This is a genomic window from Mesobacillus subterraneus (genome assembly GCF_000934845.1).
GTDB lineage: Bacteria > Bacillota > Bacilli > Bacillales > Cytobacillaceae > Mesobacillus > Mesobacillus stamsii.
Window position 1 is genome coordinate 1 of the sequence record NZ_JXIQ01000019.1, and the last position, 103,082, is coordinate 103,082.

Genomic DNA, 103,082 nt, shown 5'->3' on the forward strand with positions numbered 1-103,082 from the left:
GGATGGCGAAGTCAAGCATTTCTTCCAGTGAAGGATCTACGAGACTTAAAGACGGATGATCGGAGGTGGCTTGGCTTAGATCCGGTTTCACTTGATTGTGACCCTTACCTTGACCTTGCTGCCCTTGACCTTGATGTCCCTGACCTTGTTGTCCTTTGCCTTGTTGACCCTGTACCTGTGTATTCGTATTTGTTTCTTCAGCTTGAGTTGTTTGTATCGTATTCTCTTGGGGAGCTGGGGATGAAGCATTTGCCAGCAAAATACCTCCTCCAGTTAAAAGTCCGATAGCTGCTACTGTTGAAATCATAAATTTCTTGTTCATGTCAATCTCTCCTTTTTATCTATCATTCTGTCCTACAACCTTAGAATACAGAGAGAGTTTGACGGGCTAAAGACGAATTTATGACGAAAATAAGTTTTTTCATGGGGGATTTCCCTGGTGCTGTAGTTTATCTGTATTTTTCATGGAAAGGGGAGAGTATTATGCCAGAAAGTAAGCACGAAGTAATCATTGATGTTCCGATAGAAAAGGTTTGGGATTTTGTTAAAGAGATGGATAATTGGGCTCCTTTACTGCCGGGTTATATCAACCATGAAAAGCTGAATGAAAACCAGTCTAGTTGGACTTTCAGGGAGACGGTCGGAGTTTTGAAAAAGAAGCTTAGTTTGCTCGTAACAATCAAAGAATGGATCGAGCCTAGTAGAGTATTATTTGAATTAGATGGAATCAATGAAAATCTGAAAGGGAATGGTTATTTTCATGCCGAAACAGTTCAAATCAATAAAACAAAGATGACCGGATTTCTTGAATTGACAGCAGAAGGTGCCCTTGCGACAGTAATGAATGCGGTTATGAAGAGTTCCTTGCCAAAAAGCGGACAAAAATTAACAACCGCAATTGCAGAAGAGTTGGAACGAGGAATGTGAATTTCACTAGTGCATAAGGGAGTTTGCTTTAGAACATGACTAAATTATATGAAGCAGATCTTTATGGGCCAATTAAAGATCATTTTATAAAACAAGGGTATCGGGTAAACGGGGAAGTGCATGACTGTGATTTAACGGCTGTAAAAGACGGAAACCTTATCATTGTCGAATTAAAACTGACATTAAATATTGATCTTTTGCTTCAGGCAACTAGAAGGCTGCGCCTTACTGATTTGGTGTACATAGCCATTCCGAAACCAAAAAAGCAATCAAGAAAACGATGGAATGATGTCGAACACCTGTTAAAAAGGCTGGAAGTTGGCTTGATTATTGTAACGGTTACCGGCAATCGAAAATCCATTGAATTTAAACTTCATCCAGAACCCTTTACTCGTGTGACGAACAAGAACCACCGTAAAAAAGCAGCTTTACTCAAGGAAATTGAGGGAAGAAGCGCCGACTATAATATTGGCGGCAGCAATAAAAGGAAGATCATGACCGTCTATAAAGAAAATAGTATCCATATAGCATGCTATCTTAAAAAGCTTGGACAGATGTCCCCAAAAGCACTTGTGGCCCTCGGAACAGGCGAAAAGACACCATCCATCCTTCAGAAAAACTATTATAAATGGTTTGAGAGAGTGGAGAGAGGCATTTACGCATTAACAAACGAAGGAATAGCAAACCTGAAGGAATATCCGGAACTCGTGGCGTATTATACACAGAAACTAGAAGGAAAAGGTGAATGATCGAAGCCGGAATGAATTCATGGATAGAAATCTGGATGAAAATAATAAAAAAAGCATGGACAGTAAATCTAATGGATTGCTGCTCGTGCTTTTTTGTCCACGGTATCTTTATGCCTTTTCAAGCAAATGTTCATCGATCAAAGCTTGTAATTCATGTGTTTCTCGATTAAAATCCGCTGACATCGAGAAAACAATGCTATCGATCAGAAATTTTCTTGGTTCCTTTGACCGGAGTTCTTCTTCAAGAAAAGTTAGCTTTTGGAGATGAACTTTATTTTTGCAATCAAGCTTTTTCAAACGAGAAATAACAGAATGAATTTTGGATCTCCAGTCGAGTGCCTCTCTATTAGAAACAGGGAGCCATACATCAAGAAGTTCGGGAGACAGCAACTGTTCCTGAGACAGTGTAACTTCCTCCATTAAGTTTAGGATTCGGTTGACACTATAACGAACAACAGGGAGCATACTTACCGAATTCCCGTAGGCTTTTCGATAAAATCGGACATATTGAATGAGCATAGCATTCAGCATAATGGCAGCATCCAGTAGGTACGGACTGCAATGATCATCCGTGATATTTGCAAGCCTGTCGGAAAACCATCGTAAAATTTTCATTTGACCTATTTCAATGAATTGCTTTAGTTCATTATCACCAGAAAAATATACTTCTTCAAAAAGGGGAATAATTTTATTTTCTCTGTTAGCTGTCATCTGTTGTTCAATTTGCTTCATGAAAACTTCAGGATCACCTGCATCCTGTCCAAGTAATAAGGCGTCTCGGGCCATTTCCATTTTCCTGAAGGCTGCCCTGAAGATTTCCATGAGCAGTTCATTTTTTGATATGAAATAATTATAAAAAGTTCCCTTTGATATTCCGCTGTAATCTAGGATATCTTGTATAGAGGTTGCGTGAAATCCTTTTTCGATGAAGAGCTCGTGTGCTTTTTCGATGACATTTCGTTTTCTGTCGTTCATTTCATCACCTAAACCTTTTTTGGAACGTTAGTATAAATAAATACTACCTGAAATCTTTACACTTTACAAACCTCTTTATAACAGTAGTTTAAAAGCATTGCAAAAATTAGACCTTTAGTATATGCTATTGTTTATGCAATCACATTGTTTACTTATTTGTGAACAATAAAGGGGGAAATTCACAATGGAAAAAAACGTTAAAGCACCCGAAAAACCACCTTACGGCATCATCGCGGTTTTGTTAGTCGGAGCTTTTATTGCTTTTCTAAATAATACATTGCTTAATATAGCCTTGCCCACCATCATGGCAGACTTGAAAGTAGAGGCAACCACAGTACAATGGCTGACAACGGGCTTCATGCTTGTCAGCGGAGTGATGATTCCACTTAGTGCTTATTTGATTCAAAAATACTCAGTAAGACGGTTATTCATAATTGCAATGGGATTATTCACAGCAGGCACTATTTTGGCTGGTGCTGCCCATGTTTTCCCACTATTATTGGCAGGAAGGATGATCCAGGCATCAGGTACTGCCATCATGATGCCATTATTGATGAATGTCATGCTCATCAGTTTCCCAATTGAAAAACGAGGAACGGCAATGGGGGTATTTGGCCTGGTGCTGATGTTCGCACCGGCAATCGGTCCGACACTCTCCGGTTGGATAATTGAGCATTATGACTGGAGAATGCTGTTCCATTTTGTCACACCAATTGCAGCAATTGTTTTATTGCTTGGCTCCATTTTGCTTAAAGATAAAAAAGAAAAAGTGAGTATGCGTCTTGATGTCATTTCACTTACCCTATCCAGCATCGGTTTTGGCGGGCTGTTGTATGGCTTTAGCTCTGCTGGCTCAAAGGGCTGGGATAGTCCAAATGTTTATGTTACGTTAACAATTGGTACTGTGTCATTGGTAACTTTTATCTTGCGTCAATTGAGACAGGAAAAACCGATGCTTAATTTCAGGATCTATCAATATCCAATGTTCGCCTTATCATCTGTTATTTCAATGATTGTCACCATGGCGATGTTCTCTGGCATGCTTTTGCTGCCAATTTACGTCCAGACAATCAGAGGGATTTCTCCGATAGATGCAGGGTTATTACTTTTGCCTGGTGCGATCGTAATGGCAGTCATGTCACCTGTAACTGGAAGATTATTTGATAAGTTTGGCGGACGGTTATTGGCCATTATCGGTCTGGCAATTACACTTATAACGAGTTATTATTTCAGCCAGTTATCATTGGAAACAACGTATACCCAGCTGGTCATCCTTTACACTATTCGGATGTTGGGTATGTCGATGGTCAATATGCCAGTCTCGACTAATGGTTTAAACCAATTACCAGTAAAATATTATCCTCATGGTACAGCTATGAATAACACGATGCAGCAGGTATCCGGGGCTATTGGCACAGCATTATTGGTGACTGTCATGTCCACTCGCGCTAAAAGCTACGGTACAGAGCTGGCAGCCGATGCGTTTAAACAGGCGGCAGCAGCAGGCAAAGCTGTTACCCCAGCTGCAAAAGCAGAAATGGAACAGCAGATTGCGATGCAGGCAATGCTGCATGGAATTAACGATGCCTTTTTTGTGACAGTCATTCTTACCGCCATTGCGTTGGTGCTCGCTTTCTTTATCAAACGCGCTACTCAAGCAGAAGACACCATTGGCAAAAAAGTTCCTGCCAAGAAACACTCTCAAAAATTGGCTAATAACTAAAAGGACCCCCTGGATTTCAGGGGGCCTTTTAGTGTAATTCTTGTTGACTAATAGGCTGCTTGTTCATTAAGCTGTATAAGGACCCATTTTTGCATGTGTTTGTTCAAAAATCAACCAATTCAAGGAGTAGACAGATGTACCAGACTTTTTCGACAAAAGAAAAAATAAAGCAAATTTTAGTCATGTTAATCCCGATATTGATCACCCAATTAGGAATGTTCTCCATGGTCTTTTTCAATACCATTATGTCAGGAAAATATAATTCTTCCGATCTTGCTGGGGTAGCGATTGGGTCTTCAATCTGGAATCCAGTCTTTACAGGTCTTAGTGGAATTCTTCTGGCTGTTTCCCCGATTGCCGCGCAGCGATTTGGAGAAAAGAAGGGAAAGGAAGTTTCCTCGATTCTCACCCATGGAATTTATTTGGCTCTGATTATTGCCGGACTCGTGATTATTTTAGGAATTTTTCTGCTAACTCCTATTCTGAATGCCATGAATCTGCCAGAAAGTGTGCAGCAAACGGCCTATCAATATTTGGTCGGCTTAAGCTATGGTATTATCCCATTATTCATCTTTAATGTTCTTAGGTCCTTCATCTACGCGCTTGGAAAAACTAGAGTAGTGATGTATATTTTGCTCATGTCACTTCCCATCAACTTTTTCTTTAATTATGTTTTCATATTTGGAAATTGGGGCTTTCCGGAACTTGGTGGGGCAGGTGCTGGTTATGCAACGTCCATTACTTTTTATCTAATTGCGGCAATGACAGCTGTCGTTATTATCAAGCAACAGCCATTTTCCGAGTTTGTTAGACTGGAATTTTTCAAGGAATTTTCATGGGAGAAAGTAAAGGAAATAGTAAAAATCGGTGTTCCGATGGGCTTGTCTATCTTTTTTGAAACGAGCATGTTTGCTGTTGTGACCATTCTAATCAGTAAATTCAATATTACCACGATTGCAGCCTATCAATCCGCGTTGAATATTGTCTCCTTCCTTTATATGATTCCTATGAGTATCTCGATGGCGTTAACCGTGTTGGTTGGGTTCGAAGTAGGCGCTCAACGTTATAAAGATGCCAAAATTTATAGTTGGCTTGGGATTTATTTGGCTGCGCTCATCGCGATTGGTGCAGGCTTACTTGTCGTTTTATTCCGATATAAGCTCGCAGGTTTTTACTCGAATGAACCTGCCGTCATTTTGCTAACCGGTCAATTTTTGATATATGCATTATTCTTCATGATCTCCGACGCCATTCAGGCTACTGCGTTAGCGGTTCTACGCGGATATAAGGATGTGAATATTTCCTTCGTAATCACGCTGATTGCATACTGGTTCATCTGTTTGCCAGTAGGTTATCTGCTCGCACAATATACCGGGCTTGAAGCATCTGGCTACTGGATTGGCCTTACCGCCGGATTGCTAGCAGCCGGGATCTCTTTATCACTAAGGTTACTATTCATTCAAAAAAGAAAATTCAATGTCCCTACAGCCAAAACAGTTTAAAGAGATTCTTTTTGAATCTCTTTTTTCGTTCCGTGAAACTTTTCAATCGATTCTTGAGTAGATTAGGAAAATAGGACCACAGAAAAAAGCAAGAGGGAGGAAGCCCCCTTGCATGCATCTACTGCTAATTCTTCAAAACATTGAAATATCTGGCTTCTGGATGTGAGAATACAATTGCCGTTACGGAAGCCTCGGGTTCCATCATGCAGCCTTCAGTTAACTGTATGCCGATATCCTCTGGCTGGAGGAGATTAAATAGCTTTTTTTGATCTTCCAGGTCTGGACAGGCAGGGTATCCAAAGGAAAAACGCTGACCCTGATATTTAGCCGAAAATCGATCCTTCATCGTCATTTCCGCTGTGTCCGGAAATCCCCAACGATCCCTTATTTGGCGATGGAGTAACTCCGCAAAGCCTTCTGCAGTTTCAAGTGCCAGGGCTTGAAGGGCATGACTTTCCAGGAATTCTCCTTTGCTTTTCAGCTTGTCTGCAGCTTGTCTGATTCCTGCTCCTGCGGTTACCGCAAACATCGCTATATAATCCTTAATTCCGTCTGAAACAGGGCGTACGTAATCTGCCAGACAAAGACCGGGCGAAACCTCCTGGCGTGGGAACTCAAAGGTTTCAATGATCTGGTCTTGTTGCTCAGGGTGGAAAATAAATAGTCTATTCCCCTCTGACTGGGCAGGGAAGAACTGGTAAACGGCAGCAGGATTGATCCATTTGTTTGCTATTGCTTCCCTTGTGAGGGATTGGACAACCTCATGCAGCTTGACTGCCTTTTCATTTGATTCAGCAAGCAATTTTTCTACTTTTCCTTTTAGGCCCAGATGATGGCCTAACAACATTTGCTGGTTGATATATGGCTCGATGTGAGAAAGGGTATACGTTTTTACGAGATGTCTATTCAAATCCTGCGGAATAAAGACAGGCGCCTTTGGAAGTGCTTTTGGACGTTCAAGCACAGCAGTGGCAGATTTCCGGCCAGGAATGATGATTTCTTGCTTGTTTAAGGCTGCTTCTTGCTTGTCCTTTTGTTCTTGCAAAAACTGTTCAAGCCCGTCCGGTTCCTGCAGTCGATTGGCTAGAGAAAGCCCGTTCATTGCATCTTTTGCATATAATACAAGTCCGTCATATTCCTGGGCGATTTTCGTATCAGTAAATTTCCTTGAAAGGGCCGCGCCTCCTACCATTATCGGAAGATCGATGCCTGCTTGCTTCATATCTTGTGCCGTCAGCACCATTTGCTGTGCGGATTTCACCAGTAGACCCGAAAGGCCGACGATGTCAGGTTTTTCTTTTTTAATTGCCTCTATAAGCGCAGTTGGTGCAACCTTGATTCCAAGATCGACGACATTGTAGCCATTGTTGCTGAGAATGATATCAACAAGGTTTTTGCCAATATCATGGACATCGCCTTTTACAGTAGCAAGAAGCACTTTCCCCTTAGCAGCGGTTGTATCGTTTTTTTCCATATGCGGCTCGAGGTGAGATACAGCTGCTTTCATGACTTCTGCGCTTTGGAGAACTTCCGCCACGATCAATTGATTATCATTAAAAAGTCTGCCAACTTCTTTCATTCCATCCATCAATGGACCGTTGATAATATCCAGTGGGGCAGGAAAGGTTTCCACTGCAATATCCAGGTCAGGGAGAAGGCCTTCTTTCGTTCCTTCAACCACATAGTAGGCCAGCCTTTCTTCTAGGGTCATATCAGGCAGGGTACTTTTTGTTTCCTTCTTTTTGTCTCGGTAAAAATCGGTAAAATCAGCTAGTGTTTGATCTTTAGTATCGAACAGTAAATCTTCCGCCATTTTTACTTCTTCAGGACTAATGGAAGCAAAACGCTCGAGCTTTTCCGTATTCACAATTGCATAGTCCAAGCCAGCCTGGGTGCAGTGATAAAGAAAAACAGAGTTCAATACTTCTCGGCCTACCGGAGGCAGACCAAAAGAAACATTGCTGATTCCTAGGATTGTTTGAGTTTCCGGAAGTTTTTCCTTAATCATCCTGATGCCTTCAACAGTCGCTTTTGCTGAACCGATATATTGTTCATCGCCGGTACCGACTGGGAAGACAAGCGGATCAAAAATCAAATCCTCCGCCGGTACCTTATATTTATTGACAAGCAGGTCGTAGGATCGTTGGGCAATCGCCAATTTTCGTTCAGCGGAAACACCCATCCCTTCTTCATCAATCGTGCCAACCACCACTGCGGCTCCGTATTTGTGGATCAGTCGAGCAACTGATTCAAAGCGCTCCTCGCCATCTTCTAAATTGATGGAGTTGATGATCGCCTTTCCCTGACAATAGCTTAGCGCTTTTTCAATGACTGCATCATCAGTCGAATCAATCACCAGTGGAACCTTTACTTTTTTGACAACTTCCTGAATGAACTGTTCCATATCTTGCAGTTCTTCTCTGTCGGGATCTGCAAGGCAAATATCGATAACATGGGCTCCATTTTTAACCTGAGCTCTTGCAATTTCTGCTGCTTCTTCTATCTTTCCTGCAGAAATCAATCTTTTAAATTTCCGCGAACCGATCACATTGGTCCGTTCCCCAACCATGATTGGTCTTAATGTTGGATCATCATAGATGAAGGGTTCGATTCCAGATACCATATGATGCCGATTTCCTTCTGTCTGCCTTGGCTCTTGTGCTCTCATTTTTTCCGAAATCGCTTTTATATGAGCCGGAGTGGTGCCGCAGCAGCCTCCGACAATATTCAGCCAGCCATGCGTGGCAAAATCGGATAGCTTCTGCGCAAGGGTATCAGGTGTTTCATGGTATTGACCTTCTTCATCGGGCAGTCCTGCATTTGGATAGCAGCTGACTGCGGACTGGGAGAGGAAGGACAGAGAGCGCAGATGCTCTTGCATGAATTCAGGCCCTGTTGCACAGTTCAGCCCGATGGCGATTGGATTCATATGCTGAACCGAAATATAGAATGCTTCAATTGATTGGCCGGCTAGTGTAGTGCCCATTGGTTCGATTGTCGCTGAAATCATGATGGGAAGTTCTTTGCCGCTTATTTCGAAAGCTCGTTTGATTCCACTATAGGCTGCTTTGACATTAAGCAGATCCTGACTCGTCTCAAGCAGCAGCAAATCCACCTTACCATCGATCAATCCGAGTGCCTGTTCTTCATATGTTTTCGACATTTCCTCGAAAGTGGATCCCCCGGTAACACTCAATGTTTTGGTTGTCGGGCCCATGGAACCAGCAACAAATCGAAGTTGGGAAGGAGTAGACGCTTCATCCGCAGCGGCCCTGGCGATCAGAGCTGCTTTCTTGTTAATTTCATACGCTTTATGCCCTAAGCCATATTCGTCAAGGACTAAACTGGTAGCACCGAATGTATTGGTTTCAATGATGTCTGCGCCGGCAGTTAAGTATTCACGATGTATTTGTTTAATCAATTCTGGTGCAGTAAGATTCAAGATCTCATTACAGCCTTCATATTCTTCCCCGCCGAAATCATCCGCGGAAAGATTAGCCTGTTGGAGCATTGTTCCCATGGCGCCATCCATGATCAGGATTTTTTGTTTCATCTGCTCAGTTAACAAGGTTGACATTTTGTTTCCTCCTCTGTAGATGGCTGCTGTATTCTTTAGCATAACGAGCTAATTCCACACTCATTTCATAATTCATAAAAGGGGTGATCAAATAGATGCCATTAAATAATTCAGCTGCTGCTTCGATCAAACCCTTCGTGATGGCAATGCCTTCTTTCTTGGATTGAAGCGGTTCGTTATTGAATTTCGCCATCGTTTCGAGTATTTCCTGTGAGATCTTAATTCCGGGAACTTCATTATGGAGAAATTCTGCATTCCTGCTGCTCGTAAGCGGCATCAACCCAATATAGATAGGTGTATCCAGATGCTTTGTAGCTTCCTGGACTGCTAATAGCATTTTTTCAGAGTAGACCGGTTGGGTTATGAAATAATCTGCACCAGCCCTGATTTTCTTTTCCATCCTCAGGACTGCTTTATCTATGGAGCGGACATTTGGATTAAAGGCTGCTCCGATCGAAAATGCTCCTTTTTGCCCAAGGTCTTTGCCAGAATAGGAGAGTCCTGAATTCAATTGTTTGATCATCTCAATTAATTCAAAGGAAGATACGTCAAAAACAGACGACGCTCCAGGAAAATCCCCGACTCGGGCAGGGTCTCCGGTAACTGCCAAGACATCATGAAGGCCAAGTGTGTGCAGACCCATTAAATGCGACTGCAGCCCGATTATGTTACGGTCCCGGCAAGTCAGGTGTACGAGCGGACGCATTCCAATTTTGTCTTTAACCAGATGGCCAACGGCTGAATTGGAAATTCTGGGTGAAGCAAGTGAATTATCCGCAAGTGTCAAAGCATCGATTCCTATTTCTTTTAACGCCTTCGCTCCTTCAAAAAAGCGTTTAGTATCGAGTTTCCGCGGAGAGTCTAGCTCGACAATCACCGAAGGTCGTTCTTTTACTAATTCATGCAGAGGAGCATCTGGCCGTTTGACATCTGCTGGTGCCGCCACAACCTTGACTTTTTTTGCCGCGACTAGCTTATTGCTAACTGGCTGCGACCCCTTTAGTTCATCAGCTAATGCTTTAATATGTTCTGGTGTAGTACCGCAACACCCACCGATCAGCCTGATTCCTTGTTCACGAAAGCTGCGGGCCGACTTTCTGAAATATTCCGGGTCGCCCTCATAATGGAATTTTCCATCTGTGTACGCTGGCAAACCAGCATTTGGATACACCGATAAGAATGCTCTTGTCGGAAGCTTGATCTGTTCGAGGCTCGAAATCATATGATGAGGCCCTAGTCTGCAATTAAGTCCGACGATATCAGCACCCAGATTTTCCAGCCTGTTAAAAACTTCCTGAAGAGGAGTCTGGTCCTGCATAATGCCGATTTCCTGGAGCGTTACATGAGCAATGATCGGCAAATCTGTTTCCTTTCTGGCAATTGCCAATACAGTCTCGATTTCCTCCATATCATAAAAGGTTTCGAGCAGCACTCCGTCCACTCCTTCAAGAAGCAGGCAATAGAGCTGTTCCCTGAAGCTACGCTTGATCTCTTCAATCGGGATGGCTGATGGCCTGATGCCGCGATTGCCGCCCATCGTTCCTAAAACATAAGCCTCGCTGCCTGCTGCCTGACGGGCAAGCCGGACAGCTGCGCTATTGATTTCCTTCACTTGATCCTCAAGTCCATATCTTTCTAGTTTTATATAATTGGCAGCATATGAATTCGTCTGAATTAGATCAGCTCCAGCATCCATATATGCTTTATGGATCTTTATGATCGCTTCAGGCTGGGAGAGATTCAACTCTTCAAAACAGGTTCCTGCTCCATAGGAATGGAGCAGGGTACCGATTGCACCATCCGCTATTAAAATTTCATTTTCCATTCGTTTCAGGAAACTCATTCTAATCCCTCCTTCTGTAAATCAGCCTTCTCCACCGCTTTTTTAAAAGCCGCTTGCAAATCATCTAGCAAATCTCGGTAATCTTCAATACCGACAGAGAATCGCAACAACCGCTCACAGACGCCGGTTTGTTCGCGAATTTCAGGTGGAATATCAGCGTGTGTCTGAGTAGCAGGGTAGGTAATAAAACTTTCAACACCTCCAAGACTCTCAGCAAAAGTGATTATAGACAAGCTTTTCAAAAATGGATCGACGATGGCGGGAGACTGGACACGGAACGAAATCATTCCGCCTCTTCCGGGATAAAAAACATCCTTTACAGACTCATGTTTTTTCAAGAAGTCAACCAGCTTCTTGGCATTCTGCTCATGTCGCTCCATCCTTAGTGACAATGTCTTCATGCCACGAAGGAGAAGCCAGGAATCGAAAGGACTTAAAACCGCCCCGCCCCCATTATGATGGAGGAAAAGGGACTCGCAAATTTCTTTCCCTCTTGCAACAATCAATCCTGCCAGCACATCATTATGTCCCCCGAGGTATTTCGTCGCACTGTGGATCACAATATCAGCGCCAAGAGTCAAAGGTTTTTGGAGAAGGGGAGTGTAGAAAGTATTATCAACGATCAACAAGATCCCGTACTCATTGGCGATCTGAGCAATGGACTCGATATCTGCCTGTTCCATTAACGGGTTTGTCGGTGTTTCCACAAACAGTGCCTTTGTATTGGGATTGATGGCTGCCTTGATTTCTAGTAAATTTGACATATCTGCATAGGTACTATGTAATCCCCACTTTTTAAATCCTTGCTCAAGAAGTCTGTATGTACCCCCATACAAATCTTTTGAGACAATCCATTCATCCCCAGACTTAAAAAGCGAGAGAACGGTCCAAATTGCCGCCATTCCTGAGCTGCAGGCAAATCCACGGTCTCCTTCTTCGAGGTCGGCAATTGCCTTTTCCAAAATTTCGCGAGTAGGATTGCCAGTACGAACATAATCATAACCACTGGACTGTCCAATCCCTTCATGACGATACGCTGTTGTCAAATAAATGGGAGGATTCACCGCACCGGTCGCAGATTCACTCCTATTGCCTAGCTGTGCTAACTTTGTATCGATTTTCACCAATGTACTCACTCCTCATGATTGATCGGCCAGAGACTATATTTGTTTTAAAATGCTGACTTGTAAAAAACAAAAAAGCCTTCTCAAGAAGAAGACTTTAAAATGATCAGCCAACTTCTTATCTGCCAAGTTTTTGAAAACTTGCTGGAATTAGCACCTTTTCAACAAAGTTGAAGGTTGCTGAAGCTTCATAGGGCCAGGACCCTCAGCTTCTCTCGATAAGATTCCATAAATGGAATTATTAAATTTCTCTAAATATTACAGCTGATATAGAAAATTGTCAATCATTAAATTAAAGTGGTGAACTAGTTTGTATTTGTTTCCTTCATTTGAGTGCGCATTAAATTTATGTGTTTGATATAATAATAGCATTCAACTTACGCAAGAATACGAGAGGCATTAAAAGAGTTTTAGTTTGGGAGGGGAAGACTATGAAATTTATCCATACAGGTGATTGGCATCTTGGGAAGCTTGTCCACGGCATCTATATGACAGAAGACCAGCGGGAGGTATTGAATCAATTTGTTGATCTTGTTGCTGAGGAACAGCCGGACGCAGTTGTGATTGCTGGAGATCTATATGACAGATCTGTACCGCCGACTGATGCGGTGGAGCTGCTCGATGAAATTCTGTTCAGAATCAATGTCGAGCTGAACACCCCCGTTATAGCGATAGCCGGGAACCACGATAGTGCCGAACGGCTGTCGTTCGGGAGCTCTTGGTACCGTCATAATCATTTTTACTTAACCGGCAAATGGACGAATGAGTTTAAACCTGTACATATCAAAGGGGTCAATTTCCATCTGGTTCCGTATGCTGAACCTGGCGTAATCCGGCATTTGCTCGGCGATGCTTCGATTCATTCCCATCAGGATGCAATGAAAGCTGTCATTGGCAAAATGGAAGAAAACCTGAATCCGAACGAACCGAATGTGTTTGTCGGACATGCCTTCGTTCTTGGAGGGGATTCCTGTGATTCTGAGCGGGCGCTTTCGGTGGGCGGTTCTGGCTGTGTGACACAGGATTTATTTGATCCATTTTCGTATACGGCACTAGGGCATCTTCACAGTCCTGATGCGATCAAACATGACAAGGTCAAATATTCTGGCTCTCTTTTAAAATATTCATTTTCAGAGGCAAAACAGCGCAAGTCAGTCTCCATTGTTAAAATGAATGAGAATGGAAGCTTCGAAATCAGCTATAGGAGCCTGAAACCGAAACAGGATATGCGTGAACTGGAAGGGCAACTTGAACAGCTTTTGGATCCTTCTTTTTATGAAAAAGAAAACACCACGGATTATTTAAAAGTAACGTTGTTGGATGATGGTGCGATCATTGACCCGATGGGCAAGCTGCGTCAAGTTTTTCCAAATGTCTTGCATCTTGAACGGAAAATCGAATCTATCGACCAAAAGCAAAGGCAGCACTTCAGCTCCATCAGAAAAGAAAAAAAGTCTGAACTGGAGCTTTTTGCACAGTTTTACAAGGAAATGACGACGAGCGAATTCACTGAGGAGAAACAGGGCATTATGACGGACGTGATTGGCCAAGTTTTAAAAGAGGAGGGGCAAAAATGAAACCTCTTAAACTGACGATGCAGGCTTTCGGGCCATATGCAGGTACAGAAACGATTGATTTTAAAGAGCTGGAAAACAGGACAATGTTTGTTATTTCCGGTAAAACGGGTGCAGGAAAGACAACGATATTCGATGGAATCAGTTATGCGATTTATGGAAAGGCAAGCGGAGAGGACAGGAATGGCACTGACCTGCGTAGCCAGTTTGCAGAAGAGGATACCCTGACTGAAATTTCCCTCGATTTTTCCTTGCGTCAAAAGACGTACCGAATCACCAGGTCTCCGCAACAGGAGCGGAAAAAGAAATCAGGCGAAGGAACAACCACCGTCGGAGCCAAGGCAGAGCTTTACCTGATTGACGAAAATGGTGACATCCAGCTGCTGGCTTCCAATGTTCGTGAAGCAGATGAAAAAATAAAGGAAATTATGATCATTGACAGCAATCAATTCCGACAAATTTTGATGATTCCGCAAGGTGAATTTCGGAAGCTGCTGACATCTGACAGCAAAGAAAAGGAAATCATCCTGCAAAGATTATTCCATACGGAAATTTATAAAAAAGTGGAAGAAAAATTAAAAGAAGAAGCAACACTTTTGAAAAAGATGGTCGAGGACCAGGTCGAAAAAAGGAGTGCTCAGCTGCGAAGCATTAAAGCGGTTGAAAACGATGAGCTCAAAGAACTGATCGCTGCAGGCAGCGTGAATGACACGCTTATTCTTCCGCTTTTAAAAAACGAAATCGACGCAATGGAGAGCAAGCTTCAGGAACTTGCGAAAGCCCGTGAAAACCTGCAACTAGACCGTGATCAAATGCAGCAGCGCTTGTTCGAGGCCGAAGCCACTTTGAAACAGATCCAATCGCTTGAGACATTGAAAGCTGCAAAGGAAAAGCTAGAATCCCAGCAAGCTTTGTTTGCCGAAAAAGAAACGCAGACGGTATTTGCTAAAAAAGCTGCCCTGCTCAATGCCCAGGAACAGCTGTGCCATAACTTGAAAGCAGATTTTGATTCCATGACGAACCAGGTGTCCCAGATTTCCCAGCGAATTGGACAGTTATCTAGGAAACGGGAAGAAGCGGAACGGGAGCACCAAAGACAAATGGACCGGGAACCTGAAAGGAAAGCCGCAGCAGAACAAGTGAACTTGCTTGAGAATATAAGAGGAGAAGTCCTAGCATTTGCCAGTATTGATTCCAAGGTAAAGAAAATGAAAGGATCCCTTGATTCCAAAAATCAAGACCGTGAAAATGGTGAACACGCCCTGAAAACAGCAGAAGATCGTCTTAAGGTTCTGCAAATTGAGAAGGAAGAGGCGGAAAAAGCTCAACTCACTTATCTTGAGAATGACCGGCAATTAGAAAAGCTCCTGCGCGAATTGGACAAGCTAACTAAATTTAAAAATCACCTACAAAAAACGCATTTGGCCAAAGCAAAATTTGAAACAACGAAAGGGCTGCTGAACCAAGTTGTTTCTCATCATCATGATGGGAAAGCTGCAGCAGAAGAGCTAGAACAAAGGTGGCTGCACTCCCAGGCTGCCGTTTTAGCCGGAAAATTGCAAGAAGGAAGTGCCTGTCCCGTCTGCGGCTCCGAACATCATCCAGCTCCAATACGGGCAGATGAAGGCTTTATCCCGACAGAAGAGGATTTAAAAGCAGCCAGGAAGCAAGTTTCCGTCCTTGAGAAAGAAAAGAGTGCTGTTGAGAAAACGGTTATTGAAGCTGAAACAACTTTGCGATCATTAAACACAAATGGCGAGGAATTAATGGCTGAAATCCTCGGTTTCCGTCCTGACTTTAAAATGGAACAGATTGCGGATGTCATCCTCATGACAGAGGGTGATATTGAAAAGCTGAAAAAAGAGCAGAATCAACTCGCAATAAAACAAAAATCGCTTGAAAAAATAAGGGCAGAAATAAAACGATATGATGAAGGCAAGGAAAAATTGCAGCTGCAATTGAAAGAGCTCGAAGACGAATACCAAAAACTGATTATCCAGTATACCGAAAACAAGACTACGCTAGCGAGAATGACAGAGAAAATTCCGGAACAACTTCGGTCACTGCAAGCATTCGAAGCAAAGTTGCAAACCGCAGAACAGCATCGAAAAGAGCTGGAACAGGAAATGGAGCTGGCGCGAAAGAATTTCCAGGACGCCAAGGAATTGCTAGGAACGGAGAAAGCCCGTCTTGAAGAAGCAGAAAGGCGTTTGAAGGAAATTGAAGCAAGGTTAGCCGCAGAACGGGAAGTGTTTAAAAATAACATGGTCGCTCAGGGATTCGAAAATTATCAGGCATATCACCAGTCTAAGACCCCCGAGCAGGCAATCCTGCGACTTGAAATGGAAGTAAGAGATTATCGGGAAGAAGTTCGCTCGGTCCGGGACCGGTTTACAGAACTCTCGGAAATGCTGAAGGATGTTAAAAAACCTGATCTGGAAACACTTCAAGCTAGTTTCTCAGAACTGAATCAAAAGATAAAAGAAGCGGATGAGACCTATCAGGATTTGAATCTCAAAAAACGTGATAATCAGTCTATTTTTAAACAGATTGTCTCATTAAACGAACAAATGAAGCAGCTGGAGGAAAAATACAAACTGGTCGGCCATCTATATGAAATTTCCAAAGGCCAGAACACATACAGAGTGACATTTGAACGCTTCGTCCTTGCTGCGTTCCTCGATGATATTCTGCGGGAGGCAAATGTCAGGCTGCAAAAGATGACAAGTGGCCGATACAGATTATTAAGAAAAACGGACCGATCAAAAGGCAATGTTCAAAGTGGCCTGGAACTTTTGGTGCTTGATGCTTATACAGGACAGGAACGGCATGTCAAAACCCTATCTGGCGGCGAAGGTTTCAAGGCAGCACTTTCATTGGCTCTTGGTCTTGCGGATGTGGTTCAGAATTACGCTGGCGGAGTATCACTGGAGACCATGTTTATTGATGAAGGTTTCGGAACGCTTGATCCAGAATCGCTCGATCAGGCAATTGAAGCCCTGATTGATATTCAGAGCAGCGGACGACTTGTTGGCATCATTTCTCACGTTCCAGAACTAAAAGAACGAATTGATGCAAGGCTGGAGGTTATCTCCACACAAACAGGCAGCAAAACTCAATTTGTGTTCATGAATTAATCGAGACAAGGAAGAGATTTTTAGATAGAGCCAAAATATAGTCACCAGGGAGATCGATCATGGAATTTGAAGTGGAATACCTTTCCTTCTACGTTGTTCAGGTAGAAGGAAAAGGCGATCAGGCAGATAAAAGATATAAACATTTCCAGACTCTGAACGAGGAAGAATATGAAAATAGTCCTTTAAAAGATTTCCTGGATGGTGAATTCGCAAAAATCGTCAAACGAAAGGTTGAACGCCATCCAAAAACAGATGAAGTTCCGACTAAGATTGGTTCCTTCATTGTTGAGGAAGGGCATGACCTGACCTCAAACCCAAACTATAATCTTTTTCACCGGGCGCGCTTTTCAGAATCAAAGGAGGATTTCCAGCAGGAGAGTGAGAAATTCGCCATTGCCTATGTGGATACGAGTGCTGTCCGCGGAGGAGCTTTCATTGTCGCCAAGGCAAAACTTCGTAAATATTTTGATGATGCTTTTGTGTTCATTCTGAAATGTGATTTCGAGCCGAAAGTTGCTTCCATTTCTGATGAAACTACCTTGATCCGTCAGGTGGAAATGGCCATTACAACGAAGAATATGAAGTCCATCCAGTATCCTTTTATGCCAGAAGAAGGCATGATCCAGGATAATGAATTGAAAATCAACCAGTCTTCTCATTCCCGTTATTTTGAGGATTTCCTGAAATATGTAGAATATGGACAGTCCATGCCCGAAATCGTCAAAACTCAAGTCATCGAAATGGTCCGCGGGCACATGGAGGAAACCTTCGAGCCGGAAAGTGAAGAGCGCGAACAGCTCGAAAACGCCATGGAAATCTGGGCTGCCAGCGAAAAAAGGGAACTGCAAGAACGATTTGAACCGGAACAAGTCATCGAGGCTGCCGCGCAGCTAATCGAGCATACACCTGAGCTCGAATTAAAGATGAAGCTTGATCACGTTTCGGTCAAAGGATTGCTTGCCGACTACGGTGACAGCATCCACCTGGCAAAACTAAATGGAAAATATGTCTTAATAATTGAAGCAGACGCAGTAACCTTTGAAAAAGGCTTTTCTCCAGTCGAATTTGCGAAACCTGACGAAATCGGCACTGTAGTGGAAAGAATCAGGCAAAAAGGCTAGCCACAAATAGATAAAATCCATCAGGCATCGATGTTTCGATGCTCTTCTTTATATTGTCAACATATAGGCTTGCTGATTAATTAGAAATGAATAGATCCAGTCTCGTTTTTCGTTGTGGACACATCCATACACATCTTACTGGGATTCCAAACACTCCCGTTCATTAAAAATCAATGAAAATAAGAAGTTTTAAAAAAATTGCTGATACAATTAGTTTTTATACTAACAATAACAAATACCTTTATACTTTATTGCTAGGGGGGCAATGTTGCATGAAAACCCATATTTTAGTCGTAGAAGATGAAATCCAAATTGCTCGTGTTTTGAAGATGGAGCTTGAATATGAAGGATATCAGGTGACGGTAGAGCATAACGGGAAGGCTGGGCTGGAAGCAGCCTTACATAAAGACATAGACTTAATTTTATTAGATGTGATGCTGCCTATATTAAGTGGCATCGAGGTGTTAAGACGGATACGAAAAGAAAACGAGAAGATTCCTGTTATTCTCCTTACCGCCCGTAATACCACGTTTGATAAAGTAGGTGGGTTGGATCAGGGTGCTAATGACTATATAACAAAACCATTTGAAATTGAAGAATTATTAGCAAGAATTCGTTCCTGTCTCCGCCATAATTCTATAAAAGACTCGATGCTGTCTATAGAAGATCTAGTTATTAATACCGATACAAGAGAGGTTGTAAGAAATGGCCTATCCATCCTCTTAACGCCGAAGGAATACGACCTATTGGTCTATCTAATTGTAAATAAAAATAAAGTGGTTACACGTGAAAGTATCCTTGTAAACGTATGGGGATATGACTATGAGGGAGAAACGAATGTGATTGATGTGTTCATTCGTCATTTACGAAAAAAGATTGATGATGGTTTTGCTTCTCCTTTGATCACCACTGTTAGAGGCATCGGGTATTCAATACGGGGAGAACTCAGATGAGGATTACATTAAAGATTAGTCTGTTAACCACCGCTTGGATGCTCCTTACCTTAATAATAATCAATATTATCGTGTTTATTTTATTTATGAAAACGACTGTTGATATGGAAAAAGATACCACGATTCAAAAAGCAGATGACATTGTAAAGTATTTTCAGGCCGAGACTGACTATACTCCTGAACAAATCAATAGTAAATTAAAAGCGCTTTTAACAGAACACTCGTATATTCGCATCTTACAGGCCGACAACCAAGTCCTATATGAAGTAACAAATGAAAAGCCGCTTGCTGAAAAAATAAAAGGAAAATATGTGGATACACAGGAGTCTGAAAGACGGGGAATATCATTAGCAAAAAAGGAAAAGCAGGTGTTAATCGTTCGTGTTCCGTTGAAAGAGGGACTTAATGTAAAAGGAAGTCTGGAGATTGGTAAGGAACTAATTGGCTTAGAATCAAGGAAAGATATACTATTATGGATTCTAGGGGTTAGCTCCCTTTTAGCGGTTATTTTATCATTACTAAGTGGAAGATGGCTAGCAAATATTATCATGCGGCCGATTACTAATATGATTCAGACGATGGAAGATATTGAACGAAGCGGTATTCCTAAGAAAATTATTATTCATAGCGAAACGAGGGATGAACTTCAAACATTAGCCAATACATTTAACTTGATGATTGATAGACTAGAGGAAAACTTTGAAAAGCAGTCTCAATTTGTTTCGGATGCATCCCATGAATTGAAGACTCCTTTAACCGTTATTAAAAGTTATGCCAACTTGCTGAGAAGACATGGATTGAAAGATCAGGAAATGGCCGATGAAGCTATACAAGCCATTCACACAGAGGCAACAAGAATTCAAAAAATGACGGAAACCTTTTTAGATGTAGCTTCTTTAGAGAAAGAAGTTGAGTTGGAAATGAATTTAGTCAATTTGGTTTCATTGTGCCAATCCATTCTTAAACAACTAAAACATGTTTATAAAAGAGATATTATCTTGCATTTTGAGGAATCGCCAATACTTATTCTAGCGGACGAATTAAAGATTAAGCAGGTTATTATTATTTTACTTGATAATGCCATTAAATATAGCAATAAAAACATTGATGTTTTTTTAAAAAAAATGGAGGGAAATGCTATTGTATGTGTGGAAGATCATGGTATTGGTATTCCCCAAGAAGAAATTGAGAATATTTTCGAACGATTTTACCGTGTGGATAAAGCAAGAAGCAGGGAAACAGGCGGATCAGGTTTAGGGCTTCATATTGCGAATAGGATTGTGAAATTACACAAAGGGGAAATTACCTTAAAAAGTAAAGAAGGAGAGGGAACTAAGGTAATACTGCATTTACCTGCCGGATTGGAATTATTGTAATAAAAAAATCTCATTCTATTCTTCTTGACCTTGAACTAATTTGGAGGCATGTATGTCCTATTTAATCACTTTATTTGAACAACACAGTTATTTGACATTATTTATTGGGATTTTTCTTGAGCTTCTAGCTTTTCCAATATCAGGGGAACTATTGATGAGCTATGCGGGCTACTTTGTTTATCAAGGGAAAATGAATTATGTTTTTGCACTGCTGACTTCATTTATATCGGCAGGTGCAGGAATTACAGTTACCTATTGGATTGGCAAGGTTGGAGGCTATAGGCTTATTGAGAAATACGGAAAATATATACATCTAGGTCCCGAAAGATATAAAAAAACAGCCGCTTGGTTTGAACGGTCAGGGAGTAAATTGTTGATCTTTGCTTATTTCGTCCCAGGGGTTAGGCACTTTACTGGCTACGTATCAGGAATTTCCGGAATGCCGTTTCGGAAATTTATTTTCCCAGCATATATTGGTGCTATTTTATGGGGAAGCAGTTTTATTACATTAGGAAAAGTATTGGGGCCGAACTGGAAAATATTCCACGAAGCAGCAAGTAAATATTTAGTTGGTTTTCTTATTGCTTTGGCTGGATTGATAGTGGGTTATCTCGTTTATCGGTTTTATAAAAATCAAATTAAAAACTTTTTCATTCATTGGTTAACATGGGTAACTAATTATTTTAGGACAATTAGGGCTACGGAAATATTTCTTGTATTTCTTTTCTTAGCGCTCATTGGTTTAGTGGTCCTGATGTTTGGGTTAACACAGGATTATCTGGCCAATGACTTTGCTGAGTTTAACGAAATAACAGAATATGTCATTCAAACTGCTATTTACATGAACTGGATGAACGGGTTATTAACATTTCAACAGCCATTTGCATTTGGAAGTGTAATTGCTGTAACCCTCATAGGTATCTGGGTAAAACAGAGAAACCGATTACTCGAATATCTTCTACTGGTGGTAACAATATTTGGAGGTATTCCTTTTCGTTCCATCATCATGGACCTATTTTCTTTCCTTCAAACACTAGGTTTCATGGGGGAATTTCATTCGGCGAATTTTCCTGATTTGAAAGCAACTTTGGTGATGATCATTTATGGAACTTGTATATTTTTACTCGTTCGGCATTCAAAAAAGAATTATTGGACTATTGTTATTCCTGTAATCGGATTATTTTTATTAGTAGGTCTAGCGATTGCAAATATTGCATCGACTCATTTGCTTCCTAGTGACATTGTAGGTGGGTATGTATATGGTGGAGTTTGGATCTTCTTTAACTTCTTGTTGTTTGAAATGTTTCGACTAATGCTTGAAAAGGATGAATTTAGAAAGGATAAAAATTAAATCTACGTATAAGGGAAGAAACCGTGATATTGGTCAAAATAATGCCGCCTAATATGTTTTATAAGGCGGCATTTTATTTTTTAGAATATTTAGACTAATAGTTGAATATTTCAAAATAAACGATATAATAAAGTTAAAAATACATACCGACCGGTTAGTAGATGAATAAACGATGGGGAAAAACGGTATATTTTTTGTGCAGACTAGTAGGAATGCGAGGACAACAAAGTGAAAGAAAAAATAATCGAGTACAGCATTCAATTATTTGAAAAAAAAGGCTTCAGTGAGACATCCATCCAGGATATCGTTAATTCTATAGGTGTGACAAAAGGGTCTTTTTATTATTATTTTTCCAGCAAAGAAGAGCTTCTCATGGATATCCACCTGAGATATATCGACGAATTGCTCGGCCGACAAGAACAGATATTGGCTGATCCATCGACAAGCAAACAAAAATTGTTCGAGACTGTCTATATGCTGATCAGCAGCATTAAAACAAAAGGGACATCAGCAAGAATCTTTTTTAGAGAGATGCGGCACTTAAGCGATGCCAGACTGGCACAGATTATCGACAAACGGGATGAATTTAGGCTGAACGTGGAACGGTTAATCCGGGAAGGAATCGAAATTGGGGAATTCCGTAAGGATTTAAACCCGGTCATTGTTACGTTTGGAATACTCGGTGCAGCTAATTGGAGTTATCAGTGGTTTAATCCAGATGGCAAGGTTTCTGACAGGGAAGTAGCGGAGATATTTGTCGAAATGATCTTAAAGGGAATTGAAATCAACTAAAGAATAAAATAGGAAGAGGATTAAAAACTTTAACATACTAACCAGTCGGTAGGGAGAAAGTGAGGATAAATAGATGCAGAACATTCAAATCCAGGTCCGTTTTGGCGAAACGGATGCCTTAGGACATATCAACAATACAAGTTATTTTGTCTATCTTGAAGAGGCAAGAATCCGCTTTTTTGAATCATTAGGCTATAGCATGAAATTGGATGAGTGGAAATTCATACTAGCGTCAACCAAATGCGATTTTGTCAGCCAGGGATACTTTGACCAGCTTTTGACTGTGAAAACATATGTGTCAAGAATCGGGTCAAAAAGCTTCCATCTTGAGCATGACATCGTCTGCTCGCAAACGAATGAGCTAATCGCCAAGGGAAATGCCATCATTGTGTATTACGATTTTAAAAATCAAAAGAGTGAAGTGTTGCCTGAATTGCTCAAAGAAGCATTAAAAAATAATTTTTTACTTGCTTGAAAAATGAATGATTTGTATTTGATTCTAATCAGGAGGTGCCTGGTTTGAGGTTCTCAGAAACGGTAGCGCTTATTACAGGAGCCGGAAGCGGAATACAGGATCAGATGTCCTTGTCGATGGCGGATGGTTAATCAAATAGTTAATTCGAAAGGGTGAGCGATATGACAGAAGTTAAAACAAGTGACCATTTAATTGTAAACAGAAGCGGAGCCGTTCTTTCATTGACGCTTAACAGGCCTGAGAGCCTGAATGCTTTTAGCCCGGAAATGATTCTCGGAGTGACAGATGAAATCCAGAAGGCCCAGGAGGACCTCAATGTCAAAGTAATCATACTGTCTGGCTCCGGCCGCTCCTTCAGTGCCGGAGGAGATGTGAAAACGATGGGACAGGCAAATGCCGTTGGCGTTTATGACCATATCGGCAAATTGAATGAATGCATCCTCACCATTAAGGATACAGAGAAGCCAATCATTGCTGCAGTACATGGTTTTGCTGCTGGCGCTGGCTTCAACCTGGCATTGGCATGTGATTTGATCATAGCGGCGAACGACAGTAAATTCGCCCTGAGTTTTTCCCAGGTAGGCCTAGTATCTGATGGGGGCGGTTCCTATTTTGTCCCGCGGCTGGTTGGACCTCACCTGGCAAAACAATTTATGTTCACCGCAGAACCTATTCCAGCAGAACGCTTGTACCAGCTGGGAGTCATCAACTACCTTGTGCCATTGGAAAACCTTCAAGAGGAAACGATAAAACTAGCCAGTAAATTAGCCAATGGGCCAACACGGACGTATGGCATGATCAAAAAGCTGATTGACCATTCAATGGCCGCAACTTTAGAGGAAATCCTTGAGCAGGAGCGTATTACCCAGACGATGATGGTTTCAACAGAGGACCATCAAGAAGGTATTGCAGCTTTTAACTTACAAATGCGTGGTCTAACTCCACCGTCTTTAGACGGTATCAGCTTTTAGCCTTATCCTTGCGTGTCCATACTAAGTGATGAGGTGAGAGTATGGACGGATACAGGAAAAATAGTCATGCGGTATTTGATATAAAATATCACGTGATTTGGGTAACAAAATATAGATACAAGGTGTTGCGTGGCCCAATAGCGGTAAGAACGCGGGAACTAATAAGGCAGGGCTGTGAAGCAAGAGGCATAACAATCTTGCAAGGTAGTGTAGGAAAAGATCACATTCATCTGTTACTATCATGTCCACCAAGTCTAGCTCCGAGTAAAATATTGCAATATCTGAAAGGGAGATCATCGAGGTTATTGCAAGACGAGTTCCCAGAACTAAAAAAGAAGTACTGGGGTCAACATTTATGGGCCAGAGGCTATTTTTGTGCAACAGTTGGTACAGTGACGGAAGAAATAATAAGAAACTATATTGCAAACCAGTTCAATGAAGAAAAGAACGACATATTCAAGATTGAAGAATGAGTTCAGTCTCATTTGGAGTATGCTTCAGCTTAGGGGCTTTAAGAAGGACTTCAGCCTTGAATAACGACTTTAGTCGTCGACATTTATGTCAAAATCCACCTGCTTTAGCAGGTGGTCGTTTAAGGAAAAAAGGAAACCTGAATTTACAGGCAACTAATGAGGATCATGATGAAAGCAATTTCTTCAGTCCCGGCAAACGAAAGGAAAGCTGATTTTAAAACCTTAAAAAGACCTGCGGTAACAGTATGGCAAAGATTAATACGGTTACCGGTCCAATTAATGCAGAGCAATTGGGAAAGACTTTGATTCATGAACACTTTATTTTTGGCTATCCAGGTTTCCAGGGCGATGTGACGCTAGGTGCTTTCAATGAGGAAGCAGCTTTGGAAGAGGCAATCAACATTGTCAGGCATATGCAGAGCTTCGGTGTCCAGACTGTCGTGGATCCGACACCAAATGAATGTGGCAGAAACCCGGAATTTTTAAAGAAAATATCTGAGGCGACAGGACTTCAGATCATCTGTGCAACAGGCTATTATTATGAAGGCGAAGGAGCAACCCCCTATTTCAAATTCAGGCAGGCTTTAGGTACAGCTGAAGAAGAAATTTATGAAATGTTCAAGAAGGAGCTGACCGAAGGCATTGCAGGTACAGGAATCAAGCCTGGAGTCATCAAATTGGCTTCAAGCAAAGACGAAATCACAGAATACGAAAAAATGTTCTTCCGTGCGGGTGCGCGCATCCAGCAGGAAACAGGAGCTGTGATCTTGACCCATACACAGGAAGGTACAATGGGTCCCGAACAGGTTCGGCTATTGATCGAAAATGGAGCGGATCCAGCAAAAATCATCATTGGCCATATGTGTGGGAATACAGACCCAGAATATCACAAACAAGTGCTTGACCAGGGCGTCAGGATCGGCTTTGACCGCTTTGGGATCCAGGGGATGGTGGGAGCACCATTCGATCAGCAGCGGGTACAGACTCTTCTTGCTTTGCTTACTGCAGGGTATGAGGACCAGATCTTACTTGCCCATGATACTGTGAATATCTGGCTCGGCCGTCCTCCTGTTATGCCTGAACAGGTAGCAAAAATCATGGAAAACTGGCAGCCAGGCCATATTTTCACCGATATCCTTCCGCAGCTAAGGGAAAACGGAGTGTCCGAGACTCAAATCGATAAGATGCTTGGCGGTAATGCAATTGGGTTATTCACGGGATCTTCCGTAAATTTAAATTTCCTAGAATACTAACCCTTGATTCTATAAGAAAGGGGCGATGACCTATGCAAAATTCACACATATTAAAAAAGGAATCAAGGATAGGCTCCCCAGCATGGCCTATCGAGTCAGTATCGGAAGAATTCATGAATGAATTAGCAGACACCTACTAACTATGTAAAAAGGAGATGCGCTTTCATACCGAAGCGCATCTCCTTTATTTATCATTATAAAATCATTTCAGATTGTACGTAGTGATAAAGCAGCTTAGTTGTATTTTCAATAGAATCTTTATGCGTTCTTTCAAATGCGTGTGATGAATCGATTCCAGGACCAATCAGACCGTGGATGATATCATGTCCTGAACGGATTGCGGCTGAAGCGTCCGATCCATAAAAAGGATAGATATCGAGTTTGTAGCCGATTCCATTGTCGATGGCCAGTTGTGTCAGCCTTTTACGAAGTTCATAATGATATGGGCCGCTCGCATCCTTCACACAAATGGAAACCGTATATTCATCGGTAGATTGGCCATCGCCCATCGCACCCATATCCACCGCCAGGTACTCAACAGTTTCCGGTGTGATATTCGAATTTCCTCCATAACCGATTTCTTCATTATTAGAAATGAGGAAATGTGTTGTATACGGCAGTTCCATGTTTTCACTTTTGATTTGTTTGATTAGCTGAAGGAGGATTGCTACGCTTGCTTTATCGTCCAGGTGACGTGATTTAATATACCCGGATGGCGTAAGCTGTACACGCGGATCAAACGAGACAAAATCTCCAACCTCGATGCCAAGTGCTCTCACATCATCAGCACTTTGGACTTTTTCATCGACACGTACTTCCATGTTATCCTGGTTGCGCTCTGCTTTTCCGGCATTCTTATAGACATGTACGGAAGTCTGGTGCATCAAAATCGTTCCTGAGTACTTTTTTCCGCTGGAAGTTTCAATCTCACAATACTCACCCTCGATGGAGTTATACTTAAAGCCGCCGATCAAATCAAGCTTTAGTCGTCCACTTGGTTTAATTTCTTTTACGATGGCGCCAAGAGTATCGACGTGGGCAGTCAGCATTCTGTGGTTTTGCCGATCTTTCCCCTGCAAGGTGGCAATCAACCCACCCTTGCGATTTCTTTTCGTTTCTACCTGCAATTCCTTTAAATAATTTTCTACATATGTAATCACATCGTTTGTATTACCTGAAGGACTCGGAATACTGACCAGTTCCTTCAACAGGTTCACTGTCTCGTCCGTAATTGGATATGCCATATTATAACTCCTCCCTATAATGAAGATTCTCGCATTATTCTTATTATAAACTTTTTTCCTGAAGCGAAATACCATTTAACTTTAAATACTGTAATCCTTAAACCAGTCCGCTCATATTTTGATTATGGATGTAGTTTTGGGAGGCGATAAAATGCACGGGTATTGGTTTAAATATTCCTTGCAGGAATGGTGCAGGGAGATGGAAGAGAAATGGGACTCCGTAAAAGCTCAGCTTAGAGAATCTGGAGATCAAGACTCGTTAATGCAATGGGAAGAAAACTTATTCACACTGAAAAATAAAGCAGAAAGTAACCCGGATGCGGAAGAGTTGTATGCACAAGCAAGAAAATTATTTGACGAGCTTACAAATTTTGAAAATAGCCCTGAAGATGGACGCCTGCAACCACAGAGGCTACAGCCGGTGCCAATAGGAGGCCACAAATTGCCGCCATTGCCATATGCTTATAATGCGCTCGAGCCTGTGATCGATAGAGAAATCATGAGACTTCATCATTTAAAGCATCACCAAGGCTATGTAGATGGCTTGAACAAAGCAGAAAAAGAAATGCAGAAAGCCAGGCAAACCGGTGATTTCTCTTTGATCAAACACTGGGAAAGGGAAGCAGCTTTCCACGGATCAGGCCATTATCTCCACACGATTTTTTGGAACATTATGATCCCGAATGGAGGGGGAACTCCAAAAGGGCAGCTAAGCAAGGCCATCAACGATACATTCGGCAGCTTCGAGAATTTTAAAAAACATTTTACCGAAGCCGCTAAAAATGTCGAAGCTGTAGGCTGGGTCATCCTTGTCTGGTCTCCTCGTTCCCATCGCCTCGAGATCCTCCAGGCTGAAAAGCATCAAAACCTGACACAGTGGGATGTTGTTCCACTCCTCGTTTTGGACGTTTGGGAACATGCCTATTATCTTCAATATAAAAACGAACGGGCTAAATATGTTGAAAACTGGTGGAATGTTGTCAACTGGAAGGAAGTAGAGCAGCGGTTCAACAAAGCCAGGGCATTAGCTTGGCAGCCATTTTAGAGGAGTGACTTAGTGTCACTTCTTTTTTTGTATAAAAGCTTCCTTTTGGCAAAAACTAAACATATGTTCGGGAGGTGGTATTTTGGATAATAAAGATTTTAACCAGATCTACAATGAATATAAGGAGCAAAGCAAAACACAGGTGGAAATCGAAGTAAACACTGGCCAGCCCGGGAAAGAGCAAATCGTGGCTGTCCGGAAAAATGATGACGGGGACCTGATTGCGTTCAAGACAGAGAATGGCAGAGAGCTGGATTACGTCACTGCCCTCAGTGAAGCGAAGGCTGGCAGGCTTGCCCATGTGGATGTATTCCATAAATACGGACGGGATATTCTCAGGAGTGAACCAGACGGAATCAAAGAAAACAATCTCGATCATTTACCCGATTTTTAGCAGGGAATTTCCCCTGCTATTTTTGTTTCCTATATAAAAAAACTTGATTTTTCTGAAATTTCAATCTAAAATTAAGAGTAACATACCAACCGGTAGGTATGTGAAAAAGGGTAGTAACATACAATTTTAATAGGCCAGTTTGTTTAATAAGTAAAAATGAAAGCGTTAACAGCTACCAGATAGGGAGGAATCATGATGGGAAGATTTGATGGCCGAGTGGCTTTTGTAACAGGAGGAAGCCGGGGAATTGGAAAAGGGATTGTCCAGCTATTCGCGCAAGAAGGAGCTAAAGTAGCTTTTATTGATTTGAACGAGGAAGTACTTGCAGATACAACGAATGAGCTTCGTGAAAAGGGATATAAAGTCTACTCAAAGATAGCGAATGTTACTGACGCAGAGCAAGTAGAACAAGCTTTCAAAGAGGTGAAAGATACCTTTGGTTCGGTTGATATTCTAGTGAATAATGCGGGCATCATACGTGACAACCTTCTTTTCAAGATGACCGACTCTGACTGGCAAACAGTCATGGATGTTCACTTAAAGGGATCATTCAATGCAGCCAGGGCTGCTCAGAAGTACATGGTCGAACAGAAGTATGGCCGGATTATTAATATTTCCTCAACTTCTGCACTTGGAAACCGAGGACAGGCAAACTATGCTGCAGCCAAGGCAGGGCTTCAGGGGTTCACCAAAACCCTGGCCATTGAGCTGGGGCGTTACGGCATAACCGCAAACTCCGTAGCTCCAGGGTTTATCGAAACGGAAATGACAAGAGAAACTGCAGCTCGAATTGGCATCCCTTTTGAGGATTTAATTAAACACAGTGTAGCGGGAATTCCTGTTGGCAGAAGCGGAAAACCGGAGGATATTGCCAATGCGGTCGCTTTCTTTGCGGATGAAAAATCATCCTTTGTAAATGGCCAGGTCATTTATGTCGCAGGCGGGCCTAAAAATTAACGTGAGGTGAAGGATCTATGTTCAAAGAGCATATTGGCAAGCAATCGAATAAAGTGAAAAATATAGTTGAACGCGGTGCTGTCAAAAAGTTTGCGGAAGCCATCGGGGATCTTCATCCCATTTTCGTGGACGAGGAAACGGGCAAAAACTCCAGATACAGCAGAAACATCGCGCCGCCAACGTTTCCGAGAGTATTTGACTATGGAACAATCGACGGATTGAACCTTCCAAATAAAGGCCTGATCCATGGTGAACAAACCTACCATTATGAGCGTCCATTATTGGTAGGTGAAGAACTCACATGCTACTCCGTAGTGGAAAATTACTTTGAAAAGAAAGGCACTCAAGGAGAGATGGGATTTCTTGTGCTGGAGAGCTTTGGCGAGGACGACATGGGTCAGGTTGTTTTCACTTCTACGCAAACAGTCATTATTACGGAAGCAGTAAGGAAGGTGCTGATTGGATGAGTAGATTGGCAGAATGGAAGATTGGTGAATCTCTAAAGGAAATCCAGCTGGATCCGGTGGATCGTATCACTTTAATTAAATATGCCGGTGCCTCCGGTGATTATAATCCGATTCATACAATAGACGAAGAAGCCCAGAAAGCGGGACTGCCTGGGATTATCGCTCACGGAATGTGGACGATGGGCAACCTGGCAAAACTGTTTACTAATTTTTACGAGGAAGGTTACATTCAGGACTATACCATTCGTTTCAAAGGAATGGTGTTCCTGAATGACGTTGTCACTCTCCAGGCTGAACTGGCAGAGGAAAATGAAAACAATCTCCGATTCCTCGTCCGAGCAGTCAACCAAAATGGCAACGAGGTCATTAAAGGAACTGTTACTTGCCAGCTTTATGCTTCTTCATACTAATAATATCAATAATTTCAGGAATATCTGCGCCAATTGTTTCAGCTAAATCTACTTCTGTTAAAAAAACGTTTGTTTTTTCCAGAAACAGGTGACGTTGATGATGGTTTGAAACAGAATTATTCAATCAAAAGAAAATTTGAAGAGGTGGAAGATATGAATTTTGACCATACAGAAAAGGTCAAGGAATACCAGGCCAGGCTGACAGATTTCATGGATGAATACATTTATCCAAATGAACAGGTATATAATGAACAAATTGACAAAAAGGACCCTTTTTCAAAGGTTCCATCGATCATGGAAGAACTAAAGGTAAAAGCAAAAGAAAAAGGTCTTTGGAATCTGTTTTTGCCTAAGAGCGAATATGGGGAAGGATTGACAAATCTCGAATACGCTCCCCTTTGCGAAATCATGGGCAGGTCCAGCATCGCGCCAGAGGTGTTCAACTGCGCTGCTCCAGATACCGGGAATATGGAAGTGCTTGTCCGCTACGGAACGGAAGATCAAAAGGAACAATGGCTGAAACCACTTTTAAATGGGGAAATCCGTTCCTGTTTCTCCATGACGGAGCCGGATGTTGCTTCATCTGATGCAACGAATATTCAGGCTAGCGTCGTCCGTGATGGCGACGAATATGTTATTAACGGGACAAAATGGTGGTCATCGGGTGCAGGCGATCCGCGCTGCAAGATTGCGATCGTGATGGGAAAAAATGACCCAAATGCTCCAAAGCATGAGCAGCAATCTATGGTTCTCGTTCCGCTGGAAAGTCCGGGAGTGACAATTAAGAGAACCATCCCAGTCTTTGGCTATGACCATGCTCCACATGGACATGCCGAAATAGAATACAAGAATGTCAGAGTGCCTGTTTCCTATATGATTTGGGATGAAGGGAAAGGCTTTGCGATTGCCCAGGGGCGTCTTGGCCCAGGCAGGATCCACCATTGCATGAGGACGATTGGAGCTGCTGAAAGGGCACTAGAGGAAATGTCCAAACGGGTACTGGAAAGAACTGCTTTTTGCAAAACACTTGCCGAACAGGGGGTCATCCAGGAATGGATCGCGGAAGCACGAATCGATATTGAGCAGTCCAGACTTCTGACATTGAAAGCCGCCTATATGATGGATACAGTTGGAAACAAAGAAGCGAAAGCAGAGATTGCAATGATCAAAGTTGTTGCACCAAATATGGCGTTGAAAATCATCGACAGGGCGATCCAGGCTTTCGGCGCTGCAGGAGTAAGTGATGATACCACGCTCGCTGCTTCCTGGGCAAATATCAGGACACTGAGGTTGGCGGATGGGCCTGATGAAGTACACAAACGGGCAATTGCAAGGTATGAACTGAAAAAATATAGGTAGGGGGAAACAGCAATGCATGTATCAGAATTATTTTCACTAAAAGGAAAAGTCGCCATTGTCACTGGTGGCGGACGCGGTCTCGGCGAACAGATCGCTGTTGGTTTTGCAGAAGTAGGAGCCAATGTTGTCGTCTGTTCGCGACGAGTCGCGGCATGTGAGGAAGTAAGTCAAAAACTGAAGGAAATCGGTGTTGAATCCCTTGCTTTGAAATGTGACATCACGAACCCAGAAGATGTAAAAAATGTCGTTAACCAAACTGTAGAGAAATTCGGCCGGATCGATATTCTCGTCAATAACAGCGGAGCGTCATGGGGAGCGCCAGCGGAAGATATGCCGCTGGAGGCGTGGCAAAAGGTAATGAATGTCAATGTGACTGGAACATTTCTGATGTCACAGACAGCTGGGAAAGTCATGCTCGAACAAGGCTCAGGGAAAATCATCAATATTGCCTCGGTGGCTGGATTGAAAGGGTCCAATCCAAAGATAATGGATGCAATTGGCTATAACACCAGCAAGGGCGCTGTGATCACTTTTACAAAAGACCTTGCTGCAAAATGGGGACCACGCGGGATCTACGTTAATGCAATAGCACCCGGTTTCTTCCCGACTAAAATGTCAAAAGGCCTGCTGGAAAAAAGCGGCCAGGCAATCCTCGAAGGAACGCCACTACGGAAATTTGGATCTGATAACGACCTAAAGGGGGTTGCTGTATTCCTAGCGTCCCCAGCCTCTGACTACATCACTGGAGACGTAGTCGTAGTGGATGGCGGCACTCATGTCCTTTAAAAATGGGAGAATGCATTGAAAAGAAATTCCAAAGGAGGAATGGAAAAATGGCTTCTGATACGATACCGATCAGGCAAGGAGAAGAACTAGATACAGAAGGAATCGAAAAATACCTGAGGGAGCAATTGCCTGATCTTCCAGAAGGCATTTTAACAGTTGATCAGTTTAGCTTTGGGAAATCAAACCTCACCTACCAGCTGAAAATTGGAGAATGGGAGGCCGTCTTAAGGCGGCCTCCGTTCGGTCCTGTTGCACCAAAAGCGCATGATATGGCTAGAGAGTACAAAATTCTTAAAGAGATTAGTCCACACTTTGCTGCTGCTCCGAAGCCCTTTTTATTTGCTGATGAAAATGTCATCGGCAGTCCGTTTTTTGTGATGGAAAGAAAGCGTGGCATCGTACTTGATACAGATTTCCCAGAAGGCATCGCGCCGACTGAAGAAATGTGCAGATCGTTATCGGAAACGATGGTTGACCACCTCGTTGAGCTTCATAGCATCGATTATACGAAGACTAGGCTGACCGAAATGACAAAACCTGAAGGCTTCATGGAACGGCAGGTCATAGGCTGGATCCGCCGTTATGAGCGAGCGGAAACGGATATTATCGAAGGGGTTGAGCATTTGAAACAATGGTTGCTAAAGAATGTCTCAGAATCCAAAATGCCAGCAATCATTCATTATGATTATAAATTGAATAATTCCATGTTCAATGAGGATTTAACCAAAATGGTCGGACTGTTCGACTGGGAGATGACGACGGTAGGTGACCCGCTGGCCGATCTGGGTGTGGCGATGAGCTACTGGATTCAACCGGATGATTCCGATCTGTTAAAAAGCGGGCTGGGAAAACCGCCAGTTACAGTGATACCAGGGTTTATGACGCGTAACGAATTCATGGAGAGGTATGCGAGGAAAAGCGGCAAGGACCTTGCGAATATGAATTTCTATCAAACATTCGCTTATTTCAAGCTTGCGGTGATCTGCCAGCAAATTTATTTTAGGTGGAAAAATGGCCAGACAAAGGATAGCCGGTTTGCTCACCTAGATGCGTTTGTCAGCAGCCTGATTCAATATGCGTTATATACCTCAGAAGAGAAGGGGTGAAGGACAGAATGAAAATTCACCTTTTGCTAAAAAAAGAAGAGATTGACAAGCAAAAAATGGCCGACAATAAAATCGCTGTAGTTTTTGATGTGCTTCTGGCAACTTCCACGATCACGTCAGCCCTTGAATTCGGTGCCAAAGAGGTGATTCCGGTCAATGATAGAAAGGAAGCGGAAAAGGAAGCAGCAGGGAGGGAGAAAGATTGTTTCGTACTCGTCGGCGAGTATCAGGGGAAAACAATCGATGGGTTTCTGTCACCAAATCCGCTGGAATTGAGAGAAAAAATCGAGGGGAAGTCCGTCATCCTGTCGACAACCAATGGAACCGTCGCGCTTAAAAATTCGGCCGATGCCCAAAGAGTTTATGCGGCGTCCTTAATGAATTGCCGGGCAGTAGCCAATCATATTTTAAAAGATTACCAGGGAGAAACGATCGTGGTTGTCTGTTCAGGCTCCTCGAATGAGTTTAATGTCGAGGATTTCCATGGGGCGGGATGCTTCATTGACTGCCTAATTAAGGAATATGACAAGGAGTATTTCCTGACGGATTCTGCTTATGCTGCGCAAAGTTTCTACCATAGGCACAATCTAAACAGTAATGATATTTTAAAAGATACCAGAGTTGGACGGATGCTAAGTAAACATGGCTTTGACGAGGAAATTGAATTTGTCTCACGGCAAAATATTTTTACCACGGTTCCTATGCTGATGGACAAAAAGAGGATAATAGACGTTTTGAATGACAACGTTTACAAAAAGGAAGGAAAAGTATGTCATTGAAAACAGAAGGAAGGTATTGCTTCCTTTAAAAAGAATTGCTCTTAAGCCGGTTGAATAATAATCTATGAAGGGGACTATATGATGCCAAACCTACACTTTGATCACTGGCCAAGAACCTCTAAATCTCTTATATTGCCGGAAACATCCCTCTATGAGAATCTGAAAGTCAGTGCGGAAAGATATCCGGACCAAATTGCAATCTATTACTATGGAAATGCCATTACTTACAGAGAGCTGAACGAAGATGTAAATTCACTTGCTGGATTCCTCCAGCAGAAACTTGGAGTTAAAAAGGATGACAGAGTTTTGTTATTCATGCAAAATTCTCCCCAGTTCGTCATTGGATTCTATGCAATTTCTCGAGCTGATGCAGTCGTAGTGCCAATCAACCCTATGCTGACTGCAGATGAATTGAGTTTTTACATCAATGATTGTGAGATTACTTCGGCGTTGGTTGGGCAGGAGCTTTATGCAAAGGTTGAGCCGCTGATCGGTTCAACTCCATTACAGAATGTTGTGGTTGCTGCCTACTCTGATTACAAAGGAGAGAATTTTGACGGTGTCGTACCTCCGGAGGCAGAGGCTGCCAGGGAAGTTCATGAACAACCAGGGCACTTCCATTGGATTGAAGCTATTGCAGCCCAATATGAGCCAGATGCCCATACGACAAAGGCAGATGACATTGTCGTGCTTCCCTATACATCCGGAACAACCGGACTTCCAAAAGGCTGCATGCATACGAATCGGACCGTCCAGGCGAATACCATCGGAGCCTATCATTGGTCCAGCTCGACAACGAGTACCGTTCACTTGACTACATTGCCATTATTCCATGTGACCGGCATGGTACACAGCATGCATATGCCGATTTTTTCCGGAAGTACGATGATCCTAGTGACAAGATGGAACCGGGAGACAGCGGTGGAACTAATAAAATCTCAAGAGTGCACACACTGGGTTGCGATTGCTACGATGATTGTCGATTTCCTGGCGAATCCAAAACTTGATCCAAGGGATATTGCCACACTAACATCGATTTCCGGCGGGGGCGCAGCCCTTCCAGAGGCAGTGGGGGAAAAGCTTTTTAAATTGACCGGGCAGCGATTTGTAGAAGGGTACGGACTTTCCGAAACAATATCCCAGACCCATTTCAATCCACCAGATCGGCCTAAAATGCAGTGCCTTGGCATTCCATCCTTTGATGTTGATGCAAGGATTATTGAACCATCCACCGGGAACGAGCTTGATCCCGGTGAGGCAGGAGAAATTATCGTAAATGGGCCGCAGGTAATGGTGGGATATTACAACAGGGAGGAGGAGAACAGAAGTTCCTTCATTGAAATAGATGGCAAAAAGTTTTTCCGGACGGGCGATATTGGCCGTTATGATGAAGAAGGCTACTATTTCATGGTTGACCGTGTTAAAAGGATGATCAATGCTTCTGGCTATAAAGTTTGGCCTACAGAGGTTGAATCTTATCTTTACAAACATCCGGCAATCCAGCAGGCGGTTGTAGTCGGAATACCTGACCCAAGAAGAGGCGAATCGGTAAAAGCATTTATCATTTTAAATAATGGGTATGAAGGAAAATTAAGCGAAGAAGAAATCATCGATTGGTCCAAACAGCATATGGCAGCTTATAAGTACCCTCGCGAGGTAGAATTCAGGACGCAATTCCCGATGACCAGCAGCGGCAAGATTCTGTGGAGGAAGCTTCAGGAGGAAGAAAGGGAAAAGGCTGAAAATCAAGTGAGAGAAAAGACTCCGTCAGAATATTCAAATGCTGATAATTAATCCGTGATAAATAATTCTAGCTGCGGCAGTTAAGATGAACTGCCGTTTTTCGTTGAAATCATATGCATCCAGGTCATACAATAAGAAATAAGCTGTCGCCCAGCATGGTACCTGAAAGGAGTGGTTGACATGAATAATAGAATTGGAGTGGACGCGGGAGGATCTTTAATTAAAATTGTCTATGAGGAAAATGGGAGAATGCATTTTCGAAAGCAGCCTAATTCAGAACTGGATGATGCCTTGCAGTGGCTGAAAATCACCGCACCAAATAAACCAATCTATCTGACAGGTGGAAAGGCAGGAACGATACAAGCCAATTATTTTCCGGAGGCAAAGGGGGTAGATGAATTTTCTGCTGTATGCGAAGGCAGCCAGTATTTGAAAATGAGGGAAGCGATGACTGCCGGTGAACCTTACATACTGGTCAACATCGGGACAGGCACTTCCTGGTTTACAATGAAAGGGGAACAGTATGAACGCGTTCTCGGAAGTGGAATTGGTGGAGGTACTTTTATGGGACTGGGGAAAATTTTATCTGAAGTGGATAGCTTTTCTGAACTGGTAAGTTTAGCTGCTAAGGGGGACAAGGGGAATGTTGACCTGCTCGTGAAGGATATTTATTATCCGGAAAACCCGCCAATCCATGGTGATTTAACAGCGAGCAATTTCGCGAAGATACAAGAATTCCCTTCAAGCTCTTCAGCGGACAAAATGGCTTCGCTTAACAATATGATCGCAGAAACGATTACGCTTCTCACTGTTCAGGTTGCTAGTATTCACAATATACACCAGGCTGTCTTTATCGGGAGTACACTTGCAGGAAATAACCCCCTCCGCGAAAGTCTCAATACTTATTGTAAAATGTCTGGAATTGATCCGGTTTTTTTGAAAAATGGTGAGTTTAGCGGGGCGATTGGGGCAATGCTCAAATAATGAGAAAAACCGGGCAAACTGCGCCCGGTCCTTTTTTGGTTTGGCCGATAATCGATTTCCACTCCAGACACTCGCTTTCCGTGGGGCGCCAGGTGAGCATTTCGTCGCTTTGCTCCTGCGGGTCTCACCTTGGCTGCAATCCCTTTTTTAATGGAAAAACCAAGCTTTCCTCTTTAAACCGGTTTGAAAATACTAAGCGAGTTTTCGATTTATATAGCGAATTGGAAATCACAACTCCCAAAATTTTATATGTTTCGTGTTTTTTACTAAAACTCCTGCCATAAGGGCATCTTTCATGCAGAAAGATACCCTTATGCAAGCATTTCCTCCTCTATAAGGGCATCTCTCAAGCAGAAAGATACCTTTATGCAAGCATTTCCTCCTCTATAAGGGCATCTTTCAAGCGGAATACCCTATGCGAGCATTTCCACAGTTAATTCTCTTATTATTATAATTTTGGTTATTTGGATCATCGAAATAAGTAAAACTATTTCCATTTTTTTCAATACACCTTTAACTTCATTGGGCAGGCCCTAAGTGTCTCGAGGAGTATGATCCGCAGCTAGAAAAGAGACTCAAGGAGCTAGGCGTTGAAGTAAACCTCAACTAAAGAAGTTTATAATTTCCTAAATTCAACAAAAGAGGGGAAGCCACTGGCTCCTCCTCTTTTATGGAATTTACCTATTTTCTTTAAAAATGTCAGAGACGATTTCAAATGATTTCAGTCTGGCTTTATGGTCAAAAATTTGTGCATTGATGATCATTTCATCCGCCTGAGTATCATTAAGAAACTCCTGTAGCTTTGCTTTAATGGTCTGCGGTCCGCCAACAATCGAGGAACCGATTCGGCTATCTAGCAGCATCTTTTCATATTCGCTGATCTGACTATCAAAATCTTTTACAGGTGGCAGCAGGGGACTTGGATTATTTCTAAAAAGATTTAGGAATTGCTGTTGCATGGATGTCGCCAGAAATTCTGCTTCCTGATCCGACTCGGCCGCAATCACGTTTACGCCAACCATAGTATATGGCTGGTCTAATACATCAGAAGGCTGGAAGTTTTTCCGATATAGTTTTAGCGCACCCAAAGTATTTTCCGGAGAGAAATGACTGGCGAATGAAAAAGGCAAGCCGAGTTGTCCTGCAAGCTGTGCACTATAGCCGCTTGATCCCAAAAGCCAGATTGGGATGTTTAATCCTTCCCCGGGAATAGCGTGCACACTTCGAAGTTGTGAATCAAGTTCCGGATTAAAGTATGCGCGAAGTTCATCCAATTGCTCTGGAAAGTCTTGGCCATCACTGCGCCGTTCTCGCCTTAAAGCATAGGCTGTCATCTGGTCTGTGCCAGGAGCACGGCCGAGCCCAAGATCGATCCGGCCCTGGAAAAGAGATTCTAAAGTCCCGAATTGTTCCGCGATCACAAGTGGAGCATGATTTGGCAGCATGATCCCACCTGATCCTACTCGGATTGTGGATGTACCGGCTGCAACATGTCCGATGACTACCGAAGTTGCAGAACTAGCAATCCCAGGCATATTATGATGTTCTGCCAGCCAGTAGCGATGATATCCCCATTGTTCCACATGCCTAGCTAGGTCAAGCGTGTTGTTCAGTGCATCTGAAGCGGTGCCGCCTTTAATGATTGGGGCAAGATCAAGCACTGAAAATTTGATATCGGTTAAACGTTTGCCGTCTGCCATAATTGCATCTTCCTTTATTGAATGATATTAACAGCTAGGAAGAGCTTTTATCTATTCCTAGCGTCTATACCATTCAATAGTACCAATAATCTTTCGATAATCAAAATAAAATGGTTTTTCGCTCGATTTGACAGATGGCTTTTCCGTTAATTAATGGAAGGTCGCTGCGTGACAAGGGAGGGATTCTCAACCTTTGTCTCTCTTTTTGACTCTCTAATGGTTGCTTCAATATTGACAAATTCCGGATATCCATAAATACCATGTTCACTGATGTCCAGTCCAATGTTTTCTTCATCTTCTGTAACTCTCAAGCCATTCATCACCATTTTCATTCCTAACAAAATGAGGTAGGAAACAACAAAAGCAAAAGCACCGGAAGCTAAAACTCCCATAGCCTGTACCCCGAGCTGGTCGAAACCTCCGCCATAAAATAATCCTGGTTTTCCGACAGTTGCCAATTCTGGAGTTGCGAAGAATCCAGTTGATAAAGTACCCCAAACTCCTGCTGCCCCATGAACGGATAATGCAAATATAGGGTCATCAATCTGTTTGCTTTCAAAAAACCTAATGCTATAGAAGACGAGAATTCCGGAAACCAATCCAATTACAACTGCTGCCCATGTATCAACAAAGCCACTGGAAGCAGTGATGCCGACAAGACCGGCCAGTGTTCCGTTCAACATCATTGGGATATCGGCCTTTCCCATGACAATCCATGAAACAGCAAGTGCAGCAATGGTACCAGCCGCAGCTGCAAGATTCGTGTTCAGGGCGACAAATCCAAAAAATGCTCCATCTACTGATAGCGTGCTGCCTGCATTGAATCCAAACCAACCCACCCAGAGGAAGAGTACACTCAACGCGGTGAATACGAGGTTATGACCGTCAATTTTATTGGCCGAGCCATCTTTATTATATTTGCCTAAACGAGGTTTCAATAGAAGTGTTGCTGCCAAGGCACCCATTGCGCCTGTAAGGTGAACGACTGTCGAACCAGCAAAATCCTGTTTCCCATGTTCTGCAAGCCAGCCGCCGCCCCAAATCCAGTGAGCAATAAACGGATAAACCAATATGGAGAAGAAAACTGCGAAAACAACATAAACAGATAATTTTGCTCTTTCAGCGAATCCGCCAAAAGCTATTGTAATCGAAATTCCCGCGAAAGCCAGTTGAAAAAGGAAGAACACGGATCCTGAAAGGCTAAGCCCTTCCACTTCATAGCCTGAATAAAAGAAATCCGAAAATCCTAAAATCGAATTGCCTTCCCCGAATATCAGACCATATCCTACAGCCCAGAAAACAATGGAGGAAATACCAAATGTCAAAATCGTTTTGCCGGCGATATGGCCAGCATTTTTCATTCTGGTAGAACCTGTTTCAAGTAAAATGAAGCCCCCAATCATCAAAATTACTAATACTGTTGAAACCATTACCCATAAGCTATTTAATAAAAAAGCTGTATCCAATTTTGCTCAACTCCCTCTTTAGTTTGTATGTTATATGTATTTTGTCATCTAATTCATAAGAAAACCACTACCGTGTAAGGAAATCTAACATCAAATTTAAGTCAAACAAAAAAACCCTCTAGGAAGAAGGTTTCAAGATCATTTTTTTCGTATACCGAATCGGGCATTTAGTTGTCCTTGGATCATTTTTTTATGTTCTTCTGCTTCATTTATTTTCTGTTGCTTCACCATTTCCTGCCTGATTTCATACGTCTGGACACCATCTTCAATCTTATTGGCGATCTCAACTAGTAGTTCAACATCCGCAAACGAATATTTTCTGCTCCCGCCTGGTGTTCGATCAGGAAAAACCAGTTTTCTTTCTTCGTAATATCGTATTTGCCGTTCTGAAAGACCTGTTAATTCACTAACTATCCCGATTGTAATCACTTTTTTATCTTTATAGGAGGAATCAGCAGCCAGAAGGATCACCACGCTTCTTTCTTTTTATGTTACATTTTCTCACATAACATCATGTTTTGTAAAGAAAAACTGGAGGAGCTACCGTCCATTTGTTAAATTTTTTAGTTCAGTCACGGTTAGTTTTCTTAATTCGTTTTCACTTTTTTTCGTTAGCCCTGTTTTCACCAAATGTTTAATATAATGTTCCTTTAATTGTTCAACAGCAGTCCTTAAATGGAATGACATAAAATAGCCCCCTTAAAGATCGTCATTTTGAATTTTGCGCAAAATTTCCATTGCTTGCATTCCTTCTTTTTTCAGAAGTTGCTCAAACAATTGATCCCGAAATAGGTCAAGCATCACAATCAATTTCGCCAAATCCAATTCCTTCTGTCTGACCATAGAAATCTCCCCATTCCATTTGTAAATAGATGTAATTTGTTTCATCTTAACGGATACCAATTGGGTAATCAGTAAGTTAGGAAGGATTTCTGACAGGAATTTTAACAGTTGAGTAATCATTTGTGTGCAAATCGGAAAAACTATCATGACGAGGAGGAATAATAATGAACCAGAACATACCATCGAAAAATCGAGGGTATATCATAAATGAATATGATGCACTTAAGAAAGTCATTCTTTGCCAGCCACAATATATGACCATCCGGGATGTCATAAATGAAACTCAAAAACATTTTAAGGATGAGGGAATTCATATCGAGCTTGCCTTGGAGCAACATCAAAAATTTGTGAATACATTAAAAGATTACGGTATTGAAGTCATTCTGCTTCCGTACCATAAAAAGTTTCCAGAGCAAGTCTTCACTAGGGATGTTGGCTTCACCCTCGGCGAAACCATTTTTGTTGCAGAAATGGCAAATGACGTCCGAAAAGGCGAGGAGGATGTATTGAAACAGTGGTTAGAGGATGAAGAGATCTCCTATTACAATCTTCTAGGTGATAAGATTGAGGGCGGCGATGTAATCATTGATCAGGACACCGTATATGTAGGCATGAGCAATAGGACCAACAAGCAGGCAGCCGACCATCTGCAGGGATTGCTACCGAATGTGGACGTTAGGGTCATTCCCTTTAAAGAAGAATACCTTCATCTTGATTGTGTTTTCAATGTTGTCTCCCCTACTGTTGCTTTAATTTACCGGCCTGCTTTGACAGATTCAGACATTCAATTGTTTAGCTCCCGTTATGATCTGATTGATGTTAGCGAAGCAGAACAATTTACTCTTGGTACCAATGTCCTGAGTATCGGAAACAAACAGATTATCAGTCTGCCTGTAAACAAAGAAGTGAATGAACAGCTCAGAAGGAAAGGCTTTAAAGTAATCGAAGTTGATATTTCGGAGATTATTAAATCCGGAGGCTCCTTTCGCTGCTGTTCATTGCCGATTTTGCGCGAGAGGAATATAAAATAGTTTCTTCTATCCCTCAAGTTGTCTGTAAGAAAATCATTGGAAGCAGGTGACCACCGTCATTTGCTTTTGTTTTTTTCTGCTAAAATTGTTGGCGAAATCTTTAGTTATAACAGATTAATAAATAATTTGCTGTTAAATATCAGGTTTTGATTGTCCTTTGAGTTTTATTATCTTATAATTCAAAATAGAAAAAAATAAAATTTGAGGAGGATTCATTTGGAAGCTTTCGTTTCTTGGCTCAATGGGATTTTGTGGAGCAACCCGGTCATTTATATTATTCTAGGCATCGGCCTGGTATTCTCCATCCTGACACGTTTTTTACAAGTAAGACTCATAAAGGACATGATTATGCTCATGTTCCAGGGGAGAAGTTCCGATGCGGGCGTTTCATCTTTTCAGGCCTTATCTATCGCTTTATCTGGCCGTGTAGGAACTGGTAATATCGCTGGTACTGCCACTGCGATTGCGATGGGTGGACCTGGTGCGGTTTTCTGGATGTGGGCAATCGCGTTCATTGGGGCGAGCAGCGCTTTTGTTGAATCAACATTAGCCCAGATTTACAAGGTTAAGCAAGATGGTCTTTATCGCGGCGGTCCTGCTTATTACATTGAGAAAGGTCTTGGCATCAGATGGTTTGCGATTGCTTTTTCTATAGCGGCATTGCTGGCAATGGCCCTTTTAATGCCGGGGATTCAGTCAAACTCGATTGCGCTTGGCCTTGAGAATGCTTTTGGTGTCAACAAATCAGTATCTGGTTTGGTTATAATCGTTCTTTTAGGATTCGTCATTTTTGGAGGCGTAAAAAGGATTGCAACAGTTGCCCAGTATACGGTCCCATTCATGGCAATCGGATATATCCTTGTTGCTCTTATCATTATTGGAATGAATATTACTGAAGTTCCCGCGGTTTTCGCTTTGATTTTCAAAAGTGCTTTCGGTGCTGACTCTATGTTTGGCGGTATCGTGGGAAGTGCGGTTTCTTGGGGGGTAAAACGAGGTATTTATTCCAATGAAGCTGGACAGGGTACAGGACCTCACGCAGCTGCTGCTGCAGAAGTATCCCACCCAGCTAAACAGGGCCTTGTCCAGGCATTTTCTGTTTATATCGATACTTTATTCGTTTGTTCTGCTACGGCATTCATGATCCTGTTCACCGGTATGTTTAATACAGTTGGGGCTGATGGCGCGTTCATCGTCGAAAACTTGAAAGGTGTAGAGGCTGGTCCAGGGTATACACAAGCTGCTGTTGATGCGGTACTTCCTGGTTTCGGAGCAGAATTTGTTGCAGTAGCACTATTCTTTTTCGCTTTCACAACCATCATGGCCTATTATTATATGGCCGAGACAAATATTGCTTATCTTCTCAGAGGAAGAAATGGTAAGATACCGATGTTTGTCCTGAAAGTTGTCATCCTAGGAGCAACTTTCTACGGTGCTGTGAAAGAAGCATCACTTGCATGGGCGCTGGGAGATGCTGGTCTCGGATTGATGGTATGGCTGAATCTGATTGCCATTGTCCTGCTCGCTAAGCCGGCACTGATTGCTTTGAAGGACTATGAGGAACAGAAAAAGCAAGGGCTAGATCCGGTGTTCAATTCCAAAAAGCTCGGCATTAAGAATGCTGAGTATTGGGAAGACGAATATTCTTTCAACCATGAAAAAGAAAAAGTGTCATAAGAGTGATTTTTGTGAAGAGCTACCTGATCAAAGGCAGCTCTTCTTTCTGTTTTCGTTTCATCATATTGTTTTAGTGGAATGGGAAGGATGATAGTATCAAAGACGTAGCGGGGGAATTTCATGAAGTTGTTATGTATTGACGGTGGCGGTATTAGAGGTGTTTTCCCGATCGCCATCCTGAAGGCGATCGAAGAAGAATTCGGCAAGCCTGTAGGCAGTCTGTTCGATGTGATCTCAGGAACTAGTACAGGATCCATCATTGCCGCTTCCGTTGCTTTGAATAGATCGATGGGGGAATTGATGGATAGGTACGAATTTTATGGAGAAAAGATTTTTGTCAAAAAATCAAAGATTGGTTTTTTTACAAGTGTATACAGTGACCGTTATTTGAGGAGGCTGCTGAAGCAAGCTTTCCAAGATCTTACCCTTGGCGAAATAAAAAAACCTCTTTTAATTCCTGCAGTTGATATTACTCATGGAAAACCGTATGTCCACCGCTCAGACTTTGGTTATTCATCGGAAAAAGAACTTTCAGTTAAATTATGGGATGCTGTCCTTTCCTCCTGTTCGGCGCCGATTTATTTTCCTCCAAACAATGTTAATAATCAGTTTTTATCGATTGATGGGGGATTGTGGGCCAATAACCCATCATTGGTTTGTTTGACTGAGGCATTGCATCACTTTAAAATGGAGCTAGAGGAAATACAGATTCTCTCCATCGGGACAGGCCAGCAGAACATCGCTTTTAAAATGGAGGAGAATAAATACTGGGGAATTCGTCAGTGGCTGCCATTCCGTTTTCCATCATTGAAAATAACCCCTAAGCTATTGGATCTGGCGATGGACTTATCATCTGAATCCGTCTCTTATCATTGCAGGCTTTTGCTGAGTGATCGTTATCTTCGCTTGAATACTGAATTATTAGAGGAAGTTCCTTTTGACGATTTTACTTACACTGCAAAATTAAAAGAAATGGGAAAACAGGTTTTTGAAAGGAACAAAGGAAAAATCACAGCATTTCTTTCTGAGAGTTAGCTCGCACCATTTATAGGGAATACTATTTACATGAGGAGGAACAACTATGGAAAAAATGGAAGTTGGAGAAGTATTTACAATTAGCGACGAAAGCGAGATCGAGCAAGAGGTCGAGGTAATCGCAACATTGAACATAGACGGATCTGATTATGTTGCTGTCAGCTTTGTGGAAGACTTGAAAATAAGCACGGACGAAGAAATTGATATCTTTTTTCTCAAGCTTGACGAAGATGGAGATTTTGCTGCCATTGAATCTGATGAAGAATTCGAAAAGGTTTCTGTGGCTTTTGATGAAGGCATGATCGAAGAAGAATAGTGAGAAGAGGAGAGGATTGGAAATTCCATTCCTCTCTTTTTTGATTGCCATGATTAAAGGAAAATAGGTGGACTATAGCAGGAAATTATTCGCGAATGTCGAATTGATTTTTAAAGGAGTTGATGCAATTGGATAGCGTTATCCTCGTAACCTTTAAAATCAAGGGAATCCCGATTCCTATTAAAATAGCATCTACTACAGAACCAAGCAAAGACCAAATCCTCAAAAAAATTACTGACTTAGCCAATGGATATGACTTATCCGGTCAGATTCAATTCAAGAAGCTCCTAATAGAGCATGGACATAAGATGTATATTTATGAAATTGGAGATAAAAAATGCATTGTGCTGGTAGAAAGACTTGAAAAAATAAAAGAGTTTGAAGAAATGGGTTCATAGTAATGTTCTTTCAAGTATCACAGCATCAAAAAGAAAAGGGAATAAGCTGTCCTTTCATCTAAGTAGTATAAAAGATAGGAGTGAATGAAATGACTACACAAAAAATAAAAGCAGCAAACACAGAAATCAGTTTTTATGAGGAAGGAAATGGAAAACCGATTGTTCTTATTCATGGTTTTGCTGGCGGAAAAGAGTATTGGGACAAAGTACTTCCTGAATTAACCAAAGAGTACAGAGTAATCGCCATCGATCTTCCAGGACATGGCGAGTCAGGCATGGTAAACGACAGTTATAAAATAGAGGATTATGCATTTTTGGTAAAAGACTTTCTTGATCATTTAGGGATTGAGAAAGTGACTATGTTCGGTCATTCGCTTGGCGGATATATTACTTTAGCTTTTGCCGAGCTTTATCCACAGTACTTAAACGGATTTTCCCTGGTTCACTCCACGGCAAATGCTGACACGACTGATGCGAAAGAAGGCAGGGACACGAATTCAGAAAAAATACAGAAGCAAGGTACTGATTCATTTATCGAGGAACTTTCCAAAAAGCTCTTTTCGCCTGCTAACCTCGAGTTGAATATTGTCGAAATTTCCGAGATAGTCAAAATCGGCCTAAAGACTTCTGTGAAAGGACTTGTTAGTGCCCTGTCAGCAATGAAAAACAGGCCGGACCGAAATCATGTTCTGGAAGAGACTGAGCTTCCGGTGCTGTTGGTTGCTGGAGAACTCGATCAAATTGTTCCTCCCGAGAAAACATTTACGGTTGATAAACCAAATATCCAAAAATACCTTATTAAAAACAGCGGACATATGAGCATGTTTGAACAGCCCCAAGATCTAGTGAGGGCAATGAACGAATTCCTTAGCAAACTATAAATGCCCATCAGCCAGCCATTTAGATCAGGCTTCATTTTTTCTTATTTTAAGGTATAATATTATTTGTGAAATGCTGCATGGCTTTTATTCTATTATGGATGGCTTGCAGTTAACTGATATAACTGGAAAGAGAGTGGACTATATGGGGCGTAAATGGAACAACATCAAAGAAAAGAAAGCTTCCAAGGATGCGAACACTAGCAGGGTTTATTCTAAATTTGCACTAGAAATTTATGTTGCAGCCAGGCAGGGTGATCCAAATCCGGAATCAAACCAAGCTCTGAAATTTGTCCTTGAGAGAGCGAAAACATACAATGTACCGAGAGTCATTATTGATCGTGCTATCGAAAAAGCCAAGGGCGGGGGAGAAGAAAGCTATGATGAGCTTCGGTATGAAGGCTTTGGACCTAACGGCTCGATGATTATTGTAGATGCACTTACCAACAACGTAAACCGGACAGCTTCCAACGTACGCGCTGCTTTCGGGAAGAACGGAGGCAACATGGGAGTAGCCGGTTCCGTTTCTTATATGTTTGATAAAATAGCAGTAATTGGTTTTGAAGGAAAATCGGCCGAAGAAGCTTTGGAAATTTTGATGGAAGCAGATGTGGATGCACGTGATATCCTTGAGGAAGAGGATTCGGTAATTATTTACGGGGAGCCTGAACAATTCCACGCTATACAGGAAGCTTTCAGGAATTCCGGTATTACAGATTTTACAGTTGCCGAATTGACGATGCTTCCACAAAATGAAATTTCCCTCGAGCCCGACTCACTTGCCCAGTTTGAGAAGCTTGTAGATGCGCTGGAAGATTTAGAAGATGTCCAGCAGGTTTACCATAATGTTGATATGGAGTAAGATAAACAACCCATTCCGCTGATGGAATGGGTTGTTTTTGCATGGGAGACATTATTGTATACTACGGTTTAAGGACGACTTTGATGCAGCCATCTGTTCTTGTGTCGAAAATCTGATAGCCGTGTTTAGCCTGGTCGAGTGGGAGAACATGGGTAATGACGTCACTTAAGTCCATTTTTCGATTAGAAACAAGATCGTAAAGAAAAGACATATATGGGATTACTGGAGCCTGTCCCATTTTCAAATCTACATTTCGCTGGAACAGATCCCCCAAGGGAAAGGCGTTATATCTGCCTCCATATACACCTGTAATTTGGATCGTACCAGCCTTACGAACTGCTTGTGAAGCAATCACCAGGCCGCCCATCGCACCGCCTTGCAGCTTCATGCCTGTCGCCAAGTATTCTAATGGTGACATTTTTGCACTCATGCCGGTGCAATCAATGACGATGTCTGCACCGCCATTTGTGATTTCCTTAAGAAATTCACCGGTATTTTGATGTTCCTCTATATTCACTATTTCCACTTTATTGGTCTTTTTCGCATGTTCCAAACGATAGGTCAAATGATCAACAGCAATGACACGCTTTGCACCTTTGTACCACGCAAATTTTTGTGCCAGCAAGCCAACCGGGCCACAGCCTAATACCACTACCGTATCCCCCGGTTTTACCCCAGCATGATCGACACTCCACAATGCTGTCGCAGCTGCATCTGCCAGCAAGACAAGTTTTTCATCCTCGACTTCACAGTTCTCAGGTATTTTAAAAGGTGTGAAATTTCCATAAGGAACACGCATATATTCAGCTTGTCCGCCTGCATAACCGCCGGTAGTTTCTGAGTAGCCAAAAAATCCGCCCATTTCCCCATGTGGATTTGAATTATCACACTGTGATGTAATGTCATTTTTACAATACCAGCATTCTCCGCAGCTAACATTAAAAGGAATGATCACACGGTCACCCTTTTTTAGTTTTTCTACGCCAGGACCAACTTCTTCTACTACACCCATTGGCTCATGTCCAATAACATAGTCAGTAGGCAAGTTAGGGATCATCTGATGAAGCAAATGCAAATCGGAGCCGCAAATTGCCGAAGCAGTTACTTTTATGATAATGTCGTCCGAATTTTTAATTTGAGGATCTTTAACATTTTTGACTTCTACATTCTTGCTGCCTTGGTACGTAACGGCTTTCATATCATCTTACCCCCTTTATTTGTTTGGTGTCGCGAACATTCCAAGACGGTCCGTGTCCATTGGGAATAACTCCATTTTTCCAATACTGATTGCCATGTCAGCGGACTTCAAATCCAATTCCATTTGTTTTCCGACATCATGAGGGTAAAACCAGCCTTTTTCAATCATTAAATCCGAAATTTCGGCATGGAGATCAATGGCCTGTTCCATCTGTTTGTAAAAAATCTTACGCAGGTCCCCATTCGCTGTTTCGGTCAAAGCAATACCGTAAGTATGTATGCCATTTTTAATCCCTAGAAGAAAATCTAGCGCAAAGGATGCATCAGCCATCTCGGGCATGTGCTCAGCACCCTGTGGATCAAGATAATCCATTTCCATTATTGGTCCCCTTCTTTCATTAGTTTTGTCCTGGCTTCTTCATAATAGGTCTTCAATTCTTCTACAGCTGCAATCGATTGTTGCACTTCTTTTTCCATTAGAGCTTTTAAGTCATTATCAAAGCAAAGTCCTTGGATTAATTTTGATTTCAGGATACTAATCGTGTTAAAATTCAGTATTTCATGTGCTTCCATCGTTTCGTGGAATGCAAGCGTATCTTTTTCCATTAAGGTCACCTCCATAGAAAGAACATAGTTATTTTTCCAATAAAGCCATCACTTTATGCAGGAATGGAGAATAAGCTTTCATTTTAAAGGAAGCATAAGGAGAGACGTTTATTTTTGGGAGGAAAACCAATACCAATGACCAAATATCTAGGAATACATGAAACCCTTGAATTGCATGAGGTACTAATTTTTAAAACGGTCACATTGACCAAAGCCACCACAATGGGCTTACTTGTAAAAGACATGAGACTGAAAGAAATCCTGACAAATGAAGTAGCTGCATCAAGTACACACATTGAACGGATGAAGGAGCTGTACAGGAGGGAGGTAAATCAGGTATGACAATTTTGCATAACCTAGCTGGAATGGCTGGGATGACGGATCAAGTAATTGCGGCAGATTATTTGATTTCCATTAAATCAACAATCCGCAATCTATCTTTTGCCATCACAGAAACCGCCACTCCCGAGTTAAGAGATGCTTTTCGGGAACAATTAAGGTCCGCTGTAGCCAGCCATGAAAACATCACCAACTATCTGATTGAAACTGGATTTTATCATCCAAACGACCTCAGTGAACAAATCAGAGTGGATCTAGATAATGCAAATACTGCTTTGAAGCTTGCTGATTAAATTCAAGAAGTTAAGGCTGCCAATCCAAGGAAGCAGCCTTTTTGAGCGTCAACAATTGTTAATCTCCTTGATTTTTTACGGAGGAATTCAAAAAGAAAGGTTAGAATATAATAAACCAATGTCGAAGAAAATGGGGGAGAGCCATGTACAATATTCTTTTGTTTACGGATTCCGGGGTGGATGATTCACTGGCCTTGATGTATGCCTTGCTACATCCGCAGCTGAATATTGTCGGCGTCGTAACCGGCTATGGAAACATTACAAAAGAACAGGCAATCAACAATGCTGCCTATTTATTGCAGCTAGGTGGAAGAGAAGAAATACCAATCATCGCTGGCGCTTCTGGCCCATTATCCGGTGAACTGGCAACCTTTTATCCAGAAATCCATGGTCCCGAAGGTCTTGGTCCAATCAGGCCGCCAGCGGACTTTGGAGAGGTAGAAGTTTTTGATATTGATAAGATTCTGGATCTTGTGAATGAATACCCGGATAATCTAGTGATTGTCGCTGTCGGAAGGCAAACGGAACTGGCAATCCCATTTATCCTGTATGGCGAGGATGCCTTCAAAACTGTTAACGCTTTTTATATCATGGGAGGAGCATTCCTAGTTCCCGGAAATGTCACAGCAGAAGCTGAAGCAAATTTTTATGCAGATCCGATTGCAGCCAATCAGGTTCTGGAAAAGGCAAGAAATGTTTTTCTTCATCCGCTGAACATTACCAATAAAGCCATCGTCCCACCAGCTGTCATTGACTACCTTGCAAAGAACAGCCAGTCTCCTTTCAAAAATCTGATCAAACCTGTATACGATTATTACTTTGAAGCTTATAAAGAGAATGTACCTGGTATCCAGGGAGCACCGTTGCATGATGTAATCACTTTAAGCGCTCTCGTGAATAGAAACCTGGTCAAATATCTGCCTAGAAGAGTAACCGTCGAATTGTTCGGCCGTGCCAAAGGGAAAAGCATGGCAGATTTCAGGCCAAAACCAGAACCTGAACGCCTGTACGTTTTAAATATATCTTCTGAATAATCTAAAAATAGAACTGTGAATAAGTAAAATATTTTAATATGATATATTCGTAATAACTCCAGTTTTAGAAGGAAGGGATATGATTGGATTCTCAAGAAAAATGGAATTCAAAATACAAGGATCGATTGACTAAGAAAACAGAAGCAGAACCAAATACTAGATTAATGATGCAGTCAGGCTACTTGACGGGAGGGGGAGCACTCGACATCGCGTGTGGCCTTGGAGGAAATAGCTATTATCTTGCCGAGATAGGTTATGAAGTGACAGCAATTGATATATCGGATGTGGCTGTTGACTATGTTCAAGAGCAGGCGACCTGTAATAAGCTGAATATTACTGTTAAAACTGCTGATCTTACTAAACAAACTTCGGTTTTTACAGGCCGGAAATATGATCTGGCGGTGGTGACCTACTATCTTGATCGTTCATTGTTTCCACTGATGAAGGAATGGATTAAAACAGATGGATATTTGTTCATAGAAACCTTTTTTCAAAATGGTTCTTCGGGAAACCAGAGTGTTTCGAATCAATATAAACTGGAGTCGAATGAATTGCTGAAAGAATTCAGTGACTGGAGAGTTCTCTACTTCGAGGAAAATGAACAGGAAGGACGTCAGACAATTTTTTGCCAGAACCGGCGATAGACTAAATATCTTTAGAAAAAAGCAGAACCAGATAAATCCTCTGTTTCTGCTTTTTTAAGGATAGATAGTTATATAATTTTTGCTATGACTCTGCATTCTAGTTTCAAGGCAACAAACAAGAAGGAGAATGATGCAGCCATCCTGAATAGCGAAATCAGATTCAAAAAAAGCCCTAAATAACCATTATTTATTAATATAGTATATTCTCTTAAAAACGGACAATCGGGCAGGAGGAGAAGGGTTCGTGATGCCTTAACGAAAAATTCTTTTTAGTTTACATAACATAAATTCTCGGAAGTTAAATAAAATATATCTCAATATTAGAGTATACTTAAATCAGTGAGATAAAATAAAAAAAATCATTTAATTTACATGGCAAGCGAATATTTCATGCTTTTTCGTCGGGTGCTTTATCCTAACCACCAATTTTATGTTCTGACTCAACTTTACATAATATTATTATGCAAAACAAAAGGTATCCTCTATTTACTTGTAAACCGAAAAAACACAGTACTAGCCTGTGTTTTTTCGTGGTTCAGCTTCTTATATGGCCATTCCCTCTATTTTAATGCGACTTCAGTTCGATTACCTTTGCGTGCTGCAGTTTCCAGGTCCCCTTTTCATATACCCAGGTTGATTCCAGGTTTGCAATACCGTCAGCATTGTAGGCACCGTTTATTCGCTGTATCCCGATTAATTCGTATTGTCCAGCTTCGCCTTTGAATGGCTTTAAACTTCCGAATGGTAGCACCATCAATTCAGTCGGTTCGTTCAATTTGCCATCTTGATAAAGACCAAGTCTGTCATAGTCCACTTTTCTTTCACTTAAATCAAAACTGTAGGACTGCCCTGTTTGCTCTATTCGAACAGAGGCCTTGTAACCATCTTCGAATTGGCTTGTGACAGATAAAGGTTCCGGTACAGACAAATTAACAACCTTAAAATCTTTTAAGGTGTATAAATAATAATTCGACAATCCTCCACTCCCTCCAGTAGGAATGCTGACGAAAATATCCTTTACCGAATCGTGATTAAGATCTTTGTATTCTGTGGTCGGGTCATACCCTCCATCGAGATCAATCTTATATGTATTGCCATTTGATGCTTTGATTTTTAGATAAATCTCCTTGAGGTACCGTGTCCCTTCTTCAAATGGGATACCTTTTACAAAAACTAGATCTTTTTTTCCATCACCTGTAACATCCACTTTTTCTTTCGTTCCTGTTACTGACTCCGTTTCCTTCGATTCACCTGCGTATGCTCCTGTTAGTGCTGTCAACGACATTAAAAAGAATGCGGTGATAATGATTAAAATTTCCTTTTTCATTGTGAATTCCTCCCTTATAGTTAATATCTCTTTATATGGGAAAAAAATACACTTATCGAGAGAAATTTTAGTCTTTTTATATAAAAAAAACACAGCAAATCCGCTGTGTTTTTTCATCATTTTATTTTAGTCTATTTCCTTATTTTCCCTTTTCCAAACGGATTTAAGTTTACCTGTTTCATTTTCATCAATAATGAAGGACCCATTTGTGTAACGGTCACTGTTCCTCAAATCTGCTGCCTTTAGCGAAACAATCTGCTGCTTTTCAGATAGGAAGAATAGTTCATCTTCTCCCTTGACAGCTTCAACACCGATAATCCGATGTGGATTTGCCTTCAGTTCTCGCAGCATCACGACTCCGCGTTTTGCACGGGATGTTTTCTCGAATTCAGAAGAAAGCTTCATTTTCTTCACTGCGCCGCGCTGGGTTGCAATCACAATGGATGGATTTTCATTGTCATCGATGATTTTACCGCCCACGACATAGTCTTCATCCTTTAGATTCATTCCCTTAACCCCGGCTGCGCGGATTCCAATTGGACTAACGTCTACTTCGCTGAACCATAAGCCATAGCCAAAATGGGAAGCAAGAAATAGATCCATGTTTCCATTTGTTAAATGGACATCGATGACCCGGTCATCTCCTTTGACATTGATGGCGGTCAAGGGTTTAGAATACCTCTGAGCTTTATAAAGACTCAATTCTGATTTCTTCACCATCCCGTTTTTCGTAACAAATAAAAAGAACAGGTTTTGTTCAAAATCGGTGATAGGTACAGCTTTGATGATTTCTTCATCCCGGTCAAGCGGTACGATATTGGCCACATGCTGTCCAAGATCTTTCCAGCGGATGTCAGGAAGTTCATGAACAGGTAAATACAGGTAGCTTCCTTTATTGGTGAACAACAGAAGGACATCCTTTGTGTTCATATTTAATCGGGATAACAGCCTGTCAGTATCTTTTATCGCGAAATCCTGTTCATTTGATGCCGCATACGATCTTTGACTTGTACGTTTTACGTAGCCATCCTTCGTTACTGTGACAATTACATCTTCACTGGCAATGAGTACCTCAAGATTGATTTTGATTTCCTCGATTTCTTTCTCGATTTTCGTCCGGCGATCATCAGAGAAGCGCTTCTTGACATCCTTTAACTCCTTCTTGATAACGGCCGTTAGCTTTTTCTCGCTTTCAAGAATGGCAGTGAGCTCTTCCACCTTCTTGGCAAGCTCATCCGCCTCTGCTTGAAGGGCAGTAATATCAGTATTTGTCAGGCGGTAAAGCTGGAGGGAAACAATTGCTTCCGCCTGAACTTCAGTGAATTGGAACTTCTGGATCAAATTATCTTTCGCATTGCGTTTATCCTTTGAAGCACGGATTGTAGCAATTACTTGATCCAAGATCGACAAAGCCTTCATTAGCCCTTCGACAATATGCTGACGGTCTCGTGCTTTTTGAAGGTCAAACTGCGACCGTTTCGTTACTACATCCTTTTGGTGACCAATATAGGCATCTAGAAGTTCTGCAAGACCCATCAATACTGGCCGTTTCTTGTTGATAGCAACCATATTAAAGTTGTAGGTGATTTGCAAATCGCTGTTTTTGTACAGATAGTGCAGAACACCGTTTGCATCTGCTTCTTTCTTTAATTCGATCACTACCCGAAGACCTGTTCGGTCCGTTTCATCCCGAACCTCAGAAATACCTTCCACTTTCCGGTCTAACCGGAATTCATCCATTCGCTTGACCAGGTTTGCCTTATTGATTTCATAAGGAACTTCTGTGATGACAATCTGTTGCTTGCCACCACGAGTATCCTCTATTTCCGCTTTGCCACGGACGATAATCTTTCCCTTGCCAGTCTTGTACGCTTTGGCAATCCCTTCGATCCCCTGGATAATTCCGCCTGTTGGAAAGTCTGGTCCTTTGATCACTTTCATCAGATCCTCGACCGTGCATGCAGGGTTGTCCATCCTCATAATAACCCCATCAATCACTTCCGCTAAATTGTGAGGTGGAATATCTGTGGCGTATCCAGCTGAAATTCCCGTCGAGCCGTTGACTAGCAGGTTTGGAAACATTGCCGGGAGCACGGTAGGCTCACTGGACGTATCATCAAAGTTTGGGATGAACTCAACTGTCCGCTTTTCGATATCCCTTAACAATTCACCGGCAATTGCTGATAATCTTGCTTCTGTATATCGCATTGCCGCTGGAGGGTCCCCATCGATGCTTCCGTTATTGCCGTGCATGTCCACCAGATAATTTCGCACTTTCCAATCCTGGCTCATCCGAACCATTGCTTCATATACCGATGAATCACCGTGTGGATGGTAATTCCCGATCACATTACCGACTGTTTTAGCGGACTTCCGGAAACCCTTTTCACTTGTGTTGCCCTCAACGTGCATGGCGTATAAAATTCTCCGCTGCACAGGCTTCAGGCCGTCGCGAGCATCAGGAAGGGCACGTTCCTGGATAATATACTTGCTATACCGGCCAAATCGGTCGCCTAATACATCTTCTAAAGGAAGATCACGAAATTTTTCCACTGAACTCATTCGCCTTCAACCTCCTCTGGCACGGAGATATTTTCATTTTCCAAAATATTGCCGTCTTCCTCAAGTCCAAAAGAAACATTCGATTCGATCCATTTCCTGCGGGGTTCCACCTTGTCCCCCATAAGGGTTGTGACTCTCCGCTCCGCTCTTGCCGCATCATCAATTCGAACGCGAATCAAAGTCCTAGTCCCAGGGTCCATCGTTGTTTCCCAAAGCTGATCTGCATTCATCTCGCCAAGACCTTTGTAACGCTGGATAATATAGCCTTTGCCGATCTTTTTGATGGCTCCTTGTAGTTCATCATCACTCCAGGCATATTCAATGATTTCCTTTTTGCCAGTCCCTTTGCTGACTTTATACAACGGAGGAAGGGCAATGAAGATTTTTCCCGCTTCTATGAGGGGCTTCATATAGCGATAAAAGAAGGTAAGCAATAGCACCTGAATATGGGCACCATCCGTATCGGCATCGGTCATGATAACAATTTTATCGTAGTTAATATCTTCAATATTGAAATCCGACCCTACTCCCCCGCCGACCGCATGGATGATCGTATTGATTTCCTCGTTTTTGAAAATATCCTGAAGCTTTGCTTTTTCGGTATTAATGACCTTTCCGCGCAATGGCAGTACAGCCTGGAATTTTCTGTCGCGCCCCTGCTTGGCAGAACCTCCCGCAGAATCCCCTTCCACAAGGTATAATTCATTTTTCGCCGGGTTCTTTGATTGAGCTGGAGTCAATTTACCTGATAGAATGGCATCCGTTTTTTTTCGCTTTTTCCCGCTGCGCGCATCTTCACGTGCTTTGCGGGCAGCCTCCCGGGCCTGGGAAGCTTTGATCGATTTTCGGATCAGTAAAGTACTTACGTCTGGATTCTCCTCGAGAAAATACGACAGATGTTCCGATACGACCGAGTCGACTGCGGATCTTGCTTCACTGGTCCCCAGCTTCCCCTTCGTCTGCCCTTCAAACTGAAGCAGTTCCTCAGGAATACGAACTGATATGATTCCTGCCAGCCCTTCGCGTATATCCGCTCCATCAAGGTTTTTGTCCTTTTCCTTCAGCAATCCAACCTTACGGGCATATTCATTGAACACTCTCGTCATCGCCGTCTTTGCCCCTGCTTCATGTGTGCCGCCATCCTTCGTCCTAACATTGTTTACGAAAGAAAGAACGTTTTCCGAGTATCCATCGTTGAATTGAAAGGCAAATTCCACTTCAAATTTGCTATATTCGCCTTCAAAGCTGACTACCGGATGTAGCACATCTTTTTCTTCGTTCAAATATTCAACAAATGCCTGAATGCCCGTTTCAAAATGAAAGACATCTTTCTCGTTATTTCGGTCATCGATCAGCTCAATTGTTAAGCCTTTCAGCAAAAAAGCAGACTCACGCAGCCTTTCAGAAAGTGTGTCATAGTTATATGTCAAAGTAGAAAAAATTCCTTCGTCTGGTTTGAAATGAATTGTCGTCCCTGATTGATTTGTCTTGCCAATTTTTTCAAGCGTAGTCGCCGGCTTTCCGCCATTTTCAAATCGCTGCTCATAAACAAAGCCATCGCGTTTGATCGTGACAACCAGCCATTCAGATAGGGCATTAACGACGGATGCGCCAACACCATGTAAACCGCCGCTTGTTTTATAACCTCCTTGCCCGAATTTTCCTCCTGCGTGAAGGACGGTAAGGATAACTTCCGGTGTCGGTTTTCCAAGCTTATGCATCCCAGTAGGCATTCCTCGCCCTTTATCCTGGACACTGACCGAATTATCTTTATGAATTTTGACGATGATGTGATTCCCAAAGCCGCCAAGTGCTTCATCAACGGAGTTATCAACGATTTCATATACGAGGTGATGAAGGCCTCGCGTATCTGTGCTGCCAATATACATGCCCGGTCTTTTTCGAACCGCTTCTAAGCCTTCCAGTACCTGTATGGCATCATCATTATAATCAAAAGCTTGCTGATTTCTTGCCACGAACATACCCCTTTCATTTCTAGCAAACAACATTGACGGTTTTTTTGTATAAGGTCAATGAATTCTTAAGTATTCCTCTTTTTTGTTAAAAAGTATGAAAAACTGCTTTTTTTCCAATCAGAACAATTGTTCTCTTTGTTTATTTTACCATAATAATGGCGTCTATGCTTAATTGTAGCGATTAATTGAAATTTGGCAAACAGATTTAAAAAAATAATTCCATATAAAAAAGCGAACGGTACCTTTTGACCAGAAAAAAATTTTGCCTATGTTGGTTTCCATTCATGAACTGCCAGCGATTACCGCCGTTAATTTCCCCTTTTGTTTTGCATGATAAGAACAAATTCATTTTTTGGAGGGCTTTAACAATGAAATTGGCGAAGGTTTTCACCCTGGGGGCATTACTAATTTTCGTTCTTGCCCTTAATGCAGGTGGAGTGTTCAAAAATGAGCCTGCTCAAAGCGATCAACAGAATACAAAAACTCTCTCATCTAGCCAACGAATTATGATGATGCACTCTATGGCAAACGTAAATAATATTGAATCGGGAGAGAAAATCAAGAAACATCTCCATTCTCAAGAAAATATTACGCTTATTTTTCATAATAAAAAAGATACAAGTCATTATTATGATCATGAGGCTGCTGTTGATTTTATTACGGAACCAAGTGCTGACGAATTAGATGAAATGACCCGCGACATTAAGGGCTGGGTCGTTAAACACCTAAATTCGGTGTATATCTTTCGGTCAACGTCCATGGAAACACCGCAAATGGTTGAATATTTCAACGAGCGGCCGAACGTTGAATATGCAGAGCCTAATTTTATCCTGATGCAAAACGAGGTATCCAGCCCAAATGATTTGCTATATCAGGAGAATTACCAATGGAATTTGCCAGCGATCGGAACAGAAGAAGGCTGGAACATTACACGCGGCAAAGAACAAATTGAAATAGCCATTGTCGATACAGGCGTTGACCTGGATCACCCCGAGTTAAGGAATCGAATTGTCGCAGGGTATAATGTCATAGACGAAAATCAGGAACCTGATGATGACAATGGCCACGGTACACATGTGGCTGGAATCATCGCCTCGGAAACGAATAATCGGGAGGGTGTTGCTGGCATAACATGGTTCAGCAAGATCATACCTGTAAAAGCAATGGGAGCGAAAGGCTATGGTACTACATTTGATATTGCAAAAGGAATCATTTGGGCAGTCGACCATGGCGCAGATGTCATCAATTTAAGCCTTGGCAATTATCAGCCATCAAAAGTATTGGAAGAAGCTGTTCGTTATGCTTATGACCAAAATGTCGTAATGGTATCAGCAGCAGGGAACGACGGATCCAATCAACCTACTTACCCTTCGTCTTACCCAGAGGTTTTAAGCGTGGCAGCAGTGGATTATAACGGAAACAGAGCGAGCTTTTCGAACTATGGAGATTATATTGATATTGCTGCTCCTGGGGTGAACATACCGAGCACTTTTTTTCATTCTCAGTATGCAGCTCTCTCTGGAACATCGATGGCTGCTCCACATGTCGCAGGTCTGGCCGCTTTGATTAAATCAGTTAACCCTGATTTAAAAAACTCCCAAATCATCACCATCATAAAAAACTCTGCGATTGACCTTGGGGAACAAGGAAAGGATATCGATTATGGAAATGGCTTGATCGACGTGAATTCCGCCCTGCAGGAGGCTAGCCAAAAACAGACTCCCAAAAGAACCAGGCAAAGATCGTTATTCAACTGGCTGAATTAAATTCAAAAGCAAGCCGCCAGAATGTTTGGCGGCTTGCTTTTACATGATCTGAAATAATTGCGGATCGACATTGGCTAAAAGTGGACTGAGTTCTCCTCTCGAAAGAATATAAAGCTCATGCATGGCCCTTGTACAAGCCGTATAGAACAACTTCCTTTCCTCATTCCTTGTGTAGGAAGAGGAATCAAAAATAATGACCGCATCAAACTCGATCCCTTTTGCCAGATAGGATGGCACGACATTGACGCCGTTTTCAAAGGTCATGGTACCTTTTTCAATCAATCTTGCTGCATACGCCTTCTTAATGGATTCGAAAGCCTCTTTGCTTTCCGCTGCTGTTTTGCAGATGATGGCGATATTTTTATGACCATTGTTCTTAAGGACTGAAATGATTTCTTCCGTCCTTTCCATATGGTTGGCATCGTCCGTATGATTCACGATTACCGGCTTAGGTCCAATACGATGAAAGGGATCAATCAAATTTCCTTCTTCAATCAACTGCCTCGTGAATTCAACTATCTGCTTTGTAGATCTGTAGGTTTTTGTAAGCTTATAGGTTTCTTTTTCCCCAAAATCCAGCATCGCGTCGGCAAAAATGCTTGGGGCACCGGTCGGACCAGAGTAAATCGCCTGGTTAATATCGCCTAGCAGCGTCATTTTGCTGTATGGGAATAGATTTTTAATATACGCAAATTGGAATGGGGTATAGTCCTGGGCTTCATCAATGAATACATGACGAATCGAAGTGTTCGACTTCCTTCCTTCCACGAGATCCTGAAGGTAAAGAAAAGGCGTTGCATCCTCATAAGAAATATATTTTGCCTTGAGGGTATGGATTGTCCGATCACAAATGGATCGCCAATTATCAGGAGCACCCTCCGCCTGAACACTTGCCTCCTTGAAAAAATCGATAAAAATGGCGTTGTAATGGATAAATTTTAGTTTTTTTACTGCCTGGAACAATGGCTTGAATCGCCTTTTTACAACCAGTTCAGACAGCCATTTTGCTTCCATGTCATAGTCATGGAATGTATCTTCAGCTTCAGCTTGGTGCTTCTGACTCTGCTTAAAAGCTTCGAGATAATCTTCCTTTTCAAGAAATTGAATTTCATTTTCTACCCACTGCTGTGATTTTTCTGCTTTGGCTTTTTTCTTGAGTTCCTTGATCAGCCATTCCTTAACGAGCTGAACCCTATTTGGAATGGCAATGCCCTTGTCGAGTGAGTCATAAAATTCAGCAATCTCTTGCTTTGAAATTATCGTGCGTTTTTTTAAGATCAAGCTTTTAAAGACAAGTGTCTCCCTGGATAACTTCTGTTCATACTGATCCAGTAACTCTTTAAATTCCAGGCTCGCTTTGAAACGGATTCCTTCAACCCTTTCCTGGTAGCTCTCATCCTGTTCCGCTGCAAGCAGGAATTCCATCTGCGCAAACGGATCCTCCAACTCATATTCAGCACCGAAACGGGATAGAAGATACTCCAGGAATGTAGCCTGCTGCATGTTTTCTTCTCCGAGTTCCGGCAGTACTGTCGCTACATAGCTATTAAAAAGCGGGTTCGGAGAGAATAGCATGATGTTTTCTGAAGAAATGATCTTTCTGTACTTGTAAAGTAAATAGGCGACTCGCTGCATAGCAGCAGACGTTTTGCCGCTTCCGGCCGCCCCTTGGACAACAACAAGACTGCTTGAATCATTGCGAATAATCTCGTTTTGTTCCTTTTGAATGGTCGCTACTATTGTTTTCATCTGATTGTCAGCATGATTGCCGAGAACTTCCTGAAGCATCTCATCCCCGATTGTTACCCCAGCCTCGAACATCGCCTTTATTTTCCCTGCCTTAATGACAAACTGGCGCTTGAGCTCCATCTCCCCTTGAATGGTCTCTGTATCCGTTTCATACTGTGCATGTCCAGGGGAGTAATCATAATAAAGGCCTGAGATCGGTGCTCTCCAGTCATAAATCAGGAAATTTTCTTCCTGTTGATCCATAAGCGAGGCGATACCAATGTATATTTTCTCTGCTTGACTCAGGCCTTCTTCTTTAAAATCAACTCTGCCAAAATAAGGAGAGAACCTTAGTTGGGAAAGTGTCTTCAGCTGTTTTACCATTTGCGATTGGGTACGCTCCCGCTCTGACAGAAGAGCAGCTTGTTGCTTGATGCTTGTGAAAGTTTCCGCTACATCATCCGCTTCATCAAAATTTACGGTTACATCCTCCCAAAAGGTCTTTCTGATCTGAAGGGCATCTGAGCCAACCTCAGTAGAATTCGCTTTCCACTTTGCAGCCTTGCGATCAATTTCTTCCATGATGACAAAAATACGATCTTGTTCCATTCTCAAGGCGTCTTGCTGCTTTTCCTTCATGAAATCCACTCCTACAACGATTCCTCTTTTACTTGACAGCACTTAATTTTTATGCTAGAATTAAATTTTCAAAAAAAACAAACCACTATATCAACTTCCATTTTACTATTTACCTATTTCGATTTCAAATACATTTTCTTAGCAAAACTCCTTTCGTGGTGTTTTTTTATACATCATGACTGTAACCTATTTTAACTATCAAAAAACCGCGAACTGCAATTACAGTGTCGCGGTTTTTCTTTTCACTTGGCTAATTTGATCAGTGAAGCTATATTCGCAGCAGTATTTCTGACATACGTACTGGCATTTTCTAAAGCATCTTCAAGAGAGATCGCTCCTGGTACCACACTAAATAATACATCTATCCCGTGTTCGTGCACAATCACACTGTCCTTTGCTACGTTCCCAGCGATTGCGATTACAGGGATGTTGTGCCGTTTTGCCGTTTTTGCTACCCCGATTGGTGTTTTGCCAAAAATTGTTTGTCCGTCGATTTTTCCTTCACCTGTAATGACAAAATCAGCATCCAACAGCTGCTGTTCAAGCTTTGTTGCCTCAAGAACGATATCAACGCCTCTTTTCAATTCTGCTGATAGGAATGCCAGCAGTCCTCCGCCAAGTCCACCTGCGGCTCCTGCACCAGAAATGTGTTCAATATCTTTTCCAAGATCTTTGCGGATAATTTCTGCGTAATGATGAAGATTTTTATCCAGTATTTCGATTATTTCTGCAGTTGCGCCTTTTTGTGGACCAAAAATACGGGATGCGCCTTTCGTACCAGTTAAGGGGTTATCCACATCACAGGCAACTTCAATTTTTACCGAAGTCAAACGGCTATCAGCTTGCGTCCTATCGATCGAAACCAATTCGCTAAGAGATCCACCACCTTCGCCGATCTCCTTTCCATCAGCATTGAGAAACCGGATACCAAGGGCTCTCGCCATTCCTGCTCCCCCATCATTCGTAGCACTGCCCCCAATACCGATGATGATCTGTTCCACACCATAGTCAAGTGCAGCTACAATTAATTCTCCAGTACCTCGAGTAGTGGTAATAAGTGGATTACGTTTCTCTCTGGGTACCAAATGAAGTCCTGACGCTGCAGCCATCTCGATGATTGCCGTCTTTTCATCACCCGATAAACCGAAAAATGCATCAACAGCATCTCCAAGCGGGCCTGTTACAGTTTTTGAAACAATCCTTCCATGAGTTGCATCCACAAGAGATTGTACAGTGCCTTCCCCGCCATCCGCCATTGGTACTTTTACAAAGATCGCTTCAGGCAAAATCTTTTTCATGCCTGCCTCGATCGCAGTTGCTGCTTCAAGTGCCGTCAGACTTTCCTTGAAGGAGTCTGGAGCTATTACGATTTTCATACTCTATGTCTCCTCTCGTTAACCACGGAGTGATTTGTAAGAAATGGCCTGGATTTCTAAGTAATCCAGACCATATATGTTTCTTTTCGTTTTATAGAATGTTCCTAGAGATCTATCCAAAGAACTTAAAGATTCCAAAAATCAGCGTGGAAACGATGGCAAGTGTCAAACCAATAGCTGTTTCATACGGAATCAATTTCAGGCGCTCTTTAATCTCCATATTGACACTTCCGCCAGTTGCGTGGAAGAAGCTTCCGTGCGGAAGGTGGTCCAGCACTGTAGCGCCAGCATGTACCATCGCCGCACCCGCCAATGCAGTTACGCCCATTTCCAAAATAGTTGTTCCAAATACCTGTGAGGCAACAGCGGTACCAGCAGTCGTGGAAGCCGTAGCAGCAGACATGAAGATACCCGATACTGGTGCCAGAACAAAGGCTGGAAGTCCAAGTGCATCTAGACTGTTGATGAGAACATCCTTTAAGCCTGAATTTGCGATGATTCCCGCCAAAGTACCTGTACCAAGCAACATGATCGCTACACCCGACATTTTCCCAAGTCCTGATACAGCATAGTCATTGATATGTTTGATCCGTCCCATTGCTAATGCTCCTGCAATCCCCCCGGCTGGCAGGGCAATCATCGGATCGATGTTAATGTCAAACAATGGTCGAAGGGCTAGCAAAATAATCGTCACTAATGGGGCAACAATCGCAGGCACGACAAGCGGAAGCTCCCCTTTAACTTTCGTTTCGCTCTCCTCAACGGAAACACTAGAACCTTTATGAATCAATTTTTTAGCTATAAAATATGTTACAGCAAGTCCAAATATAGCTGGGATGATTCCTGCTGCCATGATTGAAGTCAATGGAACACCGAACGCATCTGCCGCGGCAATTGCATTGGGATTTGGTGACATGATGTTTCCAGCTTTTCCTCCGCCTATCATTGCAAGCAGAATTGCTGTTTTTGAGATGCCCGCTTTGCTGGCAATTGCCAAGGCAATGGGGGCAACAGTGATAACAGCTACATCAATGAATACACCAACTGTCGTAAGGATCAGCGTCGCAATTGCCAAGGCAAGCAGCGCTCGAGTTTCCCCGACTTTTTTAACAATCGTTTCCGCAATGACAGCTGCAGCACCTGATTCAATCAAGACCCCAGCCAGCACACCTGCAGCCAAAATGCGCAATACCGCAGGAATAATTCCTTTGGCACCCTCCATCATCAAGGTAACCGTATTTGTAACATCAACACCACCAACGAGACCGCCAATCAATGCTCCGGCGATCATTCCGTACGCAGGTGAAACTTTCTTCAGAATTAAAAATACAGCTACAATAAGGGCTACTAAGGCTCCGAAAGCGCTTACCTGAATATCCATGTTGAACTCCTCCTACTATCTTTGATACCTTTATTGTAAGCGCTGTCTCTCACTAATTCATTGGTCAAACAATCAAAAAAAGACCTGAATTCATACAGATCTTTCGTGCATTTGCACAATCATTCAAGTTCATTATTAAGAAAAGACAAGTAAAGATGAAGCAAATCTGTCGTTTTTCGAGGATCCTTCCCTGTTATTTCTGTTATCTTATCTAATCTGTACCTAAGGGTGTTTCTATGGATAAAAAGCATTTTCGCAGCACTATTCATATCCCCATTCGTCTCTATCAATGCTCTTAATGATTCTGTTAATTCCCCTTTAGAATCCCTGGATTTTAGCTTTGTATAAAAGGGCTCCAAACCCTCAGTCAATCCCATATTTGAAGCAGTTAACAGGAAAACAGGCAGATAATAATCTTCATACACGAAGATATCTTTTTCAGATGCTAATTTTAAGCCTGCTTTCAAGGTAAGATCAGCCTGTTGATAAGACTTTGTCAATCCTGTTAAACTAGAATGATGTTGTCCAATGCCTATTTTAATGTATCGATCATTGGTTGACTTATAAGCATTGATCCATCCCTCTGCCAATTTTATCATTTGAAAGCCACTTTGTCCGGAAGGCATCCTCTTTAAAATTACAATTCTATCATGCTGCATCAGCAAAAGGTCATCTTTTTCTAGTCGGCTCTTTAGAAAGGGAAAGGTTTTCTTTCTGTCACGGGTCAATATAACCATCGCTGTCCGTGACAAATTCACATCAATCCCCAGACGCATGGCTCTATCCAGGAAAAGCGGATCCATCTTCCCTTCAGCATGGATGATTTGACTGACAAGCTCTTCCTTCAGCCTCTCGTCCCACTGGATTTCATTCATTAGGACTGCTTGCTGCAGACTTAGTTCAGCAGCCATCCGAACTAGTTCACCAAAACTTCTGATTTCTTCAGGAGCACCCGTAATTCCGATCACACCAACTATTTCTCCGTCAAAGCGAATAGGAAGATTGACCCCTGCCTTCACCCCATAGAAATTCTTTGCCTCTACTTCAGTAATTTCATAGCCTGATTCCTGTTTGATAACATGGACAGCACCTTCGTGTACGTCATCAATTCGGTTTGCGTCTCCTGACCCAATGATAACGCCCCGGTTATCCATTACATTGATATTTTTCCCGATAATTCCCATCGTCCTATCAACAATCTCTTGAGCCAGCTGCTTATCTAAAAAATCCATCCTATAATCCCACCTTGTACAGCACATGATATCATCTTGTCAAAGCATGTTTTACCATTATACATGATCCCAGTGTTTCCATTTTTTTAAGAGTCGCAGAAGATATTTCCGCAAATTCTCGAGCAACTTTCATCAAGTATTCGTAATACATTCACGATATCTATCACTTGTTTGCTAGGTATCTTGGTTAACAGCCAGAATTCTCCTTTTCTTAGCCAAAGTGAACTGATCCGATATAACGGCTAGTAATGTCCCGAGTATCAAGCCATTATTCAAGACGGAAACCAAAATTGGCGGAACATGGCTAAAGGCCTCTGCAGGTACAAACATCGCACCGACTCCAGCAAATAATGAGGTTCCAATAACGAACCGTGTTCTTTGTTTGTCATCTTCACGGTCGAATTCGGAAAAGGCAATTCCGATCATATTAGCAAAGATGACGAAAGTGACAGAATAGCCGACAGGTGCAGGCAAGGCTGCAAATACTGACATTACATGCGGCAGGAAGCTCGCTCCGACAATGAAAAAAGAACCAATGATGAATGGGAGCAATTTTGTAATTCCTGTCGTAGTGATAAAACCGGCTGCTCCTGAAATCGGTACAGAACCAATCGCAGAAAATACCCCTCCAAGAATCTGATTGATTCCAGCAATATAACCGCTAGCACGGTAACGATTTTCATGAGAATGGACACCCATATCATTGAGTACTTGTCCTGTTACCCTAATGCTTGCAAGCATATTGGTAATCAGCAAGAAGGTGATGAAGATGGAAGTAATCATCAGGCCGGTATCAAAAACAGGCACCCCAAAAGTCAAAATATCTGGGTAAGCAAATACAGGTCCTTCATATCGTTGAAAACCCTCATCTAGACGAAGCAGAGAAAAAAGCAACCAGCCAACACCTAAGCTAAGTAAAATTGCATATTGACTAATTAGTTTTAAGCGGTGACGTGTTAAATAAAAGGTGAACACAACTAGACACAAACTGAATAAAGCGATTGGAGGATTCACTTCATTAGTGCCCCTCCCGATCCCCATCATTCCGTTTAGAAAGGAACCACTTAATTGGATAACCAGCAGCAGCAGATAAATTCCACTTACAACAGGCGTGAACAATATTGCCAGTTTATCGATTAATTTAAAAAAGCTTAATAGAAAAAAGACCAATCCGCTCACAATCATCGCGCCCTCAAGTGCTTGAAGAGTTTCAATATTGGAAGAAAACAATGCTGTGCTTAAACCTGCATAGATGGTGAATACACCCCACCATAAACCTGCAGGTCCTTCGTTGATCGGCAGCCGGTGGCCGAACGATGCTTGCAAAAGACTTGATATTCCCAATACAAACATAGTTCTTTGAACAAGGCCGGTTGTCTGTAATTCAGTAAGCTGAAATAAATCTGCAATCGCAATCGGAGCAACAATCGAACCCGCAATGATAAAAGCCATCCACTGGATAGCAGCAACAAAAGTTTTCATATACACTTGCTCCGTTCTAAAAAATGTCTATCTATTGCTGAGCACTGATGATATTAGTCTATAATACTATTTTCATGAAAGATAGAAGAGTTTTTTATGAAATTCAAAGCCCCCAGCAATGGCTTGCCATTATCAGAAATGCGGATCCATTGACGGAAGAACTGATTTAGGAAATAGGACAAGAATTGGATGGAGTTTTCAGAAGAACGTGGTAAAATAAAAGAACCTGTAAAACCTTTAAAGGAGAGTCTTTCATGGTATTAAACGCAATTATCGTATTATTAGCTTATTTGCTTGGATCCATTCCTTCTGGATTGATCGTAGGGAAAGTCTTCTATGGAAAAGATATCCGGGAACATGGGAGCGGGAATTTGGGCGGCACTAACACTTTCCGTACGCTAGGTGTGAAAGCAGGCATGGCCGTTACTGTCGCTGATATTCTTAAAGGTACTCTTGCAGCAAGCCTTCCCTTGCTTCTCGGTGCAGACGTTCACACACTGTTGGTTGGTATTTTTGCGGTCATTGGACATATGTACCCAGTATTTGCTGGTTTTCGAGGTGGAAAAGCTGTCGCAACTTCAGGCGGAGTTCTGCTAGCTTATGTACCGATTTTATTCCTATTTACGCTAATCTTCTTTTTCATCAGCTTATACTTAACAAAATATGTTTCTCTTTCTTCTATTCTGACTGGTTTTGTTGCATTCATTTCCTCCCTATTCACTCAGGATCTCCCTCTTATCCTTGTGGTTGCGGTCCTAGCTACTTTCGTTATTTACAGGCATAGGGAAAATATTCAAAGAATACGCAAAAAAACCGAGCCAAAAATCACCTGGCTATAAACGAACTCTCGATCGATCGCCGATGAAATTGTACTACTCGAAGTGAGCTTTTATTCTTATACTCGAAAAAATCTCGGCATATCAGCTCATGGTTTGCCGGGATTTTTTTATTGTCATCCAATAGCTTATTCCAAAAACCGGATATTAGCTTTTATCTCACGGTTCTTTATAAAATATTTTTGTTCTTTATAATGAATTTTTTATTTTAAATGGTATAATTTAAATAAAATTGTCATAAATATCTTCGAAAGTAATCGAAATTTGCTGTCAGATTTCCTAGTTATTAAACGAGAACCAAATGTAAAAAAATTTTATTCAAAGAAGGGATCCCGATGAAAATGAATAATCCTTCCTCTGTCTATAGTTTTCATCCAATGGTCGATCATAAAACATTATTTAAAACCGAATTCTCATTCCATACGGATTCACACACTTTCCCTTTTGAGCCAATTCTTCCGTATGCAAAGCAGTCTATGCAAAAGGATGAAGTAGCAATAATGATGAACAAGAAAAAGCTGGAACTGGAAAGCGTCCTTCAAAATTTAAACCAAGAGATCCTTGAAAAACAACAAATGGTAAACGCATTGAAAGAGGCCTTGACCGAGGTATCAAGAAACTATCAATCTGCATCTTTAAGTTTGTTATCTGTTGGGTTAGCCCATGAAATAAGGAACCCATTAACAACCATCAAAGGGTTCATCCAATTATTAAAGCCAGATCTTCAATCCGCTGGAAAACAAGAATTGGCAGATGTAGCATTGGAGGAAATCAATCGTGCAAATGGCTTGCTAACTGAATTCCTATCTGTCTTAAAGCCGACTCCAGCAGGGAAAAAAAAGCTGGAAATAAACAGTTTAATGAAAAACATGAGGGATTTATTTTCAAGTGAAGCAATCCTGAAGGGTGTCGACTTAAGCGTCGAACTTGCGGAAGAAGAACTTTTTATCATGGCAGAAGAGAATACCGTAAAACAAGTGCTCGTCAATTTATTGAAAAATGCACTAGAGGCTGTGGAAGGAAGCGGGAGAACCGATGGATCTGTTAAAATAATTGCTGGAAGAAAAGCTGATTATGCGCTGATCCGTGTCATTGATAACGGCATTGGAATCGATGAATGGTGCATAGAGAAAATTTTCACTCCTTTTTTTACGACAAAGGCAGAAGGAACAGGCATTGGATTGGCAATTAGCAAACAATTAATTGAAAATCATGGCGGTGAAATGAGTGTCGTTAGCGAATTTTCGAGCACAACATTTACGATTTCATTACCCACCCTTTTATAACCTGCTTTCGATTAGTCGAAAAATTGTCAAATTATACCCAATCAATAGGTAGGATTGTTGCTAAAATAAAGAAAAGAGCACAGGAAAGAAGGCGAACTGGTATGGAAGAAGAAGTTATAAAGCTGACAGACCAATATGTATATTCAACCACAACAGCTGATGTAACGACTTCAGATGACTTTATCGTTGAACTTTTGGCTGATTTCCACGAAACAACAAATCCAAAGATTATCAAGATCAAGAACCTGGATGAGCTAATGGATTTTATCGAAACAATGGATAGCGAATAACATGCGGCTCTGGAACGAGTCGCATTTCCTTTTTTCAGTAAAAACTTCTATATTTCACACAAATTCTATACTATATTATCTTTAGAAGCACAAAATAGATAGGACTCATCAGTTATTGGGGAGATTTTAAATGAAAAAAAAGAAGCAAACCTTCTTGGCTATGACGATTATTTCCGGATTAAGTATTTTATTAGGAATCCTAACCTTCCAAATATCTCATGAAGCACAGGCAAAAAAACCAATTTTGAATGTCCAACAAAAAAACCATTCAATGAGAAGCATCGATGTAGCGGGGAAAAATTTTCAAGAAACCGTAAAATTAGGGGCGATTGGCGACATCCTGATCCATGACACTGTTTATGAAAGCGCTCACTCTTCTTCAGGGTATGATTTTAAGCCGGTGCTAACGAATGTTAAACAGCTGTTAACAGATCCTGATCTCCTCTTGGCTAATCAGGAAACCATTCTGGGCGGAGTCGAAATCGGTTTGTCCAGTTACCCAGCTTTCAATAGTCCTGTTGAAATTGGGGATGCACTACTAGATGCGGGTGTCGATATTGTTTCCAATGCCAATAATCATTCGCTGGATCGTTCTGAAAAAGGGGTTTTGACATCCATACGAAATATGGAAGCTGCCGGTCTGCCTTATGTTGGTTCCTTCAAGGATGATGCCGATCAACAGAAAGTAAGGGTATTGACTAAAAACGGAATAAAAGTTTCTTATTTGTCATACACCTATGGGACAAATGGGATTCCGGTTCCATTTGGCAAAGACTATCTCGTCAACCTGATCGACCGCGAAGCAATGAAGGAGGAAATTCATCGTGCCAAAGCAGCATCGGATGTGGTCGTCATGAGCATCCATTGGGGGAATGAGTACCAACGGTTTCCAACAGGAGATCAAAAAAAACTTGCCCAGTTTCTAATCGACCAAGGGGTAGATATCATTTTTGGACACCATCCGCACGTCCTACAGCCAATGGAATGGTTGACCGCCTCAGATGGCAGGAAGGGACTTGTTGTATATTCTCTTGGCAATTTCCTATCAGGACAAATGTGGGATTACAAAGATATCGGCGGCCTCGCAACGGTAGAGATTACAAAGCGCATTACCCCTGATGGAAAGGTAATTGCATTACATAATCCGGAATTCCTTCCTACCTTCGTTTCCAGCAGCAAACAAAAACATTACAGAGTCGTACCATTGAAAGAAGCAGGAAGGTTTGGCCTTGCAGACGCAGAAAATAAATATAACGAAATCATGCATCATATGACGCAATTACTAAAAAAATAACTCTATTAAGGTTACCGTCAGGAAAATGCTTTTACAACGTTAAGCCCGTTTTCAAGACGATTAACTGGATTTTTTGAAAGATACGATACGGTTTGTCCCCCCTTCATCGGCAAAGTGTCCATATCTGCCCTCAATGCCAGCGTTTTTTCTCCAGTTTTTCTGTTCACATCCCCTGCCACACTTGGTGGTTGGAAACTCAAGATTTTAATCCCAAGAGTCTCGAGCCTCTCTCGGATATAGTTACTCGTTTCATTTTCCTGACCAGACAGCTCCGGATGCTGATGTAGATAGCGAAGGTCCTCCACAGCCTGTTTCATATATGTTCCGATAGATAATTCATCCTAGTTTATATCAAACTTATAAATATACAAATTGATCAGGGTGATTATACACCTTTGCTTTTTAAAAATGAATAGCAAGAGCTTTTTCACTACAAATCTGCATTAACATAATGACATTTTCCCTATAATTCTAGACTAGTAGTAATTTCATTTTTATGCATCCATTTTAATTTTGTAATTCATCAATTTTAAGGTATACTTAAAAACATATTTTCAGCTAAAAGCAGGAGGTGAACCCATTGGTTTATAGTTTCCAGCCATTAGGAGACAATGCCATCATGATCGAATTGGGCAAAGACATTCATATACAAACTCAGCAAAAAGTGCAATTCATTGCCTCTATTTTGGATAATCATACAAAAGATTGGATGATTGAATACATTCCTGCGTTTACTACTGTTACCTTATTTTACGATCCTTTTAAGATAATGAGACATGCGAAAAAAGGGGAACTTCCTTATAACTATGTTCGTTCCTGGCTTGAGTCTTTCTTAACTGGTGTTGCTGTTGAAAACAAAATCACTCAGAGAATGATTGAAATTCCAGTTTGTTATGGTGGTGAATTGGGACCTGACCTAGAGTTTGTTGCTCGGCATAATAATTTATCTGAAGATGAGGTTATCCAGCTCCATTCTGCTGGAGATTATCTTGTCTATATGATTGGTTTTGCGCCAGGCTTCCCATATATAGGAGGTATGTCGGAGAAGATAGCAACACCAAGAAAAGAAACACCTCGGCTGAAAATTCCTCCGAGATCGGTAGGAATTGCCGGTAAACAAACAGGTGTCTATCCAATCGAAACACCAGGCGGCTGGCAGTTAATCGGCCGGACTCCTCTCGAGCTGTTCCGCCCAGAGAAGCACCCGCCTACTCTCCTGCGCCCCGGAGATCGTATACGCTTTTATCCGATCAGTTATGAAGAATACTTGGAACTTGGAGGAGATAAGGAATGATAAGAGTCTTAAAACCGGGTCTTCTCACAAGTGTTCAAGATTTAGGAAGATACGGGTATCAAAAATATGGTGTCATTGCAAGTGGTGTGATGGATCAGCTCGCGCACCGGCTTGCGAATATTCTCGTCGGCAATCAGGAAAATGAGGCAACTCTTGAAATTACCTTATTAGGACCTGTTATTCAATTTGAGAAGGATGCTCTAATCGCCATTTGTGGCGGTGATTTATCGCCAACGATTGATGGGATTCCCATTAAAATGTGGCGGCCAATTTACATAAAAAAAGGCGCTTTATTAAGTTTTGGCCAAGCAGCTAATGGTGCAAGATCCTATCTCGCAGTCGCAGGAGGATTTGATATTCCAGAAGTTATGGACAGTAAATCTACTTACTTAAGGGCAAATATTGGCGGATACCAAGGACGCGCACTAAGGTCAGGTGATTTAATCCCATTTGACCCCCTAGGAAAATTTTCTCAGCAGAAGCTAGAGTTTCTTTGTGGAAAAGCTGGATCTGAGCTTTTCACAGAGATGGATTGGTCCGTTTCATCAGATTTGATTCCTTTGCATAGACGCGACCCATCCATTCGGGTAATCAGAGGCAGGCAGTTCGATTTATTTTCAGAAGAAAGTAAGACTAACATATTTAACGAAGCCTTTTTCGTTACCCCCCAATCAGATAGGATGGGTTATCGACTAACAGGTGCTTTTTTGCAATTGAAAAAACCGGCAGAAATGGTTTCCGAAGCGGTCAGTTTTGGAACTATTCAAGTTCCTTCTGAAGGAAATCCAATCATCCTGCTGGCAGACAGGCAAACAACCGGTGGCTACCCAAAAATCGGACAGATTGCTACTGTCGATTTGCCTCTGATCGCGCAAGCAAAACCAGGGGACCATATCCGCTTTAAGGAAATAAGCCATGAAGATGCGCAGACCCTCTACCTTGAGAGAGAGAGAATTATTAATAAGCTTAGACAGGGAATTTTATTAAAATTCAAATAGGAGGAATATGATTATGGCAAAGGTTGATATTAATTGTGACATGGGTGAAAGTTTCGGAGCCTACACTCTTGGCAGGGATGCAGAAATTCTCGAATACGTGACCTCTGCCAATATCGCCTGCGGATTTCATGCCGGGGATCCAGCTACGATGAGGAAAACGGTAAAATTAGCGCTTGAAAAAAATGTTGGCATTGGCGTGCATCCAGGTCTTCAAGATTTAGTTGGCTTTGGAAGAAGAGAAATTAATTTATCAGCTCAAGAGGCGTACGATCTTGTAGTCTACCAAATAGGCGCACTATCTGGCTTTGTCAAAAGTGAAGGCGGCCAAATTCAGCATGTTAAGCCTCATGGCGCCCTTTTTAATATGGCTGCAAAAAATGCCAAGCTGGCAGAAGCGATTGCGGAAGCTGTATATAAAGTCGATCCGCAAATGATCTTTTTTGGCCTTGCCGGAAGTGAGTTAGTGAAAGCAGGAGAAAAGATTGGCCTCCGTACGGCGAGTGAAGTTTTTTCAGACCGCACCTATCAACAGGATGGCTCATTAACTTCCAGGCTGCATGCTAACGCATTGATTAAAGATCACGGGGAAGCTGTCAAACAAGTAATACGGATGGTCAAAGAAGGAAAAGTCCCTTCCGTTCAGGGCACCGATGTCTCGATAAAAGTGGATACTGTCTGCATTCATGGAGATGGAGAAAGTGCTCTTGATTTTGCGAAACATATAACTGCGGCTTTAAACGAGGCTGGCATTTCTATTGCCAAAATTAGCAGCTTTATTGAATAAACTATTTTTAGGAGGCAACAAGGATGGAGAAAAAATCAACCGCCAGTTTACTGCTTGGTGCTGCATTCCTGATGGCAACGTCGGCAATTGGTCCTGGGTTCCTTACTCAAACAACTGTATTTACACAATCACTGATGGCAAGCTTTGGATTTGTCATTTTCATTTCTATCATTATCGATATTGGCGCACAGATGAATATTTGGAGGATTATAGCGGTATCCGAGAAACGTGCTCAGGATATTGCCAACGATGTCTTGCCTGGGTTGGGGCATTTTCTCGCTGCACTTGTTGTTGCAGGGGGACTTGCCTTTAATATTGGCAATATTGCCGGAGCAGGTCTTGCCGTAAACGTCTTGTTCGGCTTGTCAGCTAAAACAGGTGCTTTATTAAGCGGAATCGTAGCGATTGGAATCTTCCTCGTCCGCGAAGCCGGAAAAGTAATGGACAGATTTGCTCAAATTATGGGTTTTGTGATGATTATTTTGACTATTTTTGTTATGTTCACAGCTGATCCGCCTGTGGGGGAAGCCGTTGTAAAAACCTTTGTTCCTGATAGAATCGACCTTCTAGCAATCGTAACCCTTGTAGGTGGAACTGTCGGAGGATATATTACATTTGCAGGAGGACACCGGTTATTGGACGCAGGTATAAAAGGCCGTGAAGCTTTGCCTGAAGTAACCAAGAGTGCAGTAACTGCCATTGGGATTGCCTCCATCATGAGGATCTTCCTGTTCCTTGCTGCATTTGGAATCGTCGCTCAAGGTCTTGCTATCGACCCGGCAAATCCGCCTGCTTCCGTTTTTCAGCATGCTGCAGGCAATGTTGGCTATAAAATTTTCGGAGTTGTAATGTGGGCTGCTGCAGTTACTTCGGTTGTTGGTGCTGCATACACTTCGGTTTCGTTCATTCAGACACTGAGCAAGACGGTTGCAAAACATCATAACTTGACGATTGTTACATTTATAGCCATTTCTACTCTCGTATTTGTCTTAATAGGACAACCGGTAAAGATTTTGGTCCTTGTCGGCTCCTTCAATGGCCTGATTCTTCCAATCGCCTTAGGGGTAATGTTGATTGCAGCTTACAAGACAAAAATTGTCGGCGACTATAAGCACCCGCTCTGGATGACAATTTTTGGAGCGATCATCGTCATCGCCATGACTATTATGGGCGGTTACACACTGATTAATGGAATACCTCAGTTATTTAAATAACAAAGATGCAAATCGTTATATGGACGAATACAACCTTATGGCAACAAACTCAACACCGCAAAAAAGTGCATAATGGACCCAGCTAGAACAAACAAATGCCATATTGCATGATGGTAATGGAAACCGCGCCAGACGTAAAAGACTGCTCCTACAGTATACAGAACGCCTCCAATTACTAGAAAGAGCAGTCCTTGTGATGAAAGATTCTCTGTCAGTGATCCCCAAGCAAATACGATCAGCCAGCCCATAATGATATATAGCACTGTGGATGTATGCAAAAATCGTTTGACAAACAGAGATTTAAACACCGTTCCCGCGATGGAAATCCCCCAGACGATTCCGAACAGCGTCCATCCTAAAACCCCTTTTACCACAAGGAAAAGGAATGGTGTGTAAGTTCCAGCAATGAAGAAATAAATCGATGAGTGGTCCATGATTTCAAAAAAATCCTTTGCTTTTCCCGGTGGAAAGCTATGAACGAGGGTGGATGATGTATATAGCAGGAACATGGTCGCACCGAATATGGTGAAACTGACGACATGCCACACTGTGCCATACAATGAAGCAAATACGATTAGGATAACGAGAGCTGCGATGCTTAGTAGTCCACCTATTCCGTGGATGATTGCGTTCGCGATTTCCTCTTTCTTCGTAAAAGTATGTACATTTGCCATTTTTCTTACTCCTTTTCTCTATTTGAAAAAACGGTCTGTTGATCCGTTTCCACTGCATTCATTCGAAAATAAGTATATCATTTATAGCTTTTAACAACGCAAGGATTTGATGTCTGGGAAGTGTCGGTTGAAGGCTTATTTTTTCGGTAATACGTAAAGTTTTTGTGTAGCTCGAGTGACTTGATCGTCGAGTCGCTTGCTTGCGCTTTTCTTACGTTCAAACATAAAAGCTGCCGGACTTCTCTAGCTCGGCAGCTTTCTAAAACTATTCTGCATTGTTGCTGGACTGATCGTTCTTTTCACTATAATTAAACAGTGACCGATCAACAGGAACAAAATCTTTCGGAGTGTAGAATCGTAAAAGGTCACCCTCTACGACCTTATCGGAGTAATTCAAGATTGTCTCAGCGATTTCCTTTTGATGCTTCGCTTCTTCTGTTTCCTCTATCACAGTTCCGGTTATTGAATCATAATACTTGCCATTAAGAAAAGAGACAGTTGGACTCACGAAATCTCCATTTCGAAATGGTATTAGTTCATCGTGTTCTTCTGAAAGTAAGTCTGTACCCATTTGCAGGTAAGGCTTTGTGTCAATCCCTAATAAATGCATAAGAGTTGGCAGCAAGTCGATTTGTCCGCCGTATTCATGCATCGTGCCTCCCTGAACTCCAGGTACACGGATCAATAACGGTACCCGCTGAAGGCCTGCACTTTCAAAAGCAGTAATTTCTGTGCCCAATACTTGTTCCATCGCCTTGTTATGATTGTCGGATATCCCGTAATGGTCTCCGTACATAATTACTACAGTGTTATCATATACCCCTGTTTCTTTTAGATAGTCAAAAAACTCTTTTAATGCCTCATCAGCATACCGCGCTGTCTGGAAGTATGAATCAACGGATGGATCTCCGGTTGTATGAGGTTCAATGGTTGTTTTCTCCTGGTCCATTTTATAAGGAAAATGGTTGGACACGGTAATGAACTTTGTGTAAAACGGCTGTGGCAATGACTCGAGTAAAGGCTGGGATTGTTTTAGAAACGGCTTATCCATTAACCCATACTCAGCAAGGTCCTCTTCATTCAATGTGTAGTAGCTTGAATCAAAGAAATTGTCATACCCAAACGATTTATAAATTTCATCACGGTTCCAGAATGACCCGTTATTTCCATGGAAAACAGCAGATGTGTACCCGTTTTGACCTAAAATGGCAGGCGCTGCTTGATACGTATTCATCCCTTTCGTAGAAAAGGCAGATCCTTGCGGCAGACCATATAGCGAATTCTCGAGAAGGAATTCGGCATCAGATGTCTTCCCCTGGGCTGTTTGATGAAAAAAGTTTTCAAAGTACAGGGTATTGGCATCTCTTGTTAAAGAGTTCAAGAACGGCGTTACTTCTTCTCCATGAAGTTGATAATCAATCAAGAAATTTTGCATGGATTCAAGGTGGAAGTATACCACATTCATTCCTTTTGCTGCACCAAAGTATTCAGGATTTGGTTTTGCGTAATGTGTTCTCTGGTAATTAAGGATTTCCGTTAAATCATCCGTACTTGCCATCGCCCGTTCCATGGAGCCATTGACACTCTGAACAGCATCATAAATGGTGTAGTTGTACACCCCCAAATACTTAACAATATAGTTGCGATCGAACGTTCTTGTCAGCAATTGTGGCCGATCCTTTTCTGCTAGTCCCAAGTTCACTGACATGATCAGGATGGAAGTGATAAATACGGCCGAAATACTCCTGCGATTTACCATTCCGGTCGTACGCTCTTTTTTGAAGATCAAACCAACAGTGAGAACAATGAACGTGTCCAGAAATAATAAAAAGTCATATGGTTTTAACAGAGATGACACACTCGAGCTTACATCGCCAAAGTTTTGTGTCTGCGAAATGGTCGGAATCGTAATGAAATCACTAAAAAACCGGTAATACACCACGTTTGAAAACAATAAGAAACTCAAAATAAAGTCAAACACAATGAGCCATAGGAATTTTCTATTCCTTGATAACAAGGAAAATCCTAAAAATAACATAACCGAACCTAACGGATTCATAAATAATAGAAATTCTTGTAAATTATTATTCAAGCCTAGTTTGAATTCTAAGTGTTGTACTAAATATGTTTTCATCCATAATAAAACAACAGCTAAAAAGAAAAGGCCCAAGTGATTATTTTTTATTTTTTTGTACACCTTTTTCTCCCCGCTTTCTTTCTTCCTACTTTGTGAGCCATTTAATAATTCTATAAGATTGTTAAGTTAATGTAAAGTGATTTAATATTCTATTTACAAAACAGACACCTTTGTGATTAAACGCAAAAAAAGCAAGCATTAAGGAACGCTTGCTCTCTTTTCCATATATACACCTTTTTCTGCCTTTCCAAACATCGAGCTGATAAAGGAAACGAACGAATTCCCAGTCTGTTAACTTGGCTACTCTCCTACCATACCGTCCTTGTCTGCATCGTACATATAAGGATATAACCAATGATCCGAGGTAATTGGCATACGAAAACCTGCTGCTTTCGCTTCTTTAATCGTTACCTGTCCATTTCCATTTGTATCAACACTTGAAACATCGCCGTTTGTGATTGAACTAGTTGATTCAGAAGGCACACTGCCTGTTAATCCAAGCGATACATTTACTTCATCAGGGTTAACATTGTCAAATGTATCCATGATCTTATTCCCTTTTACTGTATAGGTATACTGATAATGGGAAGGAATCTGCGTTTCCGTATTCGGATAGGTGATAATCGCTTCAAAATTAGTGGCTCCTCCCGCACTGCGGATCACCTCTTCCATATAAGCTTGATCACCATGACGGTTTAGCGTACTATCCTGCGGGGTAATATTATAGGCATTTGATACCCCACCAAGTGCATCAGCAATGACATGCCCTTCATCTAATACAGCGCTCTCTACACCAGGGACCTTTGCCTCATCAGCGTAGTATCTGCCGGAAGATAACACAGCTTCGATCTTGTCATCTTGCAGTATGATTTCAGCAGCAATGACTCGAACCAGTTGTCCATATTCATTAGTAAAAGCCCAATATTCTCGGTCCCCATACCCAATGTCGACGACGACGTTCGGTTCACGATCTCCAGACAAATCACCGCCATCCACTTCAATAAATTTGTATCCTGAGAACTGTTCTTTATTTGCCTGAGTTGGAGTTTCCTCTACTACTGGTTCATCCACCATTTGCGGGTTTTTAACACGATCCGGAGTAACTGTCGTTTCTTCTTGTGAATTTTTATCTTGATCCGCAATCGAGGCATTTTCGACATTGGCACAACCAACCAAAGAAATAATTGTGAAAAGCAATAGTACATAATGCATTTTCTTTTTCATTTTTTAGACTCTCCTAAACTAGGTTACAAGTGAGCATTCGTTTTACATTGTAAGCTTATTGTTAATAGTATATTCCTATTTTACCATTTTTTCAGTGGAATCTATTTTTATCTTCTTGAACATACTTGGAAACGTGTTTTCCATGAGATTGGATTCCCCTTCTTTCGAATTTCGATAGCAAATAATGGACCTATCGTCTATCCTGCCTTATAGTGTAAGTATTAAGTAAATTCTAAAAACAGGAGGCCTTTATATGGAATATCGGCGTTTAGGCAATACCGGATTGAAAGTAAGTGAAATAAGTCTTGGAAGCTGGCTTACATATGGTGGGTATGTGGAAGAGCAGAATGCCGTAAATTCGATTGATTTAGCGTATGAGTCAGGCATTAATTTCTTTGATACGGCCAATGTCTATATTAGGGGCGAAGCCGAAAAAGTAGTCGGGAAAGCATTGTCCAAGTATCCTAGAAGTTCGTATGTATTAGCAACAAAGGTTTTTGGCAAAATGGGAGAGGGTCCGAACGATCAGGGGCTTTCACGAAAGCATATTATCGAGCAATGCGATGCTAGTTTGGAGCGGCTTGGCTTAGACTACATCGATATCTATTATTGCCATCGCTATCATCCTGAAACTCCACTGGAAGAAACTTTGCGTGCCCTTGACGATCTCGTAAGGCAGGGAAAGGTTCTCTATCTTGGAGTCAGCGAATGGACAGCTGAACAAATTACCGAAGCGGTCCATTTGGCTGATAAAAAACTGCTCGACAGAATTGTCGTTAACCAGCCAAATTACAGTATGCTTCACCGAAACATAGAAAACGAAATTATTCCTATCAGTGAAAAACATGGAATCGGTCAGGTTGTTTTCTCTCCTCTAGCACAAGGCGTGTTAACAGGTAAGTATTCAAAAGACAAGCTGGCACCAGAGGGAAGCCGTGCAGCACAACAAAATACTAATATGTCCCATATCCTCACACAACAAAACCTTGACAAAGTGGAACAGTTAAAATCCGTTGCCGCTGAAGAGAATGTAACGTTGGCGCAACTTGCTATTGCCTGGATTTTAAGACAATCAAACGTATCAAGTGCCATTGTAGGTGCAAGCCGCCCGCAACAGCTGGAGGAAAACGTCAAGGCATCCGGCATTAAATTATCCCATGATGCACTACAGAAAATCAATGAAATCCTTATTAACTAATACAGAAAGCGCAAGCGTTACCAACAACTAGATAATTTTATAATTTCCTGGTAAACATCGAAAAAACCAAGGATCCCGTCATTGACAGGATGCTTGGTTTTTTTATTTCTAATCGATTGATAATAATTTTTAACTAAACCAATATAAAAATAGTGAAAAGTTCAAATAGAACTGAGACTGTCGTATTTAGATCGTGAAATATGTGACAACTGATAGCAAAACAGACGTAATAGCCATTGCTAGAAGTGGTCTTAGCGCTTTCGTTCTAAGGTCGCTTAGACGAACATTTAGCCCTAATCCAATCATAGCCATAGTTAGAATAAAAGAAGTGAAAAAAGAAATGCTATTCATGACACTCGTTGGGACGGGTATCAAATGACCGAGGACATAACTTCCAAACAAGCTCATCATAATAAATCCTATGAGAAACCAGGGAAATTCAATTTTAGCCTCAGAATCGGATTCCACTTGATTTTTTCGTTTCATCCAATACATAAGAATAAAACTAAGCGGAACGAGCAAGAAAACACGGCCTAGTTTCGCGAGCAAAGCAATAGCAAGTGCATCTGGACCTGCAGGCGCTCCTGCTAAGGCAACATGAGCAATTTCGTGTAGACCTACACCTGACCAAACACCGTATTGAAGGTCTGTCAAAGGAAGAAACGGACGTAAGATTGTGTAGGTTATAGCGAAAATGGTACCAACAAAAGCAATGATTCCGGCACCAATCGCAGTGTCTTCCTCCTTTGCTTTCAAAATTGGGGAAACGGCTGCAATCGCAGCAGCGCCACACACCCCTGTTCCAATTCCTAATAACAAGGATAAGGAAGAATTCGCCTTAAATAATTTTGCCAGCAACATTGTAAGTAGGATGGAAAAAACGATCGTGCCAACCCCTCTTGCAAGTAAACCTATCCCTTGGTGTAAAACTATATCAATGTTCAATTTTAATCCAAAGAGAATAATAGCAATCCTTAATAATCTTTTGGCAGAGAACTGAATACCTGTACGGAATTTTTCAGGATATCCCCAAATTTGTCGATAAACTACAGCAATGATGATTGCACAGGCAAGCTGACCGATATGATCTAACCCGGGTAATTTGGATAATCCAAAACTAATTAACGCAATAATAAAGGTAAATCCCAGGCCACCGATTGACGAGGACGCATTCTTAGTTTTTGCTAATGATGTATTCATTTTAACCACTCCTCTAGGTTACTTTCTTGCTTTAAGCGTATAATGGTTTTGATAATAAGTAAAATAGATTATAATTATAGTAGTGATATATGTTTACTTATGAATATTGCAAATACCATTTTGATACAATAGGAGGAATTTTTTTATGGATCAATCTTTACTTGTATTTACTACTGTTGTAGAACAAAAAAACTTTACACGAGCCGCGGAACTTCTTCATATGACACAACCAGCAGTCAGCAATTATATTCAATCATTAGAAAAAAACATGGGGATAAAATTATTAGAGCGGACAAATAAATATGTTCGGCTTAGCAAAGCTGGAGAAATAGTATTTCATCATGCAACGGAAATTTTAGGTCTTTATGCTCGAATGGAAAGACTTATTGATGACTTAAAACATACCGCAAGTGGTCCGATTTCTATCGGTGCCAGTTATACTTTCGGGGAATACATTCTTCCTCATAAAATTGCCAGCATGCTTAAAATGTATCCGTTAGTAAACCCAATCATTACGATAAAAAATTCGCATGAAATTATAAATTTACTCATGAAACACAAGATAGATGTTGGAATAATCGAAGGAGAGACTAATGCAGATCATTTAAAAATGATTCCTTTTGCTATTGACGAATTATCCATTACAGTTCCTTCCAATCACCCTCTAGCAACAGCAAACGAAATTGATCCTTTGTTATTGCATCTAGAGACATGGCTAGTTCGGGAAGAAGGTTCAGGAACGAGAGAGATGCAAGAAAAGGGATTTAAACAAATGGGATTTTCTCCGAAGAAGTGTAGGACATTTGGGAGTACGCAAGTAATTAAGGAATCCATTGAAGCTGGCCTTGGCATTTCTATCCTCTCGCACGCTTCGATAAAAAACGAATTGGAGCTTGGGAAAGTAAAGATCCTTGAGATAGACGGATTTCCTATCTCACGAAATTTTTCTATAATCACTCCACAAGTTGAATTTCATACAAAAGCAGTCGAGATTTTTATTGAATCTTTAGTAAAAAAGACCACAAGCTAATGTGGTCTTTTCATTTGGAGGATGCTGTATTATCAGGTTTTTCAAGTACATTCTCCATATAATTCTTCCCCCATTGATACATCGAGTCAAGAATCGGCATCAAGCTTTCTCCTTGCTTTGTCAACGAGTATTCCACTTTCGGTGGGACAACCGGATAAACTTTTCGTTCCACAATTTGGTCGTCTTCCAGTTCGCGCAGTTGATTCACGAGCATTCTTTGCGTAATACCAGGCATCAAGGCCTTTAATTCCCCAAACCTCTTTGTGCCCTCTTTGCCGAGATGCCATAAAATCAACATCTTCCACTTTCCGCCAATCACTGCAAGGGTCAACTCTTTTTCACAGTTGAATGTTTTTGCATCCATTCTCGCCATCTCACATCACCTCTCTAGTCATAGAATATCACTTAGTATACTTTTTGTCACTATGTAAGAAAAAAGTGCGTACTTACAATTATAATTTATACGCAGTATACTTACAACAAGGCCAAAAATGAAGTTGGTTACACTTGGCATGAAAATAAACACGCACAATTGGATAGGTTACAATTGTGTACCAACAATAAATATAAGGAAGTGGAATAGAAATGGAATTACAATTGGCATTAGATTTAGTGAACATCCCAGAAGCGATTCAAGTGGTGAAAGAAGTGGAGGAGCATATTGACATCGTGGAAATTGGGACACCGGTTGTCATCAACGAAGGACTCCAAGCTGTCAAGGCAATGAAAGAGGCATTCCCTAATCTTAAGGTTTTAGCAGACCTTAAAATTATGGATGCTGCTGGATACGAAGTAATGAAGGCTTCAGAAGCAGGAGCAGATATTATCACCATTCTTGGTGCTGCAGAAGATATGTCCATCAAAGGCGCTGTCGAGGAAGCGAAAAAACAAGGAAAAAAAATCCTTGTTGACATGATCGCTGTCAAAGACCTGGCTGGACGAGCAAAAGAATTGGATGCAATGGGAGTGGATTATATTTGTGTCCACACTGGTTACGATCTTCAAGCAGTCGGAAAAAATTCATTTGAAGACCTACAAACAATTAAAAACGTTGTGAAAAACGCAAAAACAGCGATTGCAGGCGGAATTAAATTGGATACCCTTGCTGAAGTTGTGAAAGTTCAGCCGGATCTTGTCATTGTCGGCGGCGGCATTACCGGCCAAGATGATAAGAAATCAACTGCTGAGAAAATGAAGCAAATGATGCAGCAAGGGTAACAATCAAAATGCGGACTACACAGTACCTTTCTGAAATTTTAATGGAGCTTCACCCGTCAGCAGAATTAATTTCGGATGAAGCTGCAGAAGCTCTTGTCAACGGCATCCTCGATTCTAAAAAAGTTTTTGTTGCTGGTGCCGGCAGATCCGGATTCATGGCAAAGTCTTTTGCAATGCGAATGATGCATATGGGGATTAAGGCCCATGTCATTGGCGAAACAGTCACTCCTGGTTTTGAAAAAGAGGATATTTTGATTATCGGATCAGGTTCAGGGGAAACAAAAAGTCTTGTTTCTATGGCGGAAAAGGCAAAGAACATTGGCGGTACCATTGCTGCTGTAACGATTTTTCCCGAATCGACAATAGGTCAGCTGGCAGATATCATTGTTCAGCTGCCTGGTTCACCAAAGGACCAATCAGAGGGAGACTACAACACGATTCAGCCAATGGGATCCCTGTTTGAGCAGACTCTGCTTCTTTTTTACGATGCGATCATCCTCAGATTCATGGAGAAAAAAGATTTGGATACTAACAAAATGTACGGAAAACATGCTAATCTTGAATAAAACCGGAAGGCTGCCTGATGACAGGCGGTCTTTCGGCAATTTTTTAGAAGGAGGAATGATACATGATTTCATTAAAAGGAAAAACAGCAATTGTTACAGGGGCAGGCCGAGGAATTGGACGAGCAGTTGCGATTGCCCTAGCTAAAGAAGGTGTCAATCTTGGATTAATTGGATTGACAATGTCTAATCTCGAAATATTGACTGAAGAACTCGAGCAATATGATGTTACTATTTCAGCTGCTTCCGCCGATGTCTCTGATCTTGAAGGTATCCAGCATGCGGTAGAGCATATCAAATCAGATCTTGGCGCAATTGATATTTTAGTCAACAATGCCGGGATAGCGAAGTTTGGCGGCTTTATGGATCTTTCCCCTGAAGAATGGGAAAAGATTGTCCGCGTTAACCTGATGGGTGTGTACAACGTGACAAGAGCAGTTTTACCAGAAATGATTGAAAGAAAATCCGGAGACATTGTGAACATCTCCTCTACTGCAGGCCAAAAAGGAGCACCAGTCACTAGCGCTTACTCCGCTTCTAAATTTGCAGTCCTTGGATTGACCGAATCATTAATGCTGGAGGTAAGGAAGCATAATGTCCGCGTAACCGCTTTGACTCCAAGTACAGTGGCAACCGATCTTGCTGTCGAAAGCAATCTGATCAGCGGAAACCCTGAAAATGTCATGCAGCCAGAAGATCTAGCAGACCTTCTTGTCGCTGGATTGAAACTGCACCCAAGAGTCTTCGTTAAAACGGCTGGATTGTGGTCCACTAATCCATAAGGCCTTATCAACCGTAAATCGCTTAACGCCCTTGTTAAGCGATTCTTCATTTCAAATAAAATACCCTTTTCGGACTACGTATTTAAAACTCATTTAGATAAGAAATGACATTTTTTAATATTTCAATTGATTTTATTGGATCGTTCTCAAGTTCCAAACTGTGATTTCCCTCTTCAACCACATGAAATGTAAGATTTGGAATAGTTTTCAATTTTTCAAAACGTTCTTCAATAAAACAAAAATAATCTTTTTCTCCAATAACACAAAGCCCTTTATTATTACTGTTAACCATTGCATTAAATACAGCATCATTTTGTAGCAAAGGAGTCAACCATACTACTTTGGCATCTTTAAACATTGGATGATCGATCAGATAGCTCAAAGCTTTTGTTCCAATAGATTTTGCCACAATATAATAATTGCTGTATTTTTTATCATTGATTGCGCTGTTTATCGCAAAGAGTACATCTTTTGCAAAATCCCTTTCATTCAGTGAAGTCAACTCTTGCCCGCTAAATGAATAGTTAATATGTAATACATCGAACCCTTTATTGTAAAATGCTCCAGTTGTGTAATATAACAATGGAGCTTGGGTTGTGTAACCCGCCCCAGGTAACACAATAACTAATCCATTTGTGTCTTCTTTCTGTTCAATCAATCTAAAAGGGATAACTTTGTTACTCATCGTTATCGCAACTCCCCAAATTTTATATGTTTTGTGTTTTTTTTACTAAAACTACTGCCAAAGGGCAACTTTCTTGCGGAAAGATACCCTTATGCAAGCATTTTCCCCTCGGACATGGAATCCCAATGGCAGCAGAAACACTAAGAGATAACTTAAGAAAGCTCGTTGATGAATTTGATGACCTTGCCATTCCAGATTACGGTAAATATGTAAATAATAATAAATAACCGACAAAGAGGCTTGCCAACTAGGCAAGCTCCTTTTTCGTTTCTAGCTACCATTATTGAACGGATAGAGAATGATCGTTGGATGTTTATGAACGGATGTCATATTCTTGGACAAACAGCTGTTCATTTTGTTTCCATTCGGCAAACAGCACATCTTTGAAGTGTTGGATTTTTTGCTTTTCAAGTTCTCGCTTAAGCCATTGTTCATCGAGCCCTGCTTCTTGCAGATTCGCGTGTATTACTTCTCCATCCAAAATCATGTTAATTGGCAGACTTGGATCCTTTGTTTTGATTTTCATGTCGCTATTCTTTGGGAGATCGTAATCCGCTTTTGGAAGGACACTGACCATTCCGTTCATTTCGATGATCGCAAATTCAATTTCCCTTAATGAAAAATATCCCTGCTGCCTGACTAGACTTTGCAGTTGATTGATATCCAGCTTCGCTTTTTTCAACGCATCGTATTTGATTTTTCCATTGCGAATGACGATATTTGGTTCTCCTTCAAGTGATTTTCGTGAACGGAGGAATTTCTGAGTGATCATTTCTGTTACATAAACAAGAATTCCCCACAAAGCGACAGCAAAGGCAATTTCATCAATTTTCACTTCTTGGTCATAAATGGCATTTCCAACCAATTCACCGAGTATAATAGCTGAAATGAAGTCAAATGGAGTAATTTGTGAGAATTGAGTCTTCCCCTGCATTTTCGTCATCAGAAATAAAAAAACAAACCCACTCGTCAACTCAAGTGCAATCGATAAATAATGATTCACTACTCCCACTCCTTCCTTCCCATTATGGGAAAAAATAAGGAAGTTGAACCGTATTTTTTGTAAAAAATTTATTCAAGTAGTTGATTGTTCTATTATCTTTCTATTCACAGTTTTCTTTCTCCTGCTTGATGAGATCGACCAGTTGTTTAATGGAATAGTGCTTCAGGAATTCTCCTAAGTGTTCTTCTGCTCCTTGGAAAATGGCAAACAGAACCTTTTGCATATGAGCACCGACCACACATTTTTCATTGGAATCGGGGCATTTTGGCTGTATGGCGCCTTCTGATGTTAATTTATAAATATCCCAGAGGTTAACTTCATTTAAGCCCAAGGCAAAAATAAAGCCGCCGCCGGTACCTTCTTTTGATTTGATAAAACCATGTTTTTTTAACAGAGCCAATACTTTGCGAATTCGTACCGGATGAACACCGGCACTGTCTGCGATTGCATCGCTTGTCGTCATTCTGCCAGGCTGCAGTGCAAGCAACGTTAAGCTGTGAATGGCAAGAGTAAAATCACTGTTCATAGCCTGCCTCCTCGTTTCTATCTATAATACTTTATAGTACAGTTAACATGTCCAAATATAAATGAACCCCCCGTTAATTGGCCATACTTTCCCATTCATACCCGGTAAAAGTGCGCAGTTTCCGCGGCAAGAAGCTACGAATTTCTTCTTCATTATAGCCAACCTGCAATCTTTTGTGATCCTGGATAATCGGCCTGCGCAGCATTTGCGGATTTTTTATGATCAGGTCATACAGCTGATTCAGTGGTAGAGAATCGATATCGAGATCTAGCTTCTGGTATGTTTTGGAGTTCTTAGAGATAATTTCTTCCGTTCCATCTTCTGTCAAACGAAGAATCGATTTGATTTCATCCACGGTTAGCGGGTTGGAAACGATGTTTCTCTCAACATAATCGATTTGATGCTCTTGAAGCCATGCTTTTGCTTTGCGGCATGAAGTACAACTAGATGTAATATATAAAGTTACCATAAACCTCACAACTCCTTTTTTTACTGTAAAAATAAAAATTACAGTTATACCGTTAAATTGCTTTCGTTTAAAGATAATTTCGCATACTGTAATATTAATCTTTACAGTTAATTTAGTCAAGAGAATTTTTGCTAACGCCAAACATTCTCTTTCAAATCCAGATCCCGTGGTCATATTCTTCCGTGGACAGGCATAGTAATTACTGAAATGTAATTAAAAGGAGCTAATAAATTGATACGTATATTCGGGTTATCCATCCTCATGCTAATCTGTATCTATCTTGTTTATGCCTATCCTCAAATCGCACAAAAAAATACTGATTTGGAGACGAATACCACTTTACTAGAAGACCTAGAATCCAATCAAGATATTTTAGAAACCATCATCCCTGAGTTGGAATACCTGCACGAAGAAACGCTTGACAAAGTGGTCGACGGTTACATTGTTGAGACCTACAGAGAGTATGAATTTTACAGAGACAAGGCCGGGAATATTATTAAACAAGTCCCTACATCAAACTATGAGTACATTAGATACAAGGACTATTAATTTTAGGCAGAGGCCATTCTTTTACAAAAAAGGGAATTGTCCAGCTTCAGCGCTTTCACTGCGAATTATTAATTGCTTATTGAAAACCTCCGTTCAAAATTTTGACTCCATTCGGATCCTCTGCCTGTTTAACCGGGAAATTGTTCATGATGGCTTCCCTGATGGTTACGGTATTGCCGATTATCGTATTTAATTGTTTCACAGGCTTGCTGAACAAATAAAGAATATCCTCTGCCAAGCCTTCTTTTTTCGTTTCCATTGTTATTTCTTCCATTTTATCTTCCATTGAATCTACCAAATATTCGTGTGTCTGTAGCTCTATTCGAAAATCATATGGTGTGGAGATAAAAATCCTTCGCTCGCCACGATCTACTTTCCAGTCCCTTTTTTCTGCATTTTTACAAATGATTTCTTGTTCCTTATCCGGTACGAGAAAGCCAATATGGTCAAAAATGATAATGAAAAAGCAAAAGTACCACCTCTTAATATTTTCTAAACCTCAGTCACCAAGATTGCTTCACCACCCAGTATATGCCGGTTGCCCATAATAAGATAATAATCACTCCTGCCAGCCAATTCTTCTTTTTCACGTTATCGGTTGCGGCTACTTTTTCACGTGATTCCTGGATGATATGGTCAGGAAGGAGTTTTAACAAAATCGTAATTCCAAACGGAATTAGGATGAGATCATCCAGATAACCAAGGATCGGAATAAAATCGGGAATTAGGTCAATAGGACTGAAAGCATAGGCGACAACAATCCAAGCGAAAACCTTCAAGTAAAAAGGCGTATCAGGATGCTTGTATGCTTCGGCGATCACAAAAATATCTTCTTTCCATTTTTTCATCCGCATTTTGAATTGTTCCATCGTCTTCCCCATTGTTACCCTTCTTTCATTCAAATAGAGATAAAGTTTAGAAAACTGAAAATTATCAGTTTACAAATAGAACAACCGTTCCATATAATAGGGATAGGATCACGAAAATCAAAAGGATCAGGGGTGGTAAATTTATGAGTAAAATCGCTGAATCACAAAGATCTTTTATTTACCTGGAACTGGACGAGCATTATCTTAAATCAAGCCTCTTAGAACCTGAAAAACAGTCGATCTACCAGGAATTTAAATTCTTCCTCGATCAGGTGAATGACACTTCCCGCTTAACTGAAATCACTGATGCTATATTCGAACTCGATGCAGACGAGGAAGACTTATTCGCGAACCTATTGACCTTAAAAAACAATCTATTAGACAAGCAGTTGCTAACCAAATCTTGACAATCAGAAATGGAAAGGCTCAGAGTTTGTCTCTCTGAGCTTCCTTATGCATCTACGCTTCACAACCAATCTTTTTTTAATAATTCCCTTTAATCACCAATAATCTTCATATCTTTTAGAGGGTAAAAAACAACCTTTGTCTTTCCAACAATTTTATCAATTGGGACAGCACCAATGTGACGGCTGTCTTTACTATTCCTTCTGTTGTCGCCCATCACAAAAATATGCCCTTCTGGTACTACTTTTGCTCCTACAGCTGTCTCTTCCAAGGTAAAAGATCCAGTCAGTGGTCCATCCAGCAATTGCTTTTTCATTTCATCCAAATACGGCTCCTCATATGGCTTTCCGTTGATGTAAAGGACATCGTTTTTATATTCTACACGGTCTCCCGGCAATCCGATCACCCTTTTTATGTAATCCTTTTGTTCGGTTGCGTGGAACACGACAATATCAAATCGCTTTGGTTCGCCGACCTTGGTAACGAACATTCTCTCTTCGTTGTGCAAAGTAGGTTCCATTGAAGCACCCTTTACTTCAATTGGAGTAAAGAGAAAAGCACGTATAACAAAAACTAATAAAATTGCGATAAGGAAAGCCTTAGTCCATTCCCATAGTTCATTTCGTTTTTTTACCACAGAACTTGCACCCTTTCATGTTGTCAGGCATGATTTCTTCTCATTATAACAAGGATCATGAAAAAAAGAGGCCAAAGCCCCTTTTTTAATGAAAAATTTATTTTTTCACATACTGCATAAGCGTATCCGGGTCAAACCCAAGTACCCAGTGGCCATTCACTTTCGTTTGCGGTACACCCATTTGGCCCGTTTCTTCCACTAACTTTTGTGCAGCTTGTTGATCGTATTGTACATTTACTTCTTTGTAGGTTAATCCTTGACCCTCAAGGAATTGTTTCATCATTGTGCAGTAAGGTCAAGTGTTTGTTGTGTAAACTGTAATATCATTCATTTTAAATGCCTCCTTATATTTTTATTTCCTTCTATTTATGGATTATCCCAGTAATGATAAATTTTTTCAAAATAAATGCTCCGGGATATGATTATTTTTCCCTATTTTATTTTTAAAAAACAGAATGAGTAGCGATTGTGAAAAAAAGTGCGTACATCCAATGTGGATGTACACACTTTTTTAAAGATTTTATGCTTTTCCTTTGTCCTCAGCTTTTTGTCCTGGAGCAAACCAGCCGATCAGGGCGATTGCTACTAATACACTATAAAAAATGGTTGTCCACAATGTACTATGCGGGAAATCGTGATCCAAAATAGCGATTTTTTCATGAGAAAGCGTAATAACAGCCAATTTCACACCTACCCAGGCAACAATCGTATAAGCAGTTGTTTCCAATGCAGGACGCTCGTCAAGCAGTTTCACAAACCAAGTAGCCGCAAACTTGATGAGAATTAGACCAGAAACTCCCCCAAGGAGAACAACCAGGAATTTCCCGCCATCCATACCACCAAAATTTCCAAGCGGGGAGTCCGGAAGGCCAAGAGCAAGCGCCACTGCAGCAAGAATAGAGTCAATTGCAAATGCCAGGTCAGCAACACCGATTTTAGTAACTGTCGGCCAAAATCCCAAACCTTTTGCTTCCTTTTCATCCTCTTTATGTATATCTTCATTTTTCGTGCCAAATTTAGCCTGAATGACATGTTTTAACCCCAAATATAGTAAGTACGCGGCTCCAATAGCCTGCACCTGCCAGACGTTTGCAATGTAAGAAATTGCAAAAAGGGCCCCGAATCGGAAGAAGAACGCCATGATAATACCATAACTGATCGCCTTTTTCTTTTGATTATCAGGTAAATGTTTTGCAATGATTGCCAATACTAAAGCATTGTCGGCCGATAATAAACCTTCCAGACCAATCAATATCAATAATGCCCAGGCATATTCAAGCCAAAGTGATTCCATCAACCTCTCTCCTTTATCTCTGGCCCCGGCTATTCTCGTAAATCACCCTCTGTTTATACGCAAGTTTAGCGTGTTTAGGTGGAAACCATATTTATCGAAAAATAACTTAGGAGCATCTTTTGTTGTTTCCATTAGAATGACCCATTAATCAGGAAGCAATCCGCCGAATATATGGAAGTATTCTTCGTTTACCTATATCCACATCAACTATATAACTCTATATCCATTCGGGAAATAATTCAACAAATATCTCTTATTTTGGCAAAAAAATTCTCTGTAAAAATATGTAACAGGTTGCTACCATGATTATCGTATTAGCACCGGTAAGAAAAGAAAAAAACTGCTTCGCGGCAGCTTTTTATTCATTCTTATGCGCTTTTTTGTCTTCTCTGAGTTCCTTTTTGATTTCATCGGTGATTCCGCTAGTCGCATTCTTAAATTCCCTCATGGATTTTCCGACTGCCCGTCCAACTTCCGGAAGCTTGTTTGGCCCAAAAATTATCAGTGCAATCACAAGGATGAGAATTAATCCGGGAAACCCTATATTTGAAAGCATTCTATCTCTCCTAATGAAAAAAGTTACTTTTATTATAACGGATAACAATCATCTTTTGCACCCTTTTTCATGAATGAAACTTTTGCTTGGAAAATCGTTACTGATACTTTCCTAGTGGAACAGTATTTATGTTTGCAGGCGGCTTAGCTTTTATCTGCTTTAAAGTAGCGACAATCAGAAAGCTGACGATGACCAATAAGAGCCACAAACTCACTTTTCCAAGGTGTACCAGCGTCCATGCCTCCTTTTGATTTGGGTATTGCCAGGCACCGAAAAAAGTCGCGATATTTTCGGCGATCCAGATGAAAAATCCGATGAGAACAAAAGATAAAACGATTGGCATACGATAGGTAGTTCCGCCAACTTCATATGTGACCCGAGAGCTCCAAAAAACGATCACCACGAAATCGGATAACCACCAACGGATATCCAGCCAAAAGTGATGCGAGAAAAAGTTCAAGTAGATGGTTGCTGCCAATATCATAACAGGAAAGATGCACGAAAGTGCCTGTTCCCAGCCAAAACGAATGCATGATTGGTCTCATGGTTAAAGTCCCCCACCTCAGTTTTTCCTATCTTCGTCACTTTGATATTCCAATAGGTCACCCGGCTGGCATTCTAAAGCTTTGCAAATGGCATCTAAGGTTGAAACCCTGATTGCTTTTGCTTTTCCATTTTATGATAAGAATCTTCTTCTAAAATTTTCCGGTGGAAGCATGCAGCGTTCCTTCTGGCCGAACCATTTGAGTCTATTTTTAGCAATGAAATCATATCCAATATTCCTTATGGGAGCAGGTATAAGGATGAAACCATAAAGCAGCCACCAAGGACTTTTTAGTTGGCGGCTGATTCTGAGAGCAGCCTCTGACTTATAAAATACTCTTCCATCTTCTATTACTATCATGCTATCGACATCTTCAGGAACATGGTATTTCTTCAAAAGCTTCTGTCCCGCATCGCTTTGAAGCGAGGCAAAGAAGAATCTCTCTTTTTTATCCCGTTTGAGAATAAATTGAACACTGGCATCACAAAAATTGCAAACTCCATCAAATAATATAACAGGCTCCACAGACTAGCCCACCTCCACGACTTACTGCCATATACCCCTTTTGGATGTTCAAACCGGAAAACCAAGCAAAAATTCATTTACCCGCTGTGCTGCCTCTTCCAGTTTTTCGGACGGCTGTACCATGGCAATTCTGACATAGCCTTCTCCCTGTAGTCCAAAAGCATCCCCAGGGACAACGACGATCCCTTCATCCTCTATCAACTTGAAGGCAAACTCGCGAGACTTCCATCCTGCTGGGATTTTGGCCCAAACAAACATCGTTGCCGGTGATTTTTCCACCTGCCACCCGCTCGTTTGGAAACCTGTCACGAGAACATCTCGCCTTGCCTGATACCGCTTCAGCTGATCTTCAAGAAACGAAAAGTCAGACGTCAATGCAGCTATTGCAGCTTTTTGAATCGGATAAAATACGCCATAATCGATATGGGATTTAAACGACGCAAGCAGGCGGATAACCTCTGAATTTCCTGCCGCATAGCCAATGCGGCAGCCAGCCATATTAAAGGTTTTGGACAAAGAGTTAAACTCAATGCCCACCTCTTTCGCCCCCGGAACAGACAGAAAACTGATTTGTGGGTTTCCATCATAAATCAATTCAGAATACGCGAAGTCATGCACAACTAGAATATTATGTACATTCGCAAATGCAACGACCTCTTCAAAAAAGCTACTGTCAGCCAGTGCAGTAACAGGATTTCCTGGGTAGCTTAAAATCATCATTTTTGTTTTTCGCAGTACTTCTTCAGGAATCTCATTCAGCTTTGGCAGAAAACTATTTTCCGCCAACAGTGGCATAGGATAAATCTCTCCGCCCGCAATAGTAACGCTTGCTTCATAGATTGGATACCCTGGATCAGGTACCAAAACATAGTCCCCCGGATCAACAATTACAGTTGCTAGATGTGCTAGCCCATCCTGTGACCCCATTAACTGCAGCACTTCAGTGTTGTCATCCAGCTCGACCGAATAACGTTGTCTGTAAAAATAGGAAACTGCTTCATTGAACTCAGCAATCCCCTTTAAAGTATATCCATACTTGCTGGAATCCATCGAATATTTCGCCAATGTTTCCATCACAAATGCCGGTGGCTGAAAATCCGGACTCCCGATACTAAGGTCAATGACATCTTTGCCATTTATCAATGCCGCCTGTTTCCGGTCTACAACTTCCTGAAAAATGCTAGAAGTCATTTTTCTGATCTTTTCTGAGCCGTACGTAGTCATGGAGATTCCCCTTCTCATTTTATATACTGTTCAAAATTTTTGAAATATAAATTTGATTATAACAGGATCGCATTTTTCGTTCTAGTACCAATTTCAAACATTTTACGGCAAGCTTATTTCCTTTCTCTTTGCGAAATTCCAGTTCACTAGAAAAATCCCTGTAAAGATGAACGCTCCGCCTGCGTACACATACCATTCGACAACTTCTCCCATCATCCAGCCTGAAAGCACTCCAAAAAATGGAGCAAGGAAGAGAAAGGCGCTTGTTTTTCCTGGATCCCCTTCATTGAGGAGGTAAAACCAGATTGCAAACTGAACAATCGATGCCATGATTGCAAGCCATAAAATAATTGATACGGATGCCATATTGATCGTAAGACGTGGATTTTCCATCGTTAAGCTCATCACTAACAAAATGATTCCGCCAAAGAGCATTTGATATGCGGTCAACACCCAGACATTAAAGAGACTTCCCCATTTTTTGATCAAGATCGTCCCTATCGACCAGGACACAGCAGCTCCCAGCCCCAGAAGGGTTCCAGTTGTCAGCTGTAAGTGAAATCCAAGTGTGATGAACACACCAAGGAATCCGACGCCGGCACCAATCCATTGCAGCAACCTGTACCGAATCCGAAGGAATACCGTTCCCATTAACACAACAAGCAACGGATTCGTGAATGTTAATATCGAGGATTCTCCCGCTGTAATCGTTCGTAAACTGAGGAAAATCGCTCCCATTACGCCGGCGGTTTGCATCAATCCAATTGTAAAAACCCTTCCCCAATCTGAAATGTTTGCAGGCAATGGTTTTTTCCTGACGATAATTGCCATAAGGACTCCCGCAATTGTGAACCTTAAACCCACCAATAGTAAGGGAGATGCATATGTCAACCCTATTTTTCCTACCGTAAAAGAAGACCCCATTAGAAAAGTTGTCACCATAATAAGCACGCTGAATAAAACCGGATGAATTCTTTTTTCAGGCAAATAGATCCCTCCTACCCTTTCTACTATATTCTTTCTTCATAAAGCAATTTCCTGCAAGTTGAAAGGCCGTGGAACTGTAACAGCCATCCCCCTGAAAAAATCCTAATGGAGTCCCCCTTTACGGCAGGGCTAGCGGATAGTTTTAAAATACAGAAAATCCTGCGACTACCATAATCGCAGGATTTTCTATGAAATTTACAACTGCAACCGTTTTCTCATTCTCTCCATGTTTGTTTTAATGACTGAATCGGTTTTAATAGATATCCTGCCTAATAAAGACGGCAAACGAAACAACCAAAGCTGCTAATCCCCAAACGGCGAGCACGATCAGCGAAAAACCTAATGTCATTCCTTCAATTGGTGGCGCTTGGCCGGACAGGTATCCTGTCAGATTCAAATTGATCATGAATAGATATTTTGCTGATTCCCAGGAGGCGACCATACTGCTTAAAATCGCTCCAGAAATTAACGCGGCGAGCATGACGCCCATTCCCGCTGGTGTGTTGCGGATCAGAACGGAAAGCATAAAGGTGATTGTACCGACAATCAACGCCACAAACCATACAAGACTGAATTCCATTAACAAATATTGCCACTGCGGGATCATTTGTACTGCATTGGTGTTCAGTTCGTTCCCTGCGACACTGAATCCGGTAATAACGGGAGCTGACCAACCTAGATAGCCAAAAACGAACCCTGAAATCAAATAGGAAAGCACTCCAAACAATATGACGATAATGGAAACGGACAAAATCAATGCAAGGTATTTGCTCATTAGAATCTTCCAACGCTTTACCGGCCTTGTTAGCAAAAGTTTTACCGTGCCTGCTGTGCGTTCAGCAGAAACGATATCAGCTGCCACGACCATGATCATCAATGGCAGCAGCAGATTGATCGAATGCTCTGCGAACATCCTTGCAAAGCTAGGAGCACCTGGCTCCATCGGATTGACATTGTTATCAAGGTAATATTGTTGCTGCTGAATTGTCAGTTGGAGCTCGCTTTTCCATTCATCTGAAATCCCGCTGCTAGTTAGCCTATTTTGCATATCGATAATTTGCTGCTGCACAGTTGTCCGCCAATCCACATCTCCGAAGCGCTCTAGCCTTCTTTCCAAATCACGATACTGAGAATAGGTAAAAAGGGCAACAAGCACGGCGATGATTCCCGCCACAATAAGAATTCTTTTTTTGCGGACGATTTTCAGCATTTCATTCCTTACCAGGCTAATCAATCGATTCACCTCCAGTCAACTCTAGGAATAAGTCTTCAAGCGCAGGCGATTTCCTATTCATTTCGTTCACGTGAATCCCTTTTTCCACTAACATCTGATTCCAATTTGCTGATTGAATTTCAAGATATGGGGTGATGATTGTCCCATCCGGACCGTCTATAACATCTGTAACACTGCTTAAAATCTCTTTAGCAGCTTCTCTTGGTTCCACTTGCCAGATAACTTTTTCCTGCATGGCCAAAAGGTTTTCCACATAATCAACCTTAATCACGGAGCCCTTTGAAATAATGGCGACACGATCACACATCAGCTGGATTTCACTCAATAAGTGGCTCGAAACTAGAACGGTCAGCCCATCCTCTTCTGCCAGATAACGGATAAAATTCCGCATTTCCCTTATTCCCATCGGATCTAGCCCGTTAGTGGGTTCATCCAGTATCAGCACCTTTGGCTTGCCAAGCAAAGCCTGTGCAATTCCTAAACGCTGCCTCATCCCAAGGGAATAGGTTTTTACAGGATCCTGAATCCGCTCCTCAAGGCGGACAAGTTTAACGACGTAATTCATATGAGAACGGTCCACTTCAGGGAGCATTCTGGCAAAATGTTCAAGATTTTCCCAACCAGTCAAATAAGAATACAGTTCGGGATTTTCTACAATACAGCCCATTTGCGCCATCGCTTTTGTAAAATTATTTCTGAGATTATAACCGCCAATTTCAATTGACCCTGCACTTGGTTTGATCAAACCGACAAGCATACGAATGGTCGTTGTCTTTCCTGCTCCATTTGGTCCAAGGAATCCAAAGACCTCTCCTTTTTTTAAATCAAAGTCGATTCCCCTAATGATCTCTTTTTTGCCGATCGACTTTCTCAGCCCTTTTACAGACAGTGTAATCTCACTCATCTTTCTCTCCCCCCTTACCATGTAATCAAAGATGATACCCGCTCCGCAATGAGCTTGTACCCCTCTGCGTTAGGATGGAAATTATCTGTGTACAAATAGTCCTTTACACTCAGCTGAAACAAATCAAATGTCGGTACATAGACAGCCTTCTCCTTCTGATCCAGCAGAGCGTTCGTATCGTAATTCCAGTCGCGAACAATCTTGGTGGTAAGCTCGGAGTCATTTAAATCAATAAATGGATTATATAAGCCAATATGAAAAATGATCGCTGATTCATTTAAGGTCCTAACTTCCTTTAAAATCGAGTCAAGATTTTTAAGATATCCGGCCTTTGCCTGGGCGATCTTCTTTTCATCCAAATCCATTGTTTCACCGCTCTGGAATAAATCATTGCCACCAATCGTAATCAGGATATAATCTGCACTTTGAATTTTTCGCTGAATTTCCACCTGGCGCAACTGTTCTAATAGTTGAATCGAACGATACCCATTGACTCCATAGTTATGTATCGTGATTTTCTCTTTTGATTTATCTCCAAGTTCATCCACTAGATAGCCAATATATCCTTTGCCCGTGTCATCCCCCATCCCCCGCGTCAGGGAATCTCCGAGGGCAACAATTACCTTGGACCCTTGATCATTCGTTGTTTTATCCTCAACCGGTTTTGCCTGTTCCATTGCACTTGGTGTCCCATTGTTCAAAAATTGATTTTGAATAGTCCATCCGAACCCAACCAGCATCAGACCTAATGAAAGTATCGAAAGAAACAGTGTGAATCCAACAGAATACTTCTTCACCTAACCACCCCTCGTTCCACTAATTGGTAAGCTTTAATTGTATAATAATTTCTTCGATATGAAAAATAATAAAATTGAGAATGCTTTTTTCTAACGAAAAAAAGCGCACAGCTTTTATGCTGTACGCGCTTTTTACATGGTAAATGCATGATTCCCAATCTTTTTAACGACCTTACGGGAAAAAATCCACTTGCTTGTCGCTGTTTCTGGGTTATAGAAATATAAGCAGTCGTTTTTATCCTTATTTTTCAGTGCATCTTTGACTGCTTTCATTGCTTCTTCGTTTGCAGGCTTCTGAATTTCGCCATTTTTGACCGGTTGAAATGCGTTTTTCTGATAGATCACTTCTTTTATGGTATCAGGAAACTGTTCATTTTCCACTCGGTTCAGAACCACAGTTGCCACAGCCACCTTTCCTTCATATGGCTCACCTTTCGCCTCTGCTTCGACAAGGCGAGCCAAAAGCTTCTCATCTTCTTCCTTGATAAAACGTTTATCTGTGGCCGAAAACTCCTTGACGTCAACATCCACCTTTTTTATCTTCAAGGTTTTTGCCTGATTATTTTTTTCTGTTTCCGCATAAACGGTATAGGAACCTATTAGTAATGTTAGAAAGGAAATGAAAATTAAAAATCTCTTCATTATAAACCTCCTCGTATGATGATTCAGACTGAACAGGTCTCATGAAAGAATAACAGGTTTACAATGATCACACACTAGTGAATCAATGGGTGAATCTTTAACATTTCCCAAGAAGGGCAAAAAATGTTATGACGATTACATGATTTCATTATATTTTTAAGATAAATTCTTCACTCAAATTTCTAAGCGTATGAAGTCTCGCTGTCAGAATAAACAAGTCCGAGTAATGGTATTCTACATAATCATGAATAATCATGAAGCCCTTCCAAAATCTGTTCACCAGCAACAACGTATATTTTTCATCCCACTCAAACCGATTGATCCTCAGTATTTCCTCAGCCAGCGAACGGAATTTATGCTCCTCCATCCACAGCTTAACCTGGTAGAGCTTATTTTGATCTAAAATCAAACCAGATTTATTGGTAGCAAGTTTCTGTACAAATTCAGTAAAATCCTTCATATTTACTGCCAATAGGATTGCTTTTTGCATGGCAAATTTCAAAAAACCACCCCCATCATTTAGAATAAAATATGTCATCAACGGAAATGTTAGACATTTTAATTTGGCGGTGTGTATAAACAGTCACAGCAGTAAGCAGAAAAAACCGCTCCAGCATACCCGGGGCGGTTAGTCTATATACTCTTTCATCTTTCTCACCAACTCAACTGGGTCTTCGGCTTGTACTAGTTCGCCGTTCACGATAGCATAAGGAGACATGCGGCATTCTTTGCACTTGCTCTGGCATTCATATTCCTTATATTGAACGTTTGTACGGTTTAAAAATTCATTGTACACGGCATAATTCTCTTCGCGCAAAAACTGTTCCAAATTCCGTTGGCAGAACTCTATTTTCACTTTTTTTTGCTTAGGAAAAAGCTTCTTAAGCACACTCACTTTCTAATACTTCCTTTTTTTATTAAAAAAGACTTCTGTAAAAAACGATCCAAAATAATATTGCCAAAAGGAATAAATGCCGCAGCAAATGCACTTCCTATCCAAACAAACGACCATCTTACCTTAACGGTAGTATAAATGATCATAGTTACATATAGAATAAAAAGCAATCCATGAAGCGAACCAACAAGACGTACAGCCTGAGGAAAACCAGCCCAATATTTTAACGGCATCGCGAGGAAAACAAGCACCAGCAATGAGCCACCCTCAATCAAACCCATCAAACGAAAACGATTAATAACTGTTTCCTTCAAATTCAACACCTGCTTTCTTCCTTCAAAATTATAACATCATTGCATTATTTCCTAAACTTTTTTGTTTTTTCAAAAGGAATCATATAGTTCCTAACAGACTCCAAAAAAAGAAAAGCTGTCCCAATCGGGACAGCTTTTCTTACGTTTTTTTACAATTCTTTTGCTAGAGAAGGTTTTTTCATATCGACACTTTCAAATGCTGCTCCGATCTTTTCTTCAGCTTGTGCGAATTTCTCATTTGCTGGATCCAGCGCTGGAGTATCCTTCTTGAGTTCTTCTGCTTTCATATTGTATGATTCTGCCAGGTCCTTAAGGGCAGCTTCAAGATCTGCTTTTTGATCCTTCAATTCAGCTGGAACTTCCAAACCTTGCAAATCACTTTCAACAGCAGCTGCAGATGTACTTGCCGCTACCTTCTCATCAGGTGTTGGCTCTTCTGCTCCCTCATATGCATTCAAATCAGCATCTGCCTGATTGATTGTGTTGACAATGCTCATGTAGAATCTGAATAAAGTACTCTTAGGGTTTTCTGCCGGTTTTTCGGCTTTTTCTGTTGCTGTATTTCCTGGTTGCACCTCTTTGTCCGCCGAACAAGCTGCCAATCCAAGTGCAAAGGCAATTGCAGCTAGGAAAATCCAAAACTTTTTCATTTCACTACTCCCCTTCATTCTATATATACGCGGTTTTGAATTGAAATTCACACAGCTTTTTTATTATAAAGGGATTATTTAACAAAAATCAATCTTTTTATATAATTTTTTAAAGTTCCTATTTACTTTTTGTCCATTATTTGTATTATTAGGTTTACTAGTTTTATAAGGGGGAATAATATAAGTAACAAAATGATGACAGGAGCGATTATTAATGATTACTACATTTGTATTACTTGGTGGAGCTTTCGCAATCGCCGCTGGACTCAATTTCTTTGCAGTTAATGAGAAAAATGCCTTTATAGATGATGAAGCAATGAACTAAAGTGGCGCTAACATAGCGTCTTTTTTTTGTGGAAATTTTGCAACTTTTATTGTATTTTGAAGCTGCTAGAGGAAATAATAGAATAATAGAGAATTATATAAGGATAAGGCTAGCCTCATTTCGATGAAGGAGGTACCAATTCATGCAAAGTCCTGATTTATTACCAGGAGAACAGGTTGTCCTATGCAAAGTGAAAGAGGATGATTTAGAAAAATGGTGGAGCCTCATCTATAATGATGAACATCCGGAATGGAAAAAATGGGATGCTCCTTATTATCCGTTGAGACATATTGAATATGAAAAATTCAGGGATCAAATGAGCAATTTGATACACCAGGGTTACGACCGAAAATACCTAATAAAAGTGGATAATGAAATAATTGGTATGGTCACTTACTATTGGGAACACGAATCTTCACAGTGGCTTGAATTCGGAATCGTCATCTATCTCCCTGAATTCTGGAATGGAGGATATGGAACGGATGCGCTTATAGTATGGATTCAACATCTGTTTGACACCTTCCCCATTCCCCGGATAGGCTTTACCACATGGTCTGGAAACGCCAGAATGTTGACTGTCGGCAAAAAATTAGGAATGGTGGAAGAGGCAAGAATCAGAAAGTGCCGCCTTTACAACGGAAAATACTATGATTCAATCAAAATGGGGTTATTAAGGGAAGAATGGGAAGCACGGGATCAGGGATAATCTCTTGATCCGACAAAATCTGTCGGTATTTATTTTAACGGATTTCCGTAAAAATAGGCACCAATGATGCCTATTGGTGACCTAATTTTGCGGATCGCCTCAAAATGGGGATCATTGGAGTGCCTGGCGTCATTCAGCTAAAATCATGAAAGATCTCACGCCTAAAGGATCCTCGACATATAATACTCGTCGAAAAATTGTCCATCCTTGAACATTGAACCCTTCTTCGTTCCCTCTATTTCAAATCCCATTCTTGTGTATAATGCGATGGCTCCTTTATTCTTTGTTACGACAGTTAGCCAAACTTTATTGCTTCAACAACCAAACGGTTTATGAAAAAAGGTTTTTGATGCTGTTAATAAGTTCCTTAAAGAAGTTGGAGACGGATTCCAGAAATCCTTTGTCGCCTACAGCTTCCTCAATCCTTTTCTGGATATCGCCCGAAATGGTTTCTAATTGGCTTTTCACATTGTCAAAGTTTATGTTTAGGTCGCGCATTTTATTGAACAGATCGACAAGTAACTGCCTGTCTTCAGGGCTAAGTTGAATTTCAAGAGTTTTTAACTTTTCATCAATTATTTTTTCGATTTCCTCTTTGGTTGCTGGATTTTGCTCGGCAATATCTTTCTTGATTTCTGTCAGGAGTTCGCTGACTTTATCCTGATCAAGGCCGTCTTTTTTCACAAGGTTTGTCGCCAAGTTCAATTCCTGATTCGCTACTTCTGTGCGGTCCTTATTGAGTGCGGTTCCGTCCCCTTCATCATATGCCTTGTAAATTCCGACTAGCGCTGAATGTCCAGTAACTTTCACCGGGGAAACCACGTCTACGACTGCATCTTCCACTCCAGCTGTTAACAGGGCGTTCGCATACATTTCATCCGTTACCTCTGTAATATTTTCTGGTGTAACCTGGTTAATAACGAGACCCTCTCCTGGATCCTTCCTGGTGATTTTTGCTGATGAGTACATGTTAGAATGCTCGTCACCGTCAATATAGTTCACTAGGTCTTTTCCGGTGACGATTATTTCTTTTACTTTCGTTGGATCTGTTACATCCAGCAGATCCCGAACCTCTTCTTTTTGTTTTTCAGTGAGAGCTTCACCATATACAACAATCGGAAGGCCGTATTTTTCATTAATCGCTTCCTCTTGATTCCCAGTGGAAGCAAAAGCTGGCACAGCAACGATAACTAGAGCAAAAATGAACAAACTAGCTACCGCAACAAAATGTACTACGTATTTCGCCTTCATCCTATTTTTCTCCTTTTTTACATCTATTCAGTACCACTAGTGTTGCATAAATAATGTCACAATTTTCAGTTTAATAATTTTCATCTTTAAGAGCCAAAAAAGTAATTACCT

104 protein-coding genes, 2 pseudogenes and 1 riboswitch are annotated in these 103,082 nt (G+C 41.4%); of the genes and pseudogenes, 54 read left to right on the top strand and 52 right to left on the bottom strand.

Annotation, left to right across the window (positions count from 1 at the left end; translation table 11 throughout):
- Positions 1-322, bottom strand: a 322-nt coding sequence (locus UB32_RS03055) for a hypothetical protein (protein ID WP_044391108.1), incomplete at its 3' end; no start/stop codon positions are given.
- Positions 323-483: 161 nt separating this feature from the next.
- On the opposite strand from UB32_RS03055, the gene UB32_RS03060 reads away from it, so the two are divergent.
- On the top strand, positions 484-927 hold the full coding sequence (locus UB32_RS03060) for a CoxG family protein (RefSeq protein WP_044391109.1): 444 nt from the start codon (positions 484-486) through the stop codon (positions 925-927).
- 35 nt (positions 928-962) lie between these two features.
- A complete protein-coding gene (locus UB32_RS03065) occupies positions 963-1,676 on the top strand; it encodes a DUF2161 domain-containing phosphodiesterase (protein ID WP_044391110.1) in 714 nt (237 codons plus the stop codon).
- 108 nt (positions 1,677-1,784) lie between these two features.
- Here the strand turns inward: UB32_RS03065 and UB32_RS03070 are convergent, their stop codons facing one another.
- Positions 1,785-2,651 (bottom strand): TetR/AcrR family transcriptional regulator, encoded by an 867-nt coding sequence (locus UB32_RS03070; RefSeq protein WP_044391111.1) that lies wholly within the window; start codon positions 2,649-2,651, stop codon positions 1,785-1,787.
- 184 nt (positions 2,652-2,835) lie between these two features.
- Between UB32_RS03070 and UB32_RS03075 the strand changes: the two genes are divergently transcribed.
- Both UB32_RS03075 and UB32_RS03080 read left to right on the top strand, forming a co-directional pair.
- The gene (locus UB32_RS03075) at positions 2,836-4,374 is read left to right on the top strand and encodes a DHA2 family efflux MFS transporter permease subunit (protein WP_044391112.1); all 1,539 of its coding nucleotides are present in this window, start codon (positions 2,836-2,838) and stop codon (positions 4,372-4,374) included.
- A 134-nt stretch (positions 4,375-4,508) separates the two neighbouring features.
- A complete protein-coding gene (locus UB32_RS03080; protein WP_044391113.1) occupies positions 4,509-5,876 on the top strand; it encodes an MATE family efflux transporter in 1,368 nt (455 codons plus the stop codon).
- Between the two features lie 124 nt (positions 5,877-6,000).
- Here UB32_RS03080 and metH read toward each other — a convergent pair whose 3' ends face one another.
- From metH to UB32_RS03095, 3 genes are read right to left on the bottom strand one after another with little or no spacing between them, the layout of a single operon-like run.
- Positions 6,001-9,453, bottom strand: a complete 3,453-nt coding sequence (gene metH / locus UB32_RS03085; protein ID WP_044391114.1) for a methionine synthase — start codon at positions 9,451-9,453, stop codon at positions 6,001-6,003.
- Positions 9,434-11,296, bottom strand: a complete 1,863-nt coding sequence (locus UB32_RS03090; protein WP_044391115.1) for a bifunctional homocysteine S-methyltransferase/methylenetetrahydrofolate reductase — start codon at positions 11,294-11,296, stop codon at positions 9,434-9,436. The genes metH and UB32_RS03090 overlap by 20 nt, the downstream gene beginning before the upstream one ends.
- On the bottom strand, positions 11,293-12,423 hold the full coding sequence (locus UB32_RS03095) for a methionine biosynthesis PLP-dependent protein (protein WP_044391116.1): 1,131 nt from the start codon (positions 12,421-12,423) through the stop codon (positions 11,293-11,295). Before UB32_RS03095 ends, UB32_RS03090 begins: the two co-directional genes overlap by 4 nt.
- Before the next feature lie 112 nt (positions 12,424-12,535).
- A riboswitch (SAM riboswitch) is annotated at positions 12,536-12,645 on the bottom strand.
- Positions 12,646-12,851: 206 nt separating this feature from the next.
- On the opposite strand from UB32_RS03095, the gene UB32_RS03100 reads away from it, so the two are divergent.
- The 11 genes from UB32_RS03100 to UB32_RS03150 all read left to right on the top strand — a co-directional run bounded on the left by UB32_RS03100 (position 12,852) and on the right by UB32_RS03150 (position 25,896).
- On the top strand, positions 12,852-13,997 hold the full coding sequence (locus tag UB32_RS03100) for an exonuclease SbcCD subunit D (RefSeq protein WP_044391117.1): 1,146 nt from the start codon (positions 12,852-12,854) through the stop codon (positions 13,995-13,997).
- Positions 13,994-17,131 carry an AAA family ATPase gene (locus UB32_RS03105; RefSeq protein ID WP_044391118.1) on the top strand — a complete coding sequence of 1,046 codons (3,138 nt, stop codon included), beginning with the start codon at positions 13,994-13,996 and terminating at the stop codon, positions 17,129-17,131. The genes UB32_RS03100 and UB32_RS03105 overlap by 4 nt, the downstream gene beginning before the upstream one ends.
- Before the next feature lie 59 nt (positions 17,132-17,190).
- Positions 17,191-18,252 (top strand): DUF3900 domain-containing protein, encoded by a 1,062-nt coding sequence (locus tag UB32_RS03110; RefSeq protein ID WP_044391120.1) that lies wholly within the window; start codon positions 17,191-17,193, stop codon positions 18,250-18,252.
- Between the two features lie 272 nt (positions 18,253-18,524).
- The gene (locus tag UB32_RS03115) at positions 18,525-19,205 is read left to right on the top strand and encodes a response regulator transcription factor (protein WP_044391122.1); all 681 of its coding nucleotides are present in this window, start codon (positions 18,525-18,527) and stop codon (positions 19,203-19,205) included.
- Positions 19,202-20,581 carry a sensor histidine kinase gene (locus UB32_RS03120; RefSeq protein WP_044391124.1) on the top strand — a complete coding sequence of 460 codons (1,380 nt, stop codon included), beginning with the start codon at positions 19,202-19,204 and terminating at the stop codon, positions 20,579-20,581. The genes UB32_RS03115 and UB32_RS03120 overlap by 4 nt, the downstream gene beginning before the upstream one ends.
- 52 nt (positions 20,582-20,633) lie before the next feature.
- Complete coding sequence (locus tag UB32_RS03125) at positions 20,634-21,932, top strand: VTT domain-containing protein (RefSeq protein ID WP_044391126.1); 1,299 nt, start codon at positions 20,634-20,636, stop codon at positions 21,930-21,932.
- Between the two features lie 228 nt (positions 21,933-22,160).
- Positions 22,161-22,724: a TetR/AcrR family transcriptional regulator gene (locus UB32_RS03130; RefSeq protein WP_044391128.1), complete on the top strand. Its 564-nt coding sequence runs from the start codon at positions 22,161-22,163 to the stop codon at positions 22,722-22,724.
- A 73-nt stretch (positions 22,725-22,797) separates the two neighbouring features.
- Complete coding sequence (locus UB32_RS03135) at positions 22,798-23,199, top strand: acyl-CoA thioesterase (protein ID WP_044391130.1); 402 nt, start codon at positions 22,798-22,800, stop codon at positions 23,197-23,199.
- A 161-nt stretch (positions 23,200-23,360) separates the two neighbouring features.
- Entirely contained in the window at positions 23,361-24,170 is an 810-nt protein-coding gene (locus UB32_RS03140) for an enoyl-CoA hydratase/isomerase family protein (RefSeq protein ID WP_044391131.1), read from the top strand.
- Positions 24,171-24,211: 41 nt separating this feature from the next.
- Positions 24,212-24,643: an IS200/IS605 family transposase gene (tnpA, locus tag UB32_RS03145; RefSeq protein ID WP_044391133.1), complete on the top strand. Its 432-nt coding sequence runs from the start codon at positions 24,212-24,214 to the stop codon at positions 24,641-24,643.
- Positions 24,644-24,888: 245 nt separating this feature from the next.
- A complete protein-coding gene (locus UB32_RS03150) occupies positions 24,889-25,896 on the top strand; it encodes a phosphotriesterase family protein (RefSeq protein ID WP_044391135.1) in 1,008 nt (335 codons plus the stop codon).
- Between the two features lie 194 nt (positions 25,897-26,090).
- Here the strand turns inward: UB32_RS03150 and UB32_RS03155 are convergent, their stop codons facing one another.
- Positions 26,091-27,140: a M42 family metallopeptidase gene (locus tag UB32_RS03155; RefSeq protein WP_044391137.1), complete on the bottom strand. Its 1,050-nt coding sequence runs from the start codon at positions 27,138-27,140 to the stop codon at positions 26,091-26,093.
- A gap of 151 nt (positions 27,141-27,291) precedes the next feature.
- On the opposite strand from UB32_RS03155, the gene UB32_RS03160 reads away from it, so the two are divergent.
- The 11 genes from UB32_RS03160 (at position 27,292) to coaW (ending at position 37,170) form a co-directional block, all read left to right on the top strand.
- The gene (locus tag UB32_RS03160) at positions 27,292-28,185 is read left to right on the top strand and encodes a superoxide dismutase (protein WP_044391140.1); all 894 of its coding nucleotides are present in this window, start codon (positions 27,292-27,294) and stop codon (positions 28,183-28,185) included.
- Between the two features lie 82 nt (positions 28,186-28,267).
- Complete coding sequence (locus UB32_RS03165) at positions 28,268-28,579, top strand: DUF3892 domain-containing protein (protein WP_044391142.1); 312 nt, start codon at positions 28,268-28,270, stop codon at positions 28,577-28,579.
- Positions 28,580-28,771: 192 nt separating this feature from the next.
- Entirely contained in the window at positions 28,772-29,536 is a 765-nt protein-coding gene (locus UB32_RS03170; RefSeq protein ID WP_044391144.1) for a beta-ketoacyl-ACP reductase, read from the top strand.
- A 17-nt stretch (positions 29,537-29,553) separates the two neighbouring features.
- Positions 29,554-30,003: a MaoC family dehydratase N-terminal domain-containing protein gene (locus UB32_RS03175; protein ID WP_044391146.1), complete on the top strand. Its 450-nt coding sequence runs from the start codon at positions 29,554-29,556 to the stop codon at positions 30,001-30,003.
- Positions 30,000-30,413 (top strand): MaoC/PaaZ C-terminal domain-containing protein, encoded by a 414-nt coding sequence (locus UB32_RS03180; protein ID WP_044391148.1) that lies wholly within the window; start codon positions 30,000-30,002, stop codon positions 30,411-30,413. Before UB32_RS03175 ends, UB32_RS03180 begins: the two co-directional genes overlap by 4 nt.
- A gap of 153 nt (positions 30,414-30,566) precedes the next feature.
- On the top strand, positions 30,567-31,772 hold the full coding sequence (locus tag UB32_RS03185; protein WP_044391248.1) for an acyl-CoA dehydrogenase family protein: 1,206 nt from the start codon (positions 30,567-30,569) through the stop codon (positions 31,770-31,772).
- Positions 31,773-31,784: 12 nt separating this feature from the next.
- Positions 31,785-32,558 carry an SDR family oxidoreductase gene (locus UB32_RS03190; protein WP_044391150.1) on the top strand — a complete coding sequence of 258 codons (774 nt, stop codon included), beginning with the start codon at positions 31,785-31,787 and terminating at the stop codon, positions 32,556-32,558.
- 47 nt (positions 32,559-32,605) lie between these two features.
- On the top strand, positions 32,606-33,664 hold the full coding sequence (locus UB32_RS03195) for a phosphotransferase family protein (protein WP_044391152.1): 1,059 nt from the start codon (positions 32,606-32,608) through the stop codon (positions 33,662-33,664).
- Positions 33,665-33,672: 8 nt separating this feature from the next.
- Positions 33,673-34,443, top strand: coding sequence for a 2-phosphosulfolactate phosphatase (locus UB32_RS03200; protein ID WP_044391154.1), 771 nt, complete (start codon positions 33,673-33,675; stop codon positions 34,441-34,443).
- A gap of 81 nt (positions 34,444-34,524) precedes the next feature.
- Positions 34,525-36,237 (top strand): long-chain fatty acid--CoA ligase, encoded by a 1,713-nt coding sequence (locus UB32_RS03205; RefSeq protein ID WP_044391156.1) that lies wholly within the window; start codon positions 34,525-34,527, stop codon positions 36,235-36,237.
- A 129-nt stretch (positions 36,238-36,366) separates the two neighbouring features.
- The gene (coaW, locus tag UB32_RS03210) at positions 36,367-37,170 is read left to right on the top strand and encodes a type II pantothenate kinase (RefSeq protein ID WP_044391157.1); all 804 of its coding nucleotides are present in this window, start codon (positions 36,367-36,369) and stop codon (positions 37,168-37,170) included.
- 677 nt (positions 37,171-37,847) lie between these two features.
- Here coaW and UB32_RS03220 read toward each other — a convergent pair.
- From UB32_RS03220 to UB32_RS20145, 5 genes are all read right to left on the bottom strand, one after another.
- On the bottom strand, positions 37,848-38,870 hold the full coding sequence (locus UB32_RS03220; RefSeq protein WP_044391160.1) for an LLM class flavin-dependent oxidoreductase: 1,023 nt from the start codon (positions 38,868-38,870) through the stop codon (positions 37,848-37,850).
- 146 nt (positions 38,871-39,016) lie between these two features.
- Positions 39,017-40,336, bottom strand: coding sequence for an ammonium transporter (locus UB32_RS03225; protein ID WP_084221701.1), 1,320 nt, complete (start codon positions 40,334-40,336; stop codon positions 39,017-39,019).
- A gap of 138 nt (positions 40,337-40,474) precedes the next feature.
- A complete protein-coding gene (locus tag UB32_RS03230; protein WP_044391250.1) occupies positions 40,475-40,798 on the bottom strand; it encodes a MerR family transcriptional regulator in 324 nt (107 codons plus the stop codon).
- A gap of 78 nt (positions 40,799-40,876) precedes the next feature.
- The gene (gene fbpA / locus UB32_RS19255) at positions 40,877-41,023 is read right to left on the bottom strand and encodes a Fur-regulated basic protein FbpA (RefSeq protein WP_084221702.1); all 147 of its coding nucleotides are present in this window, start codon (positions 41,021-41,023) and stop codon (positions 40,877-40,879) included.
- 12 nt (positions 41,024-41,035) lie between these two features.
- Entirely contained in the window at positions 41,036-41,179 is a 144-nt protein-coding gene (locus tag UB32_RS20145; protein ID WP_198528149.1) for a hypothetical protein, read from the bottom strand.
- 164 nt (positions 41,180-41,343) lie between these two features.
- Between UB32_RS20145 and UB32_RS03235 the strand changes: the two genes are divergently transcribed.
- The 7 genes from UB32_RS03235 to UB32_RS03265 all read left to right on the top strand — a co-directional run bounded on the left by UB32_RS03235 (position 41,344) and on the right by UB32_RS03265 (position 47,376).
- Positions 41,344-42,210, top strand: a complete 867-nt coding sequence (locus UB32_RS03235) for a dimethylarginine dimethylaminohydrolase family protein (RefSeq protein WP_044391162.1) — start codon at positions 41,344-41,346, stop codon at positions 42,208-42,210.
- Positions 42,211-42,426: 216 nt separating this feature from the next.
- Positions 42,427-43,887, top strand: a complete 1,461-nt coding sequence (locus tag UB32_RS03240) for an alanine/glycine:cation symporter family protein (protein ID WP_044391164.1) — start codon at positions 42,427-42,429, stop codon at positions 43,885-43,887.
- Positions 43,888-44,007: 120 nt separating this feature from the next.
- Positions 44,008-44,922: a CBASS cGAMP-activated phospholipase gene (locus UB32_RS03245; protein ID WP_044391166.1), complete on the top strand. Its 915-nt coding sequence runs from the start codon at positions 44,008-44,010 to the stop codon at positions 44,920-44,922.
- Positions 44,923-44,968: 46 nt separating this feature from the next.
- Positions 44,969-45,238, top strand: coding sequence for a DUF1292 domain-containing protein (locus UB32_RS03250; protein ID WP_044391168.1), 270 nt, complete (start codon positions 44,969-44,971; stop codon positions 45,236-45,238).
- 128 nt (positions 45,239-45,366) lie between these two features.
- Entirely contained in the window at positions 45,367-45,636 is a 270-nt protein-coding gene (locus UB32_RS03255) for a hypothetical protein (protein ID WP_044391169.1), read from the top strand.
- 89 nt (positions 45,637-45,725) lie between these two features.
- Positions 45,726-46,517, top strand: a complete 792-nt coding sequence (locus UB32_RS03260) for an alpha/beta fold hydrolase (protein ID WP_044391171.1) — start codon at positions 45,726-45,728, stop codon at positions 46,515-46,517.
- A gap of 142 nt (positions 46,518-46,659) precedes the next feature.
- Entirely contained in the window at positions 46,660-47,376 is a 717-nt protein-coding gene (locus UB32_RS03265) for a YebC/PmpR family DNA-binding transcriptional regulator (RefSeq protein WP_044391173.1), read from the top strand.
- A 61-nt stretch (positions 47,377-47,437) separates the two neighbouring features.
- Here the strand turns inward: UB32_RS03265 and UB32_RS03270 are convergent, their stop codons facing one another.
- Genes UB32_RS03270 through UB32_RS03280 form a run of 3 tightly spaced genes read right to left on the bottom strand, consistent with a single transcriptional unit; the run spans position 47,438 to position 49,179 of the window.
- Entirely contained in the window at positions 47,438-48,574 is a 1,137-nt protein-coding gene (locus tag UB32_RS03270; protein ID WP_044391174.1) for a zinc-dependent alcohol dehydrogenase, read from the bottom strand.
- Between the two features lie 15 nt (positions 48,575-48,589).
- On the bottom strand, positions 48,590-48,952 hold the full coding sequence (locus UB32_RS03275) for a spore coat protein (protein WP_044391175.1): 363 nt from the start codon (positions 48,950-48,952) through the stop codon (positions 48,590-48,592).
- Complete coding sequence (locus tag UB32_RS03280; RefSeq protein WP_044391177.1) at positions 48,952-49,179, bottom strand: hypothetical protein; 228 nt, start codon at positions 49,177-49,179, stop codon at positions 48,952-48,954. Before UB32_RS03280 ends, UB32_RS03275 begins: the two co-directional genes overlap by 1 nt.
- A gap of 135 nt (positions 49,180-49,314) precedes the next feature.
- Here UB32_RS03280 and UB32_RS03285 point away from each other — a divergent pair, with 135 nt between their 5' ends.
- The 4 genes from UB32_RS03285 to UB32_RS03300 all read left to right on the top strand — a co-directional run bounded on the left by UB32_RS03285 (position 49,315) and on the right by UB32_RS03300 (position 51,489).
- Positions 49,315-49,521: a hypothetical protein gene (locus UB32_RS03285; RefSeq protein ID WP_044391251.1), complete on the top strand. Its 207-nt coding sequence runs from the start codon at positions 49,315-49,317 to the stop codon at positions 49,519-49,521.
- A complete protein-coding gene (locus UB32_RS03290) occupies positions 49,518-49,811 on the top strand; it encodes a spore coat protein (RefSeq protein WP_044391179.1) in 294 nt (97 codons plus the stop codon). Before UB32_RS03285 ends, UB32_RS03290 begins: the two co-directional genes overlap by 4 nt.
- 143 nt (positions 49,812-49,954) lie before the next feature.
- The gene (locus UB32_RS03295) at positions 49,955-50,845 is read left to right on the top strand and encodes a nucleoside hydrolase (protein WP_044391181.1); all 891 of its coding nucleotides are present in this window, start codon (positions 49,955-49,957) and stop codon (positions 50,843-50,845) included.
- 83 nt (positions 50,846-50,928) lie between these two features.
- Positions 50,929-51,489, top strand: coding sequence for a class I SAM-dependent methyltransferase (locus UB32_RS03300; RefSeq protein ID WP_052806936.1), 561 nt, complete (start codon positions 50,929-50,931; stop codon positions 51,487-51,489).
- Positions 51,490-52,054: 565 nt separating this feature from the next.
- Here UB32_RS03300 and UB32_RS03305 read toward each other — a convergent pair.
- From UB32_RS03305 to parE, 3 genes are all read right to left on the bottom strand, one after another.
- Positions 52,055-52,816, bottom strand: coding sequence for a hypothetical protein (locus tag UB32_RS03305; protein ID WP_052806937.1), 762 nt, complete (start codon positions 52,814-52,816; stop codon positions 52,055-52,057).
- Between the two features lie 126 nt (positions 52,817-52,942).
- A complete protein-coding gene (gene parC, locus UB32_RS03310) occupies positions 52,943-55,378 on the bottom strand; it encodes a DNA topoisomerase IV subunit A (RefSeq protein ID WP_044391183.1) in 2,436 nt (811 codons plus the stop codon).
- The gene (gene parE / locus UB32_RS03315) at positions 55,375-57,354 is read right to left on the bottom strand and encodes a DNA topoisomerase IV subunit B (protein WP_044391185.1); all 1,980 of its coding nucleotides are present in this window, start codon (positions 57,352-57,354) and stop codon (positions 55,375-55,377) included. Before parE ends, parC begins: the two co-directional genes overlap by 4 nt.
- 368 nt (positions 57,355-57,722) lie before the next feature.
- Between parE and UB32_RS03320 the strand changes: the two genes are divergently transcribed.
- Positions 57,723-59,120 (top strand): S8 family peptidase, encoded by a 1,398-nt coding sequence (locus UB32_RS03320; protein WP_044391186.1) that lies wholly within the window; start codon positions 57,723-57,725, stop codon positions 59,118-59,120.
- A gap of 39 nt (positions 59,121-59,159) precedes the next feature.
- Here UB32_RS03320 and helD read toward each other — a convergent pair whose 3' ends face one another.
- The 5 genes from helD to UB32_RS03345 form a co-directional block, all read right to left on the bottom strand.
- Positions 59,160-61,487, bottom strand: coding sequence for an RNA polymerase recycling motor HelD (helD, locus tag UB32_RS03325; protein WP_044391188.1), 2,328 nt, complete (start codon positions 61,485-61,487; stop codon positions 59,160-59,162).
- A 242-nt stretch (positions 61,488-61,729) separates the two neighbouring features.
- Positions 61,730-62,863 carry a glycerate kinase gene (locus UB32_RS03330; RefSeq protein WP_044391190.1) on the bottom strand — a complete coding sequence of 378 codons (1,134 nt, stop codon included), beginning with the start codon at positions 62,861-62,863 and terminating at the stop codon, positions 61,730-61,732.
- Positions 62,864-62,975: 112 nt separating this feature from the next.
- The gene (locus tag UB32_RS03335) at positions 62,976-64,244 is read right to left on the bottom strand and encodes a GntP family permease (protein WP_044391191.1); all 1,269 of its coding nucleotides are present in this window, start codon (positions 64,242-64,244) and stop codon (positions 62,976-62,978) included.
- A 119-nt stretch (positions 64,245-64,363) separates the two neighbouring features.
- Positions 64,364-65,476, bottom strand: coding sequence for a sugar diacid recognition domain-containing protein (locus UB32_RS03340; protein WP_044391192.1), 1,113 nt, complete (start codon positions 65,474-65,476; stop codon positions 64,364-64,366).
- 174 nt (positions 65,477-65,650) lie between these two features.
- Positions 65,651-66,958, bottom strand: a complete 1,308-nt coding sequence (locus tag UB32_RS03345; protein ID WP_044391194.1) for a purine/pyrimidine permease — start codon at positions 66,956-66,958, stop codon at positions 65,651-65,653.
- 254 nt (positions 66,959-67,212) lie between these two features.
- Here UB32_RS03345 and plsY point away from each other — a divergent pair, with 254 nt between their 5' ends.
- The 4 genes from plsY (at position 67,213) to UB32_RS03365 (ending at position 70,664) form a co-directional block, all read left to right on the top strand.
- The gene (gene plsY / locus UB32_RS03350) at positions 67,213-67,797 is read left to right on the top strand and encodes a glycerol-3-phosphate 1-O-acyltransferase PlsY (RefSeq protein ID WP_044391195.1); all 585 of its coding nucleotides are present in this window, start codon (positions 67,213-67,215) and stop codon (positions 67,795-67,797) included.
- A 332-nt stretch (positions 67,798-68,129) separates the two neighbouring features.
- The gene (locus tag UB32_RS03355) at positions 68,130-69,080 is read left to right on the top strand and encodes a two-component system sensor histidine kinase NtrB (RefSeq protein WP_052806938.1); all 951 of its coding nucleotides are present in this window, start codon (positions 68,130-68,132) and stop codon (positions 69,078-69,080) included.
- A gap of 101 nt (positions 69,081-69,181) precedes the next feature.
- Entirely contained in the window at positions 69,182-69,370 is a 189-nt protein-coding gene (locus tag UB32_RS03360; RefSeq protein WP_044391196.1) for a hypothetical protein, read from the top strand.
- A gap of 130 nt (positions 69,371-69,500) precedes the next feature.
- Positions 69,501-70,664 carry a CapA family protein gene (locus UB32_RS03365; protein WP_044391198.1) on the top strand — a complete coding sequence of 388 codons (1,164 nt, stop codon included), beginning with the start codon at positions 69,501-69,503 and terminating at the stop codon, positions 70,662-70,664.
- Between the two features lie 17 nt (positions 70,665-70,681).
- Here UB32_RS03365 and UB32_RS03370 read toward each other — a convergent pair whose 3' ends face one another.
- The gene (locus UB32_RS03370) at positions 70,682-70,981 is read right to left on the bottom strand and encodes a hypothetical protein (protein WP_044391201.1); all 300 of its coding nucleotides are present in this window, start codon (positions 70,979-70,981) and stop codon (positions 70,682-70,684) included.
- Between the two features lie 263 nt (positions 70,982-71,244).
- On the opposite strand from UB32_RS03370, the gene pxpB reads away from it, so the two are divergent.
- Genes pxpB through UB32_RS03390 form a run of 4 tightly spaced genes read left to right on the top strand, consistent with a single transcriptional unit; the run spans position 71,245 to position 74,954 of the window.
- Entirely contained in the window at positions 71,245-71,958 is a 714-nt protein-coding gene (pxpB, locus tag UB32_RS03375) for a 5-oxoprolinase subunit PxpB (RefSeq protein ID WP_084221704.1), read from the top strand.
- Positions 71,955-72,956, top strand: coding sequence for a biotin-dependent carboxyltransferase family protein (locus UB32_RS03380; RefSeq protein WP_044391203.1), 1,002 nt, complete (start codon positions 71,955-71,957; stop codon positions 72,954-72,956). The genes pxpB and UB32_RS03380 overlap by 4 nt, the downstream gene beginning before the upstream one ends.
- Positions 72,957-72,969: 13 nt before the next feature.
- Positions 72,970-73,740 (top strand): LamB/YcsF family protein, encoded by a 771-nt coding sequence (locus tag UB32_RS03385; protein WP_044391205.1) that lies wholly within the window; start codon positions 72,970-72,972, stop codon positions 73,738-73,740.
- 23 nt (positions 73,741-73,763) lie between these two features.
- Complete coding sequence (locus tag UB32_RS03390; RefSeq protein ID WP_044391207.1) at positions 73,764-74,954, top strand: NRAMP family divalent metal transporter; 1,191 nt, start codon at positions 73,764-73,766, stop codon at positions 74,952-74,954.
- 35 nt (positions 74,955-74,989) lie between these two features.
- Here the strand turns inward: UB32_RS03390 and trhA are convergent, their stop codons facing one another.
- The 3 genes from trhA to UB32_RS03405 form a co-directional block, all read right to left on the bottom strand.
- Positions 74,990-75,628, bottom strand: coding sequence for a PAQR family membrane homeostasis protein TrhA (gene trhA, locus UB32_RS03395; protein WP_044391209.1), 639 nt, complete (start codon positions 75,626-75,628; stop codon positions 74,990-74,992).
- A 265-nt stretch (positions 75,629-75,893) separates the two neighbouring features.
- Positions 75,894-77,825, bottom strand: coding sequence for an LTA synthase family protein (locus UB32_RS03400; RefSeq protein WP_044391211.1), 1,932 nt, complete (start codon positions 77,823-77,825; stop codon positions 75,894-75,896).
- 240 nt (positions 77,826-78,065) lie between these two features.
- A complete protein-coding gene (locus UB32_RS03405) occupies positions 78,066-78,989 on the bottom strand; it encodes a DNA/RNA non-specific endonuclease (RefSeq protein ID WP_044391212.1) in 924 nt (307 codons plus the stop codon).
- A gap of 253 nt (positions 78,990-79,242) precedes the next feature.
- Here UB32_RS03405 and UB32_RS03410 point away from each other — a divergent pair, with 253 nt between their 5' ends.
- Positions 79,243-80,187 (top strand): aldo/keto reductase family protein, encoded by a 945-nt coding sequence (locus UB32_RS03410; protein WP_044391214.1) that lies wholly within the window; start codon positions 79,243-79,245, stop codon positions 80,185-80,187.
- A gap of 186 nt (positions 80,188-80,373) precedes the next feature.
- Here UB32_RS03410 and UB32_RS03415 read toward each other — a convergent pair whose 3' ends face one another.
- Positions 80,374-81,387: a YeiH family protein gene (locus UB32_RS03415; RefSeq protein WP_044391216.1), complete on the bottom strand. Its 1,014-nt coding sequence runs from the start codon at positions 81,385-81,387 to the stop codon at positions 80,374-80,376.
- A gap of 145 nt (positions 81,388-81,532) precedes the next feature.
- Between UB32_RS03415 and UB32_RS03420 the strand changes: the two genes are divergently transcribed.
- A complete protein-coding gene (locus UB32_RS03420) occupies positions 81,533-82,417 on the top strand; it encodes a LysR family transcriptional regulator (RefSeq protein WP_044391217.1) in 885 nt (294 codons plus the stop codon).
- 10 nt (positions 82,418-82,427) lie between these two features.
- On the opposite strand, the gene UB32_RS03425 is transcribed toward UB32_RS03420, so the two are convergent.
- A complete protein-coding gene (locus tag UB32_RS03425) occupies positions 82,428-82,790 on the bottom strand; it encodes a winged helix-turn-helix transcriptional regulator (RefSeq protein ID WP_044391218.1) in 363 nt (120 codons plus the stop codon).
- 212 nt (positions 82,791-83,002) lie between these two features.
- Between UB32_RS03425 and hxlA the strand changes: the two genes are divergently transcribed.
- The 3 genes from hxlA to UB32_RS03440 all read left to right on the top strand — a co-directional run bounded on the left by hxlA (position 83,003) and on the right by UB32_RS03440 (position 84,980).
- Entirely contained in the window at positions 83,003-83,635 is a 633-nt protein-coding gene (hxlA, locus tag UB32_RS03430; RefSeq protein ID WP_044391219.1) for a 3-hexulose-6-phosphate synthase, read from the top strand.
- Between the two features lie 8 nt (positions 83,636-83,643).
- Positions 83,644-84,201 carry a 6-phospho-3-hexuloisomerase gene (gene hxlB, locus UB32_RS03435; RefSeq protein ID WP_044391220.1) on the top strand — a complete coding sequence of 186 codons (558 nt, stop codon included), beginning with the start codon at positions 83,644-83,646 and terminating at the stop codon, positions 84,199-84,201.
- A 62-nt stretch (positions 84,202-84,263) separates the two neighbouring features.
- Positions 84,264-84,980, top strand: a complete 717-nt coding sequence (locus tag UB32_RS03440; RefSeq protein ID WP_044391221.1) for a 3-ketoacyl-ACP reductase — start codon at positions 84,264-84,266, stop codon at positions 84,978-84,980.
- A gap of 82 nt (positions 84,981-85,062) precedes the next feature.
- Here UB32_RS03440 and UB32_RS03445 read toward each other — a convergent pair whose 3' ends face one another.
- The 4 genes from UB32_RS03445 to spxA all read right to left on the bottom strand — a co-directional run bounded on the left by UB32_RS03445 (position 85,063) and on the right by spxA (position 87,663).
- Positions 85,063-85,665 (bottom strand): alpha/beta family hydrolase, encoded by a 603-nt coding sequence (locus tag UB32_RS03445; RefSeq protein WP_044391222.1) that lies wholly within the window; start codon positions 85,663-85,665, stop codon positions 85,063-85,065.
- A gap of 313 nt (positions 85,666-85,978) precedes the next feature.
- On the bottom strand, positions 85,979-86,668 hold the full coding sequence (locus UB32_RS03450; RefSeq protein ID WP_044391223.1) for a DUF421 domain-containing protein: 690 nt from the start codon (positions 86,666-86,668) through the stop codon (positions 85,979-85,981).
- Between the two features lie 100 nt (positions 86,669-86,768).
- Positions 86,769-87,194 (bottom strand): RrF2 family transcriptional regulator, encoded by a 426-nt coding sequence (locus UB32_RS03455; protein ID WP_044391224.1) that lies wholly within the window; start codon positions 87,192-87,194, stop codon positions 86,769-86,771.
- Between the two features lie 73 nt (positions 87,195-87,267).
- A complete protein-coding gene (spxA, locus tag UB32_RS03460; protein WP_044391225.1) occupies positions 87,268-87,663 on the bottom strand; it encodes a transcriptional regulator SpxA in 396 nt (131 codons plus the stop codon).
- 231 nt (positions 87,664-87,894) lie between these two features.
- Here spxA and UB32_RS03465 point away from each other — a divergent pair, with 231 nt between their 5' ends.
- Entirely contained in the window at positions 87,895-88,212 is a 318-nt protein-coding gene (locus UB32_RS03465) for a hypothetical protein (RefSeq protein WP_044391226.1), read from the top strand.
- A gap of 76 nt (positions 88,213-88,288) precedes the next feature.
- On the opposite strand, the gene UB32_RS18940 is transcribed toward UB32_RS03465, so the two are convergent.
- On the bottom strand, positions 88,289-88,471 hold the full coding sequence (locus UB32_RS18940) for a hypothetical protein (protein WP_206742567.1): 183 nt from the start codon (positions 88,469-88,471) through the stop codon (positions 88,289-88,291).
- Between the two features lie 244 nt (positions 88,472-88,715).
- Positions 88,716-89,093: a YkvA family protein gene (locus tag UB32_RS03475; RefSeq protein WP_044391227.1), complete on the bottom strand. Its 378-nt coding sequence runs from the start codon at positions 89,091-89,093 to the stop codon at positions 88,716-88,718.
- 131 nt (positions 89,094-89,224) lie between these two features.
- Between UB32_RS03475 and UB32_RS03480 the strand changes: the two genes are divergently transcribed.
- Positions 89,225-89,488 (top strand): hypothetical protein, encoded by a 264-nt coding sequence (locus UB32_RS03480; RefSeq protein ID WP_044391228.1) that lies wholly within the window; start codon positions 89,225-89,227, stop codon positions 89,486-89,488.
- An 89-nt stretch (positions 89,489-89,577) separates the two neighbouring features.
- Here UB32_RS03480 and lepB read toward each other — a convergent pair whose 3' ends face one another.
- The 17 genes and pseudogenes from lepB to UB32_RS03560 form a co-directional block, all read right to left on the bottom strand.
- Positions 89,578-90,123, bottom strand: coding sequence for a signal peptidase I (lepB, locus tag UB32_RS03485; RefSeq protein WP_044391229.1), 546 nt, complete (start codon positions 90,121-90,123; stop codon positions 89,578-89,580).
- Between the two features lie 97 nt (positions 90,124-90,220).
- On the bottom strand, positions 90,221-90,454 hold the full coding sequence (locus tag UB32_RS03490; protein ID WP_084221705.1) for a glutaredoxin family protein: 234 nt from the start codon (positions 90,452-90,454) through the stop codon (positions 90,221-90,223).
- 189 nt (positions 90,455-90,643) lie between these two features.
- Positions 90,644-91,417: a TerC family protein gene (locus tag UB32_RS03495; protein WP_044391231.1), complete on the bottom strand. Its 774-nt coding sequence runs from the start codon at positions 91,415-91,417 to the stop codon at positions 90,644-90,646.
- 358 nt (positions 91,418-91,775) lie between these two features.
- Positions 91,776-91,973 (bottom strand): twin-arginine translocase TatA/TatE family subunit, encoded by a 198-nt coding sequence (gene tatA / locus UB32_RS03500; protein ID WP_044391232.1) that lies wholly within the window; start codon positions 91,971-91,973, stop codon positions 91,776-91,778.
- A 97-nt stretch (positions 91,974-92,070) separates the two neighbouring features.
- A pseudogene (locus UB32_RS03505) lies at positions 92,071-92,460 on the bottom strand (DUF817 family protein); the annotation flags it as partial.
- A gap of 75 nt (positions 92,461-92,535) precedes the next feature.
- A pseudogene (locus UB32_RS19265) lies at positions 92,536-92,649 on the bottom strand (helix-turn-helix domain-containing protein); the annotation flags it as partial.
- Entirely contained in the window at positions 92,650-93,042 is a 393-nt protein-coding gene (locus tag UB32_RS03510) for a thiol-disulfide oxidoreductase DCC family protein (protein ID WP_044391233.1), read from the bottom strand. It lies immediately after the preceding pseudogene.
- A gap of 48 nt (positions 93,043-93,090) precedes the next feature.
- Positions 93,091-94,266, bottom strand: a complete 1,176-nt coding sequence (locus UB32_RS03515) for an LL-diaminopimelate aminotransferase (RefSeq protein ID WP_044391234.1) — start codon at positions 94,264-94,266, stop codon at positions 93,091-93,093.
- Between the two features lie 102 nt (positions 94,267-94,368).
- The gene (locus tag UB32_RS03520; RefSeq protein WP_431305960.1) at positions 94,369-95,208 is read right to left on the bottom strand and encodes a DMT family transporter; all 840 of its coding nucleotides are present in this window, start codon (positions 95,206-95,208) and stop codon (positions 94,369-94,371) included.
- Positions 95,209-95,506: 298 nt separating this feature from the next.
- Positions 95,507-96,487, bottom strand: coding sequence for an ABC transporter permease subunit (locus UB32_RS03525; RefSeq protein ID WP_044391236.1), 981 nt, complete (start codon positions 96,485-96,487; stop codon positions 95,507-95,509).
- A complete protein-coding gene (locus tag UB32_RS03530) occupies positions 96,480-97,391 on the bottom strand; it encodes an ABC transporter ATP-binding protein (protein ID WP_044391238.1) in 912 nt (303 codons plus the stop codon). Before UB32_RS03530 ends, UB32_RS03525 begins: the two co-directional genes overlap by 8 nt.
- Before the next feature lie 14 nt (positions 97,392-97,405).
- Positions 97,406-98,188: an SGNH/GDSL hydrolase family protein gene (locus tag UB32_RS03535; protein WP_044391240.1), complete on the bottom strand. Its 783-nt coding sequence runs from the start codon at positions 98,186-98,188 to the stop codon at positions 97,406-97,408.
- Between the two features lie 132 nt (positions 98,189-98,320).
- Positions 98,321-98,830, bottom strand: coding sequence for a cell wall hydrolase (locus UB32_RS03540; RefSeq protein WP_044391242.1), 510 nt, complete (start codon positions 98,828-98,830; stop codon positions 98,321-98,323).
- A 148-nt stretch (positions 98,831-98,978) separates the two neighbouring features.
- Positions 98,979-99,332 carry a hypothetical protein gene (locus UB32_RS03545; RefSeq protein WP_044391243.1) on the bottom strand — a complete coding sequence of 118 codons (354 nt, stop codon included), beginning with the start codon at positions 99,330-99,332 and terminating at the stop codon, positions 98,979-98,981.
- Positions 99,333-99,458: 126 nt separating this feature from the next.
- Positions 99,459-99,725, bottom strand: a complete 267-nt coding sequence (locus UB32_RS03550; protein ID WP_052806940.1) for a DUF1450 domain-containing protein — start codon at positions 99,723-99,725, stop codon at positions 99,459-99,461.
- Positions 99,722-100,039 carry a DUF3817 domain-containing protein gene (locus UB32_RS03555; RefSeq protein WP_044391260.1) on the bottom strand — a complete coding sequence of 106 codons (318 nt, stop codon included), beginning with the start codon at positions 100,037-100,039 and terminating at the stop codon, positions 99,722-99,724. Before UB32_RS03555 ends, UB32_RS03550 begins: the two co-directional genes overlap by 4 nt.
- A gap of 149 nt (positions 100,040-100,188) precedes the next feature.
- On the bottom strand, positions 100,189-100,689 hold the full coding sequence (locus UB32_RS03560; RefSeq protein WP_044391245.1) for a hypothetical protein: 501 nt from the start codon (positions 100,687-100,689) through the stop codon (positions 100,189-100,191).
- Positions 100,690-101,156: 467 nt separating this feature from the next.
- Here UB32_RS03560 and UB32_RS03565 point away from each other — a divergent pair, with 467 nt between their 5' ends.
- A complete protein-coding gene (locus UB32_RS03565) occupies positions 101,157-101,720 on the top strand; it encodes a GNAT family N-acetyltransferase (protein ID WP_044391246.1) in 564 nt (187 codons plus the stop codon).
- Between the two features lie 330 nt (positions 101,721-102,050).
- On the opposite strand, the gene UB32_RS03570 is transcribed toward UB32_RS03565, so the two are convergent.
- On the bottom strand, positions 102,051-102,971 hold the full coding sequence (locus tag UB32_RS03570; RefSeq protein ID WP_044391247.1) for a DUF1002 domain-containing protein: 921 nt from the start codon (positions 102,969-102,971) through the stop codon (positions 102,051-102,053).
- Positions 102,972-103,082: the final 111 nt, after the last annotated feature.

Bases quoted from the DNA above. Each gene is read 5' to 3' on its own strand.
- UB32_RS03385 (WP_044391205.1), top strand. From the start codon at position 72,970: ATGGCAAAGGTTGATATTAATTGTGACATGGGTGAAAGTTTCGGAGCC.
- UB32_RS03235 (WP_044391162.1), top strand. From the start codon at position 41,344: ATGAACCAGAACATACCATCGAAAAATCGAGGGTATATCATAAATGAA.
- UB32_RS03305 (WP_052806937.1), bottom strand. From the start codon at position 52,816: ATGAAAAAGGAAATTTTAATCATTATCACCGCATTCTTTTTAATGTCG.
- UB32_RS03295 (WP_044391181.1), top strand. From the start codon at position 49,955: ATGTACAATATTCTTTTGTTTACGGATTCCGGGGTGGATGATTCACTG.
- helD (WP_044391188.1), bottom strand. From the start codon at position 61,487: ATGAAGGAAAAGCAGCAAGACGCCTTGAGAATGGAACAAGATCGTATT.
- metH (WP_044391114.1), bottom strand. From the start codon at position 9,453: ATGTCAACCTTGTTAACTGAGCAGATGAAACAAAAAATCCTGATCATG.
- trhA (WP_044391209.1), bottom strand. From the start codon at position 75,628: ATGGCAAATGTACATACTTTTACGAAGAAAGAGGAAATCGCGAACGCA.
- UB32_RS03185 (WP_044391248.1), top strand. From the start codon at position 30,567: ATGAATTTTGACCATACAGAAAAGGTCAAGGAATACCAGGCCAGGCTG.
- UB32_RS03410 (WP_044391214.1), top strand. From the start codon at position 79,243: ATGGAATATCGGCGTTTAGGCAATACCGGATTGAAAGTAAGTGAAATA.
- UB32_RS03140 (WP_044391131.1), top strand. From the start codon at position 23,361: ATGACAGAAGTTAAAACAAGTGACCATTTAATTGTAAACAGAAGCGGA.
- UB32_RS03335 (WP_044391191.1), bottom strand. From the start codon at position 64,244: ATGGATATTCAGGTAAGCGCTTTCGGAGCCTTAGTAGCCCTTATTGTA.
- spxA (WP_044391225.1), bottom strand. From the start codon at position 87,663: ATGGTAACTTTATATATTACATCTAGTTGTACTTCATGCCGCAAAGCA.
- plsY (WP_044391195.1), top strand. From the start codon at position 67,213: ATGGTATTAAACGCAATTATCGTATTATTAGCTTATTTGCTTGGATCC.
- UB32_RS03105 (WP_044391118.1), top strand. From the start codon at position 13,994: ATGAAACCTCTTAAACTGACGATGCAGGCTTTCGGGCCATATGCAGGT.
- UB32_RS03195 (WP_044391152.1), top strand. From the start codon at position 32,606: ATGGCTTCTGATACGATACCGATCAGGCAAGGAGAAGAACTAGATACA.
- UB32_RS03565 (WP_044391246.1), top strand. From the start codon at position 101,157: ATGCAAAGTCCTGATTTATTACCAGGAGAACAGGTTGTCCTATGCAAA.
- UB32_RS20145 (WP_198528149.1), bottom strand. From the start codon at position 41,179: ATGGTCAGACAGAAGGAATTGGATTTGGCGAAATTGATTGTGATGCTT.
- UB32_RS03290 (WP_044391179.1), top strand. From the start codon at position 49,518: ATGACAATTTTGCATAACCTAGCTGGAATGGCTGGGATGACGGATCAA.
- UB32_RS03080 (WP_044391113.1), top strand. From the start codon at position 4,509: ATGTACCAGACTTTTTCGACAAAAGAAAAAATAAAGCAAATTTTAGTC.
- UB32_RS03380 (WP_044391203.1), top strand. From the start codon at position 71,955: ATGATAAGAGTCTTAAAACCGGGTCTTCTCACAAGTGTTCAAGATTTA.
- UB32_RS03175 (WP_044391146.1), top strand. From the start codon at position 29,554: ATGTTCAAAGAGCATATTGGCAAGCAATCGAATAAAGTGAAAAATATA.
- UB32_RS03170 (WP_044391144.1), top strand. From the start codon at position 28,772: ATGATGGGAAGATTTGATGGCCGAGTGGCTTTTGTAACAGGAGGAAGC.
- tnpA (WP_044391133.1), top strand. From the start codon at position 24,212: ATGGACGGATACAGGAAAAATAGTCATGCGGTATTTGATATAAAATAT.
- UB32_RS03425 (WP_044391218.1), bottom strand. From the start codon at position 82,790: ATGGCGAGAATGGATGCAAAAACATTCAACTGTGAAAAAGAGTTGACC.
- UB32_RS03455 (WP_044391224.1), bottom strand. From the start codon at position 87,194: ATGAACAGTGATTTTACTCTTGCCATTCACAGCTTAACGTTGCTTGCA.
- UB32_RS03365 (WP_044391198.1), top strand. From the start codon at position 69,501: ATGAAAAAAAAGAAGCAAACCTTCTTGGCTATGACGATTATTTCCGGA.
- UB32_RS03390 (WP_044391207.1), top strand. From the start codon at position 73,764: ATGGAGAAAAAATCAACCGCCAGTTTACTGCTTGGTGCTGCATTCCTG.
- UB32_RS03480 (WP_044391228.1), top strand. From the start codon at position 89,225: ATGAGTAAAATCGCTGAATCACAAAGATCTTTTATTTACCTGGAACTG.
- UB32_RS03155 (WP_044391137.1), bottom strand. From the start codon at position 27,140: ATGGCATATCCAATTACGGACGAGACAGTGAACCTGTTGAAGGAACTG.
- UB32_RS03090 (WP_044391115.1), bottom strand. From the start codon at position 11,296: ATGAGTTTCCTGAAACGAATGGAAAATGAAATTTTAATAGCGGATGGT.
- UB32_RS03345 (WP_044391194.1), bottom strand. From the start codon at position 66,958: ATGAAAACTTTTGTTGCTGCTATCCAGTGGATGGCTTTTATCATTGCG.
- hxlA (WP_044391219.1), top strand. From the start codon at position 83,003: ATGGAATTACAATTGGCATTAGATTTAGTGAACATCCCAGAAGCGATT.
- UB32_RS03515 (WP_044391234.1), bottom strand. From the start codon at position 94,266: ATGACTACGTACGGCTCAGAAAAGATCAGAAAAATGACTTCTAGCATT.
- UB32_RS03285 (WP_044391251.1), top strand. From the start codon at position 49,315: ATGACCAAATATCTAGGAATACATGAAACCCTTGAATTGCATGAGGTA.
- tatA (WP_044391232.1), bottom strand. From the start codon at position 91,973: ATGCTTTCAAATATAGGGTTTCCCGGATTAATTCTCATCCTTGTGATT.
- hxlB (WP_044391220.1), top strand. From the start codon at position 83,644: ATGCGGACTACACAGTACCTTTCTGAAATTTTAATGGAGCTTCACCCG.
- UB32_RS18940 (WP_206742567.1), bottom strand. From the start codon at position 88,471: ATGGAAACGAAAAAAGAAGGCTTGGCAGAGGATATTCTTTATTTGTTC.
- UB32_RS03070 (WP_044391111.1), bottom strand. From the start codon at position 2,651: ATGAACGACAGAAAACGAAATGTCATCGAAAAAGCACACGAGCTCTTC.
- UB32_RS03275 (WP_044391175.1), bottom strand. From the start codon at position 48,952: ATGGAAATGGATTATCTTGATCCACAGGGTGCTGAGCACATGCCCGAG.
- UB32_RS03110 (WP_044391120.1), top strand. From the start codon at position 17,191: ATGGAATTTGAAGTGGAATACCTTTCCTTCTACGTTGTTCAGGTAGAA.
- UB32_RS03360 (WP_044391196.1), top strand. From the start codon at position 69,182: ATGGAAGAAGAAGTTATAAAGCTGACAGACCAATATGTATATTCAACC.
- UB32_RS03060 (WP_044391109.1), top strand. From the start codon at position 484: ATGCCAGAAAGTAAGCACGAAGTAATCATTGATGTTCCGATAGAAAAG.
- coaW (WP_044391157.1), top strand. From the start codon at position 36,367: ATGAATAATAGAATTGGAGTGGACGCGGGAGGATCTTTAATTAAAATT.
- UB32_RS03260 (WP_044391171.1), top strand. From the start codon at position 45,726: ATGACTACACAAAAAATAAAAGCAGCAAACACAGAAATCAGTTTTTAT.
- UB32_RS03560 (WP_044391245.1), bottom strand. From the start codon at position 100,689: ATGAAAAAGTTTTGGATTTTCCTAGCTGCAATTGCCTTTGCACTTGGA.
- UB32_RS03125 (WP_044391126.1), top strand. From the start codon at position 20,634: ATGTCCTATTTAATCACTTTATTTGAACAACACAGTTATTTGACATTA.
- UB32_RS03330 (WP_044391190.1), bottom strand. From the start codon at position 62,863: ATGAAAATCGTAATAGCTCCAGACTCCTTCAAGGAAAGTCTGACGGCA.
- UB32_RS03530 (WP_044391238.1), bottom strand. From the start codon at position 97,391: ATGAGTGAGATTACACTGTCTGTAAAAGGGCTGAGAAAGTCGATCGGC.
- UB32_RS03180 (WP_044391148.1), top strand. From the start codon at position 30,000: ATGAGTAGATTGGCAGAATGGAAGATTGGTGAATCTCTAAAGGAAATC.
- UB32_RS03445 (WP_044391222.1), bottom strand. From the start codon at position 85,665: ATGAGTAACAAAGTTATCCCTTTTAGATTGATTGAACAGAAAGAAGAC.
- UB32_RS03245 (WP_044391166.1), top strand. From the start codon at position 44,008: ATGAAGTTGTTATGTATTGACGGTGGCGGTATTAGAGGTGTTTTCCCG.
- UB32_RS03100 (WP_044391117.1), top strand. From the start codon at position 12,852: ATGAAATTTATCCATACAGGTGATTGGCATCTTGGGAAGCTTGTCCAC.
- UB32_RS03200 (WP_044391154.1), top strand. From the start codon at position 33,673: ATGAAAATTCACCTTTTGCTAAAAAAAGAAGAGATTGACAAGCAAAAA.
- UB32_RS03355 (WP_052806938.1), top strand. From the start codon at position 68,130: ATGAAAATGAATAATCCTTCCTCTGTCTATAGTTTTCATCCAATGGTC.
- UB32_RS03320 (WP_044391186.1), top strand. From the start codon at position 57,723: ATGAAATTGGCGAAGGTTTTCACCCTGGGGGCATTACTAATTTTCGTT.
- UB32_RS03220 (WP_044391160.1), bottom strand. From the start codon at position 38,870: ATGGCAGACGGCAAACGTTTAACCGATATCAAATTTTCAGTGCTTGAT.
- UB32_RS03420 (WP_044391217.1), top strand. From the start codon at position 81,533: ATGGATCAATCTTTACTTGTATTTACTACTGTTGTAGAACAAAAAAAC.
- UB32_RS03160 (WP_044391140.1), top strand. From the start codon at position 27,292: ATGCACGGGTATTGGTTTAAATATTCCTTGCAGGAATGGTGCAGGGAG.
- UB32_RS03190 (WP_044391150.1), top strand. From the start codon at position 31,785: ATGCATGTATCAGAATTATTTTCACTAAAAGGAAAAGTCGCCATTGTC.
- UB32_RS03415 (WP_044391216.1), bottom strand. From the start codon at position 81,387: ATGAATACATCATTAGCAAAAACTAAGAATGCGTCCTCGTCAATCGGT.
- parC (WP_044391183.1), bottom strand. From the start codon at position 55,378: ATGAGTTCAGTGGAAAAATTTCGTGATCTTCCTTTAGAAGATGTATTA.
- UB32_RS03475 (WP_044391227.1), bottom strand. From the start codon at position 89,093: ATGGGGAAGACGATGGAACAATTCAAAATGCGGATGAAAAAATGGAAA.
- UB32_RS03280 (WP_044391177.1), bottom strand. From the start codon at position 49,179: ATGGAAAAAGATACGCTTGCATTCCACGAAACGATGGAAGCACATGAA.
- fbpA (WP_084221702.1), bottom strand. From the start codon at position 41,023: ATGTCATTCCATTTAAGGACTGCTGTTGAACAATTAAAGGAACATTAT.
- UB32_RS03495 (WP_044391231.1), bottom strand. From the start codon at position 91,417: ATGGAATCACTTTGGCTTGAATATGCCTGGGCATTATTGATATTGATT.
- UB32_RS03405 (WP_044391212.1), bottom strand. From the start codon at position 78,989: ATGAAAAAGAAAATGCATTATGTACTATTGCTTTTCACAATTATTTCT.
- UB32_RS03340 (WP_044391192.1), bottom strand. From the start codon at position 65,476: ATGGATTTTTTAGATAAGCAGCTGGCTCAAGAGATTGTTGATAGGACG.
- UB32_RS03250 (WP_044391168.1), top strand. From the start codon at position 44,969: ATGGAAAAAATGGAAGTTGGAGAAGTATTTACAATTAGCGACGAAAGC.
- UB32_RS03065 (WP_044391110.1), top strand. From the start codon at position 963: ATGACTAAATTATATGAAGCAGATCTTTATGGGCCAATTAAAGATCAT.
- UB32_RS03115 (WP_044391122.1), top strand. From the start codon at position 18,525: ATGAAAACCCATATTTTAGTCGTAGAAGATGAAATCCAAATTGCTCGT.
- UB32_RS03370 (WP_044391201.1), bottom strand. From the start codon at position 70,981: ATGAAACAGGCTGTGGAGGACCTTCGCTATCTACATCAGCATCCGGAG.
- UB32_RS03440 (WP_044391221.1), top strand. From the start codon at position 84,264: ATGATTTCATTAAAAGGAAAAACAGCAATTGTTACAGGGGCAGGCCGA.
- UB32_RS03075 (WP_044391112.1), top strand. From the start codon at position 2,836: ATGGAAAAAAACGTTAAAGCACCCGAAAAACCACCTTACGGCATCATC.
- UB32_RS03570 (WP_044391247.1), bottom strand. From the start codon at position 102,971: ATGAAGGCGAAATACGTAGTACATTTTGTTGCGGTAGCTAGTTTGTTC.
- UB32_RS03120 (WP_044391124.1), top strand. From the start codon at position 19,202: ATGAGGATTACATTAAAGATTAGTCTGTTAACCACCGCTTGGATGCTC.
- UB32_RS03540 (WP_044391242.1), bottom strand. From the start codon at position 98,830: ATGAAGAGATTTTTAATTTTCATTTCCTTTCTAACATTACTAATAGGT.
- UB32_RS03265 (WP_044391173.1), top strand. From the start codon at position 46,660: ATGGGGCGTAAATGGAACAACATCAAAGAAAAGAAAGCTTCCAAGGAT.
- UB32_RS03150 (WP_044391135.1), top strand. From the start codon at position 24,889: ATGGCAAAGATTAATACGGTTACCGGTCCAATTAATGCAGAGCAATTG.
- UB32_RS03520 (WP_431305960.1), bottom strand. From the start codon at position 95,208: ATGGTGACAACTTTTCTAATGGGGTCTTCTTTTACGGTAGGAAAAATA.
- UB32_RS03135 (WP_044391130.1), top strand. From the start codon at position 22,798: ATGCAGAACATTCAAATCCAGGTCCGTTTTGGCGAAACGGATGCCTTA.
- UB32_RS03270 (WP_044391174.1), bottom strand. From the start codon at position 48,574: ATGAAAGCCGTTACGTACCAAGGCAGCAAGAATGTAGAAGTCAAAAAT.
- UB32_RS03205 (WP_044391156.1), top strand. From the start codon at position 34,525: ATGCCAAACCTACACTTTGATCACTGGCCAAGAACCTCTAAATCTCTT.